Annotated in this window: 107 protein-coding genes and 1 tRNA gene (1 of these 108 running past the window's edge); 46 read left to right on the top strand and 62 right to left on the bottom strand. The window is 61.2% G+C overall.

Annotation, left to right across the window (positions count from 1 at the left end; genetic code table 11):
* Positions 1-70 precede the first annotated feature (70 nt).
* Genes FF124_RS07310 through ilvD form a run of 3 tightly spaced genes read right to left on the bottom strand, consistent with a single transcriptional unit; the run spans position 71 to position 2,523 of the window.
* Positions 71-328, bottom strand: a complete 258-nt coding sequence (locus tag FF124_RS07310; RefSeq protein ID WP_138747850.1) for a hypothetical protein — start codon at positions 326-328, stop codon at positions 71-73.
* On the bottom strand, positions 319-627 hold the full coding sequence (locus FF124_RS21020; protein WP_138747851.1) for a PadR family transcriptional regulator: 309 nt from the start codon (positions 625-627) through the stop codon (positions 319-321). The genes FF124_RS07310 and FF124_RS21020 overlap by 10 nt, the downstream gene beginning before the upstream one ends.
* Before the next feature lie 60 nt (positions 628-687).
* Positions 688-2,523: a dihydroxy-acid dehydratase gene (gene ilvD / locus FF124_RS07320; protein ID WP_138747852.1), complete on the bottom strand. Its 1,836-nt coding sequence runs from the start codon at positions 2,521-2,523 to the stop codon at positions 688-690.
* Between the two features lie 295 nt (positions 2,524-2,818).
* Between ilvD and msrP the strand changes: the two genes are divergently transcribed.
* The 3 genes from msrP (at position 2,819) to FF124_RS07335 (ending at position 5,421) form a co-directional block, all read left to right on the top strand.
* Entirely contained in the window at positions 2,819-3,802 is a 984-nt protein-coding gene (gene msrP, locus FF124_RS07325; RefSeq protein ID WP_138747853.1) for a protein-methionine-sulfoxide reductase catalytic subunit MsrP, read from the top strand.
* Positions 3,803-3,818: 16 nt separating this feature from the next.
* Entirely contained in the window at positions 3,819-4,487 is a 669-nt protein-coding gene (gene msrQ / locus FF124_RS07330) for a protein-methionine-sulfoxide reductase heme-binding subunit MsrQ (RefSeq protein ID WP_138747854.1), read from the top strand.
* A gap of 91 nt (positions 4,488-4,578) precedes the next feature.
* Positions 4,579-5,421, top strand: coding sequence for a DUF817 domain-containing protein (locus FF124_RS07335; RefSeq protein WP_246072332.1), 843 nt, complete (start codon positions 4,579-4,581; stop codon positions 5,419-5,421).
* Between the two features lie 29 nt (positions 5,422-5,450).
* Here the strand turns inward: FF124_RS07335 and FF124_RS07340 are convergent, their stop codons facing one another.
* The 3 genes from FF124_RS07340 to chrA are packed head-to-tail and all read right to left on the bottom strand — an operon-like array spanning position 5,451 to position 8,698.
* Positions 5,451-6,431, bottom strand: a complete 981-nt coding sequence (locus FF124_RS07340; RefSeq protein ID WP_138747856.1) for a bifunctional riboflavin kinase/FAD synthetase — start codon at positions 6,429-6,431, stop codon at positions 5,451-5,453.
* Positions 6,432-6,460: 29 nt separating this feature from the next.
* Positions 6,461-7,309: a TIGR01459 family HAD-type hydrolase gene (locus tag FF124_RS07345; RefSeq protein ID WP_138747857.1), complete on the bottom strand. Its 849-nt coding sequence runs from the start codon at positions 7,307-7,309 to the stop codon at positions 6,461-6,463.
* Between the two features lie 57 nt (positions 7,310-7,366).
* Complete coding sequence (gene chrA / locus FF124_RS07350; protein WP_246072283.1) at positions 7,367-8,698, bottom strand: chromate efflux transporter; 1,332 nt, start codon at positions 8,696-8,698, stop codon at positions 7,367-7,369.
* Between the two features lie 251 nt (positions 8,699-8,949).
* On the opposite strand from chrA, the gene groES reads away from it, so the two are divergent.
* The 3 genes from groES (at position 8,950) to FF124_RS07365 (ending at position 12,035) form a co-directional block, all read left to right on the top strand.
* Positions 8,950-9,246 carry a co-chaperone GroES gene (gene groES, locus FF124_RS07355; protein ID WP_138747859.1) on the top strand — a complete coding sequence of 99 codons (297 nt, stop codon included), beginning with the start codon at positions 8,950-8,952 and terminating at the stop codon, positions 9,244-9,246.
* Positions 9,247-9,328: 82 nt separating this feature from the next.
* Positions 9,329-10,981, top strand: coding sequence for a chaperonin GroEL (gene groL, locus FF124_RS07360; protein WP_138747860.1), 1,653 nt, complete (start codon positions 9,329-9,331; stop codon positions 10,979-10,981).
* Positions 10,982-11,351: 370 nt separating this feature from the next.
* On the top strand, positions 11,352-12,035 hold the full coding sequence (locus FF124_RS07365) for an outer membrane protein (RefSeq protein ID WP_138747861.1): 684 nt from the start codon (positions 11,352-11,354) through the stop codon (positions 12,033-12,035).
* A 79-nt stretch (positions 12,036-12,114) separates the two neighbouring features.
* Here the strand turns inward: FF124_RS07365 and FF124_RS07370 are convergent, their stop codons facing one another.
* The 6 genes from FF124_RS07370 to hisS form a co-directional block, all read right to left on the bottom strand.
* Complete coding sequence (locus tag FF124_RS07370) at positions 12,115-12,606, bottom strand: YciE/YciF ferroxidase family protein (protein WP_138747862.1); 492 nt, start codon at positions 12,604-12,606, stop codon at positions 12,115-12,117.
* Positions 12,607-12,758: 152 nt separating this feature from the next.
* Complete coding sequence (locus FF124_RS07375) at positions 12,759-13,475, bottom strand: glutathione S-transferase N-terminal domain-containing protein (protein WP_138747863.1); 717 nt, start codon at positions 13,473-13,475, stop codon at positions 12,759-12,761.
* Between the two features lie 187 nt (positions 13,476-13,662).
* Entirely contained in the window at positions 13,663-14,352 is a 690-nt protein-coding gene (gene hisG / locus FF124_RS07380) for an ATP phosphoribosyltransferase (RefSeq protein ID WP_138747864.1), read from the bottom strand.
* Positions 14,349-15,476 carry an ATP phosphoribosyltransferase regulatory subunit gene (locus tag FF124_RS07385; protein WP_138748184.1) on the bottom strand — a complete coding sequence of 376 codons (1,128 nt, stop codon included), beginning with the start codon at positions 15,474-15,476 and terminating at the stop codon, positions 14,349-14,351. Before FF124_RS07385 ends, hisG begins: the two co-directional genes overlap by 4 nt.
* Before the next feature lie 76 nt (positions 15,477-15,552).
* Positions 15,553-15,915, bottom strand: a complete 363-nt coding sequence (locus FF124_RS07390; RefSeq protein ID WP_138747865.1) for a VOC family protein — start codon at positions 15,913-15,915, stop codon at positions 15,553-15,555.
* A gap of 241 nt (positions 15,916-16,156) precedes the next feature.
* On the bottom strand, positions 16,157-17,791 hold the full coding sequence (hisS, locus tag FF124_RS07395) for a histidine--tRNA ligase (RefSeq protein ID WP_138747866.1): 1,635 nt from the start codon (positions 17,789-17,791) through the stop codon (positions 16,157-16,159).
* 152 nt (positions 17,792-17,943) lie between these two features.
* Here hisS and FF124_RS07400 point away from each other — a divergent pair, with 152 nt between their 5' ends.
* Complete coding sequence (locus tag FF124_RS07400; protein ID WP_138747867.1) at positions 17,944-18,612, top strand: DNA-3-methyladenine glycosylase I; 669 nt, start codon at positions 17,944-17,946, stop codon at positions 18,610-18,612.
* A 5-nt stretch (positions 18,613-18,617) separates the two neighbouring features.
* On the opposite strand, the gene FF124_RS07405 is transcribed toward FF124_RS07400, so the two are convergent.
* Positions 18,618-19,502, bottom strand: a complete 885-nt coding sequence (locus FF124_RS07405; RefSeq protein WP_138748185.1) for a LysR family transcriptional regulator — start codon at positions 19,500-19,502, stop codon at positions 18,618-18,620.
* A gap of 101 nt (positions 19,503-19,603) precedes the next feature.
* Here FF124_RS07405 and FF124_RS07410 point away from each other — a divergent pair, with 101 nt between their 5' ends.
* Positions 19,604-20,653, top strand: coding sequence for a YeiH family protein (locus tag FF124_RS07410; protein WP_138747868.1), 1,050 nt, complete (start codon positions 19,604-19,606; stop codon positions 20,651-20,653).
* Here the strand turns inward: FF124_RS07410 and FF124_RS07415 are convergent.
* The 3 genes from FF124_RS07415 to FF124_RS07425 all read right to left on the bottom strand — a co-directional run bounded on the left by FF124_RS07415 (position 20,650) and on the right by FF124_RS07425 (position 23,818).
* The gene (locus FF124_RS07415) at positions 20,650-21,297 is read right to left on the bottom strand and encodes a DNA-3-methyladenine glycosylase I (RefSeq protein ID WP_187326855.1); all 648 of its coding nucleotides are present in this window, start codon (positions 21,295-21,297) and stop codon (positions 20,650-20,652) included. The genes FF124_RS07410 and FF124_RS07415 overlap by 4 nt on opposite strands.
* A 157-nt stretch (positions 21,298-21,454) precedes the next feature.
* Complete coding sequence (locus FF124_RS07420) at positions 21,455-22,789, bottom strand: DUF8173 domain-containing protein (protein ID WP_187326856.1); 1,335 nt, start codon at positions 22,787-22,789, stop codon at positions 21,455-21,457.
* Positions 22,790-22,918: 129 nt separating this feature from the next.
* Positions 22,919-23,818 (bottom strand): hydrogen peroxide-inducible genes activator, encoded by a 900-nt coding sequence (locus FF124_RS07425; protein ID WP_138747871.1) that lies wholly within the window; start codon positions 23,816-23,818, stop codon positions 22,919-22,921.
* Between the two features lie 161 nt (positions 23,819-23,979).
* On the opposite strand from FF124_RS07425, the gene katA reads away from it, so the two are divergent.
* Positions 23,980-25,479: a catalase KatA gene (gene katA, locus FF124_RS07430; protein ID WP_138747872.1), complete on the top strand. Its 1,500-nt coding sequence runs from the start codon at positions 23,980-23,982 to the stop codon at positions 25,477-25,479.
* 54 nt (positions 25,480-25,533) lie between these two features.
* Here the strand turns inward: katA and FF124_RS07435 are convergent, their stop codons facing one another.
* On the bottom strand, positions 25,534-26,463 hold the full coding sequence (locus FF124_RS07435; protein ID WP_138747873.1) for an AraC family transcriptional regulator: 930 nt from the start codon (positions 26,461-26,463) through the stop codon (positions 25,534-25,536).
* A 92-nt stretch (positions 26,464-26,555) separates the two neighbouring features.
* Here FF124_RS07435 and FF124_RS07440 point away from each other — a divergent pair, with 92 nt between their 5' ends.
* Positions 26,556-27,290: an SDR family oxidoreductase gene (locus FF124_RS07440; protein WP_138747874.1), complete on the top strand. Its 735-nt coding sequence runs from the start codon at positions 26,556-26,558 to the stop codon at positions 27,288-27,290.
* Between the two features lie 7 nt (positions 27,291-27,297).
* On the opposite strand, the gene FF124_RS07445 is transcribed toward FF124_RS07440, so the two are convergent.
* On the bottom strand, positions 27,298-28,212 hold the full coding sequence (locus tag FF124_RS07445; protein ID WP_138748186.1) for an AraC family transcriptional regulator: 915 nt from the start codon (positions 28,210-28,212) through the stop codon (positions 27,298-27,300).
* Between the two features lie 167 nt (positions 28,213-28,379).
* Here FF124_RS07445 and FF124_RS07450 point away from each other — a divergent pair, with 167 nt between their 5' ends.
* On the top strand, positions 28,380-29,156 hold the full coding sequence (locus tag FF124_RS07450; protein ID WP_138747875.1) for an SDR family oxidoreductase: 777 nt from the start codon (positions 28,380-28,382) through the stop codon (positions 29,154-29,156).
* A gap of 99 nt (positions 29,157-29,255) precedes the next feature.
* Here the strand turns inward: FF124_RS07450 and FF124_RS07455 are convergent, their stop codons facing one another.
* Complete coding sequence (locus FF124_RS07455) at positions 29,256-30,206, bottom strand: LysR substrate-binding domain-containing protein (protein ID WP_138747876.1); 951 nt, start codon at positions 30,204-30,206, stop codon at positions 29,256-29,258.
* A gap of 268 nt (positions 30,207-30,474) precedes the next feature.
* On the opposite strand from FF124_RS07455, the gene FF124_RS07460 reads away from it, so the two are divergent.
* The gene (locus FF124_RS07460) at positions 30,475-30,750 is read left to right on the top strand and encodes a YjiS-like domain-containing protein (RefSeq protein WP_138747877.1); all 276 of its coding nucleotides are present in this window, start codon (positions 30,475-30,477) and stop codon (positions 30,748-30,750) included.
* A 230-nt stretch (positions 30,751-30,980) separates the two neighbouring features.
* Here the strand turns inward: FF124_RS07460 and FF124_RS07465 are convergent, their stop codons facing one another.
* From FF124_RS07465 to FF124_RS07480, 4 genes are all read right to left on the bottom strand, one after another.
* Positions 30,981-31,340 (bottom strand): VOC family protein, encoded by a 360-nt coding sequence (locus FF124_RS07465; protein ID WP_138747878.1) that lies wholly within the window; start codon positions 31,338-31,340, stop codon positions 30,981-30,983.
* Between the two features lie 79 nt (positions 31,341-31,419).
* Positions 31,420-32,793: a glutamate--cysteine ligase gene (locus FF124_RS07470; protein ID WP_138747879.1), complete on the bottom strand. Its 1,374-nt coding sequence runs from the start codon at positions 32,791-32,793 to the stop codon at positions 31,420-31,422.
* Between the two features lie 139 nt (positions 32,794-32,932).
* On the bottom strand, positions 32,933-33,670 hold the full coding sequence (locus tag FF124_RS07475) for a 16S rRNA (uracil(1498)-N(3))-methyltransferase (RefSeq protein WP_138747880.1): 738 nt from the start codon (positions 33,668-33,670) through the stop codon (positions 32,933-32,935).
* Positions 33,671-33,747: 77 nt separating this feature from the next.
* Positions 33,748-34,218: an NUDIX hydrolase gene (locus FF124_RS07480; RefSeq protein ID WP_246072285.1), complete on the bottom strand. Its 471-nt coding sequence runs from the start codon at positions 34,216-34,218 to the stop codon at positions 33,748-33,750.
* A gap of 259 nt (positions 34,219-34,477) precedes the next feature.
* Between FF124_RS07480 and FF124_RS07485 the strand changes: the two genes are divergently transcribed.
* On the top strand, positions 34,478-34,642 hold the full coding sequence (locus tag FF124_RS07485) for a DUF1328 family protein (protein WP_024708223.1): 165 nt from the start codon (positions 34,478-34,480) through the stop codon (positions 34,640-34,642).
* A 13-nt stretch (positions 34,643-34,655) separates the two neighbouring features.
* Here the strand turns inward: FF124_RS07485 and FF124_RS07490 are convergent, their stop codons facing one another.
* Complete coding sequence (locus tag FF124_RS07490) at positions 34,656-35,549, bottom strand: LysR family transcriptional regulator (protein ID WP_138747881.1); 894 nt, start codon at positions 35,547-35,549, stop codon at positions 34,656-34,658.
* A gap of 123 nt (positions 35,550-35,672) precedes the next feature.
* On the opposite strand from FF124_RS07490, the gene FF124_RS07495 reads away from it, so the two are divergent.
* From FF124_RS07495 to glcF, 4 genes are read left to right on the top strand one after another with little or no spacing between them, the layout of a single operon-like run.
* Complete coding sequence (locus tag FF124_RS07495; protein ID WP_138747882.1) at positions 35,673-37,109, top strand: FAD-binding oxidoreductase; 1,437 nt, start codon at positions 35,673-35,675, stop codon at positions 37,107-37,109.
* Positions 37,102-38,325, top strand: a complete 1,224-nt coding sequence (glcE, locus tag FF124_RS07500) for a glycolate oxidase subunit GlcE (RefSeq protein ID WP_138747883.1) — start codon at positions 37,102-37,104, stop codon at positions 38,323-38,325. Before FF124_RS07495 ends, glcE begins: the two co-directional genes overlap by 8 nt.
* Positions 38,322-38,699, top strand: coding sequence for a DUF4870 family protein (locus FF124_RS07505; protein WP_138747884.1), 378 nt, complete (start codon positions 38,322-38,324; stop codon positions 38,697-38,699). The genes glcE and FF124_RS07505 overlap by 4 nt, the downstream gene beginning before the upstream one ends.
* Positions 38,700-38,708: 9 nt before the next feature.
* Positions 38,709-40,025 carry a glycolate oxidase subunit GlcF gene (gene glcF, locus FF124_RS07510; protein WP_138747885.1) on the top strand — a complete coding sequence of 439 codons (1,317 nt, stop codon included), beginning with the start codon at positions 38,709-38,711 and terminating at the stop codon, positions 40,023-40,025.
* Between the two features lie 9 nt (positions 40,026-40,034).
* On the opposite strand, the gene FF124_RS07515 is transcribed toward glcF, so the two are convergent.
* The 8 genes from FF124_RS07515 to FF124_RS07550 form a co-directional block, all read right to left on the bottom strand.
* Complete coding sequence (locus FF124_RS07515; protein ID WP_138747886.1) at positions 40,035-40,400, bottom strand: DUF4186 domain-containing protein; 366 nt, start codon at positions 40,398-40,400, stop codon at positions 40,035-40,037.
* 8 nt (positions 40,401-40,408) lie between these two features.
* Positions 40,409-41,476, bottom strand: a complete 1,068-nt coding sequence (locus FF124_RS07520) for an ABC transporter ATP-binding protein (protein ID WP_138747887.1) — start codon at positions 41,474-41,476, stop codon at positions 40,409-40,411.
* A 268-nt stretch (positions 41,477-41,744) separates the two neighbouring features.
* Positions 41,745-42,500, bottom strand: a complete 756-nt coding sequence (locus tag FF124_RS07525) for an alpha/beta fold hydrolase (RefSeq protein ID WP_187326857.1) — start codon at positions 42,498-42,500, stop codon at positions 41,745-41,747.
* Entirely contained in the window at positions 42,497-43,474 is a 978-nt protein-coding gene (locus FF124_RS07530; protein ID WP_138747889.1) for an ABC transporter ATP-binding protein, read from the bottom strand. Before FF124_RS07530 ends, FF124_RS07525 begins: the two co-directional genes overlap by 4 nt.
* Entirely contained in the window at positions 43,471-44,493 is a 1,023-nt protein-coding gene (locus FF124_RS07535; RefSeq protein ID WP_138747890.1) for an ABC transporter ATP-binding protein, read from the bottom strand. The genes FF124_RS07530 and FF124_RS07535 overlap by 4 nt, the downstream gene beginning before the upstream one ends.
* Positions 44,493-45,377 (bottom strand): ABC transporter permease, encoded by an 885-nt coding sequence (locus tag FF124_RS07540; RefSeq protein WP_187326858.1) that lies wholly within the window; start codon positions 45,375-45,377, stop codon positions 44,493-44,495. The genes FF124_RS07535 and FF124_RS07540 overlap by 1 nt, the downstream gene beginning before the upstream one ends.
* Before the next feature lie 8 nt (positions 45,378-45,385).
* A complete protein-coding gene (locus tag FF124_RS07545) occupies positions 45,386-46,327 on the bottom strand; it encodes an ABC transporter permease (protein ID WP_138747892.1) in 942 nt (313 codons plus the stop codon).
* Between the two features lie 67 nt (positions 46,328-46,394).
* Positions 46,395-47,969 carry an ABC transporter substrate-binding protein gene (locus tag FF124_RS07550; RefSeq protein WP_138747893.1) on the bottom strand — a complete coding sequence of 525 codons (1,575 nt, stop codon included), beginning with the start codon at positions 47,967-47,969 and terminating at the stop codon, positions 46,395-46,397.
* Between the two features lie 195 nt (positions 47,970-48,164).
* On the opposite strand from FF124_RS07550, the gene FF124_RS07555 reads away from it, so the two are divergent.
* Positions 48,165-49,184, top strand: coding sequence for a LacI family DNA-binding transcriptional regulator (locus tag FF124_RS07555; protein ID WP_138747894.1), 1,020 nt, complete (start codon positions 48,165-48,167; stop codon positions 49,182-49,184).
* 81 nt (positions 49,185-49,265) lie between these two features.
* On the opposite strand, the gene mmsB is transcribed toward FF124_RS07555, so the two are convergent.
* The 4 genes from mmsB to chvE (FF124_RS07575) form a co-directional block, all read right to left on the bottom strand.
* Positions 49,266-50,459, bottom strand: a complete 1,194-nt coding sequence (mmsB, locus tag FF124_RS07560; protein WP_138748188.1) for a multiple monosaccharide ABC transporter permease — start codon at positions 50,457-50,459, stop codon at positions 49,266-49,268.
* Positions 50,460-50,471: 12 nt separating this feature from the next.
* Positions 50,472-51,992: a multiple monosaccharide ABC transporter ATP-binding protein gene (gene mmsA / locus FF124_RS07565; protein WP_138747895.1), complete on the bottom strand. Its 1,521-nt coding sequence runs from the start codon at positions 51,990-51,992 to the stop codon at positions 50,472-50,474.
* Between the two features lie 79 nt (positions 51,993-52,071).
* Positions 52,072-53,145, bottom strand: coding sequence for a multiple monosaccharide ABC transporter substrate-binding protein (gene chvE / locus FF124_RS07570; RefSeq protein WP_138747896.1), 1,074 nt, complete (start codon positions 53,143-53,145; stop codon positions 52,072-52,074).
* A 406-nt stretch (positions 53,146-53,551) separates the two neighbouring features.
* Complete coding sequence (gene chvE, locus FF124_RS07575; RefSeq protein ID WP_138747897.1) at positions 53,552-54,625, bottom strand: multiple monosaccharide ABC transporter substrate-binding protein; 1,074 nt, start codon at positions 54,623-54,625, stop codon at positions 53,552-53,554.
* Positions 54,626-55,061: 436 nt separating this feature from the next.
* Here chvE (FF124_RS07575) and FF124_RS07580 point away from each other — a divergent pair.
* From FF124_RS07580 to FF124_RS07600, 5 genes are all read left to right on the top strand, one after another.
* Positions 55,062-55,138 (top strand) — tRNA-Arg (locus FF124_RS07580).
* Between the two features lie 837 nt (positions 55,139-55,975).
* Complete coding sequence (locus FF124_RS07585; RefSeq protein ID WP_138747898.1) at positions 55,976-57,814, top strand: DUF4365 domain-containing protein; 1,839 nt, start codon at positions 55,976-55,978, stop codon at positions 57,812-57,814.
* Positions 57,815-57,966: 152 nt separating this feature from the next.
* Entirely contained in the window at positions 57,967-58,680 is a 714-nt protein-coding gene (locus FF124_RS07590) for an HNH endonuclease signature motif containing protein (protein WP_138747899.1), read from the top strand.
* Positions 58,667-59,071, top strand: coding sequence for a hypothetical protein (locus tag FF124_RS07595; RefSeq protein WP_138747900.1), 405 nt, complete (start codon positions 58,667-58,669; stop codon positions 59,069-59,071). Before FF124_RS07590 ends, FF124_RS07595 begins: the two co-directional genes overlap by 14 nt.
* Entirely contained in the window at positions 59,068-59,385 is a 318-nt protein-coding gene (locus FF124_RS07600; RefSeq protein ID WP_138747901.1) for a hypothetical protein, read from the top strand. The genes FF124_RS07595 and FF124_RS07600 overlap by 4 nt, the downstream gene beginning before the upstream one ends.
* Before the next feature lie 104 nt (positions 59,386-59,489).
* On the opposite strand, the gene FF124_RS07605 is transcribed toward FF124_RS07600, so the two are convergent.
* Genes FF124_RS07605 through FF124_RS07615 form a run of 3 tightly spaced genes read right to left on the bottom strand, consistent with a single transcriptional unit; the run spans position 59,490 to position 61,817 of the window.
* The gene (locus tag FF124_RS07605; RefSeq protein ID WP_138747902.1) at positions 59,490-61,118 is read right to left on the bottom strand and encodes a terminase large subunit; all 1,629 of its coding nucleotides are present in this window, start codon (positions 61,116-61,118) and stop codon (positions 59,490-59,492) included.
* Positions 61,081-61,500 (bottom strand): phage terminase small subunit P27 family, encoded by a 420-nt coding sequence (locus FF124_RS07610; RefSeq protein ID WP_138747903.1) that lies wholly within the window; start codon positions 61,498-61,500, stop codon positions 61,081-61,083. Before FF124_RS07610 ends, FF124_RS07605 begins: the two co-directional genes overlap by 38 nt.
* Positions 61,501-61,502: 2 nt before the next feature.
* Positions 61,503-61,817 carry a head-tail connector protein gene (locus FF124_RS07615; protein ID WP_138747904.1) on the bottom strand — a complete coding sequence of 105 codons (315 nt, stop codon included), beginning with the start codon at positions 61,815-61,817 and terminating at the stop codon, positions 61,503-61,505.
* Between the two features lie 40 nt (positions 61,818-61,857).
* Here FF124_RS07615 and FF124_RS07620 point away from each other — a divergent pair, with 40 nt between their 5' ends.
* Positions 61,858-62,271, top strand: a complete 414-nt coding sequence (locus tag FF124_RS07620) for a hypothetical protein (protein WP_138747905.1) — start codon at positions 61,858-61,860, stop codon at positions 62,269-62,271.
* Here FF124_RS07620 and FF124_RS07625 read toward each other — a convergent pair.
* The 8 genes from FF124_RS07625 to FF124_RS07660 all read right to left on the bottom strand — a co-directional run bounded on the left by FF124_RS07625 (position 62,262) and on the right by FF124_RS07660 (position 68,175).
* Positions 62,262-62,621, bottom strand: a complete 360-nt coding sequence (locus FF124_RS07625; RefSeq protein ID WP_138747906.1) for an HNH endonuclease signature motif containing protein — start codon at positions 62,619-62,621, stop codon at positions 62,262-62,264. The two genes, FF124_RS07620 and FF124_RS07625, sit on opposite strands and share 10 nt — an antisense overlap.
* A 136-nt stretch (positions 62,622-62,757) precedes the next feature.
* Positions 62,758-63,138: a hypothetical protein gene (locus FF124_RS07630; protein WP_138747907.1), complete on the bottom strand. Its 381-nt coding sequence runs from the start codon at positions 63,136-63,138 to the stop codon at positions 62,758-62,760.
* A gap of 24 nt (positions 63,139-63,162) precedes the next feature.
* Positions 63,163-64,332 (bottom strand): phage major capsid protein, encoded by a 1,170-nt coding sequence (locus FF124_RS07635; RefSeq protein WP_138747908.1) that lies wholly within the window; start codon positions 64,330-64,332, stop codon positions 63,163-63,165.
* A 4-nt stretch (positions 64,333-64,336) separates the two neighbouring features.
* On the bottom strand, positions 64,337-64,840 hold the full coding sequence (locus FF124_RS07640) for an HK97 family phage prohead protease (RefSeq protein WP_138747909.1): 504 nt from the start codon (positions 64,838-64,840) through the stop codon (positions 64,337-64,339).
* Positions 64,841-64,843: 3 nt separating this feature from the next.
* Entirely contained in the window at positions 64,844-66,034 is a 1,191-nt protein-coding gene (locus FF124_RS07645) for a phage portal protein (protein ID WP_138747910.1), read from the bottom strand.
* A gap of 411 nt (positions 66,035-66,445) precedes the next feature.
* A complete protein-coding gene (locus tag FF124_RS07650; RefSeq protein WP_138747911.1) occupies positions 66,446-67,480 on the bottom strand; it encodes a helix-turn-helix domain-containing protein in 1,035 nt (344 codons plus the stop codon).
* 117 nt (positions 67,481-67,597) lie between these two features.
* Complete coding sequence (locus tag FF124_RS07655; RefSeq protein WP_138747912.1) at positions 67,598-67,915, bottom strand: hypothetical protein; 318 nt, start codon at positions 67,913-67,915, stop codon at positions 67,598-67,600.
* 71 nt (positions 67,916-67,986) lie between these two features.
* Positions 67,987-68,175 carry a hypothetical protein gene (locus tag FF124_RS07660; RefSeq protein WP_138747913.1) on the bottom strand — a complete coding sequence of 63 codons (189 nt, stop codon included), beginning with the start codon at positions 68,173-68,175 and terminating at the stop codon, positions 67,987-67,989.
* A gap of 109 nt (positions 68,176-68,284) precedes the next feature.
* Between FF124_RS07660 and FF124_RS07665 the strand changes: the two genes are divergently transcribed.
* From FF124_RS07665 to FF124_RS07685, 5 genes are all read left to right on the top strand, one after another.
* Complete coding sequence (locus tag FF124_RS07665; protein WP_210237452.1) at positions 68,285-68,770, top strand: Arc family DNA-binding protein; 486 nt, start codon at positions 68,285-68,287, stop codon at positions 68,768-68,770.
* Positions 68,767-69,972 carry a tyrosine-type recombinase/integrase gene (locus FF124_RS07670; protein WP_138747914.1) on the top strand — a complete coding sequence of 402 codons (1,206 nt, stop codon included), beginning with the start codon at positions 68,767-68,769 and terminating at the stop codon, positions 69,970-69,972. Before FF124_RS07665 ends, FF124_RS07670 begins: the two co-directional genes overlap by 4 nt.
* A 12-nt stretch (positions 69,973-69,984) precedes the next feature.
* Entirely contained in the window at positions 69,985-70,479 is a 495-nt protein-coding gene (locus FF124_RS07675; RefSeq protein ID WP_138747915.1) for a hypothetical protein, read from the top strand.
* Positions 70,480-70,930: 451 nt separating this feature from the next.
* On the top strand, positions 70,931-71,833 hold the full coding sequence (locus FF124_RS07680; protein WP_138747916.1) for a COG3904 family protein: 903 nt from the start codon (positions 70,931-70,933) through the stop codon (positions 71,831-71,833).
* A 171-nt stretch (positions 71,834-72,004) separates the two neighbouring features.
* Positions 72,005-73,123, top strand: coding sequence for a PQQ-dependent sugar dehydrogenase (locus FF124_RS07685; RefSeq protein ID WP_246072289.1), 1,119 nt, complete (start codon positions 72,005-72,007; stop codon positions 73,121-73,123).
* Between the two features lie 9 nt (positions 73,124-73,132).
* Here FF124_RS07685 and FF124_RS07690 read toward each other — a convergent pair whose 3' ends face one another.
* A complete protein-coding gene (locus FF124_RS07690; protein ID WP_187326859.1) occupies positions 73,133-74,266 on the bottom strand; it encodes a DUF1176 domain-containing protein in 1,134 nt (377 codons plus the stop codon).
* A 556-nt stretch (positions 74,267-74,822) separates the two neighbouring features.
* Here FF124_RS07690 and FF124_RS07695 point away from each other — a divergent pair.
* Positions 74,823-75,038, top strand: a complete 216-nt coding sequence (locus tag FF124_RS07695; protein WP_024708202.1) for a cold-shock protein — start codon at positions 74,823-74,825, stop codon at positions 75,036-75,038.
* 801 nt (positions 75,039-75,839) lie between these two features.
* Here FF124_RS07695 and rpoD read toward each other — a convergent pair.
* The 3 genes from rpoD to FF124_RS07710 form a co-directional block, all read right to left on the bottom strand.
* Positions 75,840-77,888 carry an RNA polymerase sigma factor RpoD gene (gene rpoD, locus FF124_RS07700; RefSeq protein ID WP_138747918.1) on the bottom strand — a complete coding sequence of 683 codons (2,049 nt, stop codon included), beginning with the start codon at positions 77,886-77,888 and terminating at the stop codon, positions 75,840-75,842.
* A gap of 428 nt (positions 77,889-78,316) precedes the next feature.
* Positions 78,317-80,275: a DNA primase gene (dnaG, locus tag FF124_RS07705; RefSeq protein ID WP_138748191.1), complete on the bottom strand. Its 1,959-nt coding sequence runs from the start codon at positions 80,273-80,275 to the stop codon at positions 78,317-78,319.
* Positions 80,276-80,411: 136 nt separating this feature from the next.
* Positions 80,412-80,864: a GatB/YqeY domain-containing protein gene (locus FF124_RS07710; protein ID WP_036237095.1), complete on the bottom strand. Its 453-nt coding sequence runs from the start codon at positions 80,862-80,864 to the stop codon at positions 80,412-80,414.
* Between the two features lie 339 nt (positions 80,865-81,203).
* Between FF124_RS07710 and carA the strand changes: the two genes are divergently transcribed.
* Positions 81,204-82,412, top strand: coding sequence for a glutamine-hydrolyzing carbamoyl-phosphate synthase small subunit (gene carA / locus FF124_RS07715; RefSeq protein ID WP_138747919.1), 1,209 nt, complete (start codon positions 81,204-81,206; stop codon positions 82,410-82,412).
* A 26-nt stretch (positions 82,413-82,438) separates the two neighbouring features.
* Here the strand turns inward: carA and FF124_RS07720 are convergent, their stop codons facing one another.
* The 4 genes from FF124_RS07720 to FF124_RS07735 all read right to left on the bottom strand — a co-directional run bounded on the left by FF124_RS07720 (position 82,439) and on the right by FF124_RS07735 (position 86,590).
* Positions 82,439-83,098 carry a VC0807 family protein gene (locus FF124_RS07720; protein WP_138747920.1) on the bottom strand — a complete coding sequence of 220 codons (660 nt, stop codon included), beginning with the start codon at positions 83,096-83,098 and terminating at the stop codon, positions 82,439-82,441.
* A gap of 98 nt (positions 83,099-83,196) precedes the next feature.
* Positions 83,197-84,579, bottom strand: a complete 1,383-nt coding sequence (locus FF124_RS07725; protein WP_138747921.1) for an MATE family efflux transporter — start codon at positions 84,577-84,579, stop codon at positions 83,197-83,199.
* 180 nt (positions 84,580-84,759) lie between these two features.
* Positions 84,760-85,440, bottom strand: coding sequence for a glutathione S-transferase (locus FF124_RS07730; RefSeq protein ID WP_138747922.1), 681 nt, complete (start codon positions 85,438-85,440; stop codon positions 84,760-84,762).
* Positions 85,441-85,561: 121 nt separating this feature from the next.
* Positions 85,562-86,590: a sodium:calcium antiporter gene (locus FF124_RS07735; protein ID WP_138747923.1), complete on the bottom strand. Its 1,029-nt coding sequence runs from the start codon at positions 86,588-86,590 to the stop codon at positions 85,562-85,564.
* A gap of 135 nt (positions 86,591-86,725) precedes the next feature.
* Here FF124_RS07735 and FF124_RS07740 point away from each other — a divergent pair, with 135 nt between their 5' ends.
* Positions 86,726-87,553, top strand: coding sequence for an isocitrate lyase/PEP mutase family protein (locus FF124_RS07740; protein WP_138747924.1), 828 nt, complete (start codon positions 86,726-86,728; stop codon positions 87,551-87,553).
* A 66-nt stretch (positions 87,554-87,619) separates the two neighbouring features.
* Here FF124_RS07740 and FF124_RS20525 read toward each other — a convergent pair whose 3' ends face one another.
* Entirely contained in the window at positions 87,620-87,781 is a 162-nt protein-coding gene (locus tag FF124_RS20525) for a hypothetical protein (protein WP_187326860.1), read from the bottom strand.
* 237 nt (positions 87,782-88,018) lie between these two features.
* Between FF124_RS20525 and carB the strand changes: the two genes are divergently transcribed.
* The 5 genes from carB (at position 88,019) to FF124_RS07765 (ending at position 94,689) form a co-directional block, all read left to right on the top strand.
* Complete coding sequence (gene carB / locus FF124_RS07745; RefSeq protein ID WP_138747925.1) at positions 88,019-91,501, top strand: carbamoyl-phosphate synthase large subunit; 3,483 nt, start codon at positions 88,019-88,021, stop codon at positions 91,499-91,501.
* An 81-nt stretch (positions 91,502-91,582) separates the two neighbouring features.
* Positions 91,583-92,011, top strand: coding sequence for an SRPBCC domain-containing protein (locus tag FF124_RS07750; RefSeq protein ID WP_138747926.1), 429 nt, complete (start codon positions 91,583-91,585; stop codon positions 92,009-92,011).
* Positions 92,012-92,209: 198 nt separating this feature from the next.
* Positions 92,210-92,986: a VOC family protein gene (locus FF124_RS07755; protein ID WP_138747927.1), complete on the top strand. Its 777-nt coding sequence runs from the start codon at positions 92,210-92,212 to the stop codon at positions 92,984-92,986.
* 303 nt (positions 92,987-93,289) lie between these two features.
* Positions 93,290-93,766: a transcription elongation factor GreA gene (gene greA / locus FF124_RS07760; protein ID WP_138747928.1), complete on the top strand. Its 477-nt coding sequence runs from the start codon at positions 93,290-93,292 to the stop codon at positions 93,764-93,766.
* Between the two features lie 23 nt (positions 93,767-93,789).
* The gene (locus tag FF124_RS07765; protein WP_138747929.1) at positions 93,790-94,689 is read left to right on the top strand and encodes a glycosyltransferase family 2 protein; all 900 of its coding nucleotides are present in this window, start codon (positions 93,790-93,792) and stop codon (positions 94,687-94,689) included.
* Positions 94,690-94,695: 6 nt separating this feature from the next.
* Here FF124_RS07765 and FF124_RS07770 read toward each other — a convergent pair whose 3' ends face one another.
* The 5 genes from FF124_RS07770 to FF124_RS07790 all read right to left on the bottom strand — a co-directional run bounded on the left by FF124_RS07770 (position 94,696) and on the right by FF124_RS07790 (position 101,273).
* A complete protein-coding gene (locus FF124_RS07770; RefSeq protein WP_138747930.1) occupies positions 94,696-95,457 on the bottom strand; it encodes a sulfite exporter TauE/SafE family protein in 762 nt (253 codons plus the stop codon).
* 48 nt (positions 95,458-95,505) lie between these two features.
* Complete coding sequence (gene pta / locus FF124_RS07775; RefSeq protein WP_138747931.1) at positions 95,506-96,510, bottom strand: phosphate acetyltransferase; 1,005 nt, start codon at positions 96,508-96,510, stop codon at positions 95,506-95,508.
* A 4-nt stretch (positions 96,511-96,514) separates the two neighbouring features.
* Entirely contained in the window at positions 96,515-97,549 is a 1,035-nt protein-coding gene (locus FF124_RS07780; protein WP_138747932.1) for a YeiH family protein, read from the bottom strand.
* A 287-nt stretch (positions 97,550-97,836) separates the two neighbouring features.
* On the bottom strand, positions 97,837-99,609 hold the full coding sequence (gene xsc, locus FF124_RS07785) for a sulfoacetaldehyde acetyltransferase (RefSeq protein WP_138747933.1): 1,773 nt from the start codon (positions 99,607-99,609) through the stop codon (positions 97,837-97,839).
* Between the two features lie 47 nt (positions 99,610-99,656).
* Positions 99,657-101,273, bottom strand: a complete 1,617-nt coding sequence (locus tag FF124_RS07790; RefSeq protein WP_138747934.1) for a GMC family oxidoreductase — start codon at positions 101,271-101,273, stop codon at positions 99,657-99,659.
* A gap of 114 nt (positions 101,274-101,387) precedes the next feature.
* Here FF124_RS07790 and FF124_RS07795 point away from each other — a divergent pair, with 114 nt between their 5' ends.
* The 4 genes from FF124_RS07795 to FF124_RS07810 all read left to right on the top strand — a co-directional run bounded on the left by FF124_RS07795 (position 101,388) and on the right by FF124_RS07810 (position 105,613).
* Positions 101,388-102,623, top strand: a complete 1,236-nt coding sequence (locus FF124_RS07795) for a TRAP transporter substrate-binding protein (RefSeq protein ID WP_138747935.1) — start codon at positions 101,388-101,390, stop codon at positions 102,621-102,623.
* Between the two features lie 119 nt (positions 102,624-102,742).
* A complete protein-coding gene (locus FF124_RS07800; protein ID WP_138747936.1) occupies positions 102,743-103,417 on the top strand; it encodes a TRAP transporter small permease in 675 nt (224 codons plus the stop codon).
* A 9-nt stretch (positions 103,418-103,426) separates the two neighbouring features.
* Entirely contained in the window at positions 103,427-104,788 is a 1,362-nt protein-coding gene (locus tag FF124_RS07805) for a TRAP transporter large permease (RefSeq protein ID WP_024708177.1), read from the top strand.
* 45 nt (positions 104,789-104,833) lie between these two features.
* Positions 104,834-105,613 (top strand): IclR family transcriptional regulator, encoded by a 780-nt coding sequence (locus FF124_RS07810; RefSeq protein WP_138747937.1) that lies wholly within the window; start codon positions 104,834-104,836, stop codon positions 105,611-105,613.
* Positions 105,614-105,718: 105 nt separating this feature from the next.
* Here the strand turns inward: FF124_RS07810 and FF124_RS07815 are convergent, their stop codons facing one another.
* Entirely contained in the window at positions 105,719-106,384 is a 666-nt protein-coding gene (locus FF124_RS07815; protein WP_138747938.1) for an EF-hand domain-containing protein, read from the bottom strand.
* Positions 106,385-106,552: 168 nt separating this feature from the next.
* Between FF124_RS07815 and FF124_RS07820 the strand changes: the two genes are divergently transcribed.
* The 5 genes from FF124_RS07820 to FF124_RS07840 form a co-directional block, all read left to right on the top strand.
* Positions 106,553-107,275, top strand: coding sequence for a response regulator (locus FF124_RS07820; RefSeq protein ID WP_138747939.1), 723 nt, complete (start codon positions 106,553-106,555; stop codon positions 107,273-107,275).
* Positions 107,272-108,684, top strand: a complete 1,413-nt coding sequence (locus tag FF124_RS07825) for an ATP-binding protein (RefSeq protein WP_138747940.1) — start codon at positions 107,272-107,274, stop codon at positions 108,682-108,684. The genes FF124_RS07820 and FF124_RS07825 overlap by 4 nt, the downstream gene beginning before the upstream one ends.
* A 764-nt stretch (positions 108,685-109,448) precedes the next feature.
* Complete coding sequence (locus FF124_RS07830; RefSeq protein ID WP_138747941.1) at positions 109,449-110,540, top strand: GntR family transcriptional regulator; 1,092 nt, start codon at positions 109,449-109,451, stop codon at positions 110,538-110,540.
* A 79-nt stretch (positions 110,541-110,619) separates the two neighbouring features.
* Entirely contained in the window at positions 110,620-111,885 is a 1,266-nt protein-coding gene (locus FF124_RS07835; protein ID WP_138747942.1) for a Gfo/Idh/MocA family protein, read from the top strand.
* A protein-coding gene (locus tag FF124_RS07840) for a PHP domain-containing protein (protein ID WP_138747943.1) crosses the window boundary here: on the top strand, positions 111,882-112,754 show its 5' portion. It continues 687 nt past the right edge of the window; the window shows 873 of its 1,560 coding nt (coding positions 1-873); its start codon is at positions 111,882-111,884; its stop codon lies off the right edge, out of view. The genes FF124_RS07835 and FF124_RS07840 overlap by 4 nt, the downstream gene beginning before the upstream one ends.

Consider the following 112,754-nt stretch of genomic DNA (forward strand, 5'->3'; position numbering starts at 1 on the left):
AGTCGTCCTCTGTCATCTTCGTGCTCATGTCGACCTCCAATCAGTCGACATCCCATGAATCAGACAACGCTCAGCCGGGGAATCCCATTTCTTCAAACTGCGGCAATCCGTCCACACCGCCTAAATGGCCAGGAATTTCTGCCAAGTAAGCATCCCATTCTTCGTCATACCGCTCTCGCAATTCAAGCGGAAGTGTTCCGACAGCCAAACTCTTGACCCGACGCACGATCCAAGGATTCCAAGCGCGAAACTCTTCCGCAAGAATATTGGAAAAGGCTCCTCCCAGAAGGGTCAATACCGCAAGGAAGACTAGAGCAATCACGCCCATACAAGTCCCTCCCCCGCTGGACTGAACTCAGACGCTATTTGCCGACAATGTCTGGCGCCGTCAGCGGACAATTTATAATAACGTCGACGCGGACGCCCCAAAGCTTTGGGGTCTCCCGCCTCCCATTCGCTATGAAGCCAGCCTGCCCGCTCAAGTCGCATCAAAATTGGATAAAGGCTACCGGAAGCCAATCCGGTAGCCTTGCTTATTTCCGCACCTGAGAAGCGATCAAATGGTCGCTCAAGGATCGCCGACAGCACGCGCCGAGTCTGCTTTGTCAGTCTAATATCGTCACTCATGTAGAGAACTCTACATAGGGTGCGACATACTGTCAATTACCAAGTAGACGTTCCCCCTACCTATTCCGGCAGGATCCGCACCGCCCCCCTGTCGGCGCTGGCGGCAAACGCGGCGTAGGCCTTGAGCGCCGTCGTCACCTTGCGGCGGCGCGGTTGTTCCGGCTTCCAGCCCTTTTCGTCCTGCGCGCTGCGGCGGGCTTCGAGCTCCGACGGGGAAATGCGCAGATTGATGGTGCGGCCGGGAATGTCGATGTCGATCATGTCGCCGTCGCGCACGAGGCCGATGGCGCCGCCATTGGCCGCTTCCGGCGAGGCGTGGCCGATGGAAAGACCGGACGTGCCGCCCGAAAAGCGGCCATCGGTGATCAGCGCGCAATCCTTGCCGAGGCCCTTCGACTTCAGATAGCTGGTCGGGTACAGCATTTCCTGCATGCCCGGCCCGCCCTTCGGCCCTTCGTAACGGATGACGACGACGTCGCCGGCCTTCACCTCGTTGGAGAGGATGCCCTTGACCGCCGCGTCCTGGCTTTCGAAAACGACGGCGGGACCGGAGAACTTCAGGATGCTCTCGTCAACGCCGGCCGTCTTCACGATGCAGCCATTGAGCGCGATATTGCCCTTCAGGACGGCCAGCCCGCCATCCTTGGAGAAGGGATGCTCGGCATTGCGGATCGCGCCCGACACGCGGTCGAGATCGAGCTCGGCCCAGCGGCGGTTCTGCGAGAACGCTTCCTGCGACGGCACGCCGCCGGGGGCCGCCATGTAGAAATTGCGCACGCTTTCCGAATTGGTGCGCACGATATCCCACTGGTCGATCGCGTCGCCGATGGTGGCCGAATGCACCGTCGGGCTTTCCCGCTTGATCAGGCCCGCCCGATCAAGCTCACCAAGGATCGCCATGATGCCGCCGGCGCGATGGACGTCTTCCATATGGACATCGTTCTTGGCCGGCGCGACCTTGCACAGGCACGGCACGTAGCGCGACAGCCGGTCAATGTCGTCCATCGTGAAATCAAGTTCGGCCTCGTGCGCGGCCGCCAGAATGTGCAGCACGGTATTGGTGGACCCGCCCATGGCGATGTCCAGCGTCATGGCGTTTTCAAAGGCCGCCTTGCCGGCGATTTTGCGCGGCAGGACGTTTTCGTCCTCCTGCTCGTAATAGCGACGGGTGATGTCGACGATCTGGTGGCCGGCCTCAACGAAGAGGCGGCGGCGATCGGCGTGGGTGGCAAGCGTCGAGCCATTGCCCGGCAACGACAGACCAAGCGCTTCCGTCAGACAGTTCATCGAATTGGCGGTGAACATGCCGGAACATGAGCCGCAGGTCGGGCAGGCCGAGCGCTCGATCGACTGAACATCGGCGTCGGAAATCCGGTCATCGGCGGCGGCGACCATGGCGTCGACCAGGTCAAGCGCCTGTTCCTTGCCGTTCAGCACCACCTTGCCGGCCTCCATCGGGCCTCCGGAAACGAAGATCGTCGGAATATTGAGGCGCAGCGAGGCCATCAGCATGCCGGGGGTGATCTTGTCGCAGTTGGAGATGCAGACCATGGCATCGGCGCAATGCGCGTTGACCATGTATTCGACGCTGTCGGCGATGATCTCGCGCGACGGCAGCGAATAGAGCATGCCGTCATGGCCCATGGCGATGCCGTCATCGACGGCGATGGTGTTGAATTCCTTGGCAACGCCGCCGGCCGCCTCGATCTCGCGGGCGACAAGCTGACCGAGATCCTTCAGATGCACGTGCCCCGGCACGAACTGGGTGAACGAGTTGACGACGGCGATGATCGGCTTGCCGAAATCGCCTTCCTTCATGCCGGTCGCGCGCCAGAGACCGCGCGCGCCGGCCATGTTGCGTCCATGGGTCGTCGTTCTGGAACGATAGGCTGGCATGGGTCTTCCTTTCCAAAAAAAACGGGCGTCGGTACGGGAGCTCCTCTTCTCCGTACAGCCCTTTTCGGGCGAAAATCCGCCGTATTGAGTGTGTCGTAACGCAAATCACGGGGCCTGTCACTATCGCTTGGGGCGAAAATGGTACTCTCCGGTACGGTTGTGTGCGGACATCAATTCAAGGGCCTCTCACGCCCCGTACACGAAAATGTGGTTCAGATGTTTATTGTGAAGGAGGAAACTATCGGCGATCTTCCGACGTATAGCGTCATGAATGCCAATTCGGGAGGCAGAGATCATGCCAGCATACAAGCCGCCGCACATTCCGTCCTCTGAAATCACGCCGGAGCACATCTATCTGAAGCGGCGCACGCTTCTGGCCGCGGGCCTTGCCGCCGGCGCAACCTTCGTCACGGGCGCGGGCAGCGGCGAGGCGAACGCGGCGACGCTCACTCAGGCAGAGGCGCTGAAGACGGTGCCCGGCCCCTTCCCAAAGCCGAAGCGCGCGGAAACGAGCTTCGAGGACGTGACCAACTACAACAACTTCTACGAATTCGGCACGGGCAAGGCCGATCCGTCCAGGAATTCCGGCAGGTTCCAGCCCTATCCCTGGACCTTCGAGATCGGCGGCATGGTGCAGAAGCCGCAGACCGTCGATATCGAAACGCTGATGACCAAGTTTCCGCTGGAAGACCGCGTCTACCGCATGCGCTGCGTCGAAGCCTGGTCGATGGTCATCCCCTGGGTCGGCATTCCGCTGAAATCGATCATCGACATGGCCGAGCCGACCGGTTCGGCGAAATACGTCGCCTTCGAGGGCGTCGTGCGGCCGAAGGAAATGCCCGGCCAGAGCGGTTTCGGCCAGCCCATGCCCTGGCCCTATGTGGAGGGGCTCAGGCTGGATGAGGCCAATCACCCGCTCACCATCATCGCCGTCGGGCTTTACGGCAAGACGCTGCTGAACCAGTCCGGCGCACCGATGCGCCTTGTGGTGCCGTGGAAATACGGCTTCAAGGGCATCAAGTCGATCACGAAGATCACGCTGACCGATACCCAGCCGCCCAATAGCTGGAACCTGCTGCAGCCGAACGAATACGGCTTTTACGCCAATGTGAACCCGAATGTGCCGCATCCGCGCTGGAGCCAGGCCACCGAGCGCGTCATCGGCGAGGATGGCGGCCTCTTCGGCGGCGGCAAGCGCATCGACACACTGATGTTCAACGGTTACGGCGACGAGGTGGCAAGCCTTTACGCCGGCATGGACCTTGCGAAGTATTACTAGGCCGGCAGAGCGAGACATGGCCCCAACCAAAGCCAAATCATCCGGCGTCGCCTGGTGGCGCCCCGCCTCCGTCTGGGCGCTCTATGCCGTCGGGCTTCTCCCGGCCGTCTGGTATTTTTACCTCGGCGCGACCAACAATCTCGGCGTCGATCCGGTCAAGACCTTCGAGCACCTGCTCGGCATCTGGGCGCTGCGCTTCATCCTTTTGACGCTGTGCGTCACGCCGCTGCGCGATCTCGCCGGCATCAACCTCATGCGCTACCGGCGCGCGCTCGGCCTGCTCGGCTTCTATTACGTCGTCTTCCATTTCCTGGTCTATCTGGTGCTCGACCAGCAGATGAACCTTTCCGTCGTGGTGGAAGACGTCATCAAGCGGCCGTTCATCACCTTCGGCATGATCGCGCTCGTACTCCTCATCCCGCTGGCGCTGACCTCCAGCAACTGGGCGATCCGGACCCTGAAGCAGAACTGGATCCGCCTGCACAGGCTGGTCTACCTCATCGCCGCGCTCGGCACGCTGCACTTCGCCATGGGCCGGAAAGTGATCGGCCCGGAGATCATGTTCTACATCGCCGTCTGCGTGCTCCTCCTCGGCTATCGCCTCATCCGCCCGAAGCTGATGGAGCGCAAGCGCGCGCGGAAGAAGGCGGCGCGGATGCAGGCGGGCGTGAAGCCCGCAAGATAGACGCCATGCTTTCGCCGCATAGCGCCCGCTAGTTTCGCGGAAGGGAAACAGCAACAAGGGCCTTCCGGTGCACAAAGCCGCCTCGCCGCCGTTGATCGGCACGCTCGACTCATGGCTGACGAATATCGATCCGGCCCCGGCGCTGACCGGCATCCGCCGCTTCGCCGTCGAGTTCCTGTTCTTCGGCCTCAAGGAGGCGCGGGCCTGCCTGTTTGCCGGCCTATTCTTCGTTTCGATCTTCATCGTACCGCGCGAGGGTTTCCTGGGACTGCCGCGCTATGACGTGCTGCTGGTCATCGCGCTTGCGATCCAGTTCGCCATGATCCGGCTCGGGCTGGAGACCTGGGACGAGTTCCGGGCGATCTGCCTGTTTCACGTCGTCGGCTTCGCGCTCGAAGTGTTCAAGACGTCCGGCGCGATCCAGTCCTGGTCCTATCCGGATTTCGCCTATACCAAGCTTTTCGGCGTGCCGATGTTCTCCGGCTTCATGTATGCCGCCGTCGGCAGCTATATCATCCAGGCCTGGCGCATACTTCAGGTGCGCATCCTGCACCATCCGCCCTACTGGATGGCCGCTCTGGTGGCGCTGCTGATCTACGCAAATTTCTTCACCCATCATTTCATCGGCGATTATCGCTGGTATATCGCGGCGCTCGCCATCGGGCTTTACGCGCGGGCAACGGTGGTCTTCCGCCCCTATGACCGCGACCGGAAGATGCCGATGCTGCTTGCCTTCATCCTCATCGGCTTCTTCATCTGGCTTGCGGAAAACATCTCGACCTTCTTCGCCATCTGGCAATATCCGGACCAGATCGGCGCATGGTCGACCGTGCATCTCGGCAAATGGAGTTCCTGGACGCTGCTGGTGATCATGACCTTCACCATCGTCGTCTCGCTGAAACATATCCGGGAGAGCATCCACATTCCGCGCTGACGGCGGCGGAGACGGCCTGAGCGTCAAATTCAGAAGGCGATCTTTGCGTCGAGCGGCGAGAAGGGCTGAACGGCCGACAGCAGCGCCCGCGCCTGATCGGCATCGCGGTGCATCTGGGCGACGAGGGCCTCCAGCCCGTTGAACTTCAGCTCGTCGCGCAGGCGGCCGAAGAGAGAGACGGAACCGGTCTCGCCATAAAGATCGCCCTTGAAGTCGAAGATATAGGTCTCGAGCAACGGCCGTCCGTCCTCCACCACGGTCGGGCGGCGGCCGAAGCTCGCCACCCCGTCATGCAGCGTGCCGTCAGGACGACGATAGCGCACGGCATAGATGCCGGGGCGAAGCTTGGCGTCGGGATCGAACGCCATGTTGGCCGTCGGAAAGCCCAGCGTGCGGCCAAGTTTCTCGCCATGGATAACTTCGCCGGAGACCGTGTAGCGATAGCCGAGAAGGCCGGACGCCTCCACCACCTCGCCGCGGGTCAGAAGATCGCGGATGCGGCTGGAGGAGACGACCTCGGCATTCTCGTCGCGGAAGGCATCCATCAGCGTGACGCCGAAACCGTGGCGCTTGCCCGCCTGCATCAGATAGGCCGGGCCGCCCTCGCGGTTGCGGCCGAAATGGAAGTCGAAACCGGTGACGACCTCGCTGGCCGCCAGCCAGTCGATCAGCACGGTGGAGACGAATTCCTCGGGCGAGCGCTGCGAGAAGGTCCGGTCGAAGGGATATTCGATGACGGCGTGATAGCCCATCGCCTCCAGCAGGCGCGCCTTCATCGGCGCCGGCGTCAGCCTGAAGACCGGCGTCTTGGGATTGAAGACGGAACGCGGATGCGGTTCGAAGGTCAGCACCAGCGCCGGCACGCCGCGCTCCTCGGCAAGCGAGAGCGCGCGCCCCAGCACGCTTTGATGACCGCGATGCACGCCGTCGAAATTGCCGATGGCCACCACCCCGCCCTTCAGTTCGGATGGCAGGGGTTCACGAAACTCGTTGCGGTGAAATACGGTCATGTTCAGCTTCCAGATGAATGCGACCGACCTCAGGCGAGGTCGGGCATCCAGTATTTCGGCTCTGCGTTCCGCTCCGTCAAGAACCGATCGAGCGACGCTTCGTCAACCGTTCCGTCGACCGTGTAGTCACCCGCATGAATGCCTTCGGCGATGAACAGGAGGTCGAGACCGTAGTCGAGCGCGCCCTTCACATCGGTCGGCATGCCGTCGCCGATGGCAAGGACGCGGGCCTTGTCAACGTCGCCGAGAAGCGTACGGGCCGTCGCCATCGCCGCCTCGTAGATCGGCGTGTGCGGCTTGCCGGCAATGCGGGTCTCGCCGCCGAGCTCTTCATAAAGGGCGGCAAGCGCGCCGGCGCAGGGGATCAGCCGGTCACCGCGGGTGACGACAAGATCCGGATTGGCGCAGATCAGCGGCGCGCCGCGCGTCTGGAAGCCGAGGAGCATGTCGCGGTAGTCTTCCGGGGTCTCGGTCTCGTCGTCGAAGAAGCCGGTGCACAGAATGCCCTCGGCCGCCGTTTCGCCGACCAGTTCCGCGCCGGTTCCGTCGATCAGGCCGGTGTCGCGCTTCGGACCGAGATGGAAGAGCTTGCGCGGCCCCTCGGCAACGAGCGTCTTTGTCACGTCGCCGGAGGTGACGATCGCGTCATAGCTTTCATCATAGATTTCAAGGGCCGCAAGCTGCTCGACGACGGCGGGCGAAAGCCGGGGCGAATTGGTGAGCAGGATCACCGTCTTGCCGGCCGCGCGCGCATCCTTCAGCGCCTGCCGGGCCGCCGGAAAGGCCGCAACCCCGTTGTGGAGCACGCCCCAGACGTCGCAGAGCACGATGTCGTAATCGGCATAGAGCGCGCTGAGGGCGGGGATCAAACGGGGCATGGCGTGTCCTTTTGGTTTGGAAAGGTCGGTTGAAGGCGGGTCTTGCGGCCCTATTGGTCATAACCAGCTGGCAATGGCAAGCCCCGCAAGCCCTGCGCCCAGAAGAAGCGGCACAACGCCGATGCGGAACGCGAAAAGGGCAATGGCGGCAACAAGGCTCAACAGCAGCGACCAGACATGCAGGCTCGACCACACCGGCCAGACCGGCCCGGCGTCGATCAGGGGCGGCAGGGCAAAGAGTTCGATACGACCGACATGGTCGAACATGACATGCAGCGCAAACCAGAGCGACAGGTTGGCGATGACCCCGACGATCGCCGCGCCGATGCCGGCCATGGCGCCCGAAAGCGCCGGGTTCTTTCTCAGATCCTCGATGAACGGCGCGCCGGCGAAGATGAAGACGAAGCTCGGCACGAAGATCGCCCAGGCCGTGAGGAAAGCGCCGATGATGCCGGAGACGAACGGCGCGGCGAAGGCGGGCGCGGCATAGGCGCCGAGAAAGCCGACGAAACAGAGAACGAGAACCAAGGGCCCCGGCGTGGTCTCCGCCAGCGCCAGGCCGTCCAGCATTTCGGCGGGCGTCAGCCAGTGATAGGTCGTCACAGCCTCCTGCGCGACATAGGAGAGCACGGCATAGGCGCCGCCGAAGGAGAACAGCGCCACCTTGACGAAGAAGCCGAAGATCTCGGTGAGCGTCCCGGCTCCGCCGAGACCGGCGAGAATGCCAAGGGGCAAGAGCCAGACGAATGTCCACACGGAAATCGTGGCGATCGCGCGCATGCCCTTCTTCTGCCGGGTCGGCGCGGGCTCTTCATCCTCCGCGCCCGGATCGGGGCTGCCGCGCATGAGGAAATAGCCGGCGATGCCGGCGGCAAGCAAGACAAGCGGAAAGGCAATGCCGAACACGAACAACGCCACGAAGGCAATGACGGCGAACGCCACCGAGACCGGCCCTTTGAGCGATTTCTTCGCCATGCGCCAGAGCGCCTGGATGACGATGGCGAGAACCGCCGCCTTCAGCCCGGTGAACACCGCCTCGAGCCAGGATGTGTCGGCAAGGGCCGCATAGAGACCGGCAAGGCCGATGATGACGACGAGGCCCGGCACCACGAACAGCAGGCCCGCCGCCACGCCGCCGCGCGCGCCGAAGAGCAGCCAGCCGATATAGGTGGCAAGCTGCTGGGCCTCCGGGCCCGGCAACAGCATGCAATAGTTCAGCGCGTGGAGATAACGGTCTTCCTTAAGCCAGCGCTTCTCCTCGACCACGATCCGGTGCATCAGCGCGATCTGGCCGGCCGGACCGCCGAAGGACAGGCAGCCGATGCGGGCAAAGACTGCGACCAGTTCGCCAAAACTCGGTTTTGTGTTGCAATCGGCGGCTTCCGTCACAATCTCCTCGCATTCCGGTCGAATTTAGCGCCTACGGGTTATCGTCGCGACGTAAAGCCTGTATGAAGGGCGCCATCCACGGCGTACGGTCTCCCGCCGGCCAGGCAAAAAAATCTTTTGCCGATTTCTTGACACGCCGCATCCCACCTCCTAAATCTCCGCCATTAGCACTCACCCAGTGAGAGTGCTAACACTTATCCAGGTGGCCGCGTCAAGCGGCTGCGAATGTCATTTGATCGAGGGTACAGACAATGGCAAGCATTTCTTTCCGCCCCCTGCACGACCGCGTCGTCGTACGTCGCGTTGAGTCCGAGGAAAAGACCAAGGGTGGCATCATCATCCCCGACAGCGCCAAGGAAAAGCCGCAGGAAGGCGAAATCGTCGCCGTCGGCAACGGCGCACGTGACGATAGCGGCAACGTTGTCGCGCTCGACGTCAAGGTCGGCGACCGCGTTCTGTTCGGCAAGTGGTCGGGCACCGAGGTCAAGCTCGACGGCGAAGACCTTCTGATCATGAAGGAAGCCGACATCATGGGTGTTGTCGCCTGATCGGCGGTCATCCCTGACGCTTACCATTCCATTCAGCCGGGCTTTTGAGCCCATCAAGGTTTGATAAACCAGGAGTTTTCAAATGGCTGCCAAAGAAGTCAAATTCGGCCGCACGGCCCGCGAAAAGATGCTCGACGGCGTCGACATTCTCGCAAACGCTGTAAAGGTCACGCTCGGCCCCAAGGGTCGTAACGTTGTTATCGAAAAGTCCTTCGGCGCTCCGCGCATCACCAAGGACGGTGTTTCGGTCGCCAAGGAAATCGAACTTGAAGACAAGTTCGAAAACATGGGCGCCCAGATGGTCCGCGAAGTTGCTTCGAAGACCAACGACAATGCCGGTGACGGCACCACCACGGCGACCGTTCTGGCCCAGGCCATCGTCAAAGAAGGTTCTAAGGCCGTTGCTGCCGGCATGAACCCGATGGACGTCAAGCGCGGTATCGACCTCGCCGTTGCCGAAGTCGCCAAGGAACTCGTCGCCAAGGCCAAGAAGATCAACACCTCGGCTGAGGTTGCCCAGGTCGGCACGATCTCCGCCAACGGCGAAAAGCAGATCGGCGAAGACATCGCCGCCGCCATGCAGAAGGTCGGCAATGAAGGCGTGATCACGGTTGAAGAAGCCAAGACCGCCGAAACCGAACTGGAAGTTGTCGAAGGCATGCAGTTCGACCGCGGCTACCTGTCGCCCTACTTCGTGACCAACTCCGAGAAGATGGTTGCCGAGTTGGAAGACTGCTACATCCTGCTGCACGAAAAGAAGCTTTCCAACCTGCAGGCCATGCTGCCGGTTCTGGAATCGGTCGTACAGTCCAACAAGCCGCTCCTCATCATCGCTGAAGACGTCGAAGGCGAAGCGCTTGCAACGCTCGTCGTCAACAAGCTGCGCGGCGGCCTGAAGATTGCTGCCGTCAAGGCGCCTGGCTTCGGCGATCGCCGCAAGGCCATGCTCGAAGACATCGCCATCCTGACGGGCGGCACGGTGATCTCCGAAGATCTCGGCATCAAGCTCGAGAATGTTACCCTCGACATGCTCGGCACGGCCAAGAAGGTCTCGATCACCAAGGAAAACACCACGATCGTCGACGGCGCCGGCCAGAAGGCCGACATCGAGGCGCGCGTTGCCCAGATCAAGGCCCAGATCGAGGAAACCACCTCCGACTACGACCGCGAGAAGCTGCAGGAACGTCTTGCCAAGCTCGCCGGCGGCGTGGCCGTGATCCGCGTTGGCGGCGCCACGGAAGTCGAAGTCAAGGAAAAGAAGGACCGCGTCGATGACGCCCTGAACGCAACCCGCGCGGCCGTTCAGGAAGGCATCGTTCCCGGCGGCGGCGTAGCCCTGCTGCGTGCCTCCGCTGCCGTCAAGTCCAAGGGCGAGAACGCCGATCAGGACGCCGGCATCGCCATCGTTCGTCGCGCTCTGCAGGCTCCGGCCCGCCAGATCGTCACCAACACCGGTGACGAAGCCTCGATCGTTGTCGGCAAGATCCTTGAGAACAGCGACTTCAACTACGGCTGGAACGCCCAGACCGGCGAATATGGCGACATGATCGCCATGGGTATCGTCGACCCGGTCAAGGTTGTCCGCACGGCCCTGCAGGACGCAGCCTCGGTTGCATCGCTGCTGATCACCACCGAAGCCATGATCGCCGAAGCGCCGAAGAAGGAATCGGCCGGCGGCGGCATGCCCGACATGGGCGGCATGGGTGGAATGGGCGGCATGGGCGGCATGATGTAATCAGGCGAAAGCCTGATTACGGAACAGCACGCCCATGATCCCGGATGGTTCAGCGCGGCAAGCGCGCTGAACTGGCGGCATGATTAAATCAGGCGAAAGCCTGGTTGCCGAGCGCCCAGCTCGACCAATCGAAATTTGGAAAAGGCGCCTTTCGAGGCGCCTTTTTCTTTGCGCTTTCAAACGGAAAGACGACATCCGCCAAAAAACATGAGCAAACTTTAATATTTGGTTGCGGAAGGACCGGACACCTGCTGAAACTGATGATCTTCAAGGCAAGCTGCGAACAGGCATGGCGTTTCATTCCGCGTTTCGGGAACAGACCGCGCGTGCCCGCCGCCGCGACACAAAACATGCAGGGTGAACTCTCAAGATGAAAGCATATCTTCTGGCGCTTGTCGCCGCTGCGGCCGCGACGTCTGCTCAAGCCGCCGATCCGATGGTTGCACCGGTTCCGCAGGCACCGGCCGCCTACGACTGGACAGGCGCCTATTTCGGCGCGGAGGGCGGCTATGGCTGGCTTGCGGGTGAAGTGCCGAACGACCTCTTCACCGGCACCAAGACGGAGAGCGCCGATGGCGGCGCTGCGGCCTTCTTTGCCGGGTATTCCCATCAGCTTGAAAACCATGTCGTGGTCGGCATCGACGGATCGTTCGGCTATAACTGGAACGACAATTCCTACACCATCGTTTCGCCCTACCCGATGCTGAACGGCCAGAGCGTGACCTTCGGGACAGAATGGCGGGCGAGCGTAGAAGGCCGCGTCGGCTATGCCTTCGATCGCCTTCTGGTCTTCGCCTCCGGCGGCTGGGCCGCAACGCGGCTTGAGGGCTCCTTCTCGCTGACCGGTATGAGCTATGACGAGGTCATGAACGGCTGGACGCTCGGCGGCGGCATCGACTATGCGATCAGCGACAACGTCTTCGCCCGGCTGAAGGCTAGCTACAGCGACTACGGCTCAACCGACATCATCACCCAGGCAACGGGTATTCCGGGCCTGCCCGACAGCAAGCTCAGCCAGGCAAGCCTGATGGCTGGCATCGGCTTCAAATTCTGACCTCGCGGCCTTTCGAAAGCCCCATACGTGAAAAAGGGCGGCCGGGCCGCCCTTTCCCATACTCGGCCCGTCGGAAGCCTCAGGCCGCTTTCGCATGCGCGTTCAGCGATTTCTCCGCAAGTTTGGAGAGCTCGAGATCGGCCGTCGACTCCTGCTCGAAAGTCTCTTCCAGAAGCTTGGCGACCTCCTTCTTGTCGAGCTGCTTCGCCCAGGCGATCAGCGTGCCGTAGCGGGCCATCTCGTAATGTTCCACGGCCTGGGCGGCGGAAATGAGACCGGCATCGAGAGCGGGCGTATCCTTGAAATCCTCGATGATCTCCTCGCCTTCTTCGATAATGCCCTGGATCGCCTCGCAGGTCTTGCCGCGGGCGGGCTTGCCGAGCAGTTCGAAGACCTGCTGCAGGCGCTCGATCTGGCCTTCGGTCTCTTCCTTGTGGTTGCGGAAGGCCTCGGCAAGGTCTTCGGATTGCGCCGCGCGCGCCATTTTCGGCAGCGCCTTCACGATTTGGCGTTCGGCGAAATAGATGTCTTTCAGCGTGTCGAGAAACAGGTCGTCCAGTGTCTTGGTCATGTTCGGATCTCCTCGTTTTGAAAGCATGTTTGCTTTTGTGACGAAGAAACGCGGTGCCGCGCTAAACGGTTCCTGACAAAGAATGGGCAGCCAATGAAAAAGCGCGGCCGATCGACCGCGCTTTTGCGTGTTTACGTTTTCCGCGCCCTGCCTCAGGCTTCGGCGGGAACCGTAAAGCCCTTGACGCTGGCGGGACGATCCGAGCAGCGCTCTACCCAGGCGGAGACAGACTTGAAATCGGAAAGCTGCAGCACATCGGCCGCGTCATAGCCGACCGACAGGCCGCGCACCCAGGGAAAGAGAGCGATATCGGCGATCGAATAGGCCGAATAATCCTCGCCCATGATGAATTTGCGATCGCGCAGACGGCCTTCCAGAACGCCGAGGAGCCGGCGGACTTCCTTCTTGTAGCGCTCGACCGGATAGGGATTGTTGGCGACCTTGTCGGCGGCATATTTGTAGAAATGGCCAAACTGGCCGAACATCGGCCCGACGCCGCCCATCTGGAACATCACCCACTGGATCGTCTCATAGCGGCCGATCGGGTCGTTTGGGATCAGCCTGCCGGTCTTCTCGGCAAGGTAAAGCAGGATCGCGCCGGATTCGAACAGGCCGACCGGCGTATCGTCGGGACCGTGCGGGTCGATGATCGCAGGGATCTTGTTGTTGGGGTTCAGCGACAGAAACTCCGGCGACATCTGGTCGTCCGTGCCGAAGGATACGCGATGCGCCTCATAGGGCAGTTCAAGCTCCTCAAGCGCGATCGAAATCTTCACGCCATTGGGGGTCGGAAGCGAATAGAGCTGAATGACGTCCGGGTCTTTCGGCGGCCATTTCTGGGTGATCGGGAAATCGGACAAGCGTGACATGGACGCTCCTGAAAATGTTTTGCGGTTAAGTGCCAGATGTGCAGTGCGGGGGAATTTCGCAAGCCCATGCTTGTCATTAAAATGGCAAAAAAGTGTCGTCCGGACCAAAAAATGACGATTCCGCTGAATCGTCACCATATATCGGTGGAACAATCGCGTCCCTGGCAACAAGGGGTTGCGTCACCCCTTACCCACGCATCGCGGCGAGAATTTCGCCGATCACCGGATCGCTCTCATGCGACGGTTTTTTCGCGCGCACGAAGCAGGCCTCCGATTTGAGGATCACCCCGTCGGCGAGAATCTTCAGGTGGTTGGCTCTGAGCGTCGAGCCGGTGGAAGTGATATCGACGATGATATCGGCCTGGCCGGCCATGGGCGCGCCTTCCGTCGCCCCGAGGCTCTCGACAATGCGATAGAGCTGGATGCCATGCTTGGCGGTGAAGAACTGCTGCGTCAACCGCCAGAACTTCGTCGCGATCGCCAGACGGCGGCCGTGACGGCTGCGGAATTCGGACGCCACGTCATTGAGATCGGCCATGGTGTCGACATCGAGCCATATTTCCGGGACGGCCACGACCACATCGGCCTGGCCGAAGCCTAGCCGGGAGACGAACTCCACCCGGGCATCGGCGTCCGCCACGTTCTCGCGCACCACATCCTCGCCGGTAACCCCGAAATCCACCGCGCCATTGCCGACCTCGCGCGAAATCTCGGACGCCGAGAGAAAGGCGATCTCGATATCCGGCCGGCCGCGCACCTGGCCGCGATAGGAGCGGTCATTGCCATTGGTCTCGACCGGAAAGCCCGCCCTTTCGAGCGCCTGTTCCGCGCCTTCCTTGATCCGGCCCTTGGAGGGCAGCGCAATGGTGACGGTCATGTTTTTCCTCCGGCGCGTTCGATCCGGTCGAGCCACAGCGAAAAGCCGACGGCGGGAATATGGTCGCTGGCGCCGAGAAGCGTCAGAAGCCGGTCATAGCGTCCGCCACCGGCCAGAAGCGCGCCGCGTTCACCGGCCTCGGCGATCTCGAAAACAAGCCCGGTATAGTAGTCGAGCGGCCGGCCGAAGGCGGCGCGATAGGTGATCGCAGCCACATCGACGCCCGCCGCCGCAAGCGCCGCGATGCGGGCCTCGAACGCGCCGATCGCCGCGCCGATGTCGAGATCGAATTTTGCCGAGAAGGCGGCAAGTTCGGACGATGCCGCGTCAAGACCGATTTCGAGCGACAGAAAGCTCGTCAGCGCCTCCAGCGCATCGGCATCGAGGCTGGTGACGGAAAGCGCCAGCTTCTCCTTCAGCCGCCGTGCGATCTCTTCCGGGCTGCGACTGGCATTGGTGGAATAGCCGGTGGCCTGCATGGTCTCGTCGATATGGGCAACCAGCCCCGTCTCGTCGCCATCGGCCAGAAAGGCGGCGACGCGACGGTCGAGGCCGGAAACGGGCTGCGGGCGGGCAAGCGTTTCCAGAAGCGCCTCAAGCCGGGCGTGGTTGCCGAAGGCCTGGATCAGCCGCTTCTGCCAGCCGCCGGGAAGGCCGAGCGCGCGCACCACGGCTTCGAAGATCGCCTGGTCGCCGAGCGTGACGGCAAGAGGCTCGCCCGGAAGGCAGGCGCCAAGCGCTTCCCACGCATCGGCGATGGCGCGGGCATCGGCGGCGGCGACATCCGCCGTGCCGAGATCCTCGATACCCGCCTGGAAGAACTCGTCCGCCCCGTCCTCGCGCGCCTGGCGGAACACCATGCCGCAATAGGCATAGCGCATCGGCGTGCCGGCATTTTCGGCGATGTGACGGCGGCAGACGGGGATGGTGAATTCCGGACGCAGGCACAGGCTCTCGCCCGTCTCGCTCTCGGTCATGAAGATGCGGCGGCGCAGCGCCTCGCCGGTCATGTCCAGAAACGGCGCGGCGGGCTGGATCAGCGGCGTATCGGTCAGGACCGTTTCGCGCGCGGCAAAGACGGAAAGGATCGCGGCGGCGCAATCCGGCAGGCTGGTGGACGGCATCATTGTCCCATCATCATTCACGTTGGTGCATCCGATGACCATCCTTTGCGGCAAAAGTCAACGATTGCGGCCCGCTTCAGCCCAAAACCTGCATCAGTTCGATCCGGTTGCCGAAAGGATCATAAACATAGGTCCGCAGGAAGCCCTCAAGCGGCGCGTCCGGTTTCACCACGTAACCCGCCTTTTCCACCGCCGCAGCAATCGCCGCGACATCATCGACCAGATAAGCCGGATGCGCCTTTTTCGCGGGCCGGAATTCCTTCTCGACGCCGAGATGAATGCGCAATTCTTCGCGCTCGAACCAGCACCCGCCGCGCGCCTTCAGATTGTCAGGCTTCTCCGCCTCCGGCACGCCAAGCACGCCTTGATAAAACGCCCGCGCCTCGTCTTCCCGGCCCTCGGGCATGGCGAGCTGGATGTGGTGGATGGATTTCAGCATGGCGGCTTCCCCTTGTGAGAATGGCATCTGCCCCTGCGGATGCGATGGCTCCATGGGCGAGCATGCCCACCAGACAATCTCCCCCCTTGAGGGGGAGATGTCGCGAACGCGACAGAGGGGGCATGGAGCGCTGGCTGCCAGTTCTGAATCTGTCGGGGAGCTTCACCCCCCTCTGCCCCTGTCGGGGCATCTCCCCCTCAAGGGGGGAGATTATGAGAGCATCTACCTGCCCCCGGCTCAGTTACCCGGCCCGCTGCCGATCCTCCGCCTGCGCGTCCAGCATGGCGCGCACCTTTGCCACCAGATCGCCTTCCGGCACGGTTTCCTGCGCCACGCGGGCCTCGCGCCATTCGGCATTGTCCTCGATCTCGCCGGACAAGCGCTTGCCCTCGATCAGGTCCTTGATCTGGACGACGCCTTGTGAGCGCTCATCACCGCCCTGGATGATGGCAATGGGGCAGCCGCGGCGGTCGGCATATTTGAGCTGGTTGCCGAATTTCTTCCAGTTGCCCTGATACATCTCGGCGCGGATGCCGGCTGCGCGCAGCTCCTGCGTCATCTTCTGGTAGCGGCCCATGGCCTCGGCATCGCCATCCATGACGGTGACGAGCACCGGCTCGATGATCTCGGACGCGCCGAGCTTGCCGAGATTCTTCAGCGCCGTCATCAGCCGCGACACGCCAATGGAAAAGCCCGTCGCAGGAACCGGCTGGCCCATGAAGCGCGACACCAGCCCATCATACCGCCCGCCACCGCCGACCGAGCCGAACACGACCTTTTCGCCCTTTTCATTGGTGACGTCGAAGGTGAGTTCGGCTTCGTAGACGGGGCCGGTGTAGTATTCGAGGCCTCTGACGACGGAGGGATCGATCTTGATGCGACTTTCATATCCCGCCGCCCTGAAAAGAGTCGCCATTTCGAGCAGCTCATTATAGCCTTCGAAGCCACTAACAGTGGCGTCCGCATCCCCTCCAAACGTCTGGAACGCAGCCCTGATTACTCCCAATGGCATAGAATATATGCCTTCGCGTGCCCGCTCAGCGTTTTCTATGTCTTCCTCAGATGGGACTCGGTATGAGGGCCTACGGGGGTCCTCGGTGTAAAAGGCAGCGGTGCGCCCCTCAAAGCAAGCGAATATAAACTCGAATTTCTCAATTTCCTCGGATGTAAGGCCTGCGCCTTTTGTAAAATCTCCCGACTCGTCTTTACGTCCCTCACCAAGAAGCAACTTGACGCCTTCGACGCCGAATTTATCCAACTTATCGACAGCCCGAAGAACAGTTAGCCTTTTCAAGGCATCTTCTGCCCCGTTAAGGCCGATAGCTTCTAACACTCCGTCCAACACCTTCCGGTTGTTCACGCGGATAACATACTGTCCATCTAAACCTAGCGCCTGCATGGTGTCCGCCATAAGCATACACATGTCAGCGTCCGTACGAACATGCGGCGCGCCGACGACGTCGGCGTCGAACTGCATGAACTGGCGGAAGCGGCCGGGGCCGGGTTTCTCGTTGCGGAAAACGTAGCCGGCGCGATAGGTGCGGTAGGGAAGCTGGATGTCGTTGAAATTCTCCGCGACATGGCGGGCGAGCGGAGCCGTCAGGTCGTAGCGCAGGCTCATCCACTGCTCGTCATCATCGGTCAGCGAGAACACGCCCTCGTTCGGGCGGTCCTGGTCGGGCAGGAATTTGCCCAGCGCGTCGGTATATTCGAACAGCGGCGTTTCCACCGGATCGAAGCCGTAATTCTCGTAGACCGCCTTGATCTTCGCCGTCATTTCCTCGGTGGCTCGGATATCGGCGGCCGAGCGGTCGACAAAGCCGCGCGGCAGGCGGGCCTTCAGTTTCTGCGGCTTCTTTTTCTTCTTGTCGCTCATGGGATCCGTGTCTCTCGGTCAAAATCTGGCGCAGTCTTAGAAGATGCGCGCCCGCGCGGCAAGGCTTTGCGCTGCGAAGAAGCCGCAAGACCGGCTTTCCAAACATGGCGAAAGCCGTATTCTGCCGGCAAGGAAACCGGAGGGGCGACGACATGCATTCCTTTGATGAAATCTACGCCATCGCGGCGCAGCGGAAAGGCGGCGCGGAGGCGGTGGAGGCGGCGCTTCAACGCCCTGCCCCGGCGAAGGAAATCCGCGACCGGCCCGATGACCGCTACCTCTCGATGATGACCCGTTGCATCTTCAACGCCGGCTTCAACTGGAAGGTCGTCGATGCCATGTGGCCGGGGTTCGAGGCGGCCTTCGAGGGCTTTGATATCGGCCACTGCCTGATGCTGCATGACGAGGATTTCGAGCGGCTGGTCTCCGACACCCGCATCGTCCGCCACGGCCAGAAGATCCGCGCCGTGCAGGAAAACGCCCGTTTCATCGCGTCGCTTGCGGAAGAGCACGGTTCGGCGGGCGCATTTTTCGCCGGCTGGCCGGTGGAGGATTATGTCGGTCTTCTGGACGCCCTGAAAAAGCGCGGCACCCGGCTCGGCGGCAATACCGGGCAATATTTCCTGCGCTTTTCCGGCATCGACAGTTTTGTTCTGTCCTCAAGTGTCATCAACCGACTGATCGCCGAGGGCGTCGTCGACAAGCCGCCCTCGTCGAAATCGTCCATGGCGGCGGTTCAGACAGCGTTTAACGCGTGGCGCGTTCAGTCCGGTCGCTCGCTCACCGAAATCTCCCGCGTTCTCGCCGTCAGCATCGACTGACCGGCTCAGGCATCAAGCGAGAAGGCCACAAGCTCGCTCGCGGCCTTGCTGAGATGCCGTTCCCTGTGGCGCAAAAGCTGAAAGGCGCGCGACGGCAGGTCGAAATTGACACGCTTCAGCCCGCCCGACGCGAGCCACGGGTCGGCAACCGCGCCGGAAATCGCCGTCGCCGCATGGCCGGAGCGCACGGCCGACAGCACCGCTTCGTTCGAGGGCAGCACCATCACCACGTTGAGGTCTTCGGGCGCAATGCCGAAATCGGCCATGGCGTGTTCAAATTCAAAGCGGGTGCCGGAGCCCTCCTCGCGCAGCACGAAGGCCACCTGCCGGGCAAGCTCGCCGGGCGTCACCGGCCGCCCGTCCGCCAGCGGGTGGGTGGGCGCGACCACCACCATCAGCGCGTCGTCGGTGAGGTGGCGCTTGGCCAGCAGCGGATTGTCGAGCGTGCCCTCGATATAGCCAAGCTCCGCCTCGCCGCCGGCGACAGCCTCGGCGACTGCCATGGTGTTGCCGATCGAAAGCTGCAACGCGATGCCGGGATAGCGCGCGTGAAAACGCATCAGCACCTGCGGCAGCCAGTAGCTGGCAATCGTCTGGCTGGCGAAGACCGAGAGCGCCCCGCGCTCCAGCCCGCCAAGTTCGCCCAGCACGCGCTCGGCAGAGCGAACGCGCGCAAGGGTCGCCCGCGCCTCTTCTAGGAAGGCCCTGCCCTCCGCCGTCAGCGCGATGCCGCGTCCGACGCGATCGAACAGCGTGACGGAATAGAAATCCTCAAGCTTGCGAATGGCGCTGGAAACGGCGGATGGCGTCAGATGCAGCGCTTCGGCCGCCCGCGTCAGGTGCTCGCGCTCGGCAACCGCCACGAACACCACCAATTGTTCAAGGGTCATCATGGCAGAACATTCTCTTTAATCGAACAAAACGTCAATTATTATTCGATGGAAGGCGATATTTGAGCATGTCATGCTTTGCGCAACACAGGATCCCCACCATGCGCATCGCCGTCGAAACCGAACAAACCCATCCCTGGACCGGACGCTTCATTTCGCTGGCCCCCGGGATATTGCTGTCCTCGATCGTCGCGCTGGCGGCCTTTGGGCTGGAAGCGGCCGAGGTGCGCCTGACCGAACATCGTTTCATCGAAAACCTGGTGCTCGCCATCCTCATCGGCACGGCCATCCGCTCGCTCGTCTATCTGCCGGCGGCCTTCAATGCCGGCATTCGCTTCTGCGAGAAATTCGTGCTGGAAGTGGCGATCGTGCTGCTCGGCGCCTCGATCAGCGTTCAGGCGCTGAAAGCCGCCGGCCCGGCGCTGGTGCTCGGCATCGTCTTCACCGTGATTGCGGCGATTGCCATTTCCTATGGCATCGGTCGCGGCCTCGGGCTGAAGCACAAGCTCGCCACGCTGGTTGCCTGCGGCAATTCCATCTGCGGCAATTCGGCGATCGCGGCTGCCGCCCCGGTCATCGACGCGGAGCCGGAGGATATCGCCTCGGCCATCGCCTTTACCGCCGTTCTCGGCGTCATCATGGTGCTGGCGCTGCCCCTTGCGCTGGTCGGCCTGGGCTTGACCGCGCCGCAATATGGCGTGCTCTCCGGCCTCACCGTCTATGCCGTGCCGCAGGTGCTCGCCGCCGCCCAGCCGGGGGGTGTGATCGCGGTGCAGACCGGCACGCTGGTCAAGCTCATCCGGGTGATGATGCTCGGCCCGGTGCTTTTCGCGCTCGGCATGACCGCGCGCGCCGCCTCATCCGGCACCGGCGCCAAGGTGAAGCTGAAGCATATCGCGCCGTGGTTCATCATCGGCTTTGCCTTGATGATGGCGCTGCGGTCTGCCGGCGCCATTCCGGAAGGGCTCGTCCAGCCGCTCGCCCATACCTCGAACGCGCTGACCGTGCTCGCCATGGCGGCGCTGGGCCTCTCGGTCGACATCCGCTCGCTCGGCCGCGCCGGCGGTCGGGTGATCGCCACCGCGATCCTCTCCATCGGCGTTCTGACGGCCATCGCGCTCGGCCTGATCTTCGCGCTGCAGATCGGCTAATGTGATGGGAGCGCCGGGCGGACCAGCTCCGCCCTCAGCCTTTCCACCGCGCCCCGGCAGCAGCAGCCCTCGATATGGTCGTTGACGAGGCCCATGGCCTGCATGAAGGCATAGACCGTGGTCGGGCCGACAAATTTCCAGCCGCGTTTCTTCAATTCCTTGGAAATCCTGACGGAAGCCGGCGTGGTCGGGTTGGCCATCAGCGTGTCGAGATCGACAACGGCGGGACGTTCCGCCACCCCCGGCTCGCGCGCCCAGAACCAGGCTGCGAGCGAACCGAATTCACGCTCCATTTCGATCGCGAGGGCGGCGTTGTTGATCGTCGCCTCGATCTTGCCGCGATGGCGGATGATCCCGGCATTGCCGAGAAGACGCTCGACATCGGCCTCACTGTAACGGGCGATCCTGTGATAGTCGAAGCCGTCAAAGGCCACGCGGAAATTCTCGCGCTTCCTCAGGATCGTCAGCCAGGACAGCCCCGACTGGAAGCCTTCCAGGCAGATCTTCTCGAACAGCCGGAAATCGTCGGTGACCGGCCGGCCCCATTCCTCATCGTGATATCTGAGATAGTCCGGCAGGTTGCCATGCCAGGCGCAACGCCTGCGCCCGTCCTCGCCTTCGATGAGGCCGGCTATCTCGGTCATTGCGCTCTCCATCCGTCCTGATTCGTCGATGCAGTCAGAAAAGACCGGCGCGAGGCCCTTGGCAAGCCGGACCCCGCTGTTTCAAACCCGGCGCCAAAGCCCTTGGCCCTGGCGCAGGGCATAGCCGCAGAACGCTTCCATTCAAGCCTGAAGGGCTCTATATCTTCGGGTCGAAGGATGCGTCGCTCGCCGGCGAACCGTCGGCCGGCTTGTCCTCCACCGCTGCCGGAGAAACAGGCACGTTCCCGCTCTCCTCGCGGCGCGCCATCATGCCCTTGCCGCAGACAGCGGCGATGGCGCCGAGGCCGATCAGCACCACGGCGAGATTGATGATCCAGCCGAAGAACCAGAGGTAATGCGTGAGCGACAGAAGCACGATGCCCGCCGCGGTCGCCAGCAGCTTGTTTGTCAGCGACGGCGAGATCGGCTTGATCTTCGACAGGATGCCCCAGGCGAAGGCGTAGGCAGCAACCAGGTAGGACAATATGCACGCCGCGACAATCAGCAGGATAACGAAGGGGATGAGAACGATACCGACGATGGTGATGGCGGCCACCGGCACCGCGCCAACCAGCATGGACAGCGCCAAAAAGCCATAGCAGAGCGAAGCAAAGGGCTTCGCCATCAGCCGCACCCTGATCGTCTCGGTGCGCGCCGGCGCGAAGTTGAAGAAGATCGCAGCGACGATGACATAAGCGATCAGCGTGACGAGGAAACCTGCAAGCAGCGCCCAGACGTTGTCATCGTCATGACCGAAGGTCTTTTCTCCGGCGACCTTGACCACTTCCTTTCCGGCCGCGATTTCGGCTGCCGTGCGCACCGCGCCGTTTTCGCGCAGGTCGTGAAGCGCCTCGCCCGCTGCCGTCATCTGCGCCAGCGACGAAAGCGCCGCGCCGGCGATGCGCCGATGCGTGACGCGATCGGCCGAAATCACGCTTTCGGGAATCTCGATGTCCTGCGGCCCCACATAGGAGAGAAGGCCGTCGATCTTCGCGTTCGGTCCGAAGGTCAGGTTGTCGACGGCCAGCATCACGTCGCCGGTGATCTCGGTATTGATGGTGATGTCCTGCGCAACCGCCAGCAGGCTACCGGCAAGGTCGGCGTCAATCTCGATCGTGCGGGCGGCGATCCGGCTGTTGCCGCCGATCGTGGCGTTCTTTTCGAGCGAGACCGAATAGCCGGAGGCTGAAAGGTCGCCGCCGACCGGCCCGTCGATCGCGATCCAGAAGCCTGCCGCGTAGAGATCGCCGGAAACCGGCGCGTCAACGCTGACATGGCCGCCGGCGATATGGGCGTCCTTGGTCACCGCCGCGTCAATGGAGGCGGAAAAACCGGAGACGAAGGCGCTGCGGCCGCTGTCGGTGTCCAGATTGGCGGTCTGGCCGCTCACATACGTGTCGCCGCCGAACACCATGAGATCGTCGTCGGCCAGTGCCGTTGCCGGCAACAGCGCCAGAACGGCCGCCGCGGCCAACCGAATTGTTCTATCCATCATGATGTCCCTCTCGTCATCTCTTGCGCCGGCGCCCGGCACATGTGCCCGCAATCATGCCGTGTCTTCGGCAAAATAGCTATGACCGCCGACAAGGCGATGACAGAAATCCCGACCTTTATCGAAAAATCAGCCGTCCCGATCCGTTCGGCAGGCGATCACGGCTTCGGTGAGCGCGGAAAAATCATCCGTGCGCTTGTCCGACCGTCGCCAGGCAAGGCCGATGGCGCGCGACGGCACCGGCTCAGCGAAGGGCAGGATCGTAAGCGCGGTGCGCGCGGTCTCCGCCGGGATCGCCATTTCGGGGATCAGCGTCATGCCCATGTCGTTCGCCACCATCTGCAAAAGCGTCGTCATCGAGGTTGCCCCGACATTGACGATCGACCGGCGCGGCGTGCGCGCGCAAAGCGCCAGCGCCTGGTCGCGCAGGCAATGCCCCTCTTCCAGCAGAAGCAGCCGGTCCGGAACGATACTGGCCTCCGTCAAGGGCGAAGCCAGAATGGTGGTGTTGTTGCGCGCCACAGCCATGAAGAACCGGTCGTCGAACAGTTTCTGCGCCAAAAGCCCGTCGCGCTCCAGCGGCAGGGCGGCAACAACCGCATCCAGCGCGCCCTCCTCGAGATCGTCAAGCAGGCGGTCGGTCACCGCCTCCTTGAGCGCGATCTCCGCGTCGGGAAACCGCGCGTTCAGATAGGGCACGAGCCTCGGGATGAGATAAGGCGCCACCGTCGGGATCAGACCGATGGAAAACGGGCCGGAAAGCGGCGCGGCCGATGGCCTTGCAGCGCGCTCCAGCTCGGCCATGGCGGAAAGCACCGTGCCGGCATGGGCAAGCACCCGCCTGCCCTCCCGCGTCAAAAGGATCTGCTTCCGGCCACGTTCGACAAGGCGCGCGCCGAGATCCGCCTCCATTTCCATGATCTGGGCGGAGAGCGCCGGCTGGCTGACATGAACGGCGGCGGCGGCCCGGCCGAAATGGCCCTCGCGGGCCAGCGCCTCGAAATAGCGAAGTTGTCTCAGTGTGACCATAGGAAATACTTATCGAATAATACGGAAATCACAATTGGAAATTATTTCACCGCGGTGCGAAGATTTCGCTCAAGACCAGAGACGTCCGGCGCGCCACCGGAAAAGGCCCCTCAGGCGGCCGGAAGACAGCCAGGAAAACAGGCGAAAAGAAGGAGGAAACCATGACCGACAAGAAACCGACATTGACCACGACGGCGGGTGCCGCCCTGCCGGACAACCAGAACTCGATGACTGCCGGCCCGCGCGGCGGGGTGATGATCCAGGACTACCAGCTCATTGAAAAGCTGGCCCACCAGAACCGTGAACGCATTCCGGAGCGCGTCGTCCACGCCAAGGGCTGGGGCGCGTTTGGCACGCTGAAGATTACCGGCGACATCTCGAAATATACCAAGGCCAGGTGTCTCCAGCCGGGCGCGGAAACGCCGATGCTCGCCCGCTTCTCCACCGTTGCCGGCGAACTGGGCGCGGCGGACGCCGAGCGCGACGTGCGCGGCTTCGCGCTGAAATTCTACACCGAGGATGGCAACTGGGATCTCGTCGGCAACAACACGCCGGTATTCTTCGTCCGCGACCCCTACAAGTTCCCGGATTTCATCCACACGCAAAAGCGCCATCCGCGCACCAATCTGCGCTCGCCGAAGGCGATGTGGGATTTCTGGTCGCTGTCGCCGGAAAGCCTGCATCAGGTGACGATCCTGATGTCGGATCGCGGCATTCCTGTCGACCCGACCTTCATGAACGGCTACGGCTCGCACACCTATTCGCTCTGGAACGATGCCGGCGAACGGTTCTGGGTCAAGTTCCACTTCAAGACCGAGCAGGGCCACAAGCACTACACCAATGACGAGGCCGAAAAGCTGATCGGCAAGAGCCGCGAGACCTATCAGGAAGCGCTCTTCGACAAGGTCGAGAACGGCGATTATCCGCGCTGGAAGGTGCAGGTTCAGATCATGCCGGAGGCGGACGCCGACAAGACGCCCTACAACCCCTTCGACCTCACCAAGGTCTGGCCGCATGGCGACTATCCGCCGATCGATATCGGCGTGATGGAGTTGAACCGCAACGCCGACAATTACTTCGCCGAAATAGAACAGGCGGCGTTCTCGCCCTCCAACATCGTGCCCGGCATCTCGCATTCGCCGGACAAGATGCTGCAGGCCCGCATCTTCTCCTATGCCGACGCCCATCGCTATCGCCTCGGCACCCATTACGAGGCGCTGCCGGTCAACGCGCCGAAATGTCCGGTCCATCACTACCACAAGGATGGCCAGATGAACTTTTTTGGCCAGAAGACCGGCGCGACCGACGCCTATTACGAGCCGAACAGCATGGGCGGCGCGGTCGAGGACAGGTCGGCCATGGAACCGCCGCTGGCGATCGAAGGCGACATGAGCCGGTTCAACCACCGCGAGGGCAATGATGATTTCAGCCAGCCGCGCGCGCTGTTCGAACTCTTCGACGATGGCCAGAAATCACGCCTGTTCGACAATGTGGCGGCCGCCATGGGCGGCGTCCCGGGCGAGATCATCGAACGGCAGCTCGCCCTGTTCAAGCAGGTCCATCCGGACTACGAAGCCGGCGTGCGCGCCGCGCTGAAGGAAGCCCACGGCTACGAGGCCAATGCGATCTCGACGCCGGGAACCCCGGACGCGGCTGAATAAGAGAGGCCTTTGAAAAAACGCATGAAGGCCGACGCCGAGTGTGTCGGCCTTTTCTTATGCGCGCCTGGCAGCCTGCCCACGCAGTGCTGCACGCGGTGAGCGGCCCTTGATTCGCTTGAAGGCGACGCCGAAGGCGCTTTGCGAGCCGTAGCCGAGCAGGCCTGCCACCTCCGAGACGCTTCTGCCGCGGTGGATGAGGTCTTCGGCAACCTGCATGCGCCAGCGCAGGACATAATCGATCGGGGCGCGGCCGATCGCCTTGCGGAACCCCTGCGAAAACGCCGTGCGCGACATGCCGGCGATGCCCGCCAGCGCGGCGACCGTCCAGTTCCGCTCCGGGTTCGCGTGGATCGCGTCCAGCGCCGCGCCAAGACGCCTGTCGGTCAACGCGCCGATCCAGTTGCTCTGGCCAGGGACCGCGGTGGTCTCGCCCTCGCGGGCGGAGATCGCCCGCAGCATCTGCACCAGCAGCATGTCGGTCAGATGTCGCCGCATCATCTCCGCGCCGATATCGGTGCGGGTGAATTCGCTCTCCAGGCTCTGCAGCGTCCGGCTGATCTGGGCGGCGGACGGCGCTTGCGCGGGGATCAGCATCAGCGGCGGCAGGGCGTCACCCAGAAGATGCGCGTGCAGGGGGCTGGCGCGATACGCCCCGCCGATCATTACCACCTCGTCACCGCCATAACGGCCGGTATCGGACTGTGTCCAGTCGATAACGCGCGCGCCATCCTCCGGCGGAAGGGCCGGATCGCTTGCAAGCACGTAGGACGGATATTGCGACAGCAGGAACACATCGCCGGCGCGCAGGCGTATCGGCGGCCTGTCGCCATGCAGCATGAAGCAGGTCCCCTTGAGGACGGCAGCAAACTTGATCGCGCTCTTTTCAGGAAACCGCAGCGACCAGTCGCCGCCCGCCTCAAAGCGGGTGCAGCGGGCACTGCGCAGGTCGAGCAGGTTGAAGAGCGTCGTGAGTGTGTCGGTCATGAGATGAACGTTCGCTACAATAATATGGACGAAACACTATAGAACGAACGGAAGCCGCGCGATATCTCCTTCAGCAGAAAAGGAGATCATCCATGGAAAATGTGAAGGACAAGGTCATCGCGATCACCGGCGCCAGCAGCGGCATCGGCCGCGCCACGGCCGTGACGCTGGCGGAAGCCGGCGCGCGCCTGGTTCTCGGCGCCCGCCGCGCCGAGCGGCTGGAGACGCTTGCCGCCGAAATCGAGGCCGCCGGCGGAACCGCCATTGCGCACGAAACCGACGTGACCGACCGCGCCTCCGTGCAGCGCCTCGTTGATCGCGCGACGGAGACGTTCGGCCGGCTCGACGTGTTCATCGGCAATGCCGGCGTCGGGCCGATCTCCGGCCTCGACGATCTGCGCGTCGCCGACTGGGAGGCGATGGTGGACGTCAATTTCAAGGGCGCGCTCTATGGCATCGCGGCAACGCTGCCCGTCTTCCGCCGCCAGTCGGCCGGGCACTTCATCAGCGTGATATCCGTTGCGGGGCTGCGGGTGGTGCCCGGAATGGCGGTCTACGCCGCCACCAAGAATGCCGTACGCACCCTGCATGAGGGCCTGCGGCAGGAAGCGGGACCCGATCTGCGCGTTACCGGCATCTCGCCCGGCTATGTCCGCACCGAATTCGGCGATGCCATTCCTGATCAGAAACTGAGAGAACAGGTCGCAAGCGGCATGGACATGGCAATTTCTCCGGAAGCCATCGCCCGGTCGATCCTGTTCGCGATTGCCCAGCCGGCCGATGTCGATATCGGCGATATCGTCATCCGGCCGACGGCTCAGGGCTGAAGCGATTTCATTCCGCCGCCGCCTTGATCTCCGCCCGCGCGAAATGGGCGGGCGCAAGGCCGGTATGGCGGGTGAAGGCGAGGCTGAAGGCGCTGGACGAGCCATAGCCGACCCGTTCCGCGATGGCGGCCACCGGCAACTGGCCGCGCTTGAGCATGTCCTTTGCGAGGATCATCCGCCAGCGGTAGAGATATTCCATCGGCGGCACGCCCATGGTGCGGCTGAAGCGGGCGAAGAAGGAGGAGCGCGACAGGGCCGCCAGATCGGCAAGCGCGTCCACCGTCCAGGCGCAGGCGGGGTCGCGATGCATCGCCCGGATCGACTCGGCGAGCATCTGGTCGGCGAGACCGCGCAAGAGGCCGGGCGCGGAATCGGAAGCCGCCGTCGACCTCAACGCCTCGATGAACAGCACTTCCAGCAAGCGTTCGAGCACGACATCGCGCGCCGGACGCTTCGACAGCGTTTCGTCGCGCACCAGCCTGGCGAGCGCGGCGAGCCGTTCGTCGCGGCGCACGACCACGGTTTCCGGCAGCAGCGCAACCAGCAGTGCCGCATCCGGCGATCCGAAGACGCAATGGCCGACGAGATACTGGCAGTCGGCCGGCCCCTCAGCCCGTCCGACCCTGAGCGCGCCATTGCCGAGATGAACCGGCGTCGTCACCACTCCGGCTTCCGGCGCCGCGTCCGCGCTGGTGGTGGTGAAGCCGAAGGAGGACGGCACCAGCACGAAATCGCCCGCCGCGAGTTCGACGGGATCGCGGCCATCGGCCTGGAACCGGATCGCGCCCTCCAGCACCAGGCCATAGAACACCTGGCCGGTCTGGTCTCGGCGGACGCGCCACGGCCCCGCGCCGGTGACCCATTTGGAATAGGGCGCGCGCGGTTGCAGGAATGAGACGATATCGGCGAGCGGATCAGTCAAAACCGGACTTTCAATGATGTGAACGCGATGCTCCATTATGGTGCGTCCGGGCGCCCCTGTCTATATTGGCATTGTCGGCACGGCGTTTCGTGCCTGTCGTTTTCACCCATTCAGTTCAGCCGGCAGCGGGCGCATCCGCGCCTGTCGCGCCGCGCAAAGGAGTTCCCATGAAAACCGTTCTCATCACCGGCTGCTCATCCGGCTTCGGCCTTGAAACCGCAAAAACCTTTCTCGATCGCGGCTTCAGGGTGATCGCCACGATGCGTAAACCGGACGCCGCGCTGCTTCCCGCATCCGACAACCTGAAAATTCTGCCGCTCGACGTGACGGACCCGGACAGCATTGCCGCCGCGGTCGAAGCCGCAGGGCCGATCGATGTCCTCGTCAACAATGCCGGCATCGGCTGGCTCAACGCCCTGGAAGGCACGTCTGTCGAGGTCATCCGCAAGATTTTCGAGACGAATACGATCGGCGTGATGGCGCTGACCCAGGCCTTTCTGCCGCAGTTTCGCGCCCGCAAGTCCGGCATGATCGTCAATGTCACGTCCTCTGTCACGATCCGGCCGCTGCATCTTCTTGCGGTCTATACGGCCAGCAAGGCGGCCGTGAACGCCTTTTCCGAGTGCCTGGCGCTGGAGCTTGCGCCCTTCGGCATTGACGTGCGGATCGTGCTGCCCGGGCGAGCTCCGGCCACCGATTTCGGCAGGAACGCGGCCGCGCTTTCGCCCGAGGGCATGAACATTCCTGAAGCCTATCAGGAGATTGCCGACGGCGTCTTCCGGCAATGGGCCGATGTCCCGGCGGATCTGGTGACGCATCCAGGCGATGTCGCAGAGGCGGTCCTGCAGGCGGCGACCGATCCGGCCATGCCAATTCGCATTGCGGCCGGAGCGGATGCGAAGGCCGAGATGGCTGCCCTTGAAGGCGGCACGGCGTTCGCCTGACTTCCCGCTGGAGAAACAACGGGCTTTTTGGCCCGAGACGATAAAAGGCCGGCGCATGACGCGCCGGCCCCTGTTCGTTCTCCGCGTGACGGGACAAGCCTACCAGCTTGCCGCAACATGGGCCGGCTTCAGCCGCTGCGAACGCGACAGCGCCTTGCCGTCTATCTCGAAGCCCGGCGCGATCTCGACGGCGCTGATATTGTCGAGCGAGGCGATAATGTGGTTGGAGAGCGCCGTCGTCAGCGAGGCGGAGGCGCCGGGCCGCTTCATCAGGCCGATCTGCACCGGCGGCAGCGGCGGGAAGCCGTCAGCCTGGGTCAGCACGCGCATGCCGTTGCGCAGCGCCGATTCCGGCAGGATCGAGATCGCCATGCCGGCAAGAACGGCCGACGCCACCACCGTTGCCGACCAGCTGGTAAACAACACGCGATAGTCTCGGTCGACGCCCTCCAGCGCTGCAATGGCAAGCTGTCGCCAGCGGCAATCTCGCCGTCCGACGGCAAGCGGCACCGGCCGGTCGACCGGCAGCGCGTGGTTGGCGGACGCCACCCAGCACAAGGGTTCGGTGCGCACCACTTCCGAGTCACGCGTGCGCGGATTGTGGGTGACCAGCGCCATATCGAGTTCGCCCTGCTTCAGCCGCTCCACGAGATCGTTGGAATCCTCGCAGACGATGTAGAGCTCGACATTGGGATGGGACTTGGCGAACCGGTTGATGATGTCCGGCATGTAGCGGTCGGCATAGTCATCCGGCGTGCCGATGCGGATCGAGCCCTCGAGACGATTGTCGTCAAAGGCGGCGATCGCCTCGTTGTTGAGGCGAATGATCCTCCGGGCGTAGTTCAAAAGCTTGTCGCCCTCATCCGTCAGCCGCACGCCGCGACCGTCCTTGGTGAAGAGCTGCTTGCCGATCCGGTCCTCAAGCCGGCGCATCTGCATGGAAACCGCCGACTGGGTCTTGAACACCTGTTCGGCGGCGCGGGTGAAAGAGCCATTGTCGACGATGGCGACGAACGTCTGAAGCTGATCGATATCCAAAGGCGCAACCATGAAACCACCTATCAAGTCTATTGATGTTTGATATTAAAAACATTCGTTGGACTGATCAATAAGGAATCGCCATTTTGTCAAGCAACGAGACGGACAATCCGTTTGCCGACAGAAAAGCCAGTTGCATGTTTCGGGTGGCTGTGGGGCGAAAATTCCGGTTTGTTCGTCAAAGGCCGGCGACAATCGCGCGCGATACCGCGCTGAGGGGATTGTTTCCGGGATCAGTTCAAACGGGCCGCGTCCGGCGGCCCGACCGAAGGAGGCGACGATGTCGTTGATGGAAAGAGCGTCTGACAGCCGGGCCCTGGCGCACCGGCCCCACTCCCTTTTGGCGGGCCTCGCCGCCCTGCGCGCTGCGCTTTCGCGCTTTACGAAGAACCGTTCGGCCATTCGCTACATGGCTGATATGGACGATGCGCTGCTGAAAGACATCGGCCTGACGCGCACCGATGTGGAACAGGCTTATATGAGCTCGATCCGGGAAAACCCGATGGTGGACCTGAAGCGGGCCGCCTGCAACCGTTCGCAGCGCATGGTGATCTGACGAACCCTGTCGCCGGGCTGAAAGAGCATGACGCCTTGTTTGGCGCCGGCGGCGGGATTTGTGCACCGGGGTTCCGAAATCCTGGCTTTCCTCAAGTTTTGGCGTTGGTTTGACGGCCGTTGTCCCAACCGCGGCCCGAAGAAAAGCGTCATTTTCCCCGCAGGGTGGTTCAGCCTTCACTCTGCATTTTGCCCGGAAACATTGGTTTCCGGGCTTTTTTTGTGCCGGCCTCATCCGCCCTCGTCCGGCTGCCAGAGCTCGAGCGGATTGCCTTCGGGATCGTGGATGCGGGCAAAGCGGCCGACGCCCGGCATGTCCCATTCCGGATTGGTGATCACCGCGATGCCGGCCGCCCGCAGGCTGGCGCAGAGGCCCTCGAGGTCATCGACCCGCAGGTTGAGCATAAAGCCGCGGTCTTCAGGAAAATAGTCGGTATCGGCCGGAAAGGGCGCGAACACCGAAGGACCGGCCATCGTCTCCCAGATCCCGTAGGGCGCCGACCCGACGCCGAGATGTTTCACATACCAGGCGCGAAGCGCCTCCGGCTCGCGCGCACGAAAGAAGAAACCGCCAATACCTGTGACAGCCATCGCCAAGCCTCCGCGTGAAGCGAAAACTATAGACCCGGAACGTCGAAAAATCTTCCGGTGATTTTTCGGGTTTCCGGCCTCAATACTGGAATTCGGCGAACAGCGGGTCGACCGAACCGTTCCAGCGACCATGATAGAGCGCCAGAAGGTCCTCGGCGAAGGTCGCCTTCTTGGCCATGATCTCGTCGAGCGTCATCAGGAAGACCGCTTCGCTCTGACCGCTGGCATTCAGATTGTTGCGGGCCTTGAGACCCGAGCGTGCGATCTCGATCGCCTCGCGGCCGACGTCAAGCAGCGGCCGCCCGCCGATCTCGGCCTTCAGCGCAAGCCGCGGCACCTCGTCGCGCAGGCGGTGGATGTCGGCGACCGACCAGTCGGCGGTCAACTGTTCGGCGGCATCCATCGCGCCGGCATCATAGAGCAGGCCGACCCAGAAGGAGGGCAGCGCGCAGATGCGTCGCCAGGTGCCGCCGTCAGCGCCGCGCATTTCCAGAAAGCGCTTCAGCCGCACATCGGGAAACAGCGTCGACAGATGGTTGGTCCAGTCGCCCATGGTCGGCTGCCATTCCTCGACCTCGCCCTTCAGCGCGCCGGCCATGAACTGGCGGAAGGTGATGTTGGTGCAGTCGCGGTAACGCCCGTCGCGAATGATGAAATACATCGGCACGTCGAGCGCCCATTCCACGTAGCGTTCGAAGCCGAACCCGGGCTCGAAGGCACAGTCGAGCAGGCCGGCACGGTTATTGTCGGTGTCGCGCCAGATATCGCCACGCCAGGAGAGAAGCCCGTTCGGCTTGCCCTCGGTAAAGGGCGAGGAAGCGAAAAGCGCGGTGGCCAGCGGCTGCAGCTTCTGTGACAGCGCCATCTTCCGGCGCATGTCGGCCTCGGAGGAGAAATCGATATTCACCTGGATCGTGCAGGTTCGGTACATCATGTCGAGGCCCTGGCTGCCGACCTTCGGCATGTAGTTGCTCATGATGCCGTAGCGCGATTTCGGCATGCGCGGCGTTTCGGCGAGCGTCCATTTCGGGCTGCCGCCGACGCCGAGAAAGCCGATGCCCATCGGTTCTGCCACCGAGCGCAGCACCGCCAGATGCCGGTTCGATTCCCGGCAGGTCTCGTGCAGTGTCTGAAGCGGCGCGCCGGAAAGCTCGAACTGGCCGCCCGGCTCCAGAGAAATCGCGCCCATGCCGGCGGGTTCGGCAAGACCGATGATGTTCTCGCCGTCCATGATCGCGTCCCAGCCGAGCTTGGCCTTCATGCCCTGAAGAATGGCCGAGATCGAGCGCTCGCCCTCATAGGGCACGGGGGAATTGTCCGCCTTGAAGAAGGGAAACTTCTCATGCTCTGTGCCGATGCGGAAATCCGCCTCGGGCTTGCAGCCGGCCTCCAGATAGGCGGCAAGTTCCGCCGTGTCGGTGATCGGCGTGGCGTCGGAAGTGTCACGGGCCATGGAAGTTCCTCGATATCGTCTGCCGGTCGGGGCCGGGTTTTCCATCGCTATTGGCCCGGTTTGTCCGGGCGATCAAGTCAATTTCCTTGAATAATGGATAAATGCACGGGACCGCGACAGGCTCCGCAAGCGGTCGGCTTTATTTCCAGTCGCCGATTGTCGCCTGGATCACCGAAAGGGCGGCGACGGCTGCCGTGTCCGCCCTGAGGATGCGCGGCCCGAGCGGAATGGGCGTGACGAAAGGAAGCGACCGCAGCATCGCCCGCTCCTCGTCCGAAAACCCGCCCTCGGGCCCGATCAGCAGCGCGAGCTTTCCTTCGCGCACCTGCCGGAGCGCGCTCACGGGGTTTTGATGCGCGTCCGCCTCGTCGCAGAAAATCAGCCGCCGCCCGGGCTCCCACTTCTCCAGAAGGTCGGCAAGCTTCACCGGTTCCAGAAGTTCGGGAACGGCGAGAACGCCGCATTGTTCGGCGGCCTCGATGATGTTGGCCGCGAGCCGGTCGCTCTTGCCGGGCTTGCCCTGAACGTGCTGGGTCATCACCGGCTGGATGCGGCCCGCGCCCATCTCGACCGCCTTTTGCACCATATAGTCCATCCGTCCGACCTTCAGCGGCGCGAACAGATAGGTCAGGTCCGCCAGGGGCGGCTGCGGCCGGGTCTGTTCCACGGGGTGAAGCATGATTTTCTTGCGGGTCGGATAGGATATCCGCGCCAGCCATTCGCCATCGCGCCCGTTGAACAGCAGAAGCTCGGCGCCTTCCTCGGCGCGGATGACATGGGCAAGATAATGAAACTGGTTCCTGTCAGCCTCGAAGGCCTCTCCGGCGGCAAGGCCGGCGTCGACATAGAGGCGCTGCAGGCGATAATTGGCGCGCATGATGGCTCCCGCGATTCGAATGCTCTCGCCGCGAAGCCTATCGGATTTCAGCGCCAATCAGAATGGCATGCGGCCCTCTACCCGTCGAGCAGGTTGATGAGTTCGATCAGCAGCGTCTTCAGCTCGCTTTCATGCACAAGTTCGGCCGCTTCCTCCGGCGTCGTCCATTTGCGGGTTCGCTCGTCGGCCTCGGGGTATTTTGATTTGGTCTTGCGCACGCGCAAGGGGTAGAGATCGACGACGCAGGGCACGGACGTGCCGTTGTCGAGCCGTTTCAGATAGGAATAATTTCCGAGAGGCTTCTCGGCGACCTTGCCCTTGATGCCGGCCTCCTCGAAGGCCTCCTGGGCGGCAACCTCGTGCGGGGCCTTGTTGGCCATCGGCCAGCCCTTGGGCGTGACCCAGCGGCCCGTGTCGCGGCTGGTGATCAGCAGCACCTCGATCGCGGTTTTTTTCTTGCTTCGGGTCAGCCTGTAGCAAAGGGCGGCATATTGCTGGCGGGCTTCGATCATGTCCGTCTCCCCAGCCAGCTTCTTCTCTGATGGCATGTCCCGCGTGTTTCCTTCCGGCAGGGCGTCCGCGAAAGTGCAGACTCAAGCAATATCCCCGCGAATTTGATAAAACCCGTTTCTATCATGGCTTGTCACCACGGAAACGGCACGCCCGTGAAGCTTTTGTGAAATTATCGGACTTTTCGGCCCTCCTCCCAACAGCAGGCCAACACGCCGCCGACAGGGCGGGAACTTTCGGCTTACATCGCCGTTTTTGTTTCAACTTACGTCAAGAAAAGCGCCGAAAGGAAATACAATGCTTGAGTGGATCCTGATATTGCTGATCATCGCGGCAGTCGCCAGCCTTCTCGGCTTTCGCGGCGTGGCGGGTCTTTCTGCCGGGATTGCCCGCGTACTGATCTTCATCGTCCTCGTCGTCATCCTGATTTCGCTGATCACCGGCATATTGATCGTCGCCTGACGCGGCCACCTGCCTACGCCCCCCAATAGGATGCGGGGGCGTAGAGCTTGGCCAGGAAATCGATGAACAGCCGCACTTTCTCCGGCAGGAAGTTGCGGCTGGGATAGACCGCAAACAGCCCGACATCGCCCGGGCTTTCATATTGTTTCAGCACCTGCACAAGCCTGCCGTCCGCAATCTCCGGGCCGATATCCCAGGTCGAGCGCAGCGCAATCCCCATGCCGGCCAGAACCGCCTCGCGCACCACCTCGCTGGAATTGGTGACGAGACGCCCTTCCGGACGCAGCGCGACCGTGCCTTCCGGCCCGGCAAGCCGCCAGTGATCGCCATTATGGGCCGGCAGGCAAACATGATGGTCGAGGTCGGCGAGGTTTTCCGGCATCCCCATTTTCTCGATATAGGACGGCGCGGCGCACAGGATGCGCTTCACCGGCGCAAGCTTGCGCGCCACGAGCGAACTGTCGCTCAGTTCGCCAATGCGGATGGCGACATCGAAGCCCTCGGCGACGATATCAACGAAAGCGTCGTTCAAAAGCAGTTCGATCTCAAGCGCCTCATGGGCGTTCATGAAGGTGGCAAGATGCGGGGCGATATGCATGCGCCCGAAGGATGTGGGCGCTGAAACCCGGAGCCTGCCCCTGACGGCGGCGGTGCGCCCCTCGACAAAGGCCTGCGCTTCCTCCGCCCCTGCCAGAACCGGCAGGATGCGCTCATAATAGCCTCGCCCGGTTTCCGTCAGCATCACTCGCCGCGTGGTTCGCTGCAGAAGGCGCGCGCCGAGCGCCTCCTCCAGCCGCTTGATGCTCTTTGAAACCACGGCCGGCGAGAGCCTCAGCTCATGCGCCGCCTCCGTCATGCTGCCGTTCGTCGCCACCCGGGCGAAGATCTCGATATCGGTCAGGTTCATAGTGGCCGCCATTTTTGCCGTATCGGAACAAGTGTTAGCATTTGTCTTGCCATAAGGCCAATGATAGAACGCGGGAGGAGACCGAAACACGCTTTGTGTTTCGCAAGATGCGGAGGTGACCCCTTGTCCGGCGCTATCGCGTTCAGCGCGCCGAAGGCCGATATTCTGGCCCGGCGGAGCGAGATTATTTCCGATCTTCAGGCCCTGCTGCCGAAGGACGCGCTCATCCACGAGGCGCGCGAACTGGTGCCTTTCGAGACGGACGGCTTCATCGCCTATACCCGCCTGCCGCTGGCCGTCTGCCTGCCGGAAACGACGCAGCAGGTGGCCAGGGTGCTGGACTATTGCCACGAGAACGGCATTCCGGTCGTCCCGCGCGGCGCCGGCACTTCGCTTTCCGGCGGCGCGATCGGCCAGGAGGACGCGATCATCCTCGGGCTTTCGCGCATGAACCGCATTCTCGACATCGACCTGCCGAACCGGATCGCGACCGTCCAGGCGGGCGTCACCAATATCGCCATTTCCGAGGCTGTGAAGCCGGAGGGCTTCTTCTACGCACCGGACCCGAGCTCGCAGCTTGCCTGCACCATCGGCGGCAATATCGGCATGAATTCCGGCGGCGCGCACTGCCTGAAATACGGCGTGACCACGAACAACCTTCTCGGCGTGAAGATGGTGCTGGTCGATGGCACGGTCATCGATCTCGGCGGCAAGGCACTTGATTCGGCCGGCTACGACCTGATGGCGCTGGTCTGCGGCTCGGAAGGCCAGCTCGGCATCATCACCGAGGCGACCGTCCGGCTTCTGGCAAGTCCGGAAGGCGCGCGGCCCGTGCTCTTCGGCTTCCCGACGTCCGAACAGGCCGGCGCCTGCGTCACCGATATCATCGCCTCCGGCATCATTCCCGTCGCCATAGAATTCATGGACAAGCCGGCGATCGAAATCTGCGAGGCCTTTGCCAAGGCCGGCTATCCGCTCGACGCCGGCGCGCTTTTGATCATCGAGGTCGAGGGCTCGGAAGACGAGATGGAGGCGATGCTCGCCGAGATCGTCGCCATTGCCGAACGCCACGGCGTGATGGCGATCCGCCGCAGCCAGTCGGCGACGGAAGCCGCCCTGATCTGGAAGGGCCGCAAATCCGCCTTCGGCGCCACCGGCCGGATCGCCGACTACATCTGCATGGACGGCACCGTGCCGCTCAGCCAGCTTTCCTACGTGCTGCAGAAAACGAGCGAGATCACCGACCGCTACGGCCTCCGGGTCGCCAATGTGTTCCATGCCGGCGACGGCAACATGCATCCCCTGATCCTCTACAATATCAACGACCCGGAAGACGCCGCGCGCGCCGAGGAAGCGGGCGCGGAAATCCTCAAGCTCTGCGTCGACGCCGGCGGCTGCCTGACCGGCGAGCACGGCGTCGGCATCGAGAAACGCGACCTGATGCGCCATCAATATTCCGACATTGACCTTCGCCAGCAGATGGCGGTGCGCGCGGCCTTCGATCCGGACTGGGTGCTGAACCCCTCCAAGGTTTTCCCGCTGGAGGGCCGCGATGACTGAACTGTTGACACCTGAAAGCGAGACGGAAGCCGCCGGCATCATCGCCCGCCATTTCGAGACGGGCGTACCGCTTGCCCTTTGCGGCGGCAATACGCGGTCGGGCTTCGGCAATCCGCAAAGGGCCGAAGCCACGCTGTCGTCGTCGACGCTTTCCGGCATCGTCTCCTACGAGCCGTCGGAAATGGTGATGACGGCGCGCGCCGGCACGCCGCTTGCCGAAATCGAGGCGGCGCTCAGGAAAAACGGCCAGTTCCTCGCCTTCGAGCCGATGGACCATCGCGGCATCATGAATACCGAGGGCACGCCCACGATCGGCGGCGTGTTTGCCGCCAATGTCTCCGGGCCCCGTCGCTTCGCCCTTGCGGGGGCTGCCCGCGACCATCTGCTGGGCGCGCGTTTCATCAACGGCAAGGGTGAGGCGATCAAGGCCGGCGGCCGGGTGATGAAGAATGTGACGGGGCTTGATCTTGCCCGGCTGATGGCGGGCTCGCACGGCACGCTCGGCTTCCTGACGGAAGTGACCTTCAAGGTGCTGCCGGCGCCGAAGGCGGCGACCACCATCATCGTCTCCGACCTGACCGATGACGACGCGATTGCGCTGATGGCAGCCGCCATGGCGCTGCCGCTGGAGGTTTCGGGCGCGGCCCACCTGCCCTACAGCGTCCGGCCCGCCTTCCTGTCCGGCGCGCTCGAAGGCGACAGTGTCACCTGCCTCAGGCTTGAGGGCCTGCCGGAATCGGTTGCCGTACGCGCGGAAAAGCTGAAGGACTATGCCGGCGCGATCGGTTCCGTCGCCGAATTGGATGCCACGAAAACCGCAACGCTCTGGCGCGAGATCCGCGACGCTGCGCCCTATGCGGAAAAATCGCTGCGCCCGCTCTGGCGCGTCAGCATAGCGCCCTCGGAAGCCGCGAAGCTCGTCGCCGACATCCGCCTTGAGGCGGCGGTCGACGCCCTTTACGATTGGCAGGGCGGACTGATCTGGATGCGCATGGATGGCGCGCCGGAACCGGGCCGGCTCAGGGCGCTGATCAAGGCCCATGGCGGCGGCCACGCCACCCTGATGCGCGCGGACCCGACGGCACGGGCGCTGATCCCCGCCTTCGAACCGCAGCCGCCGGCGATCGCCGCCCTTTCGGCGCGGATCAAGCAGAAACTCGACCCCAAGGGGATTTTCAGCCCCGGAAAGATGGCGAAAGAGGAGATGGCAGCATGAGCGACCCCCAGACGACACCGCCCAAACGGTTTGGCGACGGGTGGATGGATCCGACCAGGAACAACGTCATTCTGATCTATATCCTCTATCTCGTCAGTTGCGTGATCTTCATCGCCGGCGTCATCGGCCTGATCTCGGCCTATATGAACCGCGACAAGGCCGAGGGCTGGCTGAAGACGCATTACACCTGGGCAATCCGCACCTTCTGGATCGCGCTTCTGTTTTCGGCGATCTCCTTCGTGCTGACCTTCGTGATCATCGGCGTGTTCGGTTTCCTGGCCACCGCCGTCTGGGTCATCGTCCGCGTGATCATCGGCCTGCAGAAGGTCAACCGTTCGGAGCCGATCGAGCGCCCGGAAAGCTGGCTGGTTTAGGCGCATCCCATGCAGACCCGTTTTTCTCCCGAGCAGCTTGCCGATCCCAAGGTCGCCGAAGCCGAATCCATCCTGCGCAAATGCGTCCATTGCGGCTTCTGCACGGCGACCTGCCCCACCTATGTGACGCTCGGCAACGAACTCGACAGTCCGCGCGGGCGCATCTACCTGATCAAGGACATGCTGGAAAACGGGCGTCCGGCGGATGAGGAAGTGGTCACCCATATCGACCGCTGTCTCTCCTGTCTCTCCTGCGTGACCACCTGTCCCTCCGGCGTCGACTACATGCATCTGGTCGACCATGCCCGCGTCCATATCGAAAAGACCTACAAACGCCCCTTCCTGAACCGCTTCACCCGCGCGGTTCTGGCGGCGGTGCTGCCCTACCCGGCCCGTTTTCGCATGGCCCTCTCGCTGGCGCGGCTCGGGCGGCCCTTTGCCGGCCTTTTCGGCTCGGTGGCGGCGCTCAAACCCTTCGAGGCGATGCTGAAGCTGGCGCCTTCGCGCCTGCCCGCGGCGTCCTCCGTCTCGAAGCCCGCGACTCATGCCGCGACCTCAGAGAAACGCGGCCGCGTGGCGCTTCTGACCGGCTGCGCCCAATCCGTGCTCGACCCCGCGATCAACGAGACGACGGTGCGCCTTCTGACGCGGCTCGGCATTGAGGTCGTGGTGCCGAAAGGCGAAGGCTGTTGCGGCTCGCTGGTCCACCATATGGGCCGCGAGGAACAGGCGCTTTTCGAAGCCCGGAAGAATGTCGACGTCTGGACGCGGGAGATCGAGAACGGCGGGCTTGATGCCGTCATCATCACCGCTTCCGGCTGCGGCACGACGATCAAGGATTACGGCCACATGCTCCGGCATGATCCGGCCTATGCGGAAAAGGCCGCCAGGGTTTCAGCCCTGGCGAAGGATGTCACCGAATATCTGACAAGGCTTGAGCTTCCCGAGCAGAAACGCCAGGGCATCACCGTCGCCTATCACTCCGCCTGTTCCATGCAGCACGGCCAGCAGATCAAGGCCGGACCGAAACTGCTTCTGGAGGCCGCCGGCTTTGCCGTGCGGGAACCCGCCGAAGGGCATCTGTGCTGCGGATCGGCCGGGACCTACAACATCATGCAGCCGGAGATTTCGACGAAGCTGAAGACCCGCAAGGTGAAGAATATCGAGGCGACGAAGCCCGACATCATCGCCACCGGCAATATCGGCTGCATCACCCAGATCGCCTCCGGGACCGCCGTTCCGATCCTGCACACCGTGGAACTTATCGACTGGGCCTATGGCGGCGAGAAACCGGAAAAGCTGAAGGGCATGAAGCTCTCCGCCTGAACCGGCGGTTCACCGCTGCGCGGACGACATCTGGCCGACGATCCAGCGGTCGAGCACCGCGACGACATAGGCAATCTCGCCCTCGTCGAGCGGCCGGCCCTTTTCGATGCCGTGCCATTTCATCAGGCAGCCCCGGCAGCAGGTCGCCGTTGCATGCTGGGCGATAAAGGCCGGGTGGCCGCGCATCGGCGTCTGCTTCCCGTCATTGGCCGGTTCGGCCGGCGCAAGGCGCGCGCGAATGAAATCCTCGGCATGGGCGTTGACCTCTGCCCTGCCCTTTGACGCGGCATAGGCCCGGTCCTTCTCGGACAATGAAAAGCGGCTTCGGAATTTCGACCGCGAGAGCCGGTCGAAAAGCGGATCGAGGTCAGCCATTCCGCCTCTCAGTTCAGCCGGTCGCCGCTTTCGGTATCGAAGACATGCATGCGCGCGGCATCGAAGGCAATCTTCACCGGCTGGTGACGCTCGTGCGGCACGCGCTCGGGGGTGAGCAGCAGAACCTGGTCGCCGCCGGCCGTCATCGTCGCATGGGTCTCGGAGCCCGTGGTCTCGGTGAATTCGATCACCGCCTCGGTTCCCTGATCGGCAAAGGAAACGTTTTCCGGGCGCACGCCAACGGTGACCGCAGCGCCGATTTCAACGCCATCAACCGCCGGCAGGGGCCAGACGGCTCCGCCTTTGCTGCGCAGCGCCAATGCGCCGTTGTCGTCCTCGACCGTGCCTTCGATAAGGTTCATGCCCGGCGCGCCGATGAAGCCGGCGACGAAGACATTCTGCGGGCGGTCGTAAAGTTCGAGCGGCGTGCCGACCTGCTCGATCACGCCGGCGCGCATCAAAACGATGCGCTCGCCCATGGTCATCGCTTCCATCTGGTCATGGGTGACATAGACCATGGTCGTCTCGAGCCGACGGTGCAGCGCCTTGATCTCGGCGCGCATCTGGGCGCGCAGCTTGGCGTCGAGGTTCGAGAGCGGCTCGTCGAAGAGAAAGGCCTCCGGATTGCGCACCAGCGCCCGGCCCATGGCGACGCGCTGTTTCTGCCCGCCGGAAAGCTCGCTCGGATAGCGCTCCAGTTCATCGGTCAGCCCCAGCATCTCGGCCGCTCGCTCGACCGCCGCATCGCGCTCGGCGCGGGAGATGCCGGCCATGCGCAGCGCGAACGCCATGTTCTTGCGCACGCTCATATGCGGATAGAGGGCAAAATCCTGAAACACCATGGCGATGTTGCGCTGGCGCGGCTGCATCTTGTTGGCAAGCTGGCCGTTGACCATCACCTCGCCGCCGGTGATCTCCTCAAGCCCGGAAATCATCCGCAACAGCGTCGACTTGCCGCAACCGGAAGGGCCGACGAGGACGACGAATTCGCCATCGGCGATGTCGAGATCAAGGCCGTGGATGACTTGGCGCTGGCCATATTTCTTGACGATGTTGCGCAGCGTGAGACTGGCCATTGTTCTTCTTACCTCCGGGGCGCGCGTGTTTGCGACCCGCCTTAGCCTATTTTTGCCGATGATGAAATTACCCGGCGCAAACGGGCGGCACAAACATGTCCGGATTAATTTTCGGCAATTCTGAAACCAAATGGCTACTGGATCGTTTTAATACTCTCCAGACAAGTCGCTGATGTAGAAAAGCGGCATTCTGGACAGATGGGTGCGACCCGCCCCGGCACGCTGCGGTGTGCCGGGGATGTCTCCCGTATCGAACCCAGGCCCGACCTCAGGAAAGCGCCGCTGCATGCGGCTGATCGTGCGTTGCAGGACCGGCGCCCAGCCACTTCGCCAATGCCGCATTGACGGCATCCGGCCGTTCGATCGGTGCATTGTGGCCTGCCTGCGGGATCATCAGAAGCTGAGATCCGGCCGCAATGTCATGCATCTCCTGCGAAAATTCAGGTGGGGTCACCGCATCCTCGTCGCCGCAGATGATCGTGACCGGCCCCTTGTAGCTGGCAAGCGCCGGGCGCCCGTCCGCCCGCGCAATAATGGCCGCCTGCTGGGAGAAGAATGTTTCGATCCCGAGATCGCAGCCCATGGCCACGAGATCATCCATCAGCGCGGTCGGAACGTTTTCTGGACGGAAACAACAGGCCTCGAGACTGGCACGATAGGCCTTTTCCATGCCGAGACGGCGCGCCGACATCATCGCGGCCCGGCGTTCGGTCGTGCGCCTTGCATTTTCCGGCTGCGCCGATGTCGCGATCATCGCGACGCTCGCAATCTGCCGGGCATGGGTCGAAAGCAGGCGGCAGAGGACATAGCCGCCCATGGACCAGCCGGCAACATGGGCTTTTTCGGGCAATTGCCGGGCAACGATCTCTGCCATGTCCGCAATGCTTTCGGCTGAAAAATGCCCGTCCGGTACGATCACCTCATGGCCGAGCGCCTCAATAAACGGGATCTGCAACTGCCAGACCCGGCGGTCACACTGCAGACCGGGGATCAGCATCACCGGCAGTTTCTCATGGGCACTCATGGGTTTCCCATCACTTTCTCGGCATAGTGGCAGGCGGCCAGCCGCTCCGTGCCGACTGACCGCAAGGGCGGCTTTTCGAGGCATTTTTCCGTCGCAAACGGACAGCGCGGGCGGAAATGACAGCCCTTGGGCGGGTTCAGCGGGCTTGGAAGCTCGCCTTTCAACTGCCGCCCCCGGCTGGCGACCGGAGCCGGACGCGGCACGGCGGAGAGGAGAAGCCGGGTATAGGGATGCGCGCTTCCGGTAAAGAGATCATGCACCGGCGCCAGTTCGACGATGCGCCCCAGATACATCACGGCGACCCGGTCGGCGATGTGGGCGACCACCGAAAGATCATGCGAAACGAAGACCAGGGTAAGCCCCATCTCCTTCTGCAGTTTCAGGATCAGATTGATGATCTGCGCCTGGATGGAGACGTCGAGCGCGGAGACCGGCTCGTCGGCAACAATCATTTCCGGATCGAGCGCGATGGCGCGGGCAATGCCGATACGCTGGCACTGGCCGCCGGAAAGCTCATGCGGGTGTTTGTCGAGGTGGTAGGAGGACAAGCCGCAGGCGAACGCCACGGCCTCGACCCGAGCCCCGATCTCTGCCGGGCTTCCATAGCGGTAGTTCTTCAGTGCCTCGGCCAGGATCACACGTGCGGTCATGCGCGCATTGAGCGAGGCATACGGGTCCTGAAACACCATCTGGAACCGCCGCCGCGCGGCATGCAGGCGTGATGACGAAACAGCGTTAAGGTCCTCGCCGTCAAAGGTGATGGCCCCTTCCGTCGGCTTTTCCAGATGCATGATCAGCCGGGCAAGGGTCGATTTCCCGCAACCGGACTCCCCGACCAGACCCAGCGTCTCACCCTTGCGGATATCGAGATCGACACCGTTGACCGCATGCAGGAGACGCGGTTTCCCGAAAAGTCCGATCTTGCCGAGATCATAGGCCTTGCTGACCCCCTCAAGCCTCAACTGCACATTCATTGCCAGGCCCTCACGATTTCATTGCCACTGAGCGCCGAAGACACCGCGCCGGAATTGAAACACGCGGCAAGATGCCGCTTGCCAACGACATGCCCGGCGGGCAGCGCGTTGCGACACTCTGCCGTCGCGAAGGCGCAGCGATCGGCGTAGATGCAGTGGTCGACCAGATGGTCCAGACGCGGCACGGCGCCGGGAATCTCCTTCAGCGGCTGGCGGTGATAGGCAGAACCCGACAGCGGCAGCGCCTCGATCAGTCCGGCCGTATAGCCATGCGCCGGATTACCGAGGACGCTGGCCACGGCCCCCTCCTCGACCACGCGGCCCGCATACATCACCATCACGCGGTCGGCGGTCTCGGCAACGACACCCAGATCATGGGTGATGAGGATCACCGACATGGAGAGATCGCGCCTCAGATCCGCGATCAGTTCCAGGATTTCCGCCTGCACCGTCACATCGAGCGCTGTTGTCGGTTCGTCGGCGATCAGCAGCTCCGGATCGCAGGCCAGCGCCATGGCGATCATCACCCTTTGCCGCATGCCCCCCGAAAGCTCGTGAGGATAGGCCGTGATCCGGTTTTTCGCATCGGGAATGCGCACCAGATCAAGCATTTCCAGAGCGCGGGTCATCGCCGCCTTTTTCGAAACGCCCCGGTGACGCGAGACGGTCTCGGCGATCTGCATGCCGATGGTGTGGACCGGCGTGAAGGATGTCATCGGATCCTGAAAGATCATCCCGATCCTGCCGCCGCGGATTGCGCGCATCTCCCGCTCGCTCTTTTGCAGCAGGTCTTCTCCGTCGAGCACGATGCTGCCGGAGGGATATTCGACTCCGTGGCGCGGCAGAAGCCGCATAACCGACATCGCCGTCACCGATTTGCCACAGCCTGATTCCCCCACAAAGGAAAGGATCTCGCCGCGATCGACATGAAACGAGACATCGGTGAGCGCGTGGTGAACGCCGGCCTTGCCGGAAAAGATCAGCGACAGATTGTCGACGGACAGAAATGTCTCGCTCATCACAGGATCCCCCTTTTGGCCTTGCGCGGATCGACGGCATCCGACAGCCGGTCGCCCAGTATGTTGACAAGCAGCACAAGCAAGGAGAGCGCCAGCCCCGGATAGAGCATCAGTTCGGGGTGAAGCCGGAACATGGACTTGGCAGAAGCCATCATGCCGCCCCAACTCGGAATATCGGGGGAAACACCGACGCCGAGAAAGGCAAGCACGGCAGAGGTGATGACGGCAGAGGCGCAGGCATAGGTCGCCTGCACCAGCACCGGGCCGAACATGTTGGGCAGCACATGGCGAAAGACGAGCGGCAGACCGCGCGTGCCGATGGAGACGGCAGCGGCAAGATAGGGCTGGCGGCGAATACCGAGCACCAGCGCGCGCACGACACGCACCATGCGCGGTATTTCCGGCACAGTGATGGCGACGATGACGGCGGCAAGCCCCTGCTCCATCAGCGAGGCAAGCGCAATGGCCAGCAGCACCGCAGGGATCGACATCATCGCATCATTCAATCGCATGACGATGGCGCCGCCGAGGCTGGAAAACCCGGCATAGACCCCGATAGCGACGCCGATGACGGTGGTAATGCCGGCAACGGCAAAACCGACGGCCATGGAGTTACGTGTCCCGTAGATCAGCCGCGCATAGACATCGCGGCCGAGATTGTCGGTTCCAAGCCAATGCTCGGCTGACGGCGGCTTGTAGCGCATGGCGGGATTGATCGCCATCGGATCACCCGCAAGCAGCGGCGCGAACGCCCCGACGAGCGCCATGGCCGCCAGCATCAAAAGAACGATGGTGACTTCGCGGTGGGCCTTGAGAAAACGGAAACCTTCGCTGACGAGAAGCAGGGTTTCGGACGAACGGACGCTTTTGCTGGTCTCTTCCATGACGGCCGTCATCCCCTCACCCTCGGATCGAACAATGCGTAGCTCAGATCGACGATCAGATTGATGAGGATGAGCGTGACGGAGAAAAACAGGATGATGCCCTGCACTACCGGATAGTCCCGGCGCACGATGGCATCGACGGTGAGCCGCCCGATACCCGGAATGTTGAACACGCTTTCCGTCACCACCACGCCGCCGATGAGGGCGGCGAAGCCGATGCCGATGACGGTGACGATCGGGACGCCCGCGGTCTTCAGAACATGCAGCACCAGAATGCGACCGGTGCCCATGCCCTTGGCCTTCAGCGTGCGCACGAAATTCTCCTGCAGGACTTCCAGGACGGCGGCTCGGGTGACGCGGGCAATGAGCGCTGCGAACACAAGCATCAGCGCGATTGACGGCAGCGTCAGCGAGACGAGGGTTGCACCGACGCCATCAGACAGTGGTTTGTAGCCCTGAACCGGAAACCAGCGGACTTTGACCGCGAAGAGATAGACAAGCAAATAGGAGGTGGCAAAGACCGGCACGGAAAAGCCCGCCACGGAAAACGCCATGATGATGCGGTCGACAAGACCGTTGGCCTTCCACGCGGCAATCGTGCCGAGCGGGATCGCGACCAGCACGGTCAGCACCATCGTGTAGGCAGCCAGCATGAAGGTCGGTTCGATGCGCTGGGCAATCAGTTCCGTCACCGGCTTGCCCGAATAGACGCTGACGCCGAGGTCGAGGTGGACCGCATTGGAAAACCAGATGACGAACTGGTTGAGGAGCGACTGGTCAAGATGAAGCCGCGCGCGAATCTGCTCGACCTGGGCCGGACTTGCATTGTCGCCGGCAATCAGGAGTGCGGGATCGCCGGGTGCCAGATGCACCAGCAGAAAGATGAAGACGGAGACCAGAAGCAGGGTCGGTATGGCGGCCGCCAGTCGGCCAAGAATATAAGCCGGCACGCGTTCCTCCCATTTCTAAGGGGTGCTGGACGGACCGGAGTCATAAGCCCCCGGCCCGGTATCTTACTCAGTTTTCGGCGCGCGAAACATTCCAGAAGAACGGAACGGGGCTGCGGATATAGCCGTCCAGATCTGTCGAAAGCCCCTGACTCGGATAAACCTGGCCGAGCGGAACGTAGGGCACGAGATCGTGGGTCACTTCCTGCATGCGGGTGGCGAGCTTCTTCTGCTCTTCCGGATCGCTGGTCGCGGCGAACTGCTCGCGCAGCGCCTGGAGTTCTTCCGAGCAGGCCCAGCCGAACCAGCCATCCTCACAGGCGCCGGCGACATAGACATTCGTCATCGGGTTGATCTGGTCGACATAGCCCCAGCCGGTGAAGAACAGGTTCCAGCCGCCGTCTGCGACCGGCTCCTTGGAGGCGCGTCGCGTGGAGACCGTCGCCCAGTCGGCGATCTGCTCGTCGACGACGAATCCCGCCTCCTCCAGCATCGGCTTCAGCACCGAATAGGCGGCGTCCTGCCCGGCGATATCGGTCACATGCATGATGTGCACCGGCGTGCCGTCATAGCCTGCCTCTTCCAGCAGCGCCTTGGCCGCGGCCACGTCGCGGGTCAGCACCCGGTCGGTGTTGACGTCGCTTTCAAACGGCGTGTTGCAGAAGAAGACGGCCGCGCAGATCTCGTAGAGATCGGCATTGTCGCCGTTCATGGCCTGCATGAAGGGCTCCTGCTCCAGAGCGAGCTGAAGCGCATGGCGGATTTTCGGATTGTCGAAGGGCGGGTTCAGGTGATTGACGACAAGCTGAAGCGAGTTGCCCGACTGCAATGCAGGTTCGGCAACCGCTCCATCCTGACCTTCAAACAGCGGCAACATGTCGGCCGGCACTTCCTCCATCCAGTCGATTTCACCGGCAAGCAACGCATCGATCGCGGTCGCCGTATCGGGAATATTGACGATCTCGACCCGGTCGAAACCCGCAACCTTGCCGCCGGCGGCCATGGACGCCGGTTCCTCGCGCGGAACATACCCCTCGAACTTTTCATAAGGCGCAATCGAACCGGGCACCCATTCATCGACCAGCAGACGGTAAGGGCCGGAACCGATCGGTTCGGTCACCGGATCGCCCGGATCCTGCTCGGCGAGCCGCTTGGGCATGATCACCGGAATATTGGACGAGATCTTGCCGATGGCCGGCAGAACCTGGGCCCAGGGCTCGGCCATGGTGATCACAAGCGTTTTGTCATCGGCGGCTTCGATGCTGTCCATCTTGGAGAACATGATCTTGCCGAGACCATCGACCTTGCCCCAGCGTTGAAGCGAGGCCACGGCATCTTCTGCCGTCACCGGGCTGCCGTCGTGGAAGGTCAGACCGTCGCGCAACGTGATGGTGTAAACCAGATCGTCATCGGAAACATCGACGCTCTCGGCCATTTGCGGCTGAACCTCGAAATTCTCGTCCAGCGCAAACAGCACGTCATAGATCAGATAGCTGGCATTGCGGATCGTGTAATTGGTTGTCGAAATCGGATCGACGGAATTGATATCGCCATTCATGCGCAGGCGAAGCACATTGTCATCGGCAAAAGCCGGTGCGGCAAGCGTCGCCAGGGCGGCGGTGAGCAACAAAGCGGATTTTTTCAACTTTCCCTCCCGAAACACGCAACCTTTCGCATCCTCCACGATAAGGTCGCCTTTATCCCCTATTTTTCGTATACTAAATACACGAAACGTTACGTATTTAACGCGAAACCAGACGATGATCAAGCCGATTCCACGCAACACGCTGGCGATTCAAAAAAAACCGTGTAAACAGAGAGTATTGAAGCAGGGGGAAAAATGGCCACAATCAAGGATGTAGCGAAGGCCGCCGGCGTCTCCGTAACCACCGTTTCCGCCACGATCAATGACAGCGCGCCAGTCAGCGCAACGTTACGCGCTCGGGTCAATGCTGCGATCGCGGCCGTTGGCTACGTGCCCAATCCGGTGGCGCGGAACCTGCGCCTCGGCCGCTCGCGCCAGATCGGCCTGCTCGTGCCCGATATCGCAGCGCCCTATGCCGCCAGCATTGCCCGCAGCATGCAGGTGGCGCTGTCGGACAAGGGCTACTCGATGTTCTTTGCGTCCAACGGCGATGATCCCGTGCGCGAACTGGCCGATATTGCGCGCATGGGCGACCATCAGGTTGCCGGTCTGGTGCTGTTTCCAACCTGCCTTGGCGAGCACTACGCCGAGAACATTATCCCCGCGATCAGGTTCCCGACCGTGATTATCGACCGCATCATCGAGGGCGCTCCGTTTGATTGCGTGGTCGACGACAATGCGCTTGGCGCCCGGTTGATCGTCCACCATCTGCTGCAGCTCGGTCACCGCGATATTGCCGTGATTGCCGGGCGCACGGGGATCTCGGTGTCCGACGACAGGCTGGAAGGCACCCGCGCGGCGCTCAGCGAGGCCGGACACCCTGTTCCGGACAACTTCGTCTATACCCATCATCAACGCGAGGATCAGGCCTTCCGGGCCGCGCAGGATCTGATGTCGCGGCAGAACCGGCCGACGGCGATCGTAACGATCAACACGATGCAGACCCGCGGCGTGCTGCAGGGCCTGAAATCGATGGGGCTGAAGGCGCCGGATGACGTCTCGCTGATTTCCTTCGACGGGCTGCATTTTTCAGCCGGGTTCGATCCCGAGATCACCTCGCTCGATCAGGACATTCCGGCGATCGCCGAAGCCGCCGCCGGCATGCTGATCGAGCGGCTGGAGGCCGAGTACACGACCGCCCGCGCCACGCCTCCGCGGCTCCTGCGTCTGCCGTCGCGGCTGATCGTGCGCTCGTCCTGCCGCAGGCTTGGCTGACAGGCCGCGCAGAACACGAAAAAGGGGCAGAGCGGAAAAACCGCCCTGCCCCCTTGATGTTTTTAGCTATGGCTTTCGCCGTCAGGCCTTGTTCTTGTTGTAGACGTCGAAGACGACGGCCGCGAGCAGGACGAGGCCCTTGATCACCTGCTGGTAATCAATACCGATGCCCATGATCGACATGCCGTTGTTCATGATGCCCATGATGAAGGCGCCGACGACCGCGCCGACGATCTTGCCGACGCCGCCGGACATCGACGCGCCGCCGATGAAGACAGCCGCGATGACATCGAGCTCGAAACCGTTACCGGCCTTCGGGGTCGCGATGTTGAGGCGGGCGGCAAAGACGAGACCGGCAAGGGCCGCGAGCATGCCCATATTGACGAAGACGATGAAGTTCAAACGCCTCGTATTGATGCCGGAAAGGGCTGCCGCCTTCTCATTGCCGCCGATCGCATAGACGCGGCGACCGAAGGTCGTGCTCTCGGTGATGAAGGTGTAGATCACCGTCAGGATCGCCATCGACACCAGCACGTTCGGCAGGCCGCGGAAGGACGCGAGCTTCCACGAGACGAAGACCAGGACCGCGGCGACGATGATGTTGCGGCCGAGGAAGAAGGAATAGGGTTCATCCTCGATGCCATAGGCGACATTGCGCGCACGGCCCCGCCAGGCGAGATAGACGATCGCGGCGGCGGCGATGATGCCGGCGGCAAGCGCCGTCATGTTCGGCTTCCCGACCCCGAAAATGTCCGGCACGAAGCCCGTGGACAGCAGCTGGAACGAGCTCGGGAAGGGTCCGACGGACTGGCCGTTCAGCAGCCACAGCGACAGGCCGCGGAAGATCAGCATGCCCGCCAGCGTCACGATGAAGGACGGGATTTTCCAGTAGGCCACCCAATAGCCCTGCCACGCCCCGATCAGCATGCCGGCGAAGATGCAGGCGAAGATCGTGACGATGACCGGCACGTTCCATTGCACGATCAGAACGGCGGCAAGCGCGCCGATGAAGCCGACAATGGAGCCGACGGACAGGTCGATATGCCCCGCCACGATGATCATCAGCATGCCAAGCGCCATGATGATGACATAGGAGTTCTGCAGGAACAGGTTGGTGATGTTGACCGGGCGCATCAACACGCCGTCGGTCACGATCTGGAAGAAGGCGATAATGACAATCAGCGCAAGCAAAATGCCGTAGTCGCGCATGCGAAGCGTCAGGTAGGAGCGAATCGAGGGTTTGCTCTGGCCTGCATTTTCCTCAGGAGTATTCATCGTCATCTCTTTCTATTTTCTGACAATGAAGGACATGATGCGTTCCTGGCTCGCCTCTGCGGCGTCCAGTTCTCCCACCAATGCCCCCTCGTTCATAACGTAAATGCGGTCGCACATGCCGAGCAGTTCCGGCATTTCCGACGAGATCATCACCACGCCGCGGCCTTCGGCTGCAAGCTGGTTCATCAGAGAATAGATCTCGAACTTCGCGCCGACATCGATACCGCGTGTCGGCTCATCAAGGATGAGCACATCGGGCTGCGTGAACAGCCATTTCGACAGGACGACCTTCTGCTGGTTGCCACCGGAAAGGTTGACCACGCGCTGGGCCACCGTCGGCGTGCGGATATTCATCGCCTTGCGATAATATTCCGACGTCTTGGTCTCCTCGGCCGTATTCAGGACGCCGTATTTGGAAACGCCCGGAAGGTTTGCAAGCGTGACGTTCTTGGTGATCGGCTCATCAAGCACGAGCCCGAGCGCCTTGCGGTCTTCGGTCACATAGGCAAGCCCCGCGAAGATCGCCTTCGGCACGGTCGAGACATCGACCTTCTGACCGCCGAGCCAGACCTCGCCGGAGATATTGCGGCCGTAACTTTGACCGAAAATGCTCATGGCAAGCTCGGTGCGCCCGGAACCCATCAGGCCCGCAATGCCGACGATCTCGCCGGCGCGCACATTGAACTTGACGTTCTTGATCACCTTGCGGTCGGTCTGCTCGGGATGCCAGACGGTCCAGTCCTTCACCGACATCAGCTCCTCGCCGATATTGCGCTCGCGGTCGGGGTAGCGGTTTTCCATCGCCCGGCCGACCATGGCCTGGATGATCTTCGCCTCGCTGACCTCTTCCTTGTGGCAGTCGATATCGGCGACCGAAGCACCGTCGCGGATGACGGTGATGCTGTCGGCGACCTGTTCGACCTCGTTCAGCTTGTGCGAAATCAGGATCGAGGTGATGCCCTGCTGCTTCAGTTCCAGAAGCAGGCTCAGAAGCTTGGCGCTGTCGCTTTCCGAAAGGGCCGCGGTCGGCTCGTCGAGGATCAAAAGCCGCACGTCCTTCGACAGCGCCTTGGCGATCTCGACAAGCTGCTGCTTGCCGACGCCGATCTTTTCGACGAGCGTGGCGGGCGGATCCTTAAGCCCCACCTTGCGCAACAGTTTCTCGGTTTTCTGATAGGTATCCGGCCAGCTGATCACGCCGGATTTGGCGACTTCGTTGCCGAGAAAGATATTTTCGGCGATCGACAATTGCGGAACCAGGGCAAGTTCCTGATGGATAATGATAATGCCCTTCTTTTCGCTGTCGGAAATACCGCCGAACGTCGCCAGTTCGCCGGCATAATGGATCTCCCCTTCATAGCTGCCATGGGGGTAGACGCCTGAAAGAACCTTCATCAAGGTCGACTTGCCGGCCCCGTTTTCGCCCACAAGCGCGTGAATTTCACCTTCTTCGACAGCGAGATCGACATCACTCAACGCTTTCACGCCCGGAAAGGTCTTTGTGATTTTTTTCATTTCGAGCAATGTTGTCATGACACCCTCACCCGGCCGGCGTCCGGCACCGCCGCCGACCGGAACGGCCGGCGGCAGGCCCCACGCGAAGCTCTCGGGGTTATTCTTCGATCTGCTTCATCGTGTAATAGCCGCTGTCGTCGACCAGGATCTGTTTCCAGTTGTCCTGGGTGACGGCGACCGGCTCCAGCAGATAGGACGGCACGACCTTGTCGCCATTGTTATAGGTGGAGGTGTCGTTGATTTCCGGCTGCTTGCCTTCGGAAATCGCCTCGACCATGCCGACGGTGACTTCGGCCAGCTTGCGTGTATCCTTGAAGATCGAGGAATACTGCAGGCCTTCGATGATCGCCTTCACGTTCGGAAGGTTCGAGTCCTGGCCGGTGATGATCGGCATCTTCATGTCGCCCGAACCATAGCCGAGGCTCTTCAGCGAGGAGATCGCGCCCATGGCGAGGTCGTCGTTGGAGGCATAGACGCCGTGCAGCGGCTGCTGCGTGTAATAGGCCGAAAGCAGGTTGTCCATGCGCGCCTGGGCGGCGGCGTTCGACCAGTTCAGCGTGCCGATCTTGTCCATGCCCATCTGCCCCGACGGGATGACGATGTCGCCCGAATCGATCAGCGGCTGGATGACGGACATGGCGCCGTTGTAGAAGAAGTAGGCGTTGTTGTCGTCCGGCGAACCACCGAAGAGCTCAACGTTCCAGGGGTGAACGTCGGGGAAGCGGGCCTTCAGGCCCTCGACCAGGCTGTTGCCCTGGATCACACCGACCTTGAAGTTGTCGAAGGTGGCGTAGTAATCGACATTCGGCGTGTTGAGGATCAGGCGGTCATAGGCGATCACCGGAATGCCGGCTGCCGCGGCATTGGCCAGCGGCGCCGTCAGCGAGCCGCCGTCGATCGCGGCGATCACGAGGACGTCCACGCCCTTGGTGATCATGTTCTCGACCTGCGAGAGCTGCGCGGGAATTTCGTTTTCGGCGTATTGCAGGTCGGTCTTGTAACCCGCGTCCTGGAACTGCTGCACCATGGAGGCGCCGTCCTTGTTCCAGCGGTCCAGGCCCTTGGTCGGCATGGCGATGCCGACATAGCCCTTGTCAGCCGCGATCGCGGGTACGGCGAGCGCCGCAACGGCCACGCTTGCGGCTGCAAGCATAGAGATAACGCTTTTCATGTCTCTCTCCCATTTGGAGGACGAAGGCTTCCTGCCCCGACCTCGACTTGAAACGTATGCCCACCGGTGGAAACGCTTTTGAGCGCCCTTCCGGCTCCTTCCGCAAGGCAACCGGCAAAAGCCGATTTCGGCCAATGCGGACGGGCTGACGATACATCTTGAGGCACGTTAGTCAAATCAATTTATTCGATTGAAAACACTTTGTGCGCCGCAAAACAGGTTCTTTTTAACAAACGTCACTTACTGCCATTTGTTGTTATTTTTCTCTTTAGTTCGTACTTAAATCAGTACTCTTCGGCATGCTGCACATGCACAATTGCGCTTAGACCGAAAACTACCAGCAAACGGTCGCGGTAACCAGAAAAAGGCGGAGCAGGCGCCCCGCCTTTTGCTTCTTCTTCAGGATTTATTCCTTGATCTGGTCCAGCGTGTAGTAGCCGCTCTTGTCGACCAGGATTTCCTCCCAGTTCGATCCGTCGACGGCAACCGGCGCGAGCAGGTAGGAGGGAACGACCTTGACGCCGTTGTCGTAGGTCGTGGTGTCGTTGATCTCCGGCTCCCCGCCTTCAAGCAGCGCCTCGACCATACCGACGGTGACGCGAGCAAGTTCGCGAGTGTCCTTGAACACGGTGGAATACTGCTCGCCCATGTTGATCGACTTGATCGAGGGCAGCTCGGCGTCCTGACCGGTGACGATCGGCATCTTCTGGTCGCCGGAGCCGTAGCCGACGCCCTTGAGCGAAGACAGGATGCCGATGGACAGGCCGTCATAGGGCGACAGAACGCCGTGGATGGTCTCGTCGGTATAATTGGCCGACAGGAGGTTATCCATGCGCGCCTGGGCAACAGCGCCGTCCCAGCGCAGCGTGCCGACCTGGTTCATGCCCATCTGGCCGGAGACGATGTCGATCTTGCCTTCGTCGATCATCGGCTGCAGCACCGACATGGCGCCGTCATAGAAGTAATAGGCGTTGTTGTCGTCGGGCGAACCGCCGAACAGTTCGACATTCCAGACGTCCTCTTCCGGGAAGCGCTCCTCCAGGCCCTTGACGAGGCTGGAGCCCTGCTGGACGCCGACCTGGAAATTGTCGAAAGTGGCATAATAGTCCACATCGCCGCTTTCGCGGATCAGGCGGTCATAGGCAACGACCGGAATGCCGGCTGCGGCCGCATTGGCCAGCGCATTGGACAGCGTCGTGCCGTCGATCGAGGCAATAACCAGGGCATCGACGCCCTTGGTGATCATGTTTTCGATCTGCGACAGCTGGTTGGGAATATTATCCTCAGCATACTGAAGGTCGGTGGCGTAGCCGGCCTCGTTGAACTGCTGGACCATGGATTCGCCGTCGGAAATCCAGCGGGCGGACGATTTCGTCGGCATTGCGATGCCGATCGTGCCCTTGTCCTGCGCAAAGGCCGGCACGGCAAACGATGTCACCGCCATTGCCGCAACGGCAAATGCAGATACTACGAGTTTCATATCTCTCTCCCAATTCACGAAACGTGCGTTTCGTCTGCCCCCGCACCGGATGCATGATCCGGTGTATTCCGCCCTCCCGACGGGCCGAGACGAAGCCTTGAGCGGGGTGCAGATCGCGTTTCGAAACTCGTTCAAGGGGCGTGGGGTGTCAAATTGAGAACGCCGAAGCAGATATACCAATTCTGCTATATGTTGCCGGCAAGCGATATTAACAGTCTGGCATATATGGTTTTTTCCGGCCGTCCGGAAGAAGTTAAAGAATGCTTACTTAAACTTTAGTCTATAGTCTCTCCCGGCAGGCATGCCCTGCCCGAAAGGCCCGACCGCGCCACCGCCTCACTTTCGCAGGCCTTTTGTGTTTTTTTGAGATTGATGCGCGACCAAAGCTGCGCTAAACAACGCGGCAATGCGGGACCGCCCATACGGCCCCGCCGGAGCGCCCGTAGCTCAGCTGGATAGAGTGTTGGATTCCGATTCCAAAGGTCACAGGTTCGAATCCTGTCGGGCGCGCCAATAAAATCAATGACTTAGAGCCAAAACTTCTCCATTCCATGTTGCATTTTGTTGCAATTGATTACCCCTTGATTTCAACGGTTTTCCACGATTCACAGCAAATCCGCGCGACATGGACGCAACATTATCAAAGCAAAGAATCATGCAACCGATGCCACTAGCCCACCAAAAAGACTAATGGGCGATAGGGCTATACCGGAAGAATGAATAGGCAGATAAGCGGTTTTCGACTCATAGGATTAGTCCGCGACTAATGCAGAACCTCTCCCTCCCCGCCTCGGTCGAACCTAGCCTGCCATCCTGACATATATTTACGACTGACGCTGGGATTCGTTTACCGGTGCGCCGCCATTGATTGGTTCAGTTGGCAGGCAGCGCTGCGAAAACTCTCGATCATTTTGTCACACACACGTTCTGCAGTGAAGTTGTCGGGCGAAGCGCTCGCGCGATGTAGAAAGCAAGAAAGCGTGGCGCAAAAAACCTGCCGAGCAACAGTGGCGGTCGAGCAAGCATGAAGATAGCGCTCCTCAGGAAAACGGATCTACTACCTAGCCCTAGGGCAGCATCGAACGATGTCTAACCTACTACAACAGCCATTGCCCGCATTCATCACTTGACTACGAGACGCCCGATCAGGCTTAATTCAAGGCAGTGTGCGCGATATCTGCGGCAGCATAAATAAGGCCGAAAATCAATCGAGAACGAGCATCAGCCTGTCCAAACCAAACCCGCCATTGCAGGCAATGGCAGTTGACGTTTAACCACATAGGGTTGTCTCTGGAACAAAAAAACGGAGGCCACCGGCTAAGCGCAGTCTAGAAAAACCTCGGATCTGCTTTGTCACAAAGAACAAGAAGTCATCGCTTAGAAGATATCTCTATTGTCGAATTTCAAAGGCTCCTACCCGACGAATGGGTTTGCCGAACCAAAGACAAAGACTATGGAGTAGATTTAGAGGTCGAGATTTTTGACGAAGATGGAAGATCGACAGGGCTAATTTTCTACGTGCAGATGAAGGCCACAGACAAAAAAGGCCAAGAACGCTCTGTCCGCATGAAAATTGATCGTCTGAGCTACCTTTCATCCCTGGACGCACCATCAATTATTGTGCGTTATTGCGCGGCGACGCGAACAACTCACTTTATATGGATTCACAACGTCTTTGATCAAATCGGCCCAACCTCATCGGCCTCAGCAACGGTTCGCTTCTCTGAAGCCGACACTTGGAGTGACGAGACGCCGCTCAAAGTTTTGAGAACCATAAAGATACTGAGAACAATCAGATTAGGAACAAGAAACCTTCCGCTTGGCCTCACCGTGGAGGATGGAGGCACAACAAGCTCTAGTGTTTTCGAACTAAAGCTCGCCGCATCACGGCTTCAACGTATGAGCCAAATGATAGGCACCAGCAACGACCCCGATCGGTGTTTACCAATTGCAATACACCTGAAAGACAATTACCTTGTTGCATCAATAGACGCGATAGCTAGTATAAATTGGCATATAGATGAATTTTCAAGCGAAAAAATACTTCCTATTTTAACTTATATTCTAGCTTATATGACTGGTCGCTACGAATTTCATCGACAATCTTCGGAATTGATTAGGATAATTCACGCAAACCAGTTCACCGCGAACAACCGGATAATCGCGGGTCGAATAGCGCAACTAGCTATTAACAACCCAGACACCGCTGCGGATATCGCTCGCTGGAATAGGATTCACGCAATTCAAGATGAGGCCTATTTGACATACCTAAACGCCTTGCTTTCCAGCGAAATCCCAATGGTGAAACGAGAAGCTGCTGTCACTGCCTTCTACACAGACGCCATCTCAGATCACGACCCGACCAACAACCAGAACCTGTCAACAATTTGCTACTCTCTCGCAAATTTCCAAATGAATAACGGCCGCTTAGGAGAGGCCGTAAGCAACTACAACAGGGCCAGAAAACTCGACGAAATTTACCTTCAAAGAACATACTTCTTAAATGAGGTGGGTGCCTGCTGCTTCTGGAGTAGGCACTTCAGATCGGCTTCACTGTTCTACAGCGCATCTTACAACTTATCACCCAACCCACAGGTCGGGATCTGCACAGGAGATGCCCTTCTGTATTCTGGCGATTTCATTGGCGCCAAGAGCAAGTTTGAGGACGTCGCCGCACGAGCCCCCGACGAACTAAATGGAGCAGAAGCTCTTACCAAAGCTTGGCTAAGTTCGTGGCTCCATGATTTTTACCAGAGAAACAACTTGGTTGGAACGGAATGCATAAGCGATAGATCGACTTGGATTAGCGAAATAGATCGTGCCCAATCAACTGGAGAATACCCAAACGCGTTGGGCGCAGCTTTAATGGAGGCATTCTTATGCGACGACGATATAAGCCTTTGGGCAGCCGCGATGAGCTTCGCATTGAAAACTAAGAATTCACAGCTCATCCTTGGAACGTTTTCTTGCGCGATCTGGCGAAACGGATATGAAGTTTACGCCTCTTTCCGAAGGCATCTTGAAAGAGTCGCACTCCCTGAAGAAGACTTGGCTTATTTCGACCAATACGCAACTACGCTATATGAAATGCGCCCTGCCGAAAAGTTTCAAAATGTTACCAAACGACTCGTAAGTAAAAATAATTTTGATTGCGTCGTGGAGATCAACCCCAATGAAAATATTAATTAAATATTTTCATAACTATTACAATAAAATTATTTTATTAGGTTAGTTTGCAAAAAACCATTTTAGTATATAAAATTTATTTCTATTTTTGTAAATCTTGCAGAATAAATTGAATCGCATCTGTTTTTCTTAACCCCTTATGTTATCAGGTCCCTATGGCTATCACCAAAAAGACTATCAAGATTCTCTGGTCATATTCGGGCGGACGCTGCGCTTTCCCCGGTTGCTGGGAACGACTCTGTGACACTCTCGCAGGCGATGCCGCGCCTTTTCCGCTGGGTGAGATGGCCCATATTTGTGGAGACAAACAGGGAGCGAATAGACATAACGCAGCTCAGACTGATGCAGAGCGAGATGACTACGAGAATTTAATTCTGCTCTGCCCAACGCATCATAGGTTAATAGACCGAAGAGAGAACGAGCTCACTTATACGGTGGATGTTCTTCATGAGATGAAAACTGAACACGAAGCAAGAGTGCGAAAGCAGCTGGACCAGATTCCAATGGCCACCAGGCCCGACGTCGCTAAAATGATCGTGCCGTTGTTGGAAGAAAATAGGCAGTCTTGGGCACATTATGGCCCTGTATCTGAGCTTGCTCAAACTCAGCCACACAACGAGGCGGTGTACGCAGTCTGGGTATCCGAACGTCTGTCTGTGATCGTGCCCAACAACCGCAAGATAGCATCGATGCTAGAAGCAAATAGGCGCTTGTTTGACGCCGAAGATCAAGCAGCGATTACCGCCTTTCTGATGCATGTGCGCAGCTATGAGCAATGGGTGGAAGATGATATCCCGTATGCAGCAGTAAAGCGTTTCCCTAAAGAGTTTGATGATCTTATCAGAGGAATTGTCGATGGCGGCGCGTAACGAGAACTTTCCTTGGACTAGCCACTACGGGCATTACAGGTACTTCGAAGGCCAGATGAACAGGCATGGTAAAGTTGCGTCCCTGATTTCTCAGGGTGACGGCTTATATGAATTGACCCGCACGCAGGGCGACAGGCTTCGGGTTTTCATCTGTGAATGTTACGCCTTTGGCGTCGCAGAATACATAGAGACTGTCGATCGGATTGGCGAGATCAACGTAATAGTCATAAACTCCATGTGGTGCGGATACACTCCAGATGCCAAGAGCTATTGCCGTGAATCGAAAGTCGGCCTATTCAAGGTCGGAGAATTCATGGGTGCCTTGCACCATACTGACTACTGGCTTTACTTGACAGAAGAAGAAAAGGAATATTTCGAAAAACACGGTTGAGTTTTATGGAAAGTTCGGAGATCTATGGTTTTGGTTCGGCTTTTACAATTTCAGACAAGGCTCGTGATATTGACCTTCTGATAGTCCACAAAAGCACTGATTTTGCTTCCTGCCTGTTCGCAATCACCTGCAAGCAGCGACTCATTGCGTCCGTTTTCGACGCTCACATCACAATGCTATCCGAAAATGAAGAGAAGCACTGTGATTTTATTGAAACCGCGCAGGCTTTGCGTCTCGGTACAATATTCAAAGATAGTTTTGATACCGACCTGACGAATCTTGTCACGGCCTTACGGGAGCTAAGGAGGTCCTAAGCGGCTAGGCTCCGTTATTGAACGGTACTCTCTAGTTTGGCATCTATGGAATGCTTCCCTTTCGTGGGTGGTGCCATTTCCCGAACACAACCGCGTGCTCCCCCTCAAAAATACGCCATCTCCTCGGACCACTCCTCGCTGTCATAAACGGACAGACTGCTTTCCCCGGCAGCGGCACGGCTGATGGCCATGGCGGCGGCGACCGCGCCGTCGATGCGGTCCTTGCTCTTGCCCTTGTGGAAGGCCTTGTTGCCCGCTGCATCTGTGTGAATGGCGATGTTTTCAAAATTCCAGCGTAGCACTGGATGCCCGCCATGGATCAGGCGACGGCCGAGAATGGCGCGTTCGAGTTCCTTGATTGCCGGGGCCATGGTCACCCAGCCTTGCCGCATTTCCACGGCCGGGAAGCCGTCTTCCTGAAGGTTGTTGAGCATATTGCGGGCCATGTGCGGATCGAAGGCGATTTCATGCACATCGAAGCGGGCGCAAAGCTCGCGAATGTGATCCTCGACAATGCGGTAATCGATCACCTCGCCGGGTGTCGGGATGATATGGCCCTGTTCGGCCCATTCGGGATAGGGAACGCCGTCACGGTCGGCGCGGCCGCGCAGATTGTCTTCAGGGCAGAAGAACCATGGATGGACGATATAGCCGTCGCCGTTGCGCCATGCGGCGACCACGGCGGTCAGGTCGCTGACGGCTGAGAGGTCAACGCCGATCCAGCAGGGTTGATCCTCCATTTCTTCGGGATCAACGGGGAAGCTGCCTTCATCATAGATCAGCATATCGACAAACGGGTCGGCGGAATGATCCAGCCAGACATTGAGATGAAGCTGGCGGAAGGCTTCGCGTTCACCGGGGCGTTCCTGTGCCTCGCGGGCAAGCTGGCGCAGTCCCTCGATATCGGGGAAGCCATTGGCAAGGCCGGGATTGGCCCTGTACCAGTGCGCTTCATCGCGCCAGTCGGCATCGCGCGGGGTCTCAAAGAGAATGGGCAAGGTGCCGGGATCATCGATCTCGCCACGGGCCACCTTGCGGGCATAGTCGTAAAAGTCGGCCGCAACATTCTCGCTGCCGCGTCCGGCCGTGGAAATCACCATCAAAAGCGATCCTGGCACTTTCGTAAGGCCCGTGCGCACCACGTCCCATAGCTCGCGTTTCTTCCACGCATGCAGCTCGTCCACGAGGGCAAACATCGGGGTGCGGCCGTGCTGTGTGCCTGCATCGGCCGAGATCGCTTCCAGAAAGGCATTGCTGCGCGGTGCTGTCAGCCGGTTCTTGCTGTCGGTGAGTTTGAGACGGCTTTCGGCCTTTGGAATGGCCCGGACAATGCCGATGGCTTCATCATAGGCAATGCGCGCCTGCTTGCGGTCGGATGCAGCAAAGATCGCCTCGCCACCGGGAACGGCTTCCGGGCCGATAGTATGGAGAAGGCCAAGGGCCGCGCCCAGCGAAGTCTTGCGGTTGCCGCGCGGCAGAAGCATCGCGACATTGCGCACCGTCCGGCGGCCGTTTTCGTCGCAGGGGCCATAGATGCGCCGAACAATCCGCTCCTGCCATTCGGTCAGATCGAAGGCATGGCCGGGAAGCCGGGATTTCGGGTGGCGGAGCATGCGGAGGAACTGAACGGCGCGCTCGCCATAGCCGAAGGGATCGGGGATCTCCGAGCCGTCATAAATCCAGTCTGGATAGCTGTCAGAAACTGAAGAGGCCGAACTGGTCACTGTCTTCATCCTTGTCTTGTTTCATGCCGGAGCGGGCGCGTGAGGCCGGTGTCAGGCCAAGTTCGGCCGATAGCCGGACAATGACCGCCTGAGACTTGCCGAGAAGGCTGCTGGCGGGGTTTTGCTTCAAACTGCCGTCGGATGCCCGCACCACCGCTCCATGCTCGTCTATGGCCTTCTGTGCCTGCCGCTCGTTCCACTTGGCGCGGATATAGGTTTCGACCGTGCCCAGCATGGCTTCGTTCAATATTTCCCGTTCGGTGAGATCGCTCACCACCGTATCCCATTCGCCGGTCATGGCCGCCGGCAGGCTGTCGGGCATGGGCGGGGCTTCGGTGAAGGCATCTTCCAGCGCATGGGGTGCCGCCTTGGGCCCGCGTGTCGTGCCCATGGTCAAAAGCTCCAGTTACGGTATTCGTTGACGATCTCGCGTACCCCAAGCGGCACATAGCGCGGGCTGGCATCGATCAGCACCGCGTCCCGGTTGGCGTACCAATGGCCGGTCAGCATCAGCACGGCCTGTTGCAGGGATGCCGGGATCGGGTCTTGTCCCTCGCTCTCCCGTCCAAAGGTCTTTTCAATGCGAAAGCCCAGAAGCCGTTCAATATGGTTCTGGGCTGCAATCATCTGGTTTTCGATCAGCGCGTCGTCATCGTCAGAATCGACACGCAGGTGAAGCTTTGCCTGTTCAAGGCTTACGATAGCCATCGCCTTTCCTTTCTGAGGGAGCGGACATAAAAGGTGTTCTATGGAGATTGACTGGACACAGTTCAGGCAGGTTGCGCAGATGTCGGTGGATGCGTCCGGCCGCATGACGTTCGAGGTGACCGATCCTGAGGCGGCAAAGCTGGAACAGGCTCTCTATGTTTGGCAGAGCCATTCCGGCCAGATTTTGCGGTTTGGGACCACCAAGTCCCCTGTCAGCAGCAGACTTCGACAGTACCCGAACCACATCAACCGCAGACTGGTAGGGCAGAAGAGCCCAACGCCCGAATGGGAAGCGAAAGCCTGGGTAGACTATGCCAATAAGGGGCCGGTGGTTGCCCTCGTTCACCAGCCGCCCCAAATCAATTCGGTGATAGGCCCGATCAGACCCTACCTCGATCTGGAGCGCGAACTGATCGCTGCCTTCAAGCCGCCGCTCAACAGAAGTCATCGCTGAACCTTCCGCATGCGCCGTTCTTCCGCCTGCTTGGCGCTGTTGTGGCAAGGTGTGCAAAGCGGCTGCCAGTTGGCCTTGTCCCAGAAGAGATCGTAATTGCCCTTGTGCGGGCGGATATGATCGACAAGGGCAGCCGGTGCGCCGCAGCGAATGCAGACCGGGTGTGCAGCCAGATAGGCCTTGCTTTCCCGCTGCCATTCGGCGGTATAGCCGCGCTGTCTGGCAGACGGCCGCTTGGCATCGAACCGGGCTTTACGGTCCCGGTTTTGCTTTACGACACGCTCGCAGCGCATGCCGCTGTCATGAAGCTTTCCGCAATAGCCGCAAACGCGCGCACCTTTCTTCGGCATGTCTGTCTCTCCGGGTGATGAATGAATAAGGGCGGCCGTGTCACCTTGAACCGTTCGGACCAAAGAATTGGTGCAGGGGGTGGCAGGTGACTTGTCGCTGTTCGGCGGGCCGCGTCGCCGTCAATGATCCCCCCTGTTAGTGAACCGGCCGCGTCGATGCGCTGCCGAGAATGAGAATGGCGGCAACAGCGATCGAGGTGCCGCTGTTCTTCGCCAGGTGAAGCCGCAGAAAGCGCCTGTAGCCGCGATAGCCAATACGGGTCATGCTATCGGCTTCAAGGCTTTCCGGCGTGTTACTGTCGAGCTGGTCGGCGGCAACGGCACTGAAGGCTTCGCCGTCGTCGCTTTCTTCCAGCGTGGCGGTAAAATCGCCATCACCTTCAATGCCGCCGGTGCCAATGATAACGGCCGCACTGTCAAAGCCCTGAAGGTCAATGACCGGGCCGTCGGCCGTGGCGGTTGCAATACCGGGTGTCAGCGCCGTGCGAACGGCAATGTTGTGTGCGAGATCGCGCATGGGATTTTCCTTTCGGTGTTTGGCTTACTTCGTGGCCATCTTCAGCTTGCGGAAACGGGCCGCCTGCAGCACCTTGCCGCCCACCCGCCTTGTGGCGTGAATGCGGGTCAGGCCGGAGGTTGCCAGCAGGTAGGGATTGACGAGGACGGACAGGCCGATGCGGTCCACGATGCGATAGGCCGAGAAGTCGCCATAGATGATCGGAAAGGCGTTTTCCTCGATGCCGGGCATGTCAGTCATTTCGACCACGGGACGGCCGAGCAGCGTTTCCGGCTGGCCTTCCTGATAGCTGGGTTGCCAGAGAAAGCGGCCGTCGCCATCCTTCAGCGTGCGCAGACGGCCAAGCGTGGTGCCGTTCATCGCCCATGCGCCGCGATTGCGATAGGTCGCAGGCAGCGAGTAGAGAAGCGCGATCAGGGCGGCCGGGTCGATATTGGCGGCATGGCCATTGGCAAGCGGCCGGATATCGGCATTGGTCATGAAGCCTTCGGGCTGCAGCACGCCATTGCCGTTGACGAATGCCGCGCCTTCCTTGACGCCAAAGTCTTCAGACAGGGCCAGATTGACTTCCGCCTCAGCCTGCCCGGCGCTGTCGGCCAGAAGCTGGTTGGAGACATCGACATAGGTCTTCAGCTCTTTCACCGGGATTTCCGCCTGCCCGAAGCCCGGCTGCGATTCCTGCTGTTCCTGGGTCTCGCCGCCCCAGGTGGCATTGGTGATGCCGGTGCGCTTCGGATAGATCACCGACGCCCCGCCGGTCGAAGAGACCGTGGCAACAGAGCGAACCGGCGAGAACTCGTAAAGATCGCGGATAAACTCATTGGCCATTTCGGCCGGGGCCAGATAGCCGCCGCCGGGATCGGAGGAAACCGTGAGCGCCTTGCGCTCTTCCGAGGGCATTGCATCGCCACGGGTGAGATAGGCGGCAAAGGCCTTGCGCTCTTCGGTGATATCGTCATGACCGGAACCGCCAAAGCCGCCATCGGGGCGGTTGGCTTTGGTCTCAAGCGCTTTCAGCCGGTCTTCCAGCTTGTCGGAACCGGCCTTGGCCTCGACGGCCTTCAGGCGCTCGTCCACCGTGCGCGTCAAGTCTTCCAGCGCCTTGTTGACGATACCGGCCGGATCGTCTTCGCCGCCGGTTTTGGTGATGATCTGCGCCGAACCGTTCAGCGCCTGCATGTGAAGGTGTTTCATTTGCTTACCTTTTGAGATGCGCCGTAGCGCGGTTGAGGGCTTCGGCCAGAGACAAAGCCCGGATGGCGTGTTTGGCGCTTGCGACATGTGCGCCGGGATGCATGGGAACCGTGACAAGGCTGACCTCGATCAGCTCAAGGGCGGTGATGGTGCGACCGCCGCCCTTGCGGGGCGCTGCCTTGCGGGTGACAAAGCCGACCGAAAGCCCGCGAACAGCACCGGCTTTCACCAGTGCATGGACCTCGCGGGCGCGGGTGAGATCGTTCACCAGAAGCGAACCCTTGACCTTCAGGCCGTCGGCCTCTTCGAAAGCCTCCGTCCATGTGCCGACCGGGTCGCCGTGATCATGGGCAAACAGCATCGGCAGCGGCAGGGAGATGCCTGCGAATGCACCTTTCTCGATCACGTCGCCGACGCGATCAGGCGCACCGAAGGGCCATGCCAGCCCCTCGATTGCCCCGCTGTCGTCAGGAACAGCCAGTTTGGTTTCAATGAAGAAGCGTTCCATGTCTCAGGCCTCCGGCGTGCCGGTCGCGTCAGGCTTGGCAGCGTCGGCATCGGTGTTGATATGCGGGTTGGAAAAGGCTTCGCCGCCCTCGTAGGGCGGCAGGTCCAGCCAGTGGCGGCCTTCATTGGCGTTGAGAACGCGCGAAGCAATCAGCGAGGAAATCGCCGTGGCCCGATGCGTCAGGTCAGCGCGGGTCAGGTCGTCACGGTCGAAGACAAGGCGATAGTCGGCGCGCTCGTCCGGGGTGAACAGCGCCACGCGGAAAGCGCCCTCAAGGGCGCGCAGCCAAGGCTCCAGCGTATAGGACAGGAACTCCTTGCCCATTTGCTCGGAGTTTGACCACGTGGCCCGCTCAAGGTCGTAGATCATCGATGGCGGGACGCGGAAGCCACGGGCGATTTCGAGGATCTGGAATTTACGATTTTCCAGAAACTGCGCATCGGTCGAATTGAAGGTGATCGGGCGGAAGGTCGCGCCATCCCAGAGGATCGCCGTGCGGCCGGAATTGTCCGTTCCCTCATGCGCCTTGCGCCATGCGACGGACATCTTCTTGAGGCCTTCGTCACCCAGCCCCTTGGCCATTTCGATCACACCGGACGGGCGCGCGCCATTCCTGAACAGCTTGCGGGCATGGGTTTCCATATCCTTCGCCGTGCCGATGGCATCAGCCGCCAGAGACAGGCACGACCGGCCGAACGGGCCGCGCAGGTAGATCACGTTGCCAGCGTCTTCAGGGCGGTTATTGATGCGAAAGCGCGGCTCGCTCCGGCCGTCGGTGGAGAAGTCCACCGTCACATGCGACGGCTCGTAACGGATGATTTCCCGGACCTCGCCGCCGACACGATTGATCCAGGCCACCGCGCCCCGGTCATGGGTCAGCGCCGTTGCGACAAGATCGCGGATCAGCTCAAATGTGGAGGTCCAGTCATTCGGCCGGTCGGCCAGAAGTTTCGAGACCGGGTGCGTTGCATCCGGTGTCCATGTCGTGCCCTCGCGCCGTTCCACCCGGATATCGAGCGTTGCGCAGGCTTCGGAAATCAAACGAATGGCGCTTTGAACGGCTGGAACCGTCAACGCCACCGCTAGCGAAACGCCAGAGCCGGAACCCGTGCTGCCAGTAAACAGCGCAAGCTCCGCCTCAGTCGGTTCGGAAAGGGATTTCTGTTCGGGTTTGGAAAATGGCCATATCTTCATAGACCGGGAGAATAAAATAAACGCGCAGTATTTTAAATATATCGTTTATTTCCAATAGTTTATGTCTGATTGCATCTACTGCAAACTCGTACAAACGAATGTCACCGATGCCCACGCGTTGCATGAAAAAAATCGAGAATTAGGAAGAAACATCGCAACAAAGTGGCCTCAATCATATCAAATCTTTGTTTTAAAACATATTTTCTCTCTAATTAGGAAAAATCACGCGCAAACCTACCCGCGCCGGTCCCGGAAAACGGCCGAAAGTTTAAGACCACCCCCGGCCCTTAGCGGCCGGAAGCTTCGCGGTTTCGCCGGCGTCCAGAATTTTCGAGAACCTGCCTGCAAAATCACCCGACCCAGCCGCTCGTTGCGGTATCAAGCAAACTCTCATGGTTTCGCTACCGTCGGTCATCTCGATGTTATCCTGAGCACGTTGCTCGCTTCACCGATAGCCTGTTCGGTCAACGCAGCCTTGAGGCGTGCGAGGAAGCGGTCAAAGCCTTTCGGACCACAATCGGGGAAGTGAACCAGTTGACCGTGCGCAGGCGGCAGCGGCCAACCTTTCTTGCGATAAACCGTCGACCACTGACGCCATAGGCGGTTGTCTTCCGATGCCGCAACAGGCTCCATCTCAAAAGCCAGATCATCGAACGCATCTGCCCAGCGCTCGGGGTTACCGAGGTTCTCATAGACGTTCGGCCAGCCATGCTGCGCCTGATGATCCATCAGCCATTCCGGCCTTGGATCCCGTCGAACGATTGGCGGCGGGGGTGGCAACGGTCCCGGTCCCTTGATCAGGGCAGACAGCACGGCAACGGCCGCAGCTGCCGGTGTGATGCGCTGAACGTCCAACTCGCTCCCCTCCTCCCGAGCCTTCTGTCCGTCGGCTGGGTGAAGCGTTTGCGGTGCCTGTTCGTTTTCCGTCCGTGCGCCGATATCAGAGATTTCATTCGAAGATTTATTCAAAGAGGTTTGGGGGACACACACGTCCACCCTAGAGGGACGCTCATGTCCTCCCTGAGGGACACCAGTGTCCACCCCAGAAGCCTTCAAACCGTCGCTATCCGTCAAGGGTGGACTCTCGTGTCCACCCTCTCCATATGTTATTGTATCCTTTGTCTTTCTTCTGCTGCATGATGATACAATCGCGAAATACTGCAGTGAAACGTGACCGCCACCATAATGCCTTGTCTTGATGTGCCCACGGCTCCGCAAAAGGCTAACCGCTCGCTGAACACTCTTTTCAGAGCACCCGACACAACCAGCCAACGTCGCATAGCTTGGCCACGCGTTGAGCACCCCGCTGTCGCCAAAACGCTTGCGGTTGAAGTGCTGCGAGATGAAGAAGGCGACATTCGTCGCAACGCTCTTGCTCAAAGCTTCATCACTAAAGACCTGATCAAGCCAGGCCATGCGCAGGCGCGTATATTCATCGCCGCTCATAGCCTTCTCCAACATTGCGATAGTGCTGTGAAATCGGCTGTTCGAGCGCTGCGATGACACACAAAACGAATGGAGCCGCAGAAGCGGCTCCAGAATGTGTCTCTGCTGATGAAGTCATCAGGCCATTTCCTTCCTGATGACGTTGGGCACCGGCTCGAATTTCTCAAGCCTGTCCAAAGCCTGATCAAGGCGCTCGATGGCAATATCAGTCACCCGGCTGATTGACCCCGCCTGTATGTCGCTTACCATGCCGGCGGCAAGCTCGATGACCCTCATAAGGTCACGGACGGAGCAGAGTTCGTCATTCAAATTGATGTAGTCCTCACGTGTAAAGGCTTTTGTGCTGCCACCTGCGCTCCGTGCCGAGGTTGAAACGCCGGGTGTTGAGGCAATTGTCTCTCCACCCGAAGCCATGCTATCGGTGTTTCCGTTCATATTTACTTCCTAGCGGGAAATTTGAACCATGGCTCGGAGAGGTTGCCGCCTCTTCCGAGCCTTCTTGTCTTTCATGCGGCGCTCTGCATGAAGAAATCAAAAAGCTCTTTGCGGCTTGCGAAATACCGCTCCCCCAATTGCTTCACCACCGGCAACCTACCGCTTTTGATCATATGGTATGTTTGTCGGTAGTTCCGCCCGATTGCTTTTCCGATATCCTCTACACCCCAAATCAGATCCAGCGTTTCAGCGTTTTCCATTCGTTAACTCCATATCAAGCTCGAAATGACTACAGATTGTAGCCATTGCCAATCATAGCTACAGAATGTAATCATTGAAGTCAACGGTCATTAACTACAGATTGAAGCCATGCCAGACGAACAAAAAAAACTGCAGACGGATATCGCGCCGTTTGGCTTGCGCATGCAGGCCCCACTCAAAGAGAAAATCAAGGAAGCGGCCGAAAAGAATGGCCGATCCATGAATGCTGAGATTATTTACAGGCTTGAGGAATACGACAAACTATCTGCAGCACTCGACTTCGCGATGATAAACGGTGACAGAGCGCACCAATTCGCAAGAACAGCGTCAACTGCCCTCACAAAGGTAGTAGAGGAAAGCACAGAGATCACCAACCAGTGGGTTGACCTTGCGAGAAACCAAGAGGAAATGGCTCAACTTTTCAATAATTTTGTCGAGTCTGATAATAATGCAAAAATGAGCGACGAAAAATATGAAATAGTTGTAAAATTTGCAGAAAAATTCAAAAGAACTTACGACAATATAACCAAAACTAGAGAAATAATTGAAAAATACCACGATATAACCGAAGAAGATGCAACTGAAGAGAAATGAGCGTAAGAAAACGCACATGGACTAACAGCAAAGGCGAGGAGAAAAGCTCCTGGGTCGTTGATTACGTCGACACCCAAGGAAAGCGCCGCCTCAAGACCTTTCGTCTGAAAAAACAGGCCGATCAGTTTGCCGCAACGGCATCAGTTGAGGTTCGAGAGGGCATCCATGTTGCCGACAGCGCCAGCGTTACCGTGAGGGAGGCTTGCGACTTCTGGACCGCGAGCTGCAAGAATGCCAATCTTGAGAGAGCGACACTTGCGGCCTATCGTACGCATATCGAACTACACATTAAGCCATTCATCGGGGAGATTAAGCTGTCGTCACTGACTATTCCAATGGTCAGGACCTTTGAGGATAGCTTGCAGGAGAATGGCCGCTCGCCGGTCTTGCGCCGGAAGGTGCTGGCCAGCCTCAGCTCAATCATTTCAGACGCACAAGAACGCGGCCTCGTCGGACGAAACATTGTCCGCGATCTCAAGTCACGCCGACGCGGCAGTGATAACAGGCTTGCGAAGCGTCAGCAGCGAAGACTCATCATTGGCGAAGACATTCCAAGCCGCGAAGAAATCAAGGTGCTCATTGGCGCTCTGAGCGGACGGTGGCGACCTCTCATCCTAACGGCAATATTCACCGGCTTGCGCGCATCAGAATTGCGCGGACTACGATGGAGCGATGTCGAGTTCGACAAGCGTTTGCTTCGGGTGCACCAACGGGCCGATTTTTTCAATGAAATTGGTCGACCTAAATCAGCCACAAGCGAAAGATCGATACCGCTTCCGCCCATGGTCATCACAGCCTTGAAGGAGTGGAAGCTAGCCTGCCCAAATGGCAGCCTGGACCTCGTATTCCCCAACGGAAAAGGAAACATCGAGCAGCTGAACAACATTGTCCGGCGCGGCCTACAGCCGGCCGAAATTGCCGCTGGCATCTCGATTGACACCGGCGAGAAAGACAAAGATGGCGCCCCGATCCTCAAGGCCAAATATCCCGGCATTCACGCACTGCGCCACTTTTATGCGTCGTGGTGCATTAACCGGATCGAAGATGGCGGGCTAGGCCTACCACCGAAGCTCGTCCAAGAGCGCATGGGGCACTCGACAATCGGGATGACGATGGACGTGTACGGACACCTGTTCCCACGAGACGATCACGGTGACGAATTGGCCGCCGCGGAGAGAGCGCTACTTGGCACACCCAATTAACAGGTAACATCGATGCAGGAAGACAAAGCGACCGACGAATTTCTTAAAACAGTGGGTACCTACGTAATTGTCTTTCAAGCAGTAGAATCAAAGATAGAGGAAATAATCCAGATCTGGTGCGGCCTTGACAAATTCGAACGGACAAAAAGAAAATTAGCGAGGCTTACGACAGCGGAAAAAATCAGCAAGCTATCTATGCTATTTCTAAAAACGCCAGAGAATCGAAGAGCTTTGGAGCGCGAAGGGTACCCTACATATTTTGCCGACCTTGTCGCGCGCCTTGAACAGGCACGCCTTGATAGGAACAGATTGGTTCACTCGCACTACCTGTTTGACTTCATGAGGTTTGGTGGCCCCATAATTCAGGCAGACCACAGGAAGGGACCCGTCTCCTTCAGTGAAGAGGAACAACAAAGGCTAACCACGTCCATAAGCCAGCTCTACATCGAAGTTGGCAGGGCCCACAGACAAGCGATACATGATTTCGAACATCTGCAACAGGATTAATCCGCGCAACATACACGCAACATGAATCGACGGCATCAGTTTTATCCATTTAAATTCAATGACTTATTTTTCTTGAGAATTTATTCCGATTCCAAAGGTCACAGGTTCGAATCCTGTCGGGCGCGCCATTTTTCTCCTCACCTGTCGCGATCATTCATCGCTTCGCGCCACAACGGGCGGCCAGCCTTGGCCGACGCGCTTGCAACCTGTCGCGCTCGATCCTCGGACAGCCGCAATATACAATAAATTCAATTATTTAAGAATAATTTCAAATCTGCTCTTCGTCTTGCGCAACGGGTCTCCCGACTTCGTGACTCGAGATTTCTGCCAAAGTCATAATCAGCTGCATGGCCTTTTGGCGACCGTCATTTGCCCCCTTTCGGGATAAACGCTAAAAACGAGCCCACTATACCGTTCCGGCTAAAGAAAACGGGATATGGCAGGGGGAGGCATGCTGATCCGCAAAGTCAGGCGATACCTGATCGGGCATTGGCGCGGCGAACAGGGGCTTGCATGGTCGTTCTGGATCAACCTTGTCCTCATTCGCGTTCTGTTGTTGTTGTTGCAGGACTGGCTGCGCCCGGGGAAGGGGCAGGATTTCCATGACATGCAGGGTTTTGTCCTGCTCTTGGCATTGCTGTTTCATGGCGTCTTATTTGTCTGGCAGGCCGTTGGCGTCATTCGCGCCGCAGAACTCTATGGTCGCACCACCGGATATATGGCCCCGGTCTGGGGAACGCAGATGGTCCTGGTTCTGGCCGTCTTCTGGGTCATGACCTACGCCTTTGATGCCTGGCACATGACACGTCCGGCTCCCGATAATCTGGGACGTCAATACGCGGTCGAGGCTGAGCGCGCAGAGAAATACAGCATCGAGCCGACAGCCGATGGGCAATCACTGACCTTGTCCGGTTCGTTGGAGCTTGGAATTGCCAACCATCTCAAACAGCAACTCGACGCCTATCCGGATGTGAAACAGATTATCCTGGCCAGCACCGGCGGCAATATCTACCAGGCCAGAGGCTTGTCGAATACGATCAGGCAGAATGGTCTCAACACATTGGTCGTCTCGGAATGCAGCTCGGCCTGCACGACTGTTTTCATCGGCGGAATCAAACGACAACTGTCGTCTGGAGGAAGGCTTGGGTTCCATCAGTACCGGATCGAGGCCGACTATGCCGTCCTGAATGCAGACCCCTTGCGCGAACAAGACCGGGACCGCGCGATCTTCCTTCAGGCAGGAGTTGCTGCCTGGTTCCTCGACAGGATGTTCAACAGCCCCTCCTCGGACATGTGGTATCCTGAATTGCCTGAACTGATGGAAGCGCATGTCGTGACAGATGTCGCGCCCTAGCGTATCCGCCCGGAAATCCGCGCAAGCCTCTGCGCCTTGCATCCCGCACGGGCCCCATTCTTTCATCACACCTCACGATCTTGTGTCTCCGCCGCGCCTTGCTGACGGCCTATTGGGTTCTAGCTCTTCTGGCAGAGACCCCAAACGCAGATTTGCCGCAGGAGGCCACCCGTGATTTTTTCCTTATCCAAGTCCGTGATGACAGCGGCGCTTGCCGGGCTGATACTGTCGACCGCTTCCGCCAGCGCCGAAACACCGCCGCATGCCGTCGAGGAAATCGCTTCGGGACTTGCCAACCCATGGTCGGTCGAGCCTTTTGACGAAGGCGGCTACCTTGTGAGCGAACGACCCGGCCGGCTGAACATCATCGACCCGGACGGCACCATTCGCCAGGTCTCCGGCCTTCCGGATATCTATGCTGCCGGTCAGGGCGGCCTTCTTGATCTGGCGCTCGATCCGGATTTTGCCGCCAACGGCATGATCTATTTCACCGCCTCGGTTTCCGGAAACGGCGGCCAGGGCACCGCGGTCTTCCGCGCAACGCTTGATCGCACGACAGCGGAAGTGAGCGCTGTCGAGCGAATCTTCGTCATGAACCGTTTTACCGGCACCAACCGCCATTTCGGCTCGCGCATCGCCATAGACAACGACGGAAACCTCTATTTCGGCATCGGCGACCGGGGCGAGAGCGACCGCGCCCAGAACGCCGGCGATCATGCCGGCTCGATCCTGCGCATCCGCCCCGACGGCAGCGTGCCGGCCGGCAACCCCTTTGCCGGCGATGGCGACGCTCTGGCTGAAATCTGGTCCATCGGCCACCGCAATCCGCAGGGGATCGCCATCGACCCGGAAACGGGCACTCTCTATACCGTCGAGCATGGCGCGCGCGGCGGCGACGAGATCAACATTCCCGAGGCCGGCGCCAATTACGGCTGGCCGGAAATCTCCTACGGGGTGCATTATTCCGGGGCAGAAATCGGCAAGGGCACCCATGCCGAGGGCCTGGAACAGCCGCTCTATTACTGGGACCCCTCGATCGCGCCCGGGGCCATTGTCGTCTATCGCGGCGACATGTTTCCCGAATGGGACGGCGACTTTCTCGTCACCGCGCTGAAGGACCGGTTGCTTGCCCATGTCGCGCTCGACGAGAACGGCGTGCCGACGGCGGAACACCGTCTGTTCGAAGACCGCTTCGGCCGGCTGCGCGACGTGAAGGTCGCGCCCGACGGCGCGGTGCTGCTGACGACCGACGAGGCGAACGGGCAGTTGCTCCGGGTCTACCGTCCCTGAACGACGATGCTATTTCGCCTCGGAGGCGTTGCCGGCGTCATCGGCCTTCTTGACCTTGTCCGCCGCGTCTCCATGCCGCCCGAGCGTCGACTGCCAGGTGACCGGCCAGTTGGCCGCGCCGACATCCTTGCCGTCGCAGGCGCTCTTGGCCCGCTCATGGGTGAGCACGAGCGGATTGCCGGTCGCCTGTTCATCGAGGCTCCAGTAATGCGCCAGGCCGCAATCGCCGAGCCCGCGTCCGAGATAGACCGATGAGAGCTTGCGGTTGTCGAGATCGAAATTGACGTTGTAGACCGTGTCGAGAACGGTGATGCCGGCCTCGCTGACATTCGGGAACTCGGCCCGGTGAAATTCCTGGTCCTTGCCGACATAGAGCTGGTAGGGCTGGTTATAGGCCCCGGACGGCCCGCAGGGCAAAAGCATGATCGTGCTGGCGCCGGCATTGAAACCGAAAGCGTCGGCCTGATCGAGATGGGCTTCGTCCGTGTAGCAGACGCTGTTCTCGTCGCTGAGATTCCTGAGGATCGACGGCGGCAGCTGCTTGTAGCTGTCGATCGACCAGACGCTGACGCTCTCCGGCGGCGCGGCGTCGCCCTTTTCCACCAGCGCGTCGGTCCGACCCTTGCGGCCCTGAAGATCATCGACGAAGCGGGCGCCGTCGGAAAGGCCGGCAAGCGTGATGGTCGAGGAAAAATCGCCAAGACCGCCGCTATAGGCGATCGTCGCGCTCTTGCCCGCCGTCATCTTGGCAAACAGCACCGCCAGCGCCGCGGGATCGGCAACGCCGAACGTGCCCACCGCCTCGTCCTTCGCGAGATCCGCAATGCCGACGGAATAGGCCTCGATGCCATCGATGCTGATGCGGAAGGCGCCTTTGCTATCGCCCTTCTGGAAGAAGCCGGGCGGAAAGGGCAGGCTGAGCGTCAGCGGCGCGGAAGGGTCGGCGCTTCTGTGCCACTGGATCGCGGCCAGATCGGCATTTCCGTCCTGCGGCGACGGCGGATTGAGCGAGATCGTGCAGACATAGGCATTGTCACAGCTGACGGCCCAGTCATCAATCTGGCGATATTCGAACGCGCCGGCCGGAACGAAGCCGAGGGCAAGGACGAAGGCGGCAATCCGAAACGACAATCTGTGACGCATGGGCATCTCCCGGAAATCTCAAAATCGTATCGCGCACCGTCGGCGCGCTCGTTCTCATCGGGGCTTCGCCGTTTTTCTCCCCTACACCAGCTTCAGGCCAAAAAGCTAGAGCCGGGTAAGGCGCGCCCGCTCTTCCCGGTCATCTTTGCACAGCGCGGCGCGAAGTTCGCCTCAGTATATCCGTGAACGCTGTTCTTGGCAGCGCTTCGAATTGTCCGAACAAATACAGGTTCGGAGCCCGTTGAAGGGTCCTTCTCCATCAAACGTCAAAGTTTCGCTTGCCAAATTCGTGTAAACACCGCATTCTGATTGCGTTCGGGCATTTTGCGAGCACGGGAAGACCATATAATCTCATGCGCGCCGGAAACGCTAACTTTCCGGGCGGCCTTTGAAGGATTTGGCCTGTAGTCGTGTTCAGGCCGTCCGAAGCCGCGGTAATAAAGGTACCTTTCCTCAAAATTCGAGAAACGCCTGCGCTGTCCATAAGGGCAAAACGAGCATTGGAATATCCGCCCATTTTCGTGCAAGCGGGGCGGTGAGAAAAGGACCTTGAAGTATGGCCGAAACTGGCACCGTGAAATTTTTCAATACCGACAAAGGCTACGGCTTCATCAAGCCGGACAATGGCGGTGCGGACATCTTTGTCCACATCTCCGCCGTGCAGTCTTCCGGCCTGACCGGACTGACGGAAAACCAGAAAGTCAGCTACGACACCGAGCCGGACCGTCGCGGCAAGGGCCCGAAAGCGGTCAACCTGCAGGTTACGGAATAAGTTTCTCCGGCCGTTGCGTCGGGCTCTGCGCTGAAGGCCCTGCCTTCGGCCTGCACGATACGCACAGGCGCTTCGAGGAGCGGCGCCTGGGCTTTTGGGCTTTCCGCACGCACGGGGGAGCTCTCGTTTTCGCCGCTGGGCATGCCCCCATGCGGGGAATGCCTTTCGGCGCTTGCCGGACATGCGAATGTCGCGCGTTCCGGTCCTTGCCCTATGTCCCTGCCCCCTTCAAGAGAACGCCGGCGAAGGTAAGATAGACAAGCGCGGGCTTGCCAATCAAAATCACCAGGTCGAGAATTCTGGCGAGGCTATCCATTGTTCTGCTCCGTGCCGCTGTGGAGCGACCATTTTCGCACCAACGCGGGACGGTTGCGTGCGAAAAACCCGGCCTTTCGGTCGCGTTTACCTTGTTGACAAACCCGCCCCGCTACGGGCGTCATCCTCGGGCTTGACCCGAGGATCCAGGCAGCACGACAAGCAGCTGCAAAAGCCATCCTGAATTCAATGATTTGAACCGCCTGGATGCTCGGGTCAAGCCCGAGCATGACGCAGTTGGAGGGATAGAGACCAAAAAGAAAACCCGACTGATGGCTAAACCGGACAGCAGTGCCCTTGAGCCGGGATCCACGGCCAGAAAAACTCTTTTTGTAACAGTGCCTTAAACGCGAGAGTTCTCGCTAATCGGCCCTGGATGCCGGCTCAAGGCCGGCATGACGGATGAGGGTGAAGTGTGGTTTGTCAATAAGCTGAACCCGGCCTTTCGACCGGGTTCTCATTATTCTCAGAAAGACGTCTGCCTGATCAGCTATCGAGGAAGCTCCTCAGCTTGCGGCTGCGGCTCGGGTGCTTCAGTTTCCTGAGCGCCTTCGCCTCGATCTGGCGGATACGTTCGCGGGTGACCGAGAACTGCTGGCCGACTTCCTCCAGCGTGTGGTCGGTGTTCATGCCGATGCCGAAGCGCATGCGCAGCACGCGTTCCTCGCGCGGGGTGAGCGAGGCGAGAACACGGGTCGTGGTCTCGCGCAGGTTCGCCTGAATGGCCGCGTCGATCGGCAGCAGCGCGTTCTTGTCCTCGATGAAATCGCCGAGATGCGAATCCTCCTCGTCACCCACGGGGGTTTCGAGCGAGATCGGCTCCTTGGCGATCTTCAGCACCTTGCGGACCTTTTCGAGCGGCATGGAGAGCTTTTCGGAAAGCTCCTCCGGCGTGGGTTCCCGGCCGATCTCGTGCAGCATCTGGCGCGAAGTGCGGACGATCTTGTTGATCGTCTCGATCATGTGCACCGGAATACGGATCGTGCGGGCCTGGTCGGCGATCGAACGGGTGATCGCCTGACGGATCCACCATGTCGCATAGGTCGAGAACTTGTAGCCGCGGCGATACTCGAACTTGTCGACCGCCTTCATCAGGCCGATATTGCCTTCCTGGATGAGGTCGAGGAACTGCAGGCCGCGATTGGTGTATTTCTTCGCGATCGAGATCACCAGACGAAGATTGGCTTCGACCATCTCCTTCTTGGCGATGCGCGCCTCGCGCTCACCCTTCTTGACCATGTGGACGATGCGGCGGAACTCGGCGATCGAGATGCCGGTTTCGGTCGCAAGGCTCTGGATCTCGCTTCTCAGCACCTTGATATCGGCGCCGTCCTGGCTGGCAAACTCCTTCCAGCCCTTGCCGGAAAGATTGCCGATCGACTTCATCCAGTTCGGATCGAGCTCGGCGCCGTGATAATGCTCGAGGAAGTCGTCGCGCTTGACGCCGCGATGGGTCGCCATGCGCAGAAGCTTGCCCTCGTTTTCAACGAGACGCTTGTTGATGTCGTAGAGCTGCTCGACCAGAAGGTCGATACGGTTCTGGTTGAGCGACAGCGACTTGACCGCCGTGATCAGACCTTCCTTCAACTCCTTGTAGCGGCGCTCCTGGGCGTTGGTCAGCGTGCCGGTGGCCGCCAGACGGGCTTCAACCTGCTGGTCCTGCAGCTTTCTGAGCTTGGTATAGGTCTCGGCGATCAGGTCGAGCGTTTCCATCACCTGCGGGCGCAGTTCCGCCTCCATGGCGGCCAGCGACAGGTTGGATTCGTCCTCTTCCTCGTCGTCTTCCTCCGGCTGCACGCCCTCGCCGCCGACATCGGTGACATCGTCGGAGCGCTTCTTGCGGGCCTGTTCCTTTTCCTCGGCCTTCTTGCGGTCGGCCTCGATCTTTTCCGGGCTCTGGAACTGCGGCGCAGCCTTGGCCTCGGGACCGGAATAGGTGGTTTCCAGATCAATGATCTCGCGCAGAAGCGTCGTGCCTTCGTTCAGCTCGTCGCGCCAGATGATCAGCGCCTGGAAGGTCAGCGGGCTTTCGCAAAGGCCGGCGATCATCGTCTCGCGGCCGCTCTCGATCCGCTTGGCAATGGCGATCTCGCCCTCGCGCGACAGAAGCTCGACCGAACCCATTTCGCGCAGATACATGCGCACCGGATCATCGGTCCGGTCGGTCGGTTCCTTCTTCTTCGTCTGGGCGACGGCCGTGCCCGTCGTCGTCGCCACTTCCGTGCTATCGCTGTCGGAATTGCCGTCGTCGTCGGAAGAATTGTCGCTGTCGTTATCGCTGTCGACCTCGTCCTCATCCTCGATCACGTTGATGCCCATGTCGGACAGCATCGCCATCGTGTCCTCGATCTGCTCGGAGGTCACTTCGGAGGAGGGCAGGACGGAGTTCAGCTCGTCCATGGTCACGAAGCCGCGCTTCTTGGCGGCCTTGATCATCTTCTTGACGGCATCATCGGAAAGGTCCAGAAGAGGGCCGTCGGTACCGCCTTCGCGTTCGGTTTCGGCTTCTTCGTTTTCCTTGACTTTTGTTGCCATAGATTTTGTTTCCCTGACGCTTATGCCGTAATTTCTAGAGCGGCATTACCGGCAAATGATTAAGGACCTTTTTAGAGGACCGTTCCAGCCGGCTTCAAAACTTCAACCATGAACAGGACAGAATTCACCATCGCGGAGCCTGTCACCCCGGGTGAACACTGTCCAGATCATGAAATTGCGCTGCGTAGTGCCATTCAAACTGGTGATTCCCAGATTTTCGCCATCCGTCAAGCGTCAAAACGGGGATCGCGCGATTTCATATCGTAAATGCGCTCCAAAAGCCACCCGCGTGACGCTTCTTGCGATGTCCGGACCGATGCAGCCTTCCTGACGGCCCGCGAAACTACATTTAGAACGAAGTTAAGGAAATACAAGGTGCCGCCGCTTTGCGCGCCCAAGAATCCTTATGTCCGGTCAAACCGCCAAGACTACCCCGTCGCGCCGGAACGCCCGCCGCGCCCCGACATCAGCCCGAAACCCTCAATCTCCGCCTCCTGGTTATCGATCCGGCTGATTTCGTTCTGCACCGAAATCAGCGCCGGCATCAGTTCCTCCAGAAGCTCCAGATTGCCCTCCTCCGTCGCTTCGCCCAGTTCGCGCTCGAGCTCCGCCTTCTGCCGGGCCAGCGAGCGGGCGCGATTGTGCAGCGAAAGCGCCTGACGATAGACCTCGCGCACATCCTCAAGGGCGGCATCCGGTCCGGCGATCCAGCTGACATTACGGCTGACATGGCTCTTCAGCTGGTCGATCAGCGGCGCGAAGCCCTGGTCTTCCAACCTCTGGTAAAGCTTCTCCCGGCCCGCGTCCGGGCGCGAGGCTTCGGCGAGAAAGACCGGCCAGAAGGCGCGCATCTCGGCTGCGTCGAAGGACAGCGCGGCGATGCTGTCAAAATCCTCGCGCGCCAGTTCCGGGTGGGTCAGAAGGCAGAAAACAAGTTGGCATTCGCGAAAAGTGAGCGTCGCGCCCGCCGGGCGAACGCTCGCAAGCGGCGAGCGCGACAGCCGTTCGGAGGGCGAGAAACCGCCGCCTTTCGGCGCCTCGAAGCCCCTGCCCCGCCCCTTGCCTCGAGCGAAATCGCCGCCGCGCGGGCTGCCGCCGCGAAAACGCTGGAAAAGCCGGTTGCGGAAATCCTGCTGGTAGTGGCGGCGCACATTCTCGTCGCCGATGGTCTGCACCAGCTGGTTGATCCGCGCCTCGATCGCCGCGCGCCGTTCGGGCGTCGCGTTGTCATCACTGCCCGCCTCGCGCTCGAACACGGTGTCGGCGAGCGGACGCGCCTGGCGCATGATCTGCTCGAAGGCCTGCCGCCCGCCCTCGCGCACCAGATCATCCGGGTCCTTGCCCTCCGGTAGATAGGCGAATTTCAGCGAATGGCCGGGCTTCAGCAATGGCAGCGCGACGCCGGAGGCGCGTTCGGCTGCACGCTGGCCGGCACTGTCGCCGTCAAAACACAGAACAGGCTCGCTGGTCATGCGCCAGAGAAGCTGCAACTGGTTTTCCGTCAGCGCCGTGCCGAGCGGCGCGACCGCGTTCTCGATGCCGGCCTGATGCAGCGCGATCACGTCCATATAGCCCTCAACGGCGATCACCGTGCCGGCGCCGTCCGCGCCGGAAAGCGCGCGCCGCGCCCGGGCGAAGTTGAACAGAACATTGCCCTTGTGGAACAGCTCGGTCTCGTTGGAATTGAGATATTTCGCCAGCGCATCCGGACGCATGGCACGACCGCCGAAGGCGATCACCTTCTCGCGCGAAGAAAGGATCGGAAACATGATCCGGTCGCGAAAGCGGTCATAGGAAACGGCGATATCCGGCCCGTGGACGACAAGGCCGCAGGCCTCGATCTCCTGCCTTTCGACGCCCTTGGCGGCCAGGAATTCCTTCAGTGCATTGCGGCTTTCCGGCGCATAGCCGAGGCGGAACGTGTCGATCGTGCGGGCGGAGAGCCCGCGTTCGCGCAGATAGGCCCTGGCTTTCGCCCCGTCGCCCGATTGCAACCGGTCCTGAAAGAATGTGGCCGCAAGCTCCATCACATCGATCAGCGTGCGGCGTTTTTCCTCTCGCTTTTGCGCCTGCGGATCGATTTCCGGCATCGGCACGCCGGCCATATCGGCGATCCGCTGCACGGCTTCGGGAAAATTCATGCCGTCGAGATCGGTCAGGAAGCGGAAATGGTCGCCGGAGACCCCGCAGCCGAAACAATGATAGCGGCCCTTGCGGTCCTCGCAGTGAAAGCTCGGGGTCTTCTCGCCATGGAAAGGGCAGCAGGCCCAGAAATCGCCGCGGCCCGCATTGGTCTTCTTGCGGTCCCACGTCACCCGCTGACCGATCACATTCGAAATCGGCACACGGTCTCGGATTTCATCCAGAAATGATGACGGAAAGCGCATCTCGCCCTCGTTTGCGCCGGCAATGCCGCCAGCCTGCGGGACAATCACCTTACGGCGCGACGCTTCCGTCTATCGCCGCCGAAGAGAGTTATCCCACATATCCACGGAAGATTTCCACAGCCCTCGAGCGTGGTGATTATTTCAGCATTTCCTTGACAACGCCGGAGGCCTTGGAAAAATCCATCTGGCCGGAATAGCGGTCCTTCAGCGTCTCGATGCACTTGCCCATGTCGCGCAGGCCCTGGGCGCCGGTCTCCTCGACGACGGAGGCGCAGACCTCGCGGATCTTCTCCTCCGGCAATTGCGCCGGCAGGAATTCGCGGATCACGGCCATTTCCTCGCGCTCCTGGGCGGCAAGATCATGACGGCCCTTCTCTTCGTAAAGACGGGACGATTCCTTGCGCTGCTTCAGCATCTTCAACAGGATCTGACCGATATCATCGTCGCTGACGGGGTCCTTCCCGCTGGCGCGATGGGCAAGATCACGATCCTTGATGGCGGCATGAACCAGCCGCAGCGTGCAAAAACGGACCGGATCGTCGGCTTTCGAGCTATCTTTGAGTGCAAGTGCGAGTTTGTCGCGCAACATCAACCTACTCCTGGCAACGCCAGTTTTTTTGAGAACCTTCGCCGACACATGTCGACAAGCGGCGGCGTTTACCGAAAACGAGGACTGCGATCAAATTAAAAAACGGGCTCGTCATATAATTTGAGCAGATGCCACAAGTCTGCACCGAGAGCAATTGACCCGCAAGCAGCGTTTGACTATTTTCCCGCGACCGCATCAAAAAAAGGTCTGCCCGTCTCTCTGACCACCGGCTTATCGCCGGAGCGAAGAGTGAGCCCGCTCGTGCGGGTCATATATAAGCGCAGGGCAGGCCTCGTTCAATCGGCCGTGAGGCCGGCGAGGAACACGACAAGGATTAAGATGACGACCTCCTCCGCATGGATGACTGAAAAGCCGACGGCCGTTCTGGTTCTGGCCGACGGGACGACGATTTTCGGCAAGGGTATCGGCGCAACGGGCCGCGTGCAGGCGGAAGTCTGCTTCAACACGGCGCTGACCGGTTATCAGGAAATCCTCACCGATCCGTCCTATCTCGGGCAGATCGTGACCTTCACCTTCCCCCATATCGGCAATATCGGCGCCAATGGCGAGGATATCGAGGACCTGACGCCGGCGGCCCGCCGCGGGGCCGTGGGCACGATCTTCAAGGCCGACATCACCCAGCCCTCGAACTACCGTTCCGCCGGCCATCTCGATGCCTGGCTGAAGGCGCGCGGCATTATCGGCCTTTCCGGCATCGACACGCGCGCCCTGACGGCCTGGATTCGCGAGCACGGCGCGCCGAACGCGGTGATCGCGCATGATCCCGACGGCAATTTCGATCTCGATGCGCTGAAGGCGGAGGCAAAAGCCTGGGGCGGGCTCGAAGGGCTTGACCTTGCCGTGGTCGCCACCTCCGGCCAGTCCTCCAAATGGGACGAGACGCCCTGGGTCTGGAACGAGGGGTATGGCGCGCTTGCCGAGACGGACGCGAAATATCACATCGTCTGCATCGATTACGGCGTGAAGCGCAACATCCTGCGCCTCTTCGCCGGCCTGTCCTGCAAGGTCACCGTGGTTCCGGCCAAGACCTCGGCGGAAGACATTCTGGCGCTCTCGCCCGACGGCGTGTTTCTCTCCAACGGTCCCGGTGACCCGGCGGCGACCGGCGAATATGCCGTGCCGGTGATCCGCGCCCTCATCGACAGCGGCCTGCCGGTGTTCGGCATCTGCCTCGGTCACCAGATGCTGGCGCTGGCGCTCGGCGGAAAGACCTTGAAGATGCACCAGGGCCACCACGGCGCGAACCATCCGGTGAAGGACTACACCACCGGCAAGGTCGAGATCGTTTCGATGAACCACGGCTTTGCAGTCGATTCGGCCTCGCTGCCGGACGGCGTCACCGAAACCCATGTCTCGCTGTTCGACGGCTCCAATTGCGGCATCTCGCTTGCCGGCAAGCCGGTGTTTTCCGTCCAGCATCACCCGGAAGCCTCTCCGGGCCCGCAGGACAGCCACTACCTCTTCCGCCGCTTCATCAATCTGGTGCGCGAGACGAAGGGCGAGACGCTTCTGGAAGAGCGCGCCTGAGCATCGGCATTGCCAGGACAAAACCTTCATGGGGTCGCGTGATGCGGCCCCTTTTTGTGTGGATGGCGTGAAAAGGAATGCTTTTCGCGAGCCGCCTCCGCATCGGCGATCGCCTTGCCCTTTCGCCCGCCATAACGCCAGCTCCACGCCATCATCAGCGCGAAAACGGTAATCCACATCGCCTCCGAAACCACCATAAAGACGCTGACCGGGAGCAGCGGTATGAGCAGCGCGCGGAGCGAGGCCTCCCCGATCAGCACCGCCGCCCAGGCAAGCGTCATGAAGCGCATCAGCGCACGATAGTCGGCCGAGGCGGCATAGAGCCGGTTGAGGCGCTTGCGGTCCTCTCCCTCCCCCTCGGTGGCAAAATGAAACACCAGCGGGCGCGGCACGAGCAGCGAACCGGCGAAGACGAGGCCGATGAAGCCGGTGATCAGCGAGGTCTTCAGCAACGCCAGATAAGGACTGTTGAAATAAAGGCTGGCGACCAGCGAGGCCACGGTGGCGGCCAGGGTAATCACGCCGATCGCCGCCAGCCGATTGCTGCGGACATAGGCCACGACAATCACCCCGATCGGAAAGACCGAGCCGAGCGCAAGGGCATGGACCGTCGAATAATCGTAGTGCTTGGCCAGAAGATAGGTCAGCCAGGGCAGGATCGCCCCGAAAATGATGTCGTTGCGCATCGTCGTTCCTCCCGCCTGCGGTGACAGGTCCGGCCTGCGCCGGCCCTGTCACTATCGGCCTGTTTTAGCGAAAACGAAAGAAAAAAGGCCCGTTCAGCCTAACCTTCCGCCTTTTTCAGCAAACGCCAGTAGCGGATGCTGAGCATCACCGCCGCAGCCCCCAGGCCGCAGAGAAAACCGGTCCAGATGCCTTTCCCCCCGAGGCCGGCGGGAAAGGCGAGCAGCCAGGCGACCGGCAGGCCGATGATCCAGTAGGCAATCAGCACCAGCACCATGGGGATACGGGTATCTTTCAGGCCGCGCAGCAGCCCGTTCACGATCACCTGGGCCGTGTCGAGCAACTGGAACAGCGCCGCGATGACGATCAAGGGCGCGGCATAGGCGACGACCGCCGCAGCGTCCGGCAGGCTGACATCGATGAACAGCGACGACAGCGCGCGCGGCGCGAACGCAAAGGCCAGCCCGCTTGCAACGGCAAAGCCGATCGCCACCACCATGACGATGGCGGAGGCCCGCTTTACATTGGCCCGGTCGTTTGCGCCGTGGAACACGCCGACGCGCACCGTGGCCGCCTGGGACAAGCCCAGCGGCACCATGAAGGTGATCGAGGACAACTGAATGGCGATGCCGTGGGCGGCCAGCGGCACAGTGCCGAACTGGCCCATCAGAACCGACGAAATGGTGAACATCGATACTTCCGCCAGAACGGAAATCCCGATCGGCAGGCCAAGCAGGACCACCTCCTTCAGCGCCTGCCAGTCCGGCTTCCAAAAGCGGACGAAGAGCGCATAGCGGGCAAGCATCGCGTCGCGGCCGATATAGGCGACCAGATACAGGAAGCCAAACGCCTGACCGACAAAGGTCGCGATCGCCGCGCCGCGAATGCCGATCTGCGGCATCCCGAAGCCGCCGAGGACCAACCCATAGGCGACCACGGCGTTGACGACCAGCGTCAGCATCGAAACCCACAGCACCACCCGCGCGTGCCCTGTCGCGCTCACCAGCGAACGCAGGACCTGGAACAGCAGCGCCGGGAACAGCGCGAAACCGACGACAAAAAGATACTGCGCCGCCCTGGCCGCCACATCCGGCTCCTGGCCGAGCGCCAGAAGGATCGGTTCGGCCCGGAAAAACAACGGCAGGGACAAGACGCTGTAAATGATCGAAGCCCACATGCCCATGCGCATGGAGCGGCGCACGGCGACTTCATCACCGCGGCCATAGGCCTGCGCGACCATGGGCATTACCGCGATGGCAAGCCCCATGCCGAAGATGAAGATCGTAAAGTAATACTGGGTTGCAAGGACTGCGGCCGCAAGATCCAGCGCGCTTAACTGTCCAAGAATGAAAATATCGGTGGCATTGATGCCCTGCTGGGCAAGCTGTGCGCCGATGAGCGGAATTCCAAGAGCAAAGGTTTCCCGGAAATGGGACAACCACGAATGACCGGCTGCGGACGCAGGAGGCATTGTGACAGACATGATTTCACCAGAGGCTGACACGCCGGGGCCAGACAATAGCGGGGCTCCGGCGGCCAGTCTCTCTAGCCTGATTTTTAGGCAATTGCCAGTACGGTGAGCGACCAAAGAGGCGCAAACCGGCCCTGAAATTCTTCACATTCCATCACAAGTCCGCGCATCACTGCGCGCTATGAGAGGCCATCACGAAATCGGATTGCCGCCGTAGCGATAGGCCCCGCCGCGCTGCAGGGCTTGGCGGTAGGCCGGGCGGGCGTGGATGGCGACGAGGTAGTCGAGGAGTGCCTGCGGGCGCTGGTCGAAGGGGATGCGCTCCATGCCGACCTCCACCGGGAAGCTCATCATGATGTCGGCAGCGGTGAAGTCCGGTCCAGCAAACCAGCCGTCGCGCTGAAGTTCTTCTTCCCAGAAGGCGCCATGGGTCTTCAACTGCGGGTCGGTGAGCTTTTTCATCACGCCGTTGGAAATCGCGTTCATCAGCGGGCGGATCAATTTCGGCCCCTGCTCCGGGATCTTCTGGAACACGAGCTTCATCACCAGGATCGGCATGGCCGAGCCTTCGGAATAATGCAGCCAATAGCGGTAACGCAGCGCCGCATCGGTTCCGGGCGCCGGACGAAGCCCGCTGTCGGCGCCGTATTTGTCGATCAGATATTCGACGATGGCCGCACTTTCGGCAATGATCGTGCCGTCATCCTCGATCACCGGCGATTTGCCGAGCGGATGCACCTTCTTCAGGCTTTCCGGCGCGCTCATGTCCTCGCCGCGCTTGTAGGTCTTGATCTCGTATTCGACCCCGAGCTCCTCCAGCAGCCACAATATACGGTGGGCGCGGGAATCTTCGAGATAATGAACCAAAAGCATGGGAAACTCCTGAAAGAGGCCGGGCGATCCGGTCTAGATGGCTTCGGGCGGGACGGGATACAAGTGTCTACGCAGGACCGAGCGATACGGATCGCCGCCCGCATTCGAGAACGCTCGGACCTCAGGAAACGGTCAACGCCACCGCCCCTGCATAAAGAGCAAGAATGCCGGCGCTCTCGAAGCCGATCCGGCCCGGCCCCGCCTTCTGCCGCACGATCAGCCCCAGCAGCAGGATCGCCGTTGCCGAAAGGCCGACAGAAAGCCAGACCAAGTCATCCTTGTTGATGGCGTGGTAAAGCGAGCCGTCGCGATAGGCGACATCGGAGAGCGTGAGAAACAGCGTGTCGAAGGTGTTGCCGCCGATAATGCCGCCGACGGCCAGTTGCAGCGCCCCGCGCCTCACCGCGGCAAGCGTGGTCACCAGTTCAGGCAGCGAGGTCACCACTGCCGTCATCAGCGCGCCGACCAACGAGGCGGAAAGGCCGTAGCGGTCCGTCAGCACGCCGGCAACGCCCGAGATCGCATAGCCTGCAATGCCCATCAGCAGCATCAGCGCGCCGAAAACGGCGAAGATCGCGACATTGCCGCGCGCATCCTTCTGCTCTTCGTCCGGCGTGTCCGTGCGGGTCTCGCGCGTTCCGACCGGCCGCCACATCGGATCGTCCCGCACGCGCTTGGAGGCGACAACGCCGGCGATATAGATGCCGAACAGGATGAGCGAGAACGGGCTGACCGCGAAAAACGAGATGTCCGGCGAAACATAGGCGATCAGCGGAATGGACAGCAGCAGCACCAGTAGCGCGCCCTGAAAGAGATTGGAAAGATCGGCCGCCGCATGTTCCAGATTGACGCGGCGATAGATCATGTCGGCCAGTGCCAGAAACGCCGTCTGCGCGGCAATGCCGCCGACCGCGTTTGAAAAGCTGAGCGATGCCCTGCCCTCGAAGGCCGTCGTGATCGACACCACCGTGCCCGACAGCGAGGTCGCTGCCCCCAGAAGCAGCCCCCCGATCAGCGCCTCGCCAAGACCGGTGCGGTCGGCGATGCGGTCGGCGACATCGGTGATCCGCACGCCGCATGCGAGGATAATAAGACCGGCGCCGGCAAAGATCGCCACCAGCCAGACAAGCGACAGGTTTTCAAAACTCATTCTGCTCTCCGTGTTGTTCAGGCAACGCGCCAGCGGAACCTTTGTTCAATCCGGCAAACGAACAGGCTGGCCGCGCTTGCCCTGCCGCGCGACATCGACTATCGTTCCCTTTATGTTCCATAAGGGTGTGAAATCATGACCTCCCAGACCGAAAAATATGCGGCATTCAAAGCCCTGCATGAAGCGGAAGGCGCATTCGTCATGCCTAACCCGTGGGATGCAGGAAGCGCGAAGATGCTTGCCAACCTGGGCTTCGGCGCTCTGGCGACGACCAGCGCGGGGCTTGCCTTTTCGCTTGGAAAACGAGACTCGGCTGCGGCGCTGACGCGCGCGGAGGTTCTTGAAAACGCCCGCGCCATTGTCGAGGCAACTGACCTGCCGGTATCCGCCGATCTGGAGAACGGCTTTGGCGACCTGCCGGAGGATTGCGTGAAAACCGTCAGGCTTGCCGCCGCGACGGGTCTTGCGGGGGGCTCGATCGAGGACGCGACAGGCCGGAGCGACGACCCGATCTACGCTTTCGAGCCGGCCGTCGAGCGGGTGCGCGCAGCCGCCGAAGCCGTCAGGGACCTGCCCTTTCTGCTGACCGCGCGCGCGGAGAATTTTCTGTGGGGGCGGCCAGACCTCGACGATACCATCAAACGCTTGCAGGCTTTCGAACGGGCCGGCGCCGACGTGCTCTATGCGCCCGGGCTTCCCGATCTCGATGCCATCAAGACAGTCTGCGACGCGGTGAGCAAGCCGGTGAATGTCGTCATGGGGCTCAGCGGCCCGGTCTTTTCGGTCGACGCATTGTCGCGGGCCGGCGTCCGTCGCGTCAGCGTCGGCGGCTCCTTTGCGCGGGCGGCGCTCGGCGCGCTCAGGCAGGCGGCCGAGGAAGTGCTGAACGAAGGAACCTTCACCTATAGCCGTTCGGCGTTGCCGGATGCCGAAGCCGCGCGCCTGACGGCGGATCGACGCTGATCCTGCCATCGGGCCGGTAGACGGGCGCCTCGCTCTTTTTGCAGAGCATGCGTTTCCCGCTGTGGCTCATTGCCGGGCGGACGGCCCCCGGCGATCGTGAGCGGAGGGCTTGCGTTGCAAATAGGCCGGCGCGGCGGAAAGCCGACCGCCCACCATTCGATAGAGAATCGTCAGCCCGGCGGCGGCGAACACGGTCTGAAAAGCGAAAAGCGGCAGATATTCAAACATTGTTAACTCCCCGTTTGGGAGCATAACGCAACATGTGCGGAAAAGGTTCACATCCGGCCTGACGATTATCATCAAGACATTGCAGTTGACGGCTTTGTGATCGGCTCATTTTCGGGGTTCCGTTCGCCCCGCAACTTCCCTATAAGGCCCTCCTAGCCTAAACCTTCTGACGTCCCGCACCCGGCCCGGTTCTCCGTGTCGGTTTTTGATGCAGAAATAGAACGACGGATAGCACACATGCCAAAGCGCCAAGACCTCAAGTCCATCCTCATCATCGGCGCGGGGCCGATCGTCATCGGCCAGGCCTGCGAGTTCGACTATTCCGGCGCTCAGGCCTGCAAGGCGCTGAAGGAGGAGGGTTACCGGGTCATTCTGGTCAATTCCAATCCGGCCACCATCATGACCGACCCGGAGCTTGCCGACGCCACTTACGTCGAGCCGATCACGCCGGAAGTCGTCGCGAAGATCATCGCCAAGGAACGCCCGGACGCGTTGCTGCCGACGATGGGCGGGCAGACCGCGCTCAACACCGCGTTGTCGCTCAGGCGCATGGGCGTGCTGGAGCGCTACAATGTCGAGATGATCGGCGCCAAGCCGGAAGCGATCGACAAGGCCGAGGACCGGGCGCTGTTTCGCGAGGCGATGGCCAAGATCGGGCTGGAAACCCCGAAATCCATGCTGGCGAACGCTACCGAGATCAAGGACAAGCACCGTCAGGAACACGAGGCCAAGCGCGCCGAACTGAAGAAGGCGCTTTCGGGCGACGCGCTGGACGCAGCGCTCGACGAGCTGGAAAACCAGTGGAACCTTGGCAATACCGACCGCAAGCAGCGCTATATGTCGCACGCGATGGCGATTGCCGCCCAGGCGCTCGACACGATCGGCCTGCCGGCGATCATCCGTCCGTCCTTTACGCTCGGCGGCACCGGCGGCGGCATTGCCTATAACCGCTCGGAATTCTTCGAGATCGTGGAACGCGGCCTCGATGCCTCGCCGACGACGGAAGTGCTGATCGAAGAATCCGTGCTCGGCTGGAAGGAATATGAGATGGAAGTGGTCCGCGACAAGGCGGACAACTGCATCATCATCTGCTCGATCGAGAACGTCGATCCGATGGGCGTGCATACCGGCGATTCGATCACCGTCGCCCCGGCGCTCACGCTGACCGACAAGGAATACCAGATCATGCGCAACGCCTCGCTGGCGGTTCTGCGCGAGATCGGCGTGGAGACCGGCGGCTCGAACGTGCAGTTCGCCGTCAACCCCGCCGATGGCCGCCTCGTCGTCATCGAAATGAACCCGCGCGTGTCGCGCTCCTCGGCGCTGGCGTCCAAGGCAACCGGCTTCCCGATCGCCAAGGTCGCAGCCAAGCTTGCCGTCGGCTACACGCTGGACGAGCTGGAAAACGACATCACCGGCGGCGCGACGCCGGCCTCCTTCGAGCCCTCGATCGACTATGTCGTCACCAAGATCCCGCGCTTCGCCTTCGAAAAATTCCCGGGCGCCGAAAACACGCTGACGACCGCGATGAAATCGGTCGGCGAGGTGATGGCGATCGGCCGCACCTTCCAGGAATCACTGCAGAAGGCGCTCCGCGGCCTTGAGCGCGGCCTGACCGGCCTCGACGAGATCGAGATCCCCGGCATCGAGAACGGCGAACCGAGCAATGCCATCCGCGCCGCGATCGGCACCGGCACGCCGGATCGGCTGCGCATGGTCGCCCAGGCGATGCGGCTTGGCGTCAGCCTCGATGAAATCCACGAGCACTCGAAGATCGACCCCTGGTTCCTGGAGCAGATGAAGGCGATCGTCGACATGGAAGAAAAGATCCGTGTCCATGGCCTGCCGGAAGATGCCGACAACCTGCGCATGCTCAAGTCCATGGGCTTTTCCGACCAGCGGCTTGCCGGCCTTTCCGGCTCGCGGCCGAAGGAAGTGGCCCAGCTCAGGAACAGGCTCGGCGTGCGCCCGGTCTACAAGCGCATCGACACCTGCGCGGCCGAGTTCGCCTCGCCGACGGCCTATATGTATTCCACCTACGAAACCCCCTTCGACGGCGCTGCCCGCTCGGAAGCCGGCATTTCGGACAAAAAGAAGGTCGTCATCCTCGGCGGCGGCCCGAACCGTATCGGCCAGGGCATCGAGTTCGACTATTGCTGCTGCCACGCGGCCTTCGCGCTGAAGGATGCCGGCTACGAGTCGATCATGATCAACTGCAATCCGGAGACGGTCTCGACCGACTACGACACCTCCGACCGTCTCTATTTCGAACCGCTGACGGCCGAAGACGTCATCGAAATCATGCGCGCCGAACAGGAAAAGGGCACGCTTGCCGGCGTCATCGTGCAGTTCGGCGGCCAGACCCCGCTGAAGCTGGCCGAAGCGCTCGAGAAGAACGGCATCCCGATCCTCGGCACCGCGCCCGACATGATCGACCTTGCCGAAGACCGCGACCGGTTCCAGAAACTCCTGATCAAGCTCGATCTCAACCAGCCGAACAACGGCATCGCCTATTCGGTCGAGCAGGCGCGTCTGGTGGCGGCCGAAATCGGCTATCCGCTGGTCGTCCGCCCATCCTACGTACTTGGCGGCCGCGCCATGGAGATCGTCCACAATGATGCCGGCCTCTCGCATTACCTGCTGGAAGTCGTGCCGGAACTCGTCACCGAGGACATCAAGCAGCGCTACCCGAACGACAAGACCGGGCAGATCAACACCATGCTCGGCAAGAACCCGCTTCTGTTCGACAGCTATTTGACGAACGCCATCGAGGTCGACGTCGACTGCCTGTCCGACGGCAAGGACGTGTTCATCGCCGGCATCATGGAGCATATCGAGGAAGCCGGCATCCACTCCGGCGACAGCGCCTGCGCGCTGCCCCCGCATTCGCTTTCGCCGGCGATCATGGACGAGCTTGAGGAACAGAGCCGCGCTTTGGCGCTGGGGCTCAACGTCAAGGGCCTGATGAACGTGCAGTTCGCCATCAAGGACGGCGTGGTCTACATCCTCGAGGTCAATCCGCGCGCCTCGCGCACCGTGCCCTTCGTGGCCAAGACCATCGGCGCGCCGATCGCCAAGATCGCCGCCCGCGTCATGGCCGGCGAGAAGCTTTTCGACGTCATAGACTCCTATGGCGATCGGCCGAACCCGCGCAAGCTGAACCATATCGCGGTCAAGGAAGCCGTCTTCCCCTTCGCCAAGTTCCCCGGTGTCGATACGCTGCTCGGGCCGGAAATGCGCTCGACCGGCGAGGTCATCGGCCTCGACAGGGATTTTGCCATCGCCTTCGCCAAGTCGCAGCTCGGCGCCAGCGTCGACCTGCCGCGCGATGGCTGCGTCTTCGTCTCCGTCAAGCAGGAAGACAAGGAGCGCGTGCTGCCCGCCGTCAGGCTTCTGGTCGAGCAGGGCTTTTCGGTAATGGCGACCGGCGGCACCCGCGATTTCCTTGTTGAAAACGGCATCGAGGCGACGAAGATCAACAAGGTCCGCGAAGGCCGTCCGCATATCGAAGACGCGATCCGCAACCGCCAGGTCCAGCTTGTCTTCAACACGACGAGCAACGACAAGACGATATCGGATTCGAAATCGCTGCGCCGCGCGGCGCTGACCCAGAAAGTGCCCTATTACACCACCATGTCCGGCGCGCTGGCCGCCGCGCAGGCGATCAAGGCGCTGAAGCAGGGCCAGCTCGAAGTCCGGCCGCTGCAAAGCTACGCCTGATTTTCGGAGATCTGATCACACTGGGTGAAAAGGCGGGTCGCAAACCCGCCTTTTCGTCATGTGAGACAGGGAGGGACAAGCATGGCCGACGCGATCGAGATCATCAATGAACGGGACTTTGCCGTCGACCGGCAGACGCTCTACGCAGCCTTCGCCGAACCGGCGATGCTTGCGCGCTGGTGGGGGCCGCACGGTTTCACCAACCGGATCACGGCCTTCGATCTGGCCCCCGGCGGGCAATGGCTGATCACCATGACGGCATCCAACGGAACGGACTTCCACAATCGCTGGCGCTTCGACGATATCGTCGACGGCGCCTACATCCGCGCCGTTCACCTTGAGCCGGTCCATGTCTTCACGCTGGAGATGCGTTTCGAAGATGCGGGTAGCGGCGCGCGCCTGTCCTGGCGCATGCTTTTCAAAAAGACGGAAGAAACCGAAGCGATCCGGCACCTGCTGAAAGCGGCCAACGAGCAGAATTTCGACCGGCTGGCCGCTTTCCTGGGGTGAAACGGTATATCCCCTTTCTCGGTCGTGCCGGGAAATTGAGGAAGCGAGAAACGGAAGTCCGTTTGCCTTCAGGGTGTAATCGAGCGGTCACCTTGCCATGCCACATTCCGGGGATAACCAATTCGGCTTGACGTTCCAGTATTACGTTGATATCAACTTAAATGGCGCAACGGCCTTTCAGTGCCGAAGGAGGATATGATGCAGGGACAATTCATCTGGTACGAACTTCTGACGACGGACACCAGGGCCGCCTCGGACTTCTATTGCAGCGTCGCCGGCTGGCAGGCCAAGGACAGCGGCATGCCCGGCATCGATTACACGCTTTTCAACGTGCCCGGCCTCGAGATGGGCCTTGCCGGCATGATGGCGCTGACGGACGAGATGTGCGAGGAGAACGTCCCGCCGCACTGGCTCGGCTATATCGATGTCGAGGATGTCGACGCCAAGACCGAGGAATTCGTGAAAAAGGGCAGCACGACGCTGATGCCGCCGCACGACATTCCCGGCATCGGGCGCTTCTCGGTGATGCGCGACCCCGAAGGCGCCGCAATCTGCCTGATGACGACGATCATGCCGGAAGGCCCCATGCCGCCCTGCCCCGAACCGGGCGCGCCCGGCACATTCGGCTGGCGCGAGCTTTACGCCGGCGACGGCGCGAAGGCCATGGCCTTCTACGGCGAAATGTTCGGCTGGAAGGAACGGTCCGCCCATGATGTCGGCCCCATGGGCACCTATTACATCTTTGGTTCCGACGATGAAGATATCGGCGGAATGATCACCAGGCCGCCGCAGATGCCTCAGCCTGCCTGGGCTTTCTATATCAATGTCGACGCGATCGAGGCTGCCGTCGAACGGGTCAGGTCGGGCGGCGGCCAGGTGGTCAACGGCCCCATGGCGGTTCCCGGCGGCGACATGATCGCGCAATGCGTCGATCCGCAGGGCGCCTTCTTCGCCCTCGTCGAGCACAAGAGCTGACCGGCGAAACCGCAAACGACCAGTAGCCGCTTCATTCAGGACCTCTTGTCTCCGGCGGGCATTGCCGATTTGTCTGGAAATGGCGTCGCCGATTCTGCTATAAACTGCGTCAGGTTTGAAACTGGTTCCGGGGTCAACGCTTCGGAACCTGTTTCTTTTTGTGTGGCAAAACGGCCCGGGAGTTCCTAAGTGGAGGGCTGTTTGTCTCACGACCAAACGAAAGAACACGAAGAGGCGGCGGCGCGAAACGGGGCCTGACAAGGGCCCCGTCTGCCGCTTCGCCAATGACCAAAGGACAAGAATATGGTCGAAAAAGTACCGATGACCAGGGCCGGCGCCGACAAGCTCAGGGAAGAACTGCGCTGGCGCCAGCAGGAGGAACGTCCGCGCATCATTCAGGCGATTTCGGAGGCGCGCGCCCATGGCGACCTGTCCGAAAACGCCGAGTATCACGCCGCCAAGGAAGCCCAGAGCTACAATGAGGGCCGCATCAGCGAACTTGAGGACATCACCACCCGCGCCGAGGTCGTTGATCCGGCGAAGATGACCGGTGACAAGGTTCGTTTCGGCGCGACCGTGAAGCTCGTCGACGAGGACACGGAAGAAGAAAAGATCTACCAGATCGTCGGCGACCAGGAAGCCGATGTGAAGGAAGGCCGGATCTCCATTTCCTCGCCGATCTCGCGCGCGCTGATCGGCAAAGAGGTCGGCGATTCGATCGAGGTCAACGCGCCAGGCGGCTCCCGCGCCTACGAGGTTCTTGAAATCCTGTGGCGATAAGGCTGGCGGGGAGGCCATGCGCCATGCCCGCCAAGCCGATCATTCCTGCCCGCGCCGGATCCATCTCATCGGACGCCGATACCATGTCTTCTCTTTCGAACAGGCCCGAGGGCAGACTTCCGGAAGTCGGCCTGTCCGTCCTCACCTGGAAATCGCCGAAAACGCTGGAGCGCACCCTTCGCTCCCTCAGGCCTGTCAGCGATCTCTTTTCCGAGCGGAAGGTCGTCTGCCAGGAGGGTAGCGCGGAAGAGATGGAGATCGCCCGCACCTTTGGTTTCGAGCCGGTCGCGACAGACCGTAATCTCGGCATCCAGGAGGGGCTTGCCCGTTGCGGCGAGGTTTTGTCCACCGAACGCATCGTCATCGTCGAGGGCGACAACACGCTGGTCGAAAAAGCCAGCGCGCGCGATCTGATGATGCGCGCTTTCGCGCTGTTTGACGCTCACGAGATGACCGCCTTTCAGCTTTCCGGCCGCAACGAGGCGCTCTCCAAGCGCTTCCTGCGCTACTGGAAACCGGATGAGCCGCTCAGAAAAACGCTGCGCGGTTATCTGCGGCCGGGCGCGGCGCGGTTCAGGGTGCATGAATCCTTCGCCATGCCGAGAACCCCGGAAAACGGCAACCGCTACCTCAAAAGGCTTGAGGACGAGCTGTTCCTGACCCGGTCCGACTGTATCAGTTGGTCGAATCGGCCGTTCCTGACGACGCGTTCGTTCTTTCTCGGTCCGCTGATGACGTTCGCCCGCCAGCACCCCGGCAAGAAACGGGTCAACGGCTTGGCAGACCTCGAGCACCCGATCAACTGCCCGGCCAACCGCAAATGGTGGCAAGGCCTGCATGCGAAGATCGGCGTCGCCTATCCGGGCCTGTTCGAACATGGCCGGCTCGAGCGACCCGCTTCCGATGAAAAGACCGAACTTTGAAATCGACTAGCCTTCAAACGCGCTGAAAAGCCCCAGCACAATGCTGAACAGCGCCGAGAACTCCATGGCCGCAAGGGCAAGCACGCGGTAGCCGTCATCCGAGCCGCGACGAAAACAGGCCGCCCCGAAAGCCGATCCGGCGTAACAGACGGGTGAGGAAAACAATCCGAGCAGAATGACATCGAAGCTGAGCGTGCCGCGCGCAGCGGCCGTCAGCAGCGCGAACACAGCCATAATCGCAAACAGCAGGATCATCGAGGCCCGCTTTCCGCGCGGGGAGATGTCCCGCGCGATGAAATAGGCGACGACGGGCGGCCCCGGCGCGGCCGCAAGTCCGCCGAAAAGACCTGAAAAGAAACCGACCAGAGCGGTCGAGACCGTCCCCATGTTGGACTTCAGCGAAAACCTGAAGAACAGGACAAGCGCAGCCACGCCGGCGATCACGCCGATGATGATCTGCGCCATGTAAAGCGGCGCGAAGCCGATCGCGATCAGCCCGACCGGCGTGCCGAACAGGGCGGCGATGGCGAGAACGGAGACGGCCCTGCGATCGGCAAAGCCCATGCATTCCCTCATGTCGAAACTGCTAAGCACGATCTGGACCACCATCAGCGCCAGGATGGCGCTTTGCGGCGGCACCAGAAGAATGAGCAGCGGCATGGCAACCAATGCCATGCCGAAACCGGCAAAGCCGCGAAAGAAGGCGCCGACCGAAAGGATCAGCGCAAAGCCGATATAGACGGGCAGGGAAAAGGCAAGTTCAGGCATAGGCCGGCCCCGGCCGCAGCGGCCTCCAATCTGCCGTGCCCGCCGGCCTCATAGGTGCGCATCCACCTGGCAGGCCGTCACCGCGATCATGTCCAGCACATCTGCGGCCGAGCAGCCTCGCGAAAGATCGTTGGCGGGCTTTGCCAGGCCCTGAAGCACCGGGCCGACGGCCGTGGCGCAGCCGATACGCTCGGCGATCTTGTAGCCGATATTGCCGGCCTCGAGATTGGGAAAGATGAAGATATTGGCTTCGCCGCCAAGCGGTTCGCCGGCGCCCTTGGCCCTGGCAATCTCGGGCACGAAGGCTGCGTCGAACTGGATCGGCCCGTCAACCAGAAGGTCGGGACGGTTGAGCTTCAGCAGCTTGACCGCCGCCTCCACCTTGTCGACCGAGGGGTGCGAGGCGCTGCCGCGGGTTGCAAAGGAGAGCATCGCGATCCTCGGCGTTTCTCCCGTCAGGACATCGTAGGAGTGAGCGGCGGCAATCGCGATCTTGCTCAGTTCGCCCGGATTGGGGTCAACCACGAGGGCGGGATCGCAGAAGATGAAGGCGCCCTTCTTCGGGTGGTGATCGGCCTCCATCAGCATCAGGAAGAAGCTCGAGACGAGACGCGTGCCGGGCGCCGGTCCGATCACCTGGATTGCCGTGCGCACCATGTCGGCCGTGGAATGATGCGCGCCGCCGACCGTGCCGTCGGCATGGCCGGCCTTGACCATCAGCGCGGCGAAGACATGCGGTTCGCGCGCGATCCGCGCTGCGTCTTCCTCGGTAATGCCCTTGTGCTTGCGCAGCTTGAAATAGAGCGCGATGAGCTCGGACAGAAGCGGCGAAATCTGTGGGTCTTCGGTTTCGATCGCCTCCGGCAGGCTCAGTCCCAGCTGTTTGCAGCGGGCGGCGATCTTCTCGCGGTTGCCGACAAGAACAATCCGCGCAAGCCCCATCCCGGCCGCCTTGCAGGCCGCCTCGAGAATGCGCGGATCGTCGGCTTCCGGAAGCACGATCTTCTTGTTGAGCCGCTTTGCAGCAGCCATGATCTTCTCAAGCGGTTTCATGCATTCACCTCACGATCACGATAGTGCCCACCAGAACGATTGTGCCGATGAACAGGGTTTCCAGAACAATCAGCAGGATGGCCTGACCGCCGACCTGCAGCATGCTTTTGAGCGAGGTCTTCATGCCCACCGCCGCAACGGCAAACAGAAGCGCCCAGCGGGAGATTTCGGCAAGCAGACGGCCAAGGGCCTCGGGAACGAGGCCGAATGTGTTCGCCGCCGCCAGCACCAGAAAGGCGATCACGAAGAGCGGCAAGAGCGGCGGACGGCCCGCCTCCGACACTTCTCCCGACATCTGGTTGCGAATGACGAGCGAGAGCACGAGAATGACCGGCGCCAGCATCGTCACTCGGATCAGCTTCACCAGCGTCGCCATCTCGCCGGCGGGAACCGAGACGGAAAAGCCGGCGCCGACGACCTGAGCGACATCGTGGATTGTGCCGCCGAGAAAGGTGCCCGATTGCAGATCGGTGAAGGCGAGCATACTGGTCAGGATCGGATAGAAAATCATCGCGATCGTGCTCAGGATCGTGACCCCCATGACGACGAAGATCAGATTGCGCTCCGAATCCTTGTCCTTCGGCAGGATGGCGGCAATCGCCATGGCGGCAGACGCGCCGCAAATGGCAACGGAGCCGCCGGAAAGCGCGCCGAAATGCCAGTTCCGCCCCATCAGCCGCGCCACTGCCACGCCGAAGAGGATGGTCCCCGCAACCGCCAACACCAGCAGCAGGACCATCTGCCAGCCGAGCCCGATCAGCATGTCGGCGCTGATGCGCGCGCCCAAGATGGCGACGCCGAAGCGCAGCACCTTCTTCGCCGTCAGGTCGATGCCGGCGGCCATGCGCGGATCTTCGGTGAGAAAATGAAAGGCGATACCGATCAGAAGCGCCATCAGCATGGCCGGCGCACCGTAATGCTCGGCAAGGAACTGTGCCGCGGTCGCGATCAGCGCGCAGACCAGCAGCCCATATTTGTTGATATCGAAAAACCTGCGGACACGGGTGAGCGTGCCGGCAGCCGGGCCATCATCGGCCATGTTCTTCCCTCCCCCGGAAGAAAACGGAAGGGCCGGAGACCGGCTCCGCCCCGCTTATTGTCAATGCTTGTTGAAGACGGAAGTACTTTGCCTACCCAATCTCCGTCACCCCGGACTTGATCCGGGGTCCAGGGTCGCAAAAAACACCTTTGTATCAATATCTTGAACTTGATGATCTTTGCCAATTGGCCCTGGATGCCGGCTCAAGGCCGGCATGACGGAAGTGAGTGGCGAAGTCCTTTGTCAACAAACCGAGGGCCGGAGACCGGCCCTTCCTCCTTCTGATCTCAAGCGTCGGCGCGCATGTCGGCCGGGTCGATGCCGGCGACGGAAACCGGCTTCTTCATCGCATCGCGACGGAAGGGCTCGCCCAGTTCCTGGTTGAGCACGACCTCGATGAAGGTGGTTTTCTTCTCCTTCATCTGCCGCTCGATCGCCTTGTCGAGTTCGGCCGAAAGCGCCTCCATCGTGCTCACCTGCACGCCCTCCACGCCGCAGGCCTTGGCGATGTCGGCATAGCGCACATCAAGCGAGAGTTCGGTTCCGACGAAGTTGTCATCGAACCACAGCGTCGTGTTGCGCTTTTCCGCGCCCCACTGATAGTTGCGGAAAATGACCATGGTGATCGCCGGCCAGTGCTCGCGCTTCAGCGAGACCATCTCGTTCATGGAGATGCCGAAGGCGCCATCGCCGGCAAAGCCGATCACCGGCGTATTCGGCTGGCCGATCTTGGCGCCGGTAATGGCCGGAAAGCCGTAGCCGCAGGGGCCGAAGAGGCCGGGCGCCAGATATTTGCGGCCAGCCTCGAAGGTCGGGTAGGCATTGCCGATCGCGCAGTTATTGCCGATATCCGAGGTGATGATCGCGTCCTTCGGCATGGCCTTCTGAATAGCGCGCCAGGCCATGCGCGGGCTCATGCGTTCCGGCTCGCGGTCACGGGCACGCTCGTTCCAGGTGGTGCCGGGATCATCCTCCTCATGGTCAAGCGAGGTCAGTTCCTGCGCCCAGGCGGACTTGGTCTTGGCGATCAGCGCCTTGCGTTCATCACGATCGACATCGCCCGCCGTGCCGGAGAGCCGGTCAAGAATGCCGGTCGCCACCTTCTTGCTGTCGCCGACAATGCCGACGGTCACCTTCTTGGTGAGCCCGATGCGGTCAGGATTGATATCGACCTGGATGATTTCCGCATCCTTCGGCCAGTAGTCGATGCCGTAACCCGGCAGCGTGGAGAAGGGATTGAGGCGGGTGCCGAGCGCCAGCACCACATCGGCCTTGGCGATCAGTTCCATCGCCGCCTTGGAGCCGTTATAGCCGAGCGGGCCGGCAAACAGCGGATGAGAGCCCGGAAAGGCATCATTGTGCTGGTAGCCGACACAGACCGGGGCATCGAGCCGTTCGGCAAGTGCCTTCGAGGCTTCGATCGCGCCGCCGAGGACAACGCCCGCGCCATTGAGGATGACCGGGAACTTCGCCTTGCTCAAGAGCTCGGCCGCGCGGTCAACCGCTTCCTCTCCGCCGGCGGGACGCTCGAATTCGACGATGGCCGGCAGTTCGATATCGATGACCTGGGTCCAGAAATCGCGCGGCACATTGATCTGCGCCGGGCCGCAGGCGCGCTTGGCCTTCAGGATCACGCGGTTCAAGACTTCGGCGATGCGGGTCGGGTCGCGCACCTCTTCCTGATAGGCGACCATGTCCTTGAACAGGGCCATCTGCTCGACTTCCTGGAAGCCGCCCTGCCCCATGGTCTTGTTGGCGGCCTGCGGGGTGACGACCAGAAGCGGCGTGTGGTTCCAGTAGGCCGTCTTCACCGGCGTCACCAGCGAGGTGATGCCGGGGCCGTTCTGGGCCACAACCATCGACATGCGGCCCGTGGCGCGCGAATAGCCGTCAGCCATCATCCCGGCATTGCACTCATGGGCGCAGTCCCAGAACGTGATGCCGGCGCGCGGAAACAGGTCGGAAATCGGCATCATCGCCGAACCGATAATGCCGAAGGCATGCTGGATGCCGTGCATTTGCAGGACTTTGACGAAGGCTTCCTCGGTGGTCATTTTCATCGGGTTTCTCCTCTCCGATTTTTCGAAATCGTGTTGTCGGTAGCCTTTCAGGCGGAGCGCCGCGCGTCCTCGCGCACGAGATCGCTCAGTTTCTCGCCGATCATGATCGCCGGCGCATTGGTGTTGCCGGAGACGATTTCCGGCATGATCGAGCAATCGGCGACGCGCAGGCCCTGAACGCCGCGAACCCGCAGACGCTCGTCCACCACGGCGCGCTCGTCCTGGCCCATGCGGCAGGTGCCGGTCGGATGATAGATCGTCGTCGAATAGTCGCGCGTCCAGGCGAGCGTGCCCTCGTAATCATCCATCGCCAGGTCGCTTGAGGGCCGGAACTCCTCGGAAATCTTCGAGTTGAGCGGCGCCTGGCGGGCGATGCGGCGGGCAATGCGCACGCCTTCGACAACAGTGCGTCGATCCGTCTCGGTCGAAAGATAATGGGGATGGATCTTCGGATAGGTGCGCGGATCCGGGCCGTTCAGCACGATCTCGCCCCGGCTCTCGGGCCTCAACTGGCAGACCGACATGGTGAAGGCGGAAAAGGGATGAACCCCCTCGCCCGGACTGTCCGCCGACCAGGGCTGGACGTGAAACTGGATATCGGGCGTCGCCACATGGTCGCCGGTGCGCAGGAAGCCGGTCGCAAGGCTCGCCGCCATGGTCATCGGGCCTGCGCGGAAGAGCGCATATTTGAGCGCGATCCGTGCCTGGTTGAACAGCGAACGCACCTCGTCATTCAGCGTCGGCTCGTTGCATTTGAACACGAGGCGGGCCTGAAGATGGTCCTGCAGATTGCGACCGACATCCGGGGAATGGCGGACGACCTCGATGCCGTTCCTCTTCAGTTGCTCGGCATCGCCGATGCCGGAGAGCATCAGAAGCTGCGGCGAATTGATCGCGCCGGAAGACAGGATCACCTCGCGCCGCGCCGTGACCAGCGCCTCGTTCTTACCGCCCGAAAGATAGCGCACGCCCGTGGCTCTGCCGTTCTCGATCACCACCTTTTCCACCAGCGCGCCGGTGACGACCGTAAGGTTCGGCCGCTTTCGCGCGGGTTTGAGAAAGGCGACGGCGGACGAACAGCGCCGCCCCTTGCGGGCCGTCAGCTGGAAATAGCCGACGCCCTCCTGCGTGGCGCCGTTGTAATCGGGATTGAAGGGATAGCCTTCCGCGGTGGCGGCCGCCACCCAGGCATCGCAGATCGGCCGCTGCAGGCGCATGTTGGAGACGGAAAGCTCGCCTTCCGTGCCATGATACTCGTCCGCGCCGCGCTCCTGGCTCTCCGAGCGCTTGAACAGCGGCAGCACGTCTTCCCAGCTCCAGCCGGCATTGCCCATCTGCGCCCAGCGGTCGTAGTCCTCCTTCTGGCCGCGCACATAGAGCAGGCCGTTGAGCGAGGACGAGCCGCCGAGCACCTTGCCGCGCGGCCAGTCAAGCGAACGGCCGTTGAGGCCCGGGTCCGGTTCGGTCTTGTAGCACCAGTCGACGGATGGATTGTGCATCATGCGAAAATAGCCGACGGGGATATGGATCCACGGGTTCCAGTCCGAGGGCCCGGCCTCCAGCAGCACGACGCGCACCTCAGGATCCGCGCTCAGCCTGTTGGCGATCACACAGCCGGCCGAGCCCGCGCCGACAATCACATAATCCGCTTCCAGCCGCTCCATGAGCCCCCCTCTAGCCCTGAATTGACAAAATGCAACGAAATCTCCTTGCAAGAACAGTCGATATATGATTGAAATCGATACTGCAAGTCTCATTTTTTCAGAGGGAGGGAAGAAATGACGGGACTGAATGAGAAACTGCGTGGCATTTCGCGACGCGATCTTTTCAAGCTTTCAGGGAAATTCGGATTGAGCTCGACGCTTCTGGCGGCAAGCTCGATGGCAGGCGTGGTAACGCTGCCGCGCCTGGCACAGGCGGTCGAATCCACCTATGAGAAGCGCTTTTCCAAGGAGCCGAAATACACGCTGAAATACGGCGCATCCGGTTTCAACGCGCGTAACCTGATGATCGAGCGTGCCGGCTGCCTGGAGTTCGCCCGCGATCTTGAATCGCGCACCGACGGTCTCGTCCGCGTCGAATTCATCGGCGACAACCAGATCTGCGGACAGCTGAACTGCGTTGAGAAGACCCAGCTCGGCATTATCGACATCTATGCCGCCTCGACCCAGAACTCGGCCGGCGGCGCGCCCTACCTGAACGTGCTGGACTATGCCTACATGTTCCCGGGCCGGGCCTCGCAGTATCACTTCCTTTATAGCCCCGGTTCCCAGCGCATCCTGCGCGACCCGCTGGAAAAGCGCCACGGGCTGAAATTCCTGTTCTCGCATTGCGAACTGCGCGGCATCCAGCTCGGCCTCAAATATCAGGACAAGCCGACGGTGACCAAGCTGGAGGAGCTCTTCGGCACCAAGAACCGCGTGACCGGCACCCAGCTCGGCCGCATCGCCATGCAGCTTCTGAACCTCAACCCGGTTCCCATCGCATGGGAGGAAACGCTCGACGGCCTGAAGCAAGGCCTGATCGATGGCGCGGAAACCTGGGCTTCGGCCGTGGCCTACGCCAACATGTCGCCGGTCGTCTCGCAGTCGGTCGACCTCAAATTCTTCTGCGGCACGGAGCATACCTCCATGTCTTCCAAGGTGTTCGACAGCTTCGAACCGGACGTGCAGGACGCGGTGATGGAATCGTCCTATCTGACGCAGGTGCAGATCCAGGCGGCGAATGAAGCGGCGCTGGTCAAGACCGTCGGCTTTTCCGACCCGCAACTTCCGGGCACCATCTTCGACGAATACAATGTTCGCCCGGCCTTCCTGCCCGACGAGCAGATCAAGATGGCGGAAGAGATGTGCTCGCCGGAATATAATCCCGAGCCCTGGGCACAGTGGCGCGAGCGGCTCAACAACTGGGCCGGCGGCATCGACACCTATGCAGAGATCAGCGCCATCGCCCGCGAAGTGCCGGCCGACATGAAACCGGAGAATGTCGAGCCCCGCCGCTGGTGGAAAAGCTGATCGCTGATCGGCCATGAGATGAAAACAGCCGGCATTCGGGAGGGATGCCGGCTGTTTGCGACTATCGCCGCCCGCCCCCCGGGGCCGCAAAGCCGGCGAAAACATCATTTTGGGAGGAGATGACGTTGGTGACGTTGTTGAACGAAGCCTGGTCGATTATTGCCGCGATCCCGAGCTGGGATTCCTGGACGATAAGCGAGACCCTGGGCACGAATGGCGCCTGGCTCGTGGGCCTTGTCGTCACGCTTCTCGGCGGCCTCCTGGTTGCCGTTCTCTATGCGCGCTTTCCCGCGCTTGAAAATCACTTCGAAAAATCGGTGATGATCTGGTCCTATCTGCTGATCGCCGCGATCATCGGCGTCGAGGTGGTCCGCCGTTTCGTCTTCTCGGTCCAGGCGCCATGGTCAACGACGCTGCCGCCCTTCCTCTTCCTGATCATGAGCTGGGCGGGCTGCGCCTATAATCTCAAATTCCGCAATCACTTAAGTTTTGCCGAGTTCCGTTCGATGATGCCGCGAACGTTCCAGTTCGCCTGCCTCGTCTTCGACGCCGTGCTCTGGCTCACCTTCTCCTGGGTCGTCGTCGTCACCTCGACGCGGGTCGTGTTCAATTCGGCGGCCAATTTCCAGATCCTGCTCGGCACCGACAATGTCATGCAATGGTGGCTGCTCATCTCCGTGCCCATCAGCTTCATCCTGATTGCCGGGCGGGCAATCGAGAACCTTGCGATCGATTACCGCAGATACAAGAACGGCGCCGATCTCATTTCCGCGTCGGCGCAATTCGGCGATTGAGGAGACCCCATGTCAGACTCTCTTCTGGTTACCTTGATCTCGCTCGGCGCGACCGGCTTCTTTCTCATCGGCGTTCCCGTGCTCCTCGTCATCGGCCTTTGGGTGATCGGCATGAGCATGATGCTTGGCCTGCCGCTCGACAATCTCGGCTCCGCGCTGTCGGATGTCTTCACCGACGGTTTCGCGCTTCTGGCCATGCCGCTCTTCATCCTCACCGGCGACCTGATCAACCAGTCCGGCATCGCAAGGCGCATGTCCGATTTCGCCTATTCCTGCCTCGGCTGGCTGCGCGGCGGTCTCGCCATGGCGGCGATCGGCGCCTGCGGCCTGTTTGCCGCCATTTCCGGTTCGAACTCGGCGACGACGGCGACGATCGGCGCCATGCTGCATCCGGAGATGAAGAAGGGCGGCTATGACGAGCGCTTTTCGGCGGCGACGGCGGCAGCCGGCGGCACGCTCGGCATCATCATTCCGCCGTCGATCATCTTCATCGTCTACGGCTTCCTGATGAACCTGCCGATCTCCGATCTATTCGTCGCCGGCATCATTCCGGGCCTTCTCATGGGCCTTTCGATGATGTTCTTCTGCTGGCTGATCTGCCGGAAGAACGGCTGGGGCCACATCATCGCGCTGGAGCCGTCCCGCATCCTGAAGACCGGCATCGGCTCATGGCTCGGCTTCTTCGCCATCGGCATCGTGCTCTGGGGCATCTACACCGGAAAATTCTCGCCGACGGAAGCGGCGGCTGTCACCGTCGGCTTCTGCGTACTGGTCGGTTTCCTGTCGCTGCCGTTGCACCGGATGATGGGCTCCCCTTCCGAAGACCGTCCCCCGAACGAGCGCGGCTATGCGGAAATGCTGGTGGTGCGCGGCTTCACGCCGATCGACATCCCGTCGATCACCCTGCGCTCGGCCCAGATCACCGGCATTCTGGCGCCGCTGATCGCAATTTCGGTGGTCATGCAGCAGATCCTCTCGGTTCTGGGCGCCGAACAGGCGATCGGCGATTTCGTGCGCTCCATGGGCGGCTATTATCCGGTCCTCTTCACCGCCATGGCGCTGGTGTTCATCACCGGCATGGTCCTGGAAAGCCTGCCGACGACGATCATCATGGCGCCGATCCTCGCGCCGATTGCCGCCTCCATCGGCGTCGATCCGATCCAGTTCGCCGTGGTCTTCCTGATCGGCGCGTCGATCGGCTTCATCACCCCGCCCTACGGCCTCAATCTTTATGTGGCCTCGGGCGTCACCGGCGTGTCCTATTTCCGCATACTGCGCTATATCTACCCCTATATCGTCGCGCTGATTGCGGTTTGGGTCCTCGTCGCGCTTGTCCCGTCGCTCTCGACGATGCTAATCCCGCAGCGATGAGCCGGCATTTCGCCAGATGAGATGAAAAGCGTTTGAGAGACGATAGTGGACGATCAAGCCAGGGACGGACAGATACCGACAAACCTCCGCCTTCTGCTGGTGCTCGAAGCACTGGCGGAAGCCGGATCGCCCGTCACGCCGACCGAGGTGAACCAGACCCTCGGCCTGCCGAAGCCGACGATCCACCGGCTGTTCGCCACGCTTGAGGCCGAAGGCTTCATCCAGCGCGAGATCGACGGGCGCGGCTATTGCCCCGGCCGCAGGCTGCGGGTCATGTCGGCGGGCATCCTTTCCTCGCTCAGGATCAGGACCGCGCGCGTCGCGATCCTCACCGCGCTTGCCGAAGCGATCAACGAAACCTGCAACATCTCGCTGCCGGACCTCGACGCGATGATCTATCTGGAACGCGTCGAAACCAAATGGCCGCTCCGCATCCAGCTTCCGGTCGGCTCGCGCGTGCCGTTTTACTGCACGGCGAGCGGCAAGATGTATCTGAGTTCGCTCGAGCGCAAGCACCTGGAAAACTACCTGCGCGCGACCGAGCTTTCGCCGCGTGCGGCCAACACCATTACCGCCCCCGGCGATCTCGTGGCCGAACTCGACCGGGTGCGCGCGCGGGGCTATGCGACGGACAATGAGGAATTCATGGACGGCATGATCGCGGTCGCCGTTCCGATCCGCGACAGTTTCGGACGTCTCGTCTCCGCGCTTTCGTTTCACGCGCCGTTGCAGCGGCTTTCGCTGGATGAGGCGATCAACAATGTCGACCGCCTGAACGCCGCCGCCGACAAGCTCTCGGCGCTGATCAGCACATCCGACCTCTGAGGCGAAGGCCGGCGGCTCATTTGCCCGCCAGAAGCCGGAACGAAACAGCCGCCGCCCCTTGAGGGCGACGGCTGAGCCACGGCGCACACCGCTTGGTTTCAGCAATCAGTTGTTCGGGTTGCCCATGCCGCGCGGCATCGGCTGCTGCTGGCCCTGGTTGCCGGCCGGGCCCTGGGCGAAGGGCCGCTGCGGACCGGCGCCGGGAACCGGCAGCTGCGAAACCGCGACCTTGCCGTCGCCATCGCTGTCGAGATACTGGAAGTGGCGCTCGAACATCGGGCGTCCGACCTCGACCTGGAAGGCTTCGAACTCGTCCAGCGAGAGATAGCCGTCGCCGTTCTTGTCATACTGGCCGAGGTCGCCCATCATCTGCGGGCCAGCCGTCGGGGCTGCGCCGCGCGGGCCGTTGCCGGGCCCCGTTCCGGGACCGCGCATGCCGCCGGGACCGAAATCGCCCTGCGGGCCGCCGCGCTGGCCCTGCATCATGCCGCGGCCATAGGCGCTGTCGTCATTGCCGCGCATCGCCATTCGGCCGGGGCCCCTATTGCCCTGGGCGAAGCCGTTCTGGTCATTGCCGCGCTGCATCATGCCCTGGCGACCACCGGGGCCTCTTGCCGCGCCCTGCGGGCCGTCGCAATCGGTCATCATCTGGCGGGGGCCCTGGCCGCGGCCGCCCCAGCTGTCGTCGGGACCGGCCGCGAGGGCGGGAACGGCAGCGCCGCCGATCAGTGCTGCAACCAGTCCTGCTGCGAAGATTGTTCTGCGTTTCATGACATCGCTCCTTTCGATCTGTCGATGTCGCCAATCTGACGCTCCTGTGTCGCAGCATGATGCCGGGAGGGCGCTTTATTGTATCCAATGGTCGCAAGGCCTTCCGCCTGATACAAAACGTGACACTGTTTTGCGCAACGGCTCGCGTGACTGCGCTAAGGTGAGGCTATGAACAAGGAACCGCACATCCTGATCGTCGACGATCACCGGGAAATCCGCGATGCCGTGCAGAGCTATCTGCAGAAGAACGGCTATCGGGCGACAGCCGTGCGCGATGCAAATGAGATGGACGAAAAGCTGCGCGGCGGCAATTTCGACCTGATCGTGCTCGACGTGATGATGCCGGGCGAGGACGGCATTTCCGTCTGCCGCCGGCTGAGCGCCGAGGGCAGCGTGCCGATCCTGATGCTGACCGCGCTCGGCGAGGAGACCGACCGGATCATCGGCCTCGAGGTCGGGGCGGATGACTATCTGCCGAAACCCTTCAACCCGCGCGAGCTTCTGGCGCGCATCCGCGCCATCCTGCGCCGCGCGGAGCGCCAGCCCAAGCTTTCCGGCGCGCCTGCCGGCGAAAGACTGCGCTTCGCCGACTGGACGCTCGACACGGACACACGCCGCCTGACGGCCGATGACGGGCGCGAAGAGGTGCTGACGACGGCGGATTTCCGGCTTCTGACCGTGCTTCTCGCGCGTCCGCGCTTCGTTCTGAGCCGCGAACAGCTTCTCGACGCCACCTCCGGCCGCAGTGCCCATGTGTTCGACCGCACCATCGACAACCAGATCAGCCGCCTTCGCCGCAAGATCGAGCCGGATCCGGCGAGCCCCGCGATCATCGTGACGGTGCGCGGCGGCGGCTACTCGCTTGCCTGCGACGTGGAGCACGTGTCGTGAGAGCGCTTCTTCCCCGCACACTCCGCGGCCAGATCATCGCGCTCATCGTTGTGGCGCTGGCGATCGCGCAGGCGCTGACGCTTTGGCTCTTCGTCGACCAGCGCGCGCTCGCCGTGCGTTCGGCACTTGCCATCGAGGCGGCGGACCGGGCCGGCAGCACGGCCCGCCTGCTGGAGGACGCGCCGCAGGATCTCCGGTCCGAGATCCTGCAGGCGGCAAGTTCCTCGCTCGTGCGCTTCGCCATCGGCCCGGAGCCGTTGGTCACGAGCGAGACCGGCAGCGCCCCGAACTGGATCGAGCGGCGGATCCGCGCGGTTTTCGCAACCGACGATCCGCGCACCATCCGCGTCGACCTGCACACCGACCAGCCGCGGCCTTTGCCGCGCGCCGGGCCGGCTCCAGGACAGGGCCAGATGCACGGCATGGGCCAGATGCGGCCGCCCCCCGGCCAGCCGCCGGTGAGCGCGACGGCGCTCGACCTTTCGATAGCGCTTGCTGACGGAAGCTGGCTGAATGTCACCTCACGCTTTCGCGATCCGCCCTATCAATGGGTCTGGTCGGAAGCCCTGCCCTTTGCGCTGACGGCGGGCCTGCTGGCCATAGTCCTGTGGTTCGCCCTTGCGAGACTGACGGGGCCGCTGCGCTCGCTTGCAGGCGCGGCCGACAGGCTGGGCCGGGGGGAAGACGTCAAGCCGATCGCCGTCACCGGGCCTGAGGAAATGCGCCGGCTGGCCCTCTCCTTCAACGAGATGCAGGCGCGGCTCGACCGTTTCGTGCGCGAACGCACCCAACTGCTCGGCGCGCTCGGCCACGACCTGCGCTCGCCACTGACGGCGCTGAGGGTACGCGCGGAAATGGTGGATGACGAGGAGACCCGAGAGCGCATGATCGCCACGATCGAGGAAATGCGGGAAATGGTCGAGGCGACGCTCGCCTTCTCGCGCGGCATGGCCATGAACGAGCCTGTCGAGACGGTCAACCTCAAGACCTTTCTTGCCGGACTCGCACGGGAGCTCGGAGAGACGGGTCTGGCCGTGACGACAGGTCCAATCGAGGATGCAGAACTCCGGCTCCGGCCGCTTTCCATGCGCCGCGCGCTGCGCAACCTGATCGAAAACGCCGTGCGCTACGGTCACAGCGCCACGGTTTCCGCGACAAGGCACAACGGCTCCACCCTCATCTTGATCGATGATGAGGGACCGGGCATTGCGCAACAGGAGATGGACCGGGTGTTCGAACCCTTCGTGCGGCTCGAGACGTCGCGGTCGCGCGAGACGGGCGGCGTCGGCCTTGGCCTGTCGATTGCCCGCACCGCCATCCTTGCGCATGGCGGCGGGATCGCTCTTGAAAACCGGCCGGAAGGCGGATTGCGGGTAACCGTCACCCTGCCGGTCTCTCCTTCCGCCTGAAGGGCCCTGGCGCAGCGGCCCGAAAATGGGAATCGATTTTCGGAAAGCACCATGCGTGGATTCAATAGGTTATGCGCGCACTTTGTGCATCCGAACGGTCGCACGACGCTCTATCGAACCGCGCAATCCGTCACAAAAACATCTCTTAATTGCATTATACCAGAAATACACCGCGCATCTTTTCTGACATTCTTCAGTTTAGACTTGATTTGATATCGCAATCATTTTATGAAAGCGATGTCTTACCGATTACAACCTCTCGATATCTCGAAAAGGGATACAAACTTCAGACGATTTTGACGGGTAAGCAAAATAGCAATAGGCTGCGTTAAGCAGCATTTATGTCTCTGGTTCTCCAGTCAATCGGGGGACCTGAAAATAAATTTCATTTCAATGACTGAAACGGGCTTCTTTTACGCCCTGGTCTCCAATTACACGTCAATTTCTAGAACTATTTTAACCCAAACTCCAAAAATACGTTATCTATCAAAACGAAGACTGTTTCATGAGATTTTTTCATTGCACTTATTGTGGCCATAAGCTGCGCGTCAGGCAGCCCATGTGCTCACAATGCTATCAACCGACGCCGATATACAACCGCTTGCGCTTCTGGCTCATCCTTGGACTGGTCGCGATTGCCGCCTTCGCCTTGTCCCTGATCGTCTAGCATTTCGCCGAAAAGACCGGCATTTCGATCTTGCCGCGTCGCCGCGCTTCCAGCCGCATCGCTTGCCTTGGGTTCAATTTATACTCATAATACCCGGATGCAAAGCAAGACAAAACAGGTCATCGCCGCGATCGGCCGCTGGACGGAGCAGAAAATCGCAAGCGCCGAACCCGGCGAGCGCCTTCCGACCATACGCTACCTGATGCGCGAATTCGGCACCGCCCAGCGCACGGTCGAGGCCGCGCTGAAGCCGTTTCTCGAAGACGGGCTTTTGATCGCCCGTCCCGGCGCAGGCATCGTCGTTGCCGGAGATCCGCAAGAGGCCGCGCAAGAAAACTACGCCGCCGACCTTCTGATCCTCTATCGTAACTCCGATAGCCGTCTGGCGCGCGTCACACTCCAGGAGGTTGCCGCGCGACTGAAGGCTGCCGGCTCCTCGGTGCTGCAGCTCGGCTTTTCCAGCGACGGCCAGGCGATTGATGTGCTGGAACGGATCGGGCGGTTCCGCGCCTGCCTCATACAGGTGAATTTCGAAATCCTGACGGTTGCCTTTCTGGCCGCGCTTCACCGCCAGGCCGACCACATTGTCATTGACGGGGTCTCGGCAACCGGCATCGATGTCGACGCGATCGGCACCAATTGGCGGGAAGCGCTGTCGATCGCCTTCCGCGCGGTGCGGGAGAACGGCCACGAAAAGATCGCCTTCCTGACGTCTGCCCATCACGCCCGCCAGATCGCCATGGCCCGGCGCGAGTTCGAACTGCTTGGCACCGCGCTTCCCGATCCCGCGCAGTGCTGGCTGATCGAGCTGAACGCCCTTCCCGGCAGCTATCAGATCAACGACATCGCCGAGGCGATCGGTCGCCATGCCGATGATGCGGGTCGGCTTCCCTTTACTGCGCTCATCGTCTGGGGCGTCGTCGAGGGCTTCATTCTCGAGCGCGCGCTTTTTGAACTCGGGCTCGAGGCCGGGCAGGACCTCAGCGTCATCATGCTCGGCAGTACGGATTTCCAGTCGGAACATCTCGGGCGCTTCGATGTGGTCGGCAACAGCCATGCGGAGAAGCTTGCCGTGTTCGAGCGGATCATCACGGAGCGGCTCGCCGACAGACCGCACGAGCCGCAGACCCATTACCTTCCGATTTCCCATGTGCGCCATGGCTCCGTCATCGATCTGTCCACCGATTGAGTACATATGATATTGTAGCCACATATATACTCAAATAGCATCCAATGCCGATGACAATGATCAAGTCCAGAGGCGTTGCATGCTCCACGAGCCGGTCCAGCAAAAAACAACAGGCGTCGCCATTATCGGCGCGGGCGAACGCGGCATTTATTATGTCGGCTCCCGCATGGCCGAGATTGCCGGCGAAACCGGCTTTCGCGTCGTTGGCGTCTTCGACCGGCTGCGGGACCGCGCGGGTTACGCCGCCGACCACCTGAACGCGCTTTACGGCAAGGCCGGCGTGCAACACGCCGTGCGCGTCTTTGCGAGCCTTGAGGATGCCGTATCCGACCCCGCCGTCGACCTCGTGGTGGTCACCACCCATACCAATGCCCACCGGGCTCCGGTGGAAGCAGCCATCGCCGCCGGCAAGCGCGTCTATCTCGACAAGCCGATCTCGGTGACGCTTGAGGATGCCGAGGCCATTCTGGCGGCTGAGCAGAAGGCCGGACAGCCGATGCTGATGGCTTTCACCCGGCGTTATGAAAAGCCCTGGGTGGAGACGGTGAAGCTCGCCCGTTCCGGCCGCATCGGCGATCCGCAGATGATCCTGCTGCGCTCGGTCATTCCCTACACCCGTTATCTGCAGCTTTGGCATCGCAAGCAGGCGCTTTCCGGCGGCGCGCTCAACGACAAATGCTCGCATCATTTCGACGTGCTGAACTGGGTCGCCGCATCCACGCCGGTCTCCGTCACCGCCGTCGGGGGCCGCAGCAATGTTTTCCCGCCGGATCCGAATGCGCCGGAACGCTGTTCGCTCTGCGACCGCGACTGTCCCTATCGCCGGCACGAAACGCTGGTCGACCGCTTCGAGGGTGCCGGCGCCGTCGCCAATGCAAGCTGGAGCGAGGCGGCGTTGATCGAGGACCGCAACGACACCTGTGTCTACCAGCCGGGCGCGGATATCGACGACCACGCCATCGTCACCATCCGTTATGCAAACGGCGTTTCGGCCTGTCTGTTCTTTGCCATTTTCGGCCCCTGGGCCGAGGATCAAGAGACGCTGGAAATCGTCGGTTCCTCCGGCCGCGTCCGCATGGAGCGCCATTCCGGCGAAATCGACATCGTCGAGGATTACGGCCGCAAGCACGGCACGCTCGGCTTTACCAATCCGGACCGGACCTCGACCCATTTCGGCGCCGATCTCGAACTCGTAAGGACGCTTCGCCGCTTCATGGATGGCGAAAAGCCGCCGGTCGGAATCGAAGACGGGCTGGCCTCGCTGCGCATCGTGCTCGCCGCGCAAAAATCCATCAAGAACGGCGGCATGCCGGTTGACCCGGCAACACAGGAATTTGCCCGATGACCAGACGCTTTCCCGAACGCCTAACCCCGCTCGCCGACCGGCTGGGCCTTGAGCCGCTTTATGGCGATATCCACAACCACTCGGCGCTGTCCTACGGCCATGGACGGCTGGACGACGCGCTGGCGCGCGCGGCGCTGCAGCTCGACTTCGTCTCCGTTACCGGTCATGCCGCCTGGCCGGACATGCCGGTCGACGTGCCGGAAGTGGCCCATATCGTCGACTTCCACGTCAAGGGTTTCGCGAAGCTGAAGGCCAACTGGAAAGACCATTTCGAGACGCTCTCAGCCTATGAAAATCCGGGACATTTCGCCGTTTTCCCCGGCTACGAAATCCACTCCTGCGAACATGGCGACTACACCATCGTCTATGCCGATCTTGACGTGGCGGAGCCGGAACTGGCCGATACGCCGGAAGATCTGAAGTCCGCGCTCAAGGCCACCAAGGGTGATCGGGCGCTCGCCTTCCCGCATCATATCGGTTACCGGCAGGGCGCGCGCGGCATCAATTGGGACACGTTCGATCCGGAACTCTCGCCCTTTGTCGAAATGTTTTCCATGCATGGCTGCGCCGAGGAATCGGAATCAGAGCGCTCCTACCTGCATTCCATGGGACCGGTGAACGGCGCCTCGACCATGCGCGCAGGGCTGAAGCGCGGCGCGGTCTTCGGCATCCTCGGCAATACCGACCACCACTCCGCCTATCCCGGCTCCTACGGCCATGGCCGCATGGCGGTCTATGCCGAGGGCAACGACCGCCATGCGATCTTCGCGGCGATGCGCGCGCGGCGCACCAATGCGCTGACCGGCGACAATATCCATCTTCTGACGGCAATCGGCGACACGGTTCAGGGCGGCATCACCGCGCCCTCT

Origin of the sequence: Martelella lutilitoris (genome assembly GCF_005924265.1) — a bacterium.
GTDB lineage: Bacteria > Pseudomonadota > Alphaproteobacteria > Rhizobiales > Rhizobiaceae > Martelella > Martelella lutilitoris.

What these genes read in the sequence shown, in the direction of transcription:
- FF124_RS07710 (WP_036237095.1), bottom strand. Translation starts at nt 80,864, where the DNA reads ATGTTGCGCGACAAACTCGCACTTGCACTCAAAGATAGCTCGAAAGCC.
- FF124_RS07820 (WP_138747939.1), top strand. Translation starts at nt 106,553, where the DNA reads ATGAACAAGGAACCGCACATCCTGATCGTCGACGATCACCGGGAAATC.
- FF124_RS07720 (WP_138747920.1), bottom strand. Translation starts at nt 83,098, where the DNA reads ATGCGCAACGACATCATTTTCGGGGCGATCCTGCCCTGGCTGACCTAT.
- FF124_RS07655 (WP_138747912.1), bottom strand. Translation starts at nt 67,915, where the DNA reads ATGAACGGAAACACCGATAGCATGGCTTCGGGTGGAGAGACAATTGCC.
- FF124_RS07660 (WP_138747913.1), bottom strand. Translation starts at nt 68,175, where the DNA reads ATGGAAAACGCTGAAACGCTGGATCTGATTTGGGGTGTAGAGGATATC.
- FF124_RS07520 (WP_138747887.1), bottom strand. Translation starts at nt 41,476, where the DNA reads ATGGCCAGTCTCACGCTGCGCAACATCGTCAAGAAATATGGCCAGCGC.
- xsc (WP_138747933.1), bottom strand. Translation starts at nt 99,609, where the DNA reads ATGAAAATGACCACCGAGGAAGCCTTCGTCAAAGTCCTGCAAATGCAC.
- FF124_RS07385 (WP_138748184.1), bottom strand. Translation starts at nt 15,476, where the DNA reads ATGCCGTCCACCAGCCTGCCGGATTGCGCCGCCGCGATCCTTTCCGTC.
- FF124_RS07605 (WP_138747902.1), bottom strand. Translation starts at nt 61,118, where the DNA reads ATGAAGACAGTGACCAGTTCGGCCTCTTCAGTTTCTGACAGCTATCCA.
- FF124_RS07695 (WP_024708202.1), top strand. Translation starts at nt 74,823, where the DNA reads ATGGCCGAAACTGGCACCGTGAAATTTTTCAATACCGACAAAGGCTAC.
- FF124_RS07670 (WP_138747914.1), top strand. Translation starts at nt 68,767, where the DNA reads ATGAGCGTAAGAAAACGCACATGGACTAACAGCAAAGGCGAGGAGAAA.
- FF124_RS07640 (WP_138747909.1), bottom strand. Translation starts at nt 64,840, where the DNA reads ATGGAACGCTTCTTCATTGAAACCAAACTGGCTGTTCCTGACGACAGC.
- chvE (WP_138747896.1), bottom strand. Translation starts at nt 53,145, where the DNA reads ATGAAAAGCGTTATCTCTATGCTTGCAGCCGCAAGCGTGGCCGTTGCG.
- FF124_RS07515 (WP_138747886.1), bottom strand. Translation starts at nt 40,400, where the DNA reads ATGGCTGACCTCGATCCGCTTTTCGACCGGCTCTCGCGGTCGAAATTC.
- FF124_RS07835 (WP_138747942.1), top strand. Translation starts at nt 110,620, where the DNA reads ATGCTCCACGAGCCGGTCCAGCAAAAAACAACAGGCGTCGCCATTATC.
- hisG (WP_138747864.1), bottom strand. Translation starts at nt 14,352, where the DNA reads ATGACCGTCACCATTGCGCTGCCCTCCAAGGGCCGGATCAAGGAAGGC.
- FF124_RS07805 (WP_024708177.1), top strand. Translation starts at nt 103,427, where the DNA reads ATGTCAGACTCTCTTCTGGTTACCTTGATCTCGCTCGGCGCGACCGGC.
- FF124_RS07465 (WP_138747878.1), bottom strand. Translation starts at nt 31,340, where the DNA reads ATGGCTGTCACAGGTATTGGCGGTTTCTTCTTTCGTGCGCGCGAGCCG.
- FF124_RS07525 (WP_187326857.1), bottom strand. Translation starts at nt 42,500, where the DNA reads ATGAGTGCCCATGAGAAACTGCCGGTGATGCTGATCCCCGGTCTGCAG.
- FF124_RS07625 (WP_138747906.1), bottom strand. Translation starts at nt 62,621, where the DNA reads ATGCCGAAGAAAGGTGCGCGCGTTTGCGGCTATTGCGGAAAGCTTCAT.
- carB (WP_138747925.1), top strand. Translation starts at nt 88,019, where the DNA reads ATGCCAAAGCGCCAAGACCTCAAGTCCATCCTCATCATCGGCGCGGGG.
- FF124_RS07800 (WP_138747936.1), top strand. Translation starts at nt 102,743, where the DNA reads ATGACGTTGGTGACGTTGTTGAACGAAGCCTGGTCGATTATTGCCGCG.
- FF124_RS07375 (WP_138747863.1), bottom strand. Translation starts at nt 13,475, where the DNA reads ATGTCACGCTTGTCCGATTTCCCGATCACCCAGAAATGGCCGCCGAAA.
- FF124_RS07480 (WP_246072285.1), bottom strand. Translation starts at nt 34,218, where the DNA reads ATGCCATCAGAGAAGAAGCTGGCTGGGGAGACGGACATGATCGAAGCC.
- FF124_RS07675 (WP_138747915.1), top strand. Translation starts at nt 69,985, where the DNA reads ATGCAGGAAGACAAAGCGACCGACGAATTTCTTAAAACAGTGGGTACC.
- FF124_RS07490 (WP_138747881.1), bottom strand. Translation starts at nt 35,549, where the DNA reads ATGAACCTGACCGATATCGAGATCTTCGCCCGGGTGGCGACGAACGGC.
- FF124_RS07590 (WP_138747899.1), top strand. Translation starts at nt 57,967, where the DNA reads ATGGCTATCACCAAAAAGACTATCAAGATTCTCTGGTCATATTCGGGC.
- FF124_RS07735 (WP_138747923.1), bottom strand. Translation starts at nt 86,590, where the DNA reads ATGAGTTTTGAAAACCTGTCGCTTGTCTGGCTGGTGGCGATCTTTGCC.
- glcE (WP_138747883.1), top strand. Translation starts at nt 37,102, where the DNA reads ATGACTGAACTGTTGACACCTGAAAGCGAGACGGAAGCCGCCGGCATC.
- FF124_RS07790 (WP_138747934.1), bottom strand. Translation starts at nt 101,273, where the DNA reads ATGGAGCGGCTGGAAGCGGATTATGTGATTGTCGGCGCGGGCTCGGCC.
- glcF (WP_138747885.1), top strand. Translation starts at nt 38,709, where the DNA reads ATGCAGACCCGTTTTTCTCCCGAGCAGCTTGCCGATCCCAAGGTCGCC.
- FF124_RS07615 (WP_138747904.1), bottom strand. Translation starts at nt 61,817, where the DNA reads ATGGCTATCGTAAGCCTTGAACAGGCAAAGCTTCACCTGCGTGTCGAT.
- FF124_RS07740 (WP_138747924.1), top strand. Translation starts at nt 86,726, where the DNA reads ATGACCTCCCAGACCGAAAAATATGCGGCATTCAAAGCCCTGCATGAA.
- FF124_RS07475 (WP_138747880.1), bottom strand. Translation starts at nt 33,670, where the DNA reads ATGCGCGCCAATTATCGCCTGCAGCGCCTCTATGTCGACGCCGGCCTT.
- msrP (WP_138747853.1), top strand. Translation starts at nt 2,819, where the DNA reads ATGCCAGCATACAAGCCGCCGCACATTCCGTCCTCTGAAATCACGCCG.
- FF124_RS07420 (WP_187326856.1), bottom strand. Translation starts at nt 22,789, where the DNA reads ATGGATAGAACAATTCGGTTGGCCGCGGCGGCCGTTCTGGCGCTGTTG.
- FF124_RS07620 (WP_138747905.1), top strand. Translation starts at nt 61,858, where the DNA reads ATGGAGATTGACTGGACACAGTTCAGGCAGGTTGCGCAGATGTCGGTG.
- FF124_RS07540 (WP_187326858.1), bottom strand. Translation starts at nt 45,377, where the DNA reads ATGGAAGAGACCAGCAAAAGCGTCCGTTCGTCCGAAACCCTGCTTCTC.
- FF124_RS07770 (WP_138747930.1), bottom strand. Translation starts at nt 95,457, where the DNA reads ATGCCTGAACTTGCCTTTTCCCTGCCCGTCTATATCGGCTTTGCGCTG.
- FF124_RS07815 (WP_138747938.1), bottom strand. Translation starts at nt 106,384, where the DNA reads ATGAAACGCAGAACAATCTTCGCAGCAGGACTGGTTGCAGCACTGATC.
- FF124_RS07665 (WP_210237452.1), top strand. Translation starts at nt 68,285, where the DNA reads ATGCCAGACGAACAAAAAAAACTGCAGACGGATATCGCGCCGTTTGGC.
- rpoD (WP_138747918.1), bottom strand. Translation starts at nt 77,888, where the DNA reads ATGGCAACAAAAGTCAAGGAAAACGAAGAAGCCGAAACCGAACGCGAA.
- FF124_RS07310 (WP_138747850.1), bottom strand. Translation starts at nt 328, where the DNA reads ATGGGCGTGATTGCTCTAGTCTTCCTTGCGGTATTGACCCTTCTGGGA.
- hisS (WP_138747866.1), bottom strand. Translation starts at nt 17,791, where the DNA reads ATGAGCGACAAGAAGAAAAAGAAGCCGCAGAAACTGAAGGCCCGCCTG.
- pta (WP_138747931.1), bottom strand. Translation starts at nt 96,510, where the DNA reads ATGAAACCGCTTGAGAAGATCATGGCTGCTGCAAAGCGGCTCAACAAG.
- FF124_RS07780 (WP_138747932.1), bottom strand. Translation starts at nt 97,549, where the DNA reads ATGGCCGATGATGGCCCGGCTGCCGGCACGCTCACCCGTGTCCGCAGG.
- FF124_RS07635 (WP_138747908.1), bottom strand. Translation starts at nt 64,332, where the DNA reads ATGAAACACCTTCACATGCAGGCGCTGAACGGTTCGGCGCAGATCATC.
- FF124_RS21020 (WP_138747851.1), bottom strand. Translation starts at nt 627, where the DNA reads ATGAGTGACGATATTAGACTGACAAAGCAGACTCGGCGCGTGCTGTCG.
- groES (WP_138747859.1), top strand. Translation starts at nt 8,950, where the DNA reads ATGGCAAGCATTTCTTTCCGCCCCCTGCACGACCGCGTCGTCGTACGT.
- FF124_RS07425 (WP_138747871.1), bottom strand. Translation starts at nt 23,818, where the DNA reads ATGGTCACACTGAGACAACTTCGCTATTTCGAGGCGCTGGCCCGCGAG.
- msrQ (WP_138747854.1), top strand. Translation starts at nt 3,819, where the DNA reads ATGGCCCCAACCAAAGCCAAATCATCCGGCGTCGCCTGGTGGCGCCCC.
- FF124_RS07650 (WP_138747911.1), bottom strand. Translation starts at nt 67,480, where the DNA reads ATGAGCGGCGATGAATATACGCGCCTGCGCATGGCCTGGCTTGATCAG.
- greA (WP_138747928.1), top strand. Translation starts at nt 93,290, where the DNA reads ATGGTCGAAAAAGTACCGATGACCAGGGCCGGCGCCGACAAGCTCAGG.
- FF124_RS07345 (WP_138747857.1), bottom strand. Translation starts at nt 7,309, where the DNA reads ATGCCCCGTTTGATCCCCGCCCTCAGCGCGCTCTATGCCGATTACGAC.
- FF124_RS07485 (WP_024708223.1), top strand. Translation starts at nt 34,478, where the DNA reads ATGCTTGAGTGGATCCTGATATTGCTGATCATCGCGGCAGTCGCCAGC.
- FF124_RS07460 (WP_138747877.1), top strand. Translation starts at nt 30,475, where the DNA reads ATGTCGTTGATGGAAAGAGCGTCTGACAGCCGGGCCCTGGCGCACCGG.
- FF124_RS07410 (WP_138747868.1), top strand. Translation starts at nt 19,604, where the DNA reads ATGCGCATCGCCGTCGAAACCGAACAAACCCATCCCTGGACCGGACGC.
- FF124_RS07680 (WP_138747916.1), top strand. Translation starts at nt 70,931, where the DNA reads ATGCTGATCCGCAAAGTCAGGCGATACCTGATCGGGCATTGGCGCGGC.
- FF124_RS07645 (WP_138747910.1), bottom strand. Translation starts at nt 66,034, where the DNA reads ATGAAGATATGGCCATTTTCCAAACCCGAACAGAAATCCCTTTCCGAA.
- FF124_RS07390 (WP_138747865.1), bottom strand. Translation starts at nt 15,915, where the DNA reads ATGCTGAAATCCATCCACCACATCCAGCTCGCCATGCCCGAGGGCCGG.
- FF124_RS07690 (WP_187326859.1), bottom strand. Translation starts at nt 74,266, where the DNA reads ATGCGTCACAGATTGTCGTTTCGGATTGCCGCCTTCGTCCTTGCCCTC.
- FF124_RS07730 (WP_138747922.1), bottom strand. Translation starts at nt 85,440, where the DNA reads ATGCTTTTGGTTCATTATCTCGAAGATTCCCGCGCCCACCGTATATTG.
- FF124_RS07755 (WP_138747927.1), top strand. Translation starts at nt 92,210, where the DNA reads ATGCAGGGACAATTCATCTGGTACGAACTTCTGACGACGGACACCAGG.
- FF124_RS07725 (WP_138747921.1), bottom strand. Translation starts at nt 84,579, where the DNA reads ATGTCTGTCACAATGCCTCCTGCGTCCGCAGCCGGTCATTCGTGGTTG.
- chvE (WP_138747897.1), bottom strand. Translation starts at nt 54,625, where the DNA reads ATGAAACTCGTAGTATCTGCATTTGCCGTTGCGGCAATGGCGGTGACA.
- katA (WP_138747872.1), top strand. Translation starts at nt 23,980, where the DNA reads ATGACCGACAAGAAACCGACATTGACCACGACGGCGGGTGCCGCCCTG.
- FF124_RS07765 (WP_138747929.1), top strand. Translation starts at nt 93,790, where the DNA reads ATGCCCGCCAAGCCGATCATTCCTGCCCGCGCCGGATCCATCTCATCG.
- FF124_RS07750 (WP_138747926.1), top strand. Translation starts at nt 91,583, where the DNA reads ATGGCCGACGCGATCGAGATCATCAATGAACGGGACTTTGCCGTCGAC.
- FF124_RS07370 (WP_138747862.1), bottom strand. Translation starts at nt 12,606, where the DNA reads ATGACCAAGACACTGGACGACCTGTTTCTCGACACGCTGAAAGACATC.
- FF124_RS07415 (WP_187326855.1), bottom strand. Translation starts at nt 21,297, where the DNA reads ATGACCGAGATAGCCGGCCTCATCGAAGGCGAGGACGGGCGCAGGCGT.
- FF124_RS07440 (WP_138747874.1), top strand. Translation starts at nt 26,556, where the DNA reads ATGGAAAATGTGAAGGACAAGGTCATCGCGATCACCGGCGCCAGCAGC.
- FF124_RS07435 (WP_138747873.1), bottom strand. Translation starts at nt 26,463, where the DNA reads ATGACCGACACACTCACGACGCTCTTCAACCTGCTCGACCTGCGCAGT.
- groL (WP_138747860.1), top strand. Translation starts at nt 9,329, where the DNA reads ATGGCTGCCAAAGAAGTCAAATTCGGCCGCACGGCCCGCGAAAAGATG.
- FF124_RS07400 (WP_138747867.1), top strand. Translation starts at nt 17,944, where the DNA reads ATGCATTCCTTTGATGAAATCTACGCCATCGCGGCGCAGCGGAAAGGC.
- FF124_RS07555 (WP_138747894.1), top strand. Translation starts at nt 48,165, where the DNA reads ATGGCCACAATCAAGGATGTAGCGAAGGCCGCCGGCGTCTCCGTAACC.
- FF124_RS07340 (WP_138747856.1), bottom strand. Translation starts at nt 6,431, where the DNA reads ATGACCGTATTTCACCGCAACGAGTTTCGTGAACCCCTGCCATCCGAA.
- dnaG (WP_138748191.1), bottom strand. Translation starts at nt 80,275, where the DNA reads ATGCGCTTTCCGTCATCATTTCTGGATGAAATCCGAGACCGTGTGCCG.
- FF124_RS07450 (WP_138747875.1), top strand. Translation starts at nt 28,380, where the DNA reads ATGAAAACCGTTCTCATCACCGGCTGCTCATCCGGCTTCGGCCTTGAA.
- FF124_RS07830 (WP_138747941.1), top strand. Translation starts at nt 109,449, where the DNA reads ATGCAAAGCAAGACAAAACAGGTCATCGCCGCGATCGGCCGCTGGACG.
- FF124_RS07365 (WP_138747861.1), top strand. Translation starts at nt 11,352, where the DNA reads ATGAAAGCATATCTTCTGGCGCTTGTCGCCGCTGCGGCCGCGACGTCT.
- FF124_RS07610 (WP_138747903.1), bottom strand. Translation starts at nt 61,500, where the DNA reads ATGGGCACGACACGCGGGCCCAAGGCGGCACCCCATGCGCTGGAAGAT.
- mmsB (WP_138748188.1), bottom strand. Translation starts at nt 50,459, where the DNA reads ATGAATACTCCTGAGGAAAATGCAGGCCAGAGCAAACCCTCGATTCGC.
- FF124_RS07470 (WP_138747879.1), bottom strand. Translation starts at nt 32,793, where the DNA reads ATGGCCCGTGACACTTCCGACGCCACGCCGATCACCGACACGGCGGAA.
- FF124_RS07795 (WP_138747935.1), top strand. Translation starts at nt 101,388, where the DNA reads ATGACGGGACTGAATGAGAAACTGCGTGGCATTTCGCGACGCGATCTT.
- FF124_RS07505 (WP_138747884.1), top strand. Translation starts at nt 38,322, where the DNA reads ATGAGCGACCCCCAGACGACACCGCCCAAACGGTTTGGCGACGGGTGG.
- FF124_RS07630 (WP_138747907.1), bottom strand. Translation starts at nt 63,138, where the DNA reads ATGCGCGATCTCGCACACAACATTGCCGTTCGCACGGCGCTGACACCC.
- FF124_RS07405 (WP_138748185.1), bottom strand. Translation starts at nt 19,502, where the DNA reads ATGACCCTTGAACAATTGGTGGTGTTCGTGGCGGTTGCCGAGCGCGAG.
- carA (WP_138747919.1), top strand. Translation starts at nt 81,204, where the DNA reads ATGACGACCTCCTCCGCATGGATGACTGAAAAGCCGACGGCCGTTCTG.
- FF124_RS07530 (WP_138747889.1), bottom strand. Translation starts at nt 43,474, where the DNA reads ATGAATGTGCAGTTGAGGCTTGAGGGGGTCAGCAAGGCCTATGATCTC.
- mmsA (WP_138747895.1), bottom strand. Translation starts at nt 51,992, where the DNA reads ATGACAACATTGCTCGAAATGAAAAAAATCACAAAGACCTTTCCGGGC.
- FF124_RS07455 (WP_138747876.1), bottom strand. Translation starts at nt 30,206, where the DNA reads ATGGTTGCGCCTTTGGATATCGATCAGCTTCAGACGTTCGTCGCCATC.
- FF124_RS07595 (WP_138747900.1), top strand. Translation starts at nt 58,667, where the DNA reads ATGGCGGCGCGTAACGAGAACTTTCCTTGGACTAGCCACTACGGGCAT.
- FF124_RS07535 (WP_138747890.1), bottom strand. Translation starts at nt 44,493, where the DNA reads ATGAGCGAGACATTTCTGTCCGTCGACAATCTGTCGCTGATCTTTTCC.
- FF124_RS20525 (WP_187326860.1), bottom strand. Translation starts at nt 87,781, where the DNA reads ATGTTTGAATATCTGCCGCTTTTCGCTTTTCAGACCGTGTTCGCCGCC.
- ilvD (WP_138747852.1), bottom strand. Translation starts at nt 2,523, where the DNA reads ATGCCAGCCTATCGTTCCAGAACGACGACCCATGGACGCAACATGGCC.